The organism is Stenotrophomonas sp. EMP41 (assembly GCF_047495535.1).
GTDB classification, from domain to species: Bacteria; Pseudomonadota; Gammaproteobacteria; order Xanthomonadales; family Xanthomonadaceae; genus Stenotrophomonas; species Stenotrophomonas sepilia.
This window is the reverse complement of record NZ_CP179923.1, coordinates 2995006-3110348: the sequence shown is the minus strand read 5'-3', so window position 1 is coordinate 3110348 and position 115343 is coordinate 2995006. Positions and strand designations below refer to the sequence as shown.

The window sequence follows — 115343 nt, the reverse complement described above, 5'->3', positions numbered from 1 at the left end:
TGCCGTTCCTGCAGTGCTTCGGTGCTTCGTAGTGGCAGTCGTCTTCGGCGATGTTGACGTAGTGCCAGCCGGCCGAACGACGGCCCAGGCCGGGGTCCTTGGCGCGCAGCTGGTCGGCCCACGGCGCGATGCTTGCCAGGGTGGCGTCCGCTTCGGTGGCCAGCAGGCGGTCCACTTCGGCGCGGGCGGCGGGGTTGAGGCGGGCGTCGGCGACTTCGGCAACCAGGCGGTGGCCTTGCGCGCCCCAGGCATGGGCGGGGGCGGAGACGGACAGCAGGGCCGGCGCCAGGGCGGCGGCGAGGAACAGGGAGTGCAGGGCTTTCATGCACACATTCTAGCGGGGGGAGATGGATTGGAGAGCGGCGCGTTCCTGTCTGCTTAGGGCTGGCTGCAGGGGCAGGCGCTGCGGGACACGCTGCAAGTACATCCCTGTAAGCTCGGCCGCGGCATCCATGCCGCGGACGGTCCCGCAGCGCCTGCCCCTGCAGCCCCCATCCAACATGGCCGCGAAGGCGGATGCAAACGTCAAAGGCAACATCAAAAACAAATGCAGGATCAAAATCGGCCTCCTGCAATTACAGGCAATCATTGCGCCTCGGATGCACGGGTTCTGCTCTTGCCTTTGCTTGAGCTGGCACGCGCGCGCAGATAGGAAGGGTGGAGCGGGTGGGCTGATCGGGACCGTTCGCCGCATGGATGCGGCGATCGAGCCTACAGGGACGTATTTACGGCGTGTCCCGATCAGCCCACCCGCTCCACCCAATTGCAGAAGCCGGTGCTTTTCGCGCAACAAAAAAGCCCCGGCAATCACCGGGGCAACATGCTGCGAGGGTTTTGCGTGCGCGGGGGAGCGGGGGCGAAGCCCCCGCGTGCAACACACCGCTTAGAACTTGAAGACGTACGAAGCGCCGTAGACCAGCGGATCGATGTTGACGGTGCCGATCTTCTCGCCGTTCAACTTCACCTTGCTGTCGATGTCGATCCAGCGCATGTCCACGCGCAGCGCGCCCTTCTCGCCGATCGCGAAGTCGATGCCCGCATGCGCGGCCAGGCCCCACGAATCCTGCAGCTTCAGCTTGCTGCCGGCCAATGCACCGGTGGTGTCTTCGCTGAAGAAGGTGGTGTAGTTCACGCCCGCACCGACGAACGGCGACACCTTGCCCTTGCTGTTGAAGTGGTACTGCAGGGTCACCACCGGCGGCAGCTGCTTGGTGCTGCCGACGCGGCCCAGGCCGTTGATGTTGATGTCGTGCTTGAACGGCAGCGCGGCCAGCACTTCGATGCCCAGGTTGTCAGCGATGAAGTACTCGCCGGTGATGGTCGGCTTGACGTCGTTGTCGACGTCGACCTTCAGGGTGCCGCCGGCCAGCCAGCCGTTGTTCGACTTCGGTGCCACCTGGTGCACGCCGGCCGAAACGGTCCAGTCGCCCTTGGACTGGGCCATGGCCGGGGCAGCGGCGAGGGACAGGGCGGCGGCCAGGCTGGCCACGATCAGGGGGGAGGTCTTGCGCATGGGGGTGTTCTCGTTGCTGGGTGGATGGCGACAGTCTCGGCCTCACGCCGCGCTAACGCTTTGATCCGGATCAAATCCTGTCCGTGGGCCGGCCGGGGGTCCCGGCTGGCCCACGGTGGCCAGCGGCGGTTTGCTAGACTTGTGGGCCCTATCCATCCCGCCGCACCTGTCGCGGCCGCAGGAGCTTGAGAAATGGCAATCAAGGTTGGTATCAACGGTTTCGGTCGCATCGGGCGTAACGTCCTGCGCTCGGCGGTGCTGAACTTCGGCGACGACATCGAAATCGTGGCCATCAACGATCTGCTGGAGCCGGATTACCTGGCCTACATGCTCAAGTACGACTCCGTGCACGGCCGCTTCAAGGCCGACGTGGCGGTGCAGGGCAACGACCTGCTGGTCAACGGCAAGAAGATCCGCCTGACCCAGGAGCGCGACCCGGCCAACCTGAAGTGGGACGAAGTCGGCGCCGACGTGGTGCTGGAAGCCACCGGCCTGTTCCTGACCAAGGAAACCGCGCAGAAGCACATCGATGCCGGCGCCAGGAAGGTCATCATGTCGGCCCCGTCGAAGGACGACACGCCGATGTTCGTGTACGGCGTGAACGACAAGACCTACGCCGGCCAGGCGATCATCTCCAACGCTTCGTGCACCACCAACTGTCTGGCTCCGCTGGCCAAGGTCATCAACGACAAGTGGGGCATCAAGCGCGGCCTGATGACCACCGTGCATGCGGCAACCGCCACCCAGAAGACCGTCGATGGCCCGTCCAACAAGGACTGGCGCGGTGGCCGTGGCATCCTGGAGAACATCATTCCGTCGTCCACCGGTGCGGCCAAGGCCGTCGGCGTGGTCATCCCGGAACTGAACAAGAAGCTGACCGGCATGAGCTTCCGCGTCCCGACCTCGGATGTGTCGGTGGTCGACCTGACCGTCGAGCTGGAGAAGGAAGCCACCTACGCCGAGATCTGCGCTGAAGTGAAGGCACAGAGCGAAGGCGCGCTGAAGGGCATCCTCGGCTACACCGAAGACAAGGTGGTGGCCACCGATTTCCGCGGCGAGACCTGCACCTCGGTATTCGACGCCGACGCCGGCATCGCCCTGGACGGCACCTTCGTCAAGCTGGTGACCTGGTACGACAACGAGTGGGGCTACTCCAACAAGTGCCTGGAAATGGCCAAGGTCATCGCCGCCAAGTAAGGCCGGTGTAGATCGCAGACGGACCCCGGCCTGGCCGGGGTTCGTCGTTTATGGGACCCACCCTGTCGTAGCATGGGGCGGTCGACCGCCGCCGCTGGGGCGCGGGATCGCATTGGAAGCACGCAATGGAAGCACTGATAGCCCTGGTCGTACTGGTTCTTCTGGCCATCCCGCTGTTGCTGGTGGTCGCGCTGGTGATGATTGCCGGCCTGCGTCGCCGCGTCGCTGCGCTGGAAAGCGCGATGGCCGCTGCGCCGGCCGCCGTCAGGCCGGCCGCCACCGCACCCGCGCCTGAACGGCCTGTGGCCGCACCTGCTGCCAGCGCCGATCCACCGTTCCTGCGGCCGGCCGCGGCTGCTGCGCCTCAGCCCACGCAGCCACCGGTGCGCGAAGCCACGCCCACCGGGGTGCCTCTCCCCCGTCCTGCTGCGCCACCGCCGGTGCCGCCGGTGCCGGTGCAGCCGCCGTTGCCTTCCGAACCGGCACTGCCCAACGTGATCGAGCGTGGCATCGGTGCGGTCAAACGCTGGTTCACCGAAGGCAACGTGCCGGTCAAGATCGGCATGCTGGTGCTGCTGGCCGGTGTCGCTGCGCTGCTGAAGTACGTCAGCGACCAGGGCTGGCTGGTGCTGCCGATCGAACTGCGCCTGGCCGGCATCACCGTGGCTGCGCTGGGCCTGCTGGCCTTCGGTTGGCACCAGCGCGAACGCCGGCGGCTGTTTGCGCTGGCGCTGCAGGGCGGTGCCATCGGCGTACTGCTGCTGACCATCTTCGCGGCGTTCAAGCGCTTCGACCTGATTCCGCCGGCCTTTGCCTTTGCCAGTTCGATCGCACTGGTGGCCGGGCTGTGCGTGCTGGCGGTGGTGCAGAACTCGCGCACGCTGGCCGTGCTGGGCATCCTGGCCGGCTTCATGGCACCGCTGTGGCTGTCCACCGGCAGTGGCAACCACGTGGGGCTGTTCAGCTATTACGCGGTGCTCAACGCGGGCATCTTTGCCATTGCGTGGTTCCGGCCATGGCGCGCGCTGAACCTGCTGGGTTTCGCCTTCACCTTCGGCATTGGCACCTTCTGGGGCGTGCTGCAGTACGCACCGGACAAGTTCAGCAGCACCGAGCCGTTCCTGGCGCTGTTCTTCGTGTTCTACCTGCTGATACCGCTGCTGTACGCGCGTCGCCAGCCGGCCGGCCGCCGTGACCTGATCGATGGCAGCCTGGTGTTCGGCACGCCGCTGGTCGCGTTCTCGCTGCAGGCAGGCATGCTGCACGCGCAACCGATGACGCTGGCACTGTGCGCGCTGGGCCTGGCGGCGATCTACGCAGTATTGGCCCGGGCGCTGATCGCACGTGCGTCGTACACCATGCTGGCGCAGTCGCATGCGGTGCTCGCGGTGGGGTTTGCCACGCTGGCGGTGCCGCTGGCATTGTCGGCGCGCGCCACCGGCGCCGTGTTTGCACTGGAAGGTGCTGGCCTGGCGTGGTTGGGGCTGCGCCAGAAGCGCTGGCTGCCGCAGGTCTCCGGCGCGTTGCTGCAGATCGGCGCCGCATTCGCCTTCGTTGCTGGCGGCGACCACTGGCACGAAGACCTGCGCTTCCTGATCAACCCGACCGCCATTGGCGCGCTGCTGCTGGCCCTGGCCGGCTTCGCGTCGGCGTGGAGCTACCAGCGCAGGCCGCGTCATGAGGTCGCACTGGTGTATTACCTGTGGGGCCTGCTGTGGTGGCTGGGCGGCCTGGTCCATGAGATCACCCGCTTCTTCCCGTACCGCACCGAAGTGGACGCGTTGCTGGTGCTGGCCGCAGTCACTGCCTGGCTGGCGGCCGAAGCGCAGCGTCGCCAGCCGGCGCGTGCGCTGGGCGTTACTGCGCTGGCCATGCTCGCGCTGGGCTTCCCGCTGGCCCTGATGCAGAGCGATGCACACCACCAGCCGTTCGCCGGCCATGGCGCGCTGGCCTGGGCGGTGTTCGCGGTGCTGGGCGTGCGGACCCTGCTGTGCCTGCGCCAGGGCGGCGATACCATGGCCCGCATCGCGCAGTTCCTGTGGTGGCTGCTGTGGCCGTCGCTGCTTTCGCTGCTGGCCTTGTGGGGTGGTGGCGAGGCCGGCCTGGCGCAGGGCTGGACGACCCTGCTGGTGACCTTGCCGTGGCTGCTGATGGCGGGGCTGTCGCTGTGGCGCTGGAACGCATTGCGCTGGCCGCTGGGCACGGCCTTCGACAGCGTGCGCGTCCCGCTGCAGTGCGTGCTGTTCGGCCTGCTGGCGATCGGCTGGCTGTTGGGTCAGCTGCTGCCGGGCGACGCCGCACCGCTGCTGTGGCTGCCGGTGCTGAATCCGGCCGAGATCGGCCAGTGGCTGAGCCTGCTGCTGCTGGCGCGCTGGCTGTACGGCAGTGAGGCACCGCAGGCATTGCTGAACATCCGCATGCCGCTGCTGGCACTGGCGGCCTTCCTCGCGTTGACCAGCCTGGTGCTGCATGGCGTACACCAATGGGGTGGACTGGCGTGGAATGCGTCGATGATGCGCTTCAGCCTGGCGCAGACCAGCCTGACCGTGTTGTGGAGCGTGCTGGGTGTGATTGCCTGGGTGTGGGGTTCGCGTCGCGGCCAGCGTGTGTTGTGGATGGTCGGTGCCGTGCTGATGGGCGTGGTGCTGGCCAAGCTGGTTATTGTCGATCGCCAGCATCTGGGCAACCTGCTGGGCATCGCATCGTTCATCGCCTACGGCCTGCTGTGCACGGTCGTGGGTTATCTGGCACCGGCACCGCCAAGCGCGGCGCCGACCGTGGAGGAAAAGCAATGAGGAAGTGGAGCAGGGCGCTGCTGCCGGCGATGTTCGGCATGCTGGCCGCCGTCGCGGTACAGGCGGCTGATTACCGCACGCAGTATGCCGAGCAATGGCCGCTTACATTGTCCAGTGCGCAGTCCGGTGCCTACCGTATCGTGCTGGAGCCGGCGATCTATCGCCGTGCCGTAACCGCCGATCTCAGCGATCTGCAGGTGTTCAACGCGGCCAGCCAGTTGTTGCCGTCGGCACTGCTGGCGCCGGACCAGCCGCTGGCGCAGTCGCCGGTGCAGCGTGAACTGCCGTGGTTCGTGCTGCCGCCGCTGGCCGATGCACAGCGCAACGACCTGCAGCTGCTGACCGAGCGCGATACCGATGGGCGCGTGCGCCGGGTCGAAGCGCGGGTGGGTGGCGGGGCAGCGGCGAGCGGGCAGGGCGGCTGGCTGATCGACGCCAGCATGCTCGATCAGCAGCCGCTGGCGGCACTGGTGCTGGACTGGACCGACAGCGGCCAGCCGCTGCAGGTGCAGGTGCAGCTGGATGCCAGTGACGACCTGCAGCACTGGCGATCGATTGGCCGCGACGTGCCGCTGGTGGATCTGCAGCGCGCCGGCAAGCGCCTGCTGCAGCGCCGCCTGCAGGTGGACGGCGCTGCACGCTACCTGCGCATCCTGGCGCAGGGCGATTCGCGCCTGCCGACCCTGCGCGGCGTACTGGCGGAACTGCCGCCAGCACCGGCCACGCTGCCCTGGGAGTGGCTGTCGCTGGAGCCGACGTCGACGGGCAAGGGCGAGTACACCTTCGAGATGGATGGCCGGTTCCCGGTGGCGCGTGCCGATGTCGCCAGCACCGATAACAGCCTGGTGCAATGGACGCTGTTCAGCCGCGATGACGAGAGTGCGGAATGGCAACGTCGCAGCGCGCCGTGGATCGCCTACCAGGTGCAACAGGGCACGCAGGGCCAGCGCCAGCAGTCGGCGGCACAGCCGCTGGGCAGCGTGCACCGCGACCGCTACTGGAAGCTGGTGGCGAATCCGGCGGAATCTGCCACCGCGCCGACGCTGCGCCTGGGCTACCAGCCGGAAGTGCTGGTGTTCCTGAGCCAGGGTGCGGCGCCCTACGCACTGGCGGTGGGCAGCGCGACCGCGCGCCGCACGGACGCGCCGATCGGGGTGCTGATCGAGGAACTTCGGCAGCGCAACGATCCATCGTGGCAGCCGACACTGGCGCGACTGGAAGGCAGCCCGGAGCCGCTGGCCGGCGATGCAGCACTGAAGCCGCAGCGCGATTGGAAGTCGTGGTTGCTGTGGGCGTTGCTGGGCCTGGGTGTGTTGGTCGTTGGCGGCCTGGCGGTCAGCCTGCTGCGGCAGAAGCCGGCGCCTTCGGCGTAGGTTCCGGCGAACGGCGCAGCCCCTCGTGGGTGGGGTTGGTCGTGCAAAGCAAAAGCAAAAGCCGCGCTTGGCCGGGCGGGGTGGGTTCGTGGGGGACGCCGTGAATCCGTCCATGGAGGCTTGGCAGCCGCATCCATGCGGCTGACTGATCTGGCCCCCTGCCACCCCACAGCACCCCGGCTCACCCTCAGCACCAAGAAGCGCCAGCGCTTTGGCTGTTGCAGTTCGCTGTTGCCGTACGCCTCTGCCTGCCGCAGGCATCGCCACCCGATACAATGGCCGTCTGCCGCAGACCGGCATCCCGTCCCCGAGCCAAAGAGTTGCCCATGTCCATTGTCCGCATGACCGACCTCGACCTCTCCGGCAAGCGCGTGCTGATCCGCCAGGATCTGAACGTGCCGATCGAGAATGGCCGCATCACCTCCGAACAGCGCATCACCGCTTCGCTGCCGACGCTCAAGCGCGCGCTGGAGCAGGGCGCGGCGGTGATGGTCACCTCGCACCTGGGGCGCCCGAAGGAAGGCGTGTGGAGCGAGGCCGATTCGCTGGCACCGGTCGCCCAGCGCCTGTCCGAGCTGCTGGGCCGCGAAGTTCCGCTGGTGCGCGACTGGGTCGACGGCGTCGACGTGCAGCCGGGCCAGCTGGTGCTGCTGGAAAATTGCCGCATGAACGTCGGCGAGGGCAAGGACGACGAGGCCCTGTCGAAGAAGTACGCGGCCCTGTGCGACGTGTTCGTGATGGATGCCTTCGGTACTGCGCACCGTGCGCAGGCTTCCACCCATGGTGTCATCCGCTTCGCACCGGTCGCGGCCGGTGGCCCGCTGCTGATGGCCGAGCTGGACGCGCTGGCGCAGGCGCTGGATGCACCGGCCAAGCCGCTGCTGGCCATCGTCGCCGGCAGCAAGGTCAGCACCAAGCTGGAGTTGCTGGCCAATCTGGTTGGCAAGGTCGACCAGCTGATCGTCGGTGGCGGCATCGCCAACACCTTCATCGCCGCCGCTGGCTACAACGTCGGCAAGTCCCTGTACGAGCCGGACCTGCTGGACACCGCGAAGAAGATCGTGGCCGATGCCAAGGCACGCGGCGCCGACATTCCGCTGCCGGTTGACGTGGTCACCGCCAAGCAGTTCCTGCCCGACGCCGTTGCCGAAGTGAAGGCGGTCGATGCCGTTGCCGAAGACGACCTGATCCTGGACATCGGCCCGCAGACCGCCGCGCAGTACGCGCAGCTGATCGAGAAGGCCGGCACCGTGGTCTGGAACGGCCCGGTCGGCGTGTTCGAGTTCGAGGCCTTCAGCAAGGGCACCGAAGCGCTGGCCCGCGCGATCGCCAGCTCGAAGGCGTTCTCCATCGCCGGCGGTGGCGACACCCTGGCCGCGGTCGACAAGTTCGATATCGCCGGCGACGTCAGCTACATCTCCACTGGTGGTGGTGCGTTCCTGGAATTCCTGGAAGGCAAGACCCTGCCGGCTGTCGCCGCACTCGACGCGCGCGGCGCATGAGTGCCGAGCGCGGCAAGGATGTGCTGTTCTTCGATCTCGACGGCACGCTGATCGATTCGCAGGTGGGCATCACCGCCTGCATCGCCTATGCCCTGCAGAAGATGGACCATCCGGTGCCGCCGCAGGAAACCCTGCTGGGCTGGATCGGTCCGTCGCTGCGCACCACCTTCGCGCCGTTGTTCGTCGAACCGGCGCGGGTGGAACAGGCGGTGGGCTACTACCGGGAGCGCTTCGACGTCGAAGGCTGGCGCGAGCACACGGTCTACCCGCAGGTGGAAGGCACGCTGCGCACGCTGCATGGCCGTGGACACCGGCTGGCGGTGGTCACCGCCAAGAACGAGCCGCACGCGCGCCGCATCCTCGCCCACCTGCCGTTTGGTGGGCTGTTCGAGGAGATCGTCGGTTCAACCCTGGATGGCTCGCGCAGCCACAAGCCGGAACTGGTCGGCGAAGCACTGCGCCGGCTGCAGGTGCAGCCTGCACAGTGCTGGATGATCGGCGACCGGCGCATGGACATCGAAGGCGCGCGCCACCACGGCCTGCGTAGTGTCGGCGTGCTGTGGGGCTTCGGCGGAGAGGCGGAATTGACGGAAGCCGGTGCCAGCCAGCTGGCACGTGAGCCGGCGCAGCTGGAAACGCTGCTGGCCTAGCCTCCTGTGGAGCCGAGCCCATGCTCGGCTCCACAGAACCGCCCCCCTGCGCCAGCGTATGTCCGGGCGATGTCCGCTCCATGACCCGCGAAGTCAGGCGGCACAAGGCTGTAACCGTATACATGCGGCGTGAAGGATGTGCTAATTTCCGTTCTTTATCGGGAGAGGCCCATCCACCATGTTCGAGCGTCAGCGTCGCACCAAGATCCTTGCCACCCTCGGTCCGGCCACTGACCCGCCGGGCGTGCTGGAGGATCTGTTCCGCGCCGGCGTCAACGTGGTGCGCCTGAACTTCAGCCATGGCGATCCGTCCGGCCAGGCCAAGCGTGCCGCCGAAGTGCGTGCCGCTGCGGCGCGCGTGGGCGTGGAAGTGGGCATCCTGGCCGACCTGCCGGGCCCGAAGATCCGCATCGAGCGCTTCGCCGAAGGCAAGGTGCAGTTGAAGGCGGGCGACCGCTTCGACCTGATCGCCAGCGAGAACGCCGGCCCGGGCACTGCCAGCGAGGTGGGCGTGAGCTACCTTGGCCTGCCGCAGGACGTCGGCCCGGGTGATGTGCTGCTGCTCGACGACGGCCTGATGCAGTTGCAGGTGGTGGAAGTGCAGGGCGACCGTATCGTCAACACCGTGCTCAACGATGGTGTGTTGTCCGACCGCAAGGGCCTGAACAAGCAGGGGGGCGGCCTCTCGCTGGGTGCGCTGACCGAGCGCGACAAGGAACTGATCGGCATCGTTGCCAAGATCGGCGTGGACTTCATCGCCGTGTCGTTCTGCCGCAATGCGCAGGACATGAACGATGCGCGCGACATCGCCCGTTCGCACGGCTGTGATGCCGCGCTGGTGTCGAAGATCGAGCGCACCGAGGCAATCGAGAACCTGGAAGAAATCGTCGAGGCCAGCGACGTGGTGATGGTCGCCCGTGGCGACCTGGGCGTGGAAATCGGCGATGCCGAGCTGCCGGGCCTGCAGAAGAAGATCATCAAGGCCTCGCTGGCGCAGAACAAGGTGGTGATCACCGCCACGCAGATGCTGCAGTCGATGGTGGAAAGCCCGATCCCGACCCGCGCCGAAGTGCTGGACGTGGCCAACTCGGTCATCGACGGCACCGACGCAGTGATGCTGTCGGCGGAAACTGCCGCTGGCGCCTATCCGGTCAAGGCCGTGGAGGCGATGGCACGCATCTGCCTGGGTGCCGAGCGCCAGTTCCAGACCGAGACCGACTTCAACGCGTCGCCGCGCAACCTGGAACGTGCCGACCAGGCGATTGCCATGGCCACCATGTTCCTGTCACAGCACGTGGGCGTGCGCGCGATCGTGGCGATGACCGAATCCGGTGGCACCGCACGTTACCTGTCGCGTTTCCGCGCCAAGGCGCCGGTGTTCGCGGTGACCCGCCATGACGGCGCGCGTCGCCAGATGGCGCTGATGCGCGATGTGTTCCCGATCAACTTCGACAGCCGCGGCCTGACCCCGCGCGAAGCCGCGCGCGGCAGCATCCGCCTGCTGGTGGAATCGGAACTGCTGCAGGCCGGTGATCGCGTCGTGTTCACCAGTGGCGAGCACATGGAAACCCACGGTGCCACCAATACCCTGCGCCTGCTGGAAGTGGGTGAGGACGGCCGCGCCATCGGCCTGGGCGACCTGTAAGTGATGCTGCCCTGGGGCCGGCGCCGCGTTGCGGATCCGACCCCGGGGTCAGATCCCCGCGGGGCCCTGACCCCCGACGGCAGGACACGGCGTGTCCGCTGCGGACATTGGAAGCGTTTCCATCCTGTCCTCCACGGCGAGGCGACGGGCCGCAGGGCTATACTTGTGTTTTTCCCGCACCCGCCACAGGAAATACATGAGCATCGAACAGCTGGCTGAAACCGCCCAGGCCATGGTCGCCCCGGGCAAGGGCATCATCGCGATCGACGAATCCACCGCTACCATCGCCAAGCGTTTCGCCGGCGTCGGTATCGAGAATACCGAGGAGAACCGTCGCGCCTACCGCGAGCTGCTGCTGACCACGCCGAAGCTCAACGAGCACATTTCCGGCGCCATCCTGTTTGACGAAACCATTCGCCAGTCGACCAAGGACGGCGTGCCGTTCGCCAAGTACATGGCCGACCACGGCATGATTCCGGGCATCAAGGTGGACAAGGGTGCGCACCCGCTGGCCGGCTGCCCGGGCGAGCTGGTGACCGAAGGCCTCGATGGCCTGCGTGAGCGCCTGCAGGAGTACTACAAGCTGGGCGCGCGCTTCGCCAAGTGGCGTGCGGTCATCAACATCGGCGAGAGCATCCCGTCGGGCACCTGCATCGAATCCAACGCCCATGCGCTGGCCCGCTATGCAGCGCTGTGCCAGGAATGCGGCCTGGTGCCGATGGTCGAGCCGGAAGTGATCATGGACGGCGATCACGACATCGAGACCTGCTACGAAGTCACCGAAGCCACCCTGCGTTCGCTGTTCGACGCCCTGTACCAGCAGAACGTGCTGCTGGAAGGCACCATCCTGAAGGCGTCGATGGTCATCTCCGGCAAGGGCTGCGATGAGCAGGCCGACGTCGAGGAAGTGGCCGAGTCGACCGTGATGTGCCTGAAGAGCACCGTGCCGGCGATCCTGCCGGGCGTGGTGTTCCTGTCCGGTGGCCAGAGCGACGAGCAGTCCACCGAGCACCTGAACGCGATGAACCAGCTGGGCAACCTGCCGTGGCCGCTGAGCTTCTCCTACGGCCGCGCCATGCAGCAGGCCGCGCTGAAGCTGTGGGCCAAGGACATGAAGGGCAACTACGCTGCTGCCCAGAAGACCGTGTACGAGCGCGCCAGGGACAATGGCCTGGCAGCGCTGGGCAAGTGGAACGGTTGATCCGTCCCATTGCTGGATGAACAAGGCAGCGCCGGCATCACGCCGGCGTTTGCTTTTGCGGGTATCTTTTCCGCCCCCATGCGCCCGGCCGGTGCGTGGGAACCACATGGAAGGCCAAGGAGAAACAACATGCGTTTGGCAGCAATCACACTGGCCGTAGCCACGGTCCTGGTCGCCGGCGGTTGCAACCGCATCGGCGGCGGCGCGGATGCGGGCAAGGCCGCGTCGCTTGATTTCGACAAGCCGGTATCCGGCGAGATCACCTCGCGCAGCGGCATCAACTACAACGACGGCAGCCACCACCAGCTCTACCAGATCAAGCTGGAAGACAAGCAACTGGTCGGACTGAAGCTGACCGGTTCGCTGAGCGGCTCGATTGCCGTGTTCAACGACGGCAGCCTGGTGGCCAGCAGCAACACCGGCTACGAGCGCGAAGGCGACGTCTCGCTGGCCTTCCGTGCCAACGGTGGCGGCACCTACCAGGTGGCGGTCAACGCCAACGGCTCGACCGACTACGGCCCGTACCGCCTGCGTGCCGAGAAGCTGGTGCCGTACGACGGCAAGCCGCTGGCGGGCAGCGGCGAGATCGTCGACATGCTGGCCGGTGGTCCCCAGGACTACACCCTGCAGGTGGACAAGGCCGGCCTGTACGAGATCCGCCTGGTGTCGGATGTCTTCGATCCTGTGCTGAAGCTGTCGGGCCAGGGCGTGGATGCCGAGAACGATGATGGCGGGGACAGCACCAACTCGCGCCTGACCCTGTCACTGAAGCCGGGCAAGTACACGCTGACCGCGCGCGGCCTGGGCGACGGCGTCAGTGGCATGTTCACCTTGTCGGCCAAGCGCATCGAGGTGCCGGGCAACCTGGTCGACCGCGACGGCACCGCATTGCCGAAGTCCGGCAGCGTGTACACGATGCTCGACAACGATGGCGTCCGCCGCTTCCTGCTGACGTTGGACCGTCCGACCAATGTGCGATTGGATGCGATCTCCGGCCAGCTCGATACCGTGCTGCGCGTGGTTGGCGGCGATGTCGAACTGACCGACGATGACGGTGGCAACGATACCAACGCACGCCTGGAAGAAGCGTTGCCGGCTGGTCATTACACCGTCGAGGTGTCCAGCCTGAGCAACGGCGCGGGCATGGTGGAAGTGCGCGTGCAGGTGGACGGCGCCAGCGCCGACGAGGCTGCGGCCTCGGCGGCAAGTGCCGCTGCCGACGCCGCCGCTGCTGTGGCCGATGATGCCGCCGCGGTGGAAGCTGCCAGCCGTTGAACGTGTTCCACACTCCGTGGGAGTGTGGACAACGGTGCTACAGGAAAGGCCGGGCAATGCCCGGCCTTTTGCTTGACGCTGGCCGCCGGATTCAGTGCGCGGCGGCGAAGCCCGCATCGCCCAGCGGCGGCAGCAGCGAGCCGCGCGGTTCGCTGTCAGCGCTTTGCCCGGCGGCGCTCAGCGCCTGCTGGTAGGCCTTGGCCGTCGCGGTATTGAACGCCACCAGCACGATGCGCATCGGCTGCGCATGGCTGCGCTGCCACGCCAGTGTTTCGGTCACCGCGATCTGCGCGGCCTGGTACAGCGGATAGCCGTACACACCGCAACTGATGGCCGGAAACGCGATCGACTGCACGCCCAGTGATTCGGCCAGCTGCAGTGACTTCCAGTAGCAGTTGGCCAGCAACGCCGGTTCATCGCGCTGGCCGTCGTGCCAGACCGGGCCCACCGTGTGCAGTACATGGCGCGCCGGCAACGCATGGGCACCGGTGGCGCGCACTTCACCCGTCGGGCAACGCACGCCCGGGCGCAGCTCCGGCAAGCGCTCGCACTCGGCCCGCAAGGCGGGGCCGGCCGCACGATGGATCGCGCCATCGACACCGCCGCCACCGAGCAGCGTTTCATTGGCCGCGTTGACGATCGCATCCACCGCCAGGGTCGTGATGTCGCCCTGCCAAACCTCGATCTTCATGCGTCCGTCTCCTGCCTGTGAGGTGATCCGCGCAGCATCTGCGCCGGCTGTTCCCACGGTAGGGGACAGGGCATCGATACTGCGTCATGACCGTCTCACGCGCTGCGATCCAACGGCCTTCGCGCACGATGGCGGGCGACGCCTTCACACAGGCTGAAGCGGGAAGGGGTCGGATCCTTTTCCGAACGGAAAAGGCTCTGACCCCGGCTGTTACGGCAGGCCGGCCAGCCAGTCGTCGTCGGATCCTTCGTTCACATCGGCGAACAGCGGCGTGGAGAAGTAACGTTCACCGGTGTCCGGCAGCATCGCAAGGATCACCGAGCCCGGTTCAGCGCGGGCAGCGATGTCCAGCGCGCTGGCCACGGTGGCGCCGGCGGAGATGCCGACGAAGATGCCTTCCTCGGCGGCCAGGCGACGCGCGGTGGCGATCGCGCGATCATCTTCGACCGAGACCAGTTCATCCACCACGTCGCGGTTGAGCACGTCCGGCACGAAATCCGGGGTCCAGCCCTGGATCTTGTGCGGCTTCCAGTCATCCCCCTTGAGCAGCGCGGCGCCGGCCGGTTCGGTAGCGATGATGCGGGTCTGCGGACGTGCCACCTTCAGCACTTCGCCCACGCCGGTGAGCGTGCCGCCGGTGCCCCAGCCGCTGACGAAGTAATCCAGCCGCTTGCCGGCGAAGTCGCGCAGGATCTCGGCAGCGGTGGTGTTGCGGTGATACGCCGGGTTGGCCGGGTTGGCGAACTGGCTGGCCAGGAACCAGCCGTGCTGCTCGGCCAGCTCGCGCGCCCTGCGCACCATGCCGCTGCCACGCTCGGCGGCCGGGGTCAGGATCACCTTGGCGCCATAGGCACGCATCAGCTTGCGGCGCTCGACCGAGAAGGTTTCGACCATGGTGGCCACGAACTTGTAGCCGCGCGCGGCGGCGACCATCGCCAGTGCCACGCCGGTGTTGCCCGAGGTGGCCTCCACGATCGTGTCGCCCGGCTTGAGCAGGCCGCGTGCTTCGGCATCGAGGATGATCGCCAGCGCCAGGCGGTCCTTCACCGAGCCGCCCGGGTTGAACGACTCGACCTTGGCGTAGACGCTGACCTGTGGCGGCGCCAGGCGCTGCAGCCTGACGATGGGGGTGTTGCCGACGGTATCGAGGATGGAGTCGTACAGGGCCATGGGAGCGCTCCGGAAACGGGGCCGCACCGGGTTACGGCGGGCAAAGGAGGGGAGGGCTGGCCGTTCAGGCCAGCGGCTGCCGGCTGACCGTAGCGCCGGCATATGACGCCCGGAAATGACCAGATGCCTTTCTTAAACAACCTTTGGTTATAAGCTGGTGACGGCAATTGACCCTAGAGTGGACTTCCGCCCCATGCCGCCTGCCTGCCCATGACGCTGACCCAGCTGCGCTACCTGGTAGCCATCGCCGACGCCGAGCTGAACATCACGCTGGCCGCCTCGCGCGTGCACGCGACCCAGCCCGGACTGTCCAAGCAGCTCAAGCAGCTGGAGGACGAGCTCGGCTTCCTGTTGTTCGTGCGCAAGGGGCGCAGCCTGGAGTCGGTTACCCCGGCCGGAACCGAAGTCATCGCGCGTGCCCGCGCGGTGCTGGCCGAAGCCAACAACATCCGTACGTACGCGGCGAACCAGCGGCGCGAAAGCCAGGGCCAGCTGATCCTGACCACCACGCACACCCAGGCGCGCTTCGTGTTGCCGCCGGCAGTGGCAGCGATCAAGCAGGCCTACCCGCAGGTCAGCGTGCACCTGCAGCAGGCCGGTGAAACCGACGCGCTGGACCGCTTGAACCAGGGCGACGCCGATATCGCCATCATCAGCACCGCAGGCGGCGAGCCCACCGATGGCATCGCGGTGCCGCTGTTCCGCTGGCGACGCCTGGTGGTGGTACCCAAGGGCCATCCGCTGGACCGCGCCGGCCGCGCACCGGACCTGGCCGCGCTGGCCCGCCAGCCGTTGATCAGCTACGAATCCTCGACCCGCCCTAACTCGTCCCTGCAACGCGCCTTCGTCGCCAATGGGCTGGTGCCCGACCTGGCGCTGACCGCGCTCGATGCCGACCTGATCAAGACCTATGTGCGCACGGGTCTGGGCGTAGGCCTGCTGGCCGAGATGGCGGTCAGTTCCAATGACGAAGACCTGAGGTCGTGGCCGGCGCCGGATCCGATCAGCGAGTGCATCGCCTGGGCGGTGCTGCCGCGCGACCGCGTGCTGCGTGATTACGCGCTGGAACTGGTGCACGTGCTGGCCCCACAGATTGATCCGCGCGACCTGCGGCGGGTGCTGGATGGCAACCAGGCCGCAGCGTGGCCGCTGCCGCCGACCTGGGAGTCGCTGACCCAGACCATCACGGTGTGAGGTGGGTCGAGCAGGGCTGCGCCCTGCACCTGCGGTAGTGCCGGCCGCTGGCCGGCAACAGCAACGGCAACAGCAACAGCAGAAGCGGCATTCCGTGGGTTGGCGGGGCGGTGTCGGAGTGCGGGGACGCTGCAAGTACGTCCCTGTAAGCTTGGCAGCCGCATCCATGCGGCTGACACCCCGAACTCCGACACCGCCCCACCTCTGACAGATTCCGGCGGCTGTTGGTAGGTGTCGACCTTGGTCGACACAGCAGATCGCGGGAATCTGTCGAAGGCGGGGTGGGTCCGGTTGCGGGGGTGTCCGCGGCATGGATGCCGCGGCCAAGGCTACAGGGATGTACTTGCGCCGTCCCCCGTAACCGGACCCACCCCGCCATCCCACGGATTGCCGGCTTTTGACGTTGACGTTGACGTTGACGTTGATTCAGCGGGTGCAGGGCTGCAAGCCCTGCCGATAAACCCCCTCCTGCGACGGTTCGTCGCACAGGCAACCTTGGACCCACCTCTACACTAGCGGGGTGACCCGCCTGTCCCGCCCGCAGCGCCTCCTGCTCCAGCTCGCCGTCCTGGCGACGCTGCTGATGGTGCTTGCGCCACTGGTCAGCCGCGCGCTGCAGGCGCCGCCGATGGACCACACCGCGATGGCGGGCATGGACCACGCTGCCATGGGACATGACATGCACGACATGACCCTGGCCGGGCACGACCTGCATGGCGCTTCGCCGGCAGCACCCAGCCGCCCGGCCGATCCCCACGCCATGCACGGCGAAGCCTGCGAATACTGCGTGCTGGCGATGCGCCTGCTGCCGTGGCTGGCGGTACTGGTGCTGCTGTTGCCACTGCTGTGGCGGCCGCGGTTGGTATTCCCGTGGTCGCAGCAGGTACTGCCCGCGCTGCGCTGGCCGGCACACGCCGCGCGTGGGCCACCGCGGTCCTCCATCGTCCGCTGATTTTCCTATTGAATCCGCCGCACGACGCCTGACCGGGCGCCGTGTGCGCGTGCGTACCTTGGAGCTGTTCCGATGAAAATGACTTCCCGCCCCGCGGGTGCCTGCGTGCGCCTGCCGGTTGCCCTTGGCCTTGCCGTGGCTGCAACGCTGGTCCACGCCGCGCCTGCCGAAGAGGCGCGTACTCTCGACACGCTGGTGGTCACCGCCGCCGCGCCTTCGTCACCATTGCACTGGGTGACCGATCCACGCCTGCCGCGGCAGCCGGTCCCTGCCAGTGACGGCGCCGATTACCTGAAGACCGTTCCTGGCTTCTCCGCCATCCGCAACGGCGGCACCAACGGTGATCCGGTGCTGCGCGGCATGTTTGGTTCACGCCTGAACATCCTCAGCAATGACGGCAACCTGATCGGCGCCTGCCCCTCGCGCATGGACAACCCGCTGTCCTACATCGCACCGGAGAGCTTCGACCGGCTGACCATCATCAAGGGCCCGCAGAGCGTGCGCTGGGGGGCAGGTGCCTCGGCCGGCACCGTGCGCTTCGAACGCGAAACGCCGCGCTTCGAGGAACCGGGCCTGCGTACCGATGCCAGTGCGCTGGTTGGTTCGCGCAACCGCAACGACCAGGTGCTGGACCTGACCCTGGGCAACCCGACCGGCTATGTGCGCGCCAGCGGCAACCGTTCCGAAGCCGATGACTACAAGGACGGCCACGGCGATGTGGTGCCATCGAAGTGGCGCAAATGGAACGGTGACGTGGCGATCGGCTGGACGCCGGAGGCCGACACGCTGCTGGAGATTTCCGCCGGTGCCGGCGATGCGATCGCACGCTACGCGGGGCGCGGCATGGACGGTGCCGCGTTCGAACGCACCAGCTACGCCGCGCGCTTCGAGAAGCGCAACCTGCCGGGTGCGTGGGACACGGTGCAGGCCAACGTGTACTACAACGAGGCCGACCACGTGATGGACAACTACACGCTGCGAACGCCGAACCCGCACAGCATGATGCCGATGCCGATGGCATCGAACGTGGACCGACGCACCCAGGGCGGCCGGGTCAGTGCCGAGTGGCGCTGGCAGGACGTGCAGCTGGTGGCGGGCCTGGATGGCGAAGACAGCCGCCATCGTGGGCGAATGGGCATGGGCCGCGGCACCTACCGCCAGGCGGCGTGGCAGACCGATGCCAGCTTCCGCCGCTATGGCGTGTTCACCGAATTGACCCTCGGCGCCGGCACCGATCAGCGTTGGATCAGCGGCCTGCGCATCGATCGCGCCAGCGCTCGCGACGAGCGGCAGTCGATCCGCGGGATGATGGGGAACATGCCCAATCCCACCGCCGGCGAGCGTCGCAAGGAATGGCTCGGCAGTGGCTTCCTGCGCTACGAGCAGGACCTGGCCGACGGCCTGACCTGGTACGCCGGCCTCGGCCACAGCGAGCGCATGCCCGACTACTGGGAGCTGTTCTCGCCCAACCACGGCCCGGCCGGCGCAGTGAACGCGTTCACTGGCGTGCAGCCGGAACGCACCACCCAGCTCGACGTGGGCCTGCAGTACAAGGGACCGCGCGTGCAGGCCTGGGTCTCGGCCTATGCCGGGCAGATCCAGGACTACATCCTGTTCACCTATCACGGCAGCGGCATGATGGGCATGAGCCAGGCCAGCAACGTCGAGGCGCGCATTGCCGGTGCCGAGGCCGGGTTGGAAGTGAGCCTGGCCGAGCAGTGGAAGCTGGGCGGCACGCTGGCCTATGCCTGGGGAGAGAACCGCGACCAGCAGCGTCCGCTGCCGCAGATGCCGCCACTGGAAGCGCGCCTGAGTGCGAACTGGGAGGGCCAGCGCTGGAGCGCCGGTGCGCTGCTGCGTGCGGTGACCCACCAGCATCGTGTCGCAGATGGACAGGGCAACGTGGTCGCGCAGGACCTCGGGCCGAGCGCTGGATTTGCCACCTTCGCGCTCAATACGGCGTACCGTTTCAGTTCGCAGCTGCAGCTCAGCGCCGGCGTCGACAACCTGTTCGACCGCGCCTACAGCGAGCACCTGAACCTGGCCGGCAGCGCCGACTTCGGCTTCCCGGCCGACCCGGTGCGGATCAACGAGCCGGGGCGCAGCGTGTGGATGAAGTTGAACTACCGGTACTGATCCGCCGGGCATAAAAAAACGGGGCCGGATCCCCGCCAGGATCCGTCCCCGCCCGACGCCCTCGGTCGGGCAGGTTCGACTCTACGATGACGGCCGCGGTGGTGCACCACTGGATACACCCCGACACACGCCGACACTGCCCATGGCAGGCTTGCACGGAACGGGTTCAAGGCGCTATCGCAGCCTTGGTTCCACGCCGGTAAACGCTTGGCACATACCGCTTTTATGGGCACTTGCCTACACTCGGCGGCCGTGGATCAATCAGGACCGTTCATGTTGGCTCGTATCGCTTCGACCCTGGCCCTCGGCCTCAGCCTGGCCGTGCTGGCCGGGTGCGCAGGCAAACAGGAGGCCGCCGCACGTCGGCAGGGCGAAGCGGTGCCGGTCACCGCGCAGGTCGTGCAGCCCACGCAGTGGAACGACACCCTGCAGGCACTGGGCACGGCCAAGGCGCGCGAGTCGATCAGCGTCACTGCCAAAGTGAGCGAGATCGTCGAGAAAGTGCACTTCGAGAGCGGCCAGCACATTGCCGCCGGTGCGCCGATCGTGACGCTGCGCGGGCAGGCCCAGGAAGCCGCACTGGTGCAGGCGCAGGCCACCTTCCATGAAGCCGATCAGCTGTACAAGCGCCAGCGCGAACTGGCCGCCCAGCGGCTGGTGTCCAGCGCCACGCTGGATACGCAGAAGTCGATCCGCGACGCCGCCGAGGCACGCGTGATGCAGATGCAGGCAGACATTGGTGACCGACGCGTGCGTGCGCCCTTTGCCGGTGTACTCGGCATCCGCCAGGTCAGTCCGGGATCGCTGCTGACCCCGACCACGGTCATCGCCACGCTCGACGACATCGAGCACATGCATGTCGATTTCCAGGTGCCGGAAGTGGAGCTGGCTGCGCTGGGCGTTGGTGACAAGGTCAGTGCCACCAGTGTGGCCTGGCCGGGCCGCACCTTCGAGGGCGTGGTCAGCACCATCGATGCGCGCATCGATCCGGCCACCCGTGCGGTGACCGTGCGCGCCGATTTCGCCAATGGCGACCACGCATTGCGCCCGGGCATGCTGCTGGACGTGCGCCTGTTCCGCCCCGAGCGCCCGGCGCTGGTGGTCCCGGAAATCGCCGTGGTGCAGGTCGGCCGCGATACCTTCGTGTACCGCATCAAGGCTGACGACAGCGTCGAGCGGGTGGACGTGGTCACCGGCGCGCGCCGTGCCGGCGTGGTCGAGATCCGGCAAGGCCTGGAAGCGGGCCAGCGCATCGTGGTCGATGGCACCGGCAAGCTGCGTCCGGGCCTGAAGGTCGCTGCGAAGGACGCCGCACCGGCCTCTGGCGCCAAACCGGCTGACGCGCCGGCGCCGGTCGCGGCCGAGGGCCACGGCGGATGAAGCTGTCCGACGTTTCCATCCAGCGGCCGGTGTTCGCCGTGGTGATGAGCCTGTTGTTGCTGGTGCTGGGCGTGATGTCCTTCACCCGCCTGACCCTGCGCGAGCTGCCCGCCATCGACCCTCCGATCGTCTCGGTGTCGGTGGACTACACCGGCGCGTCCGCGGCGGTCATCGAAAGCCGCATCACCCAGGTGCTGGAAGACGCGCTGGCTGGCATCGAAGGCATCGATACGATCAACGCGCGCAGCACCAACGGCCGCTCGCAGGTCAGCATCGAGTTCACCTCCAACCGTGATATCGAAGCAGCGGCCAACGACGTGCGCGATGCGGTCAGCCGTGTCGCCGACCGCATGCCGGAAGAAGCACGTCCGCCGGAAATCGCCAAGGTCGAAAGCGATGCCGACCCGATCATCTGGTTCAACATGGTGTCCTCGACCATGGACACGCTGGAGCTGAGCGACTACGCCGACCGCTACGTGGTCGATCGTTTCTCCAGCCTCGATGGCGTGGCCCAGGTCCGCATCGGCGGCCGCCAGCGCTATGCGATGCGGATCTGGCTGGACCGCGACCAGCTGGCCGCGCGCGGGCTGACCACCGGCGACGTGGAAACCGCACTGCGCAACGAGAACGTGGAGCTGCCGGCCGGCCGCATCGAGTCGACCGACCGTGATTTCACCCTGCGCGTGGAGCGCAACTACATCAAGCCCGAAGACTTCGCGACCATCCCGCTGGGCAAGGGCCGCGACGGTTACGTGGTGCGCATGGGCGACGTGGCGAAGATCGAGCTGGCCTCGGCCGAACGCCGCGCGTACTACCGCAGCAACGGCGAGCCCGGCATCGGCCTGGGCATCGTCAAGACCTCCACCGCCAACTCGCTGGACGTGGCACGCACCGCGCGCGCCGAGGCCGAGCGGGTGGCGCTGACCCTGCCCAAGGGCACGCAGATCTTCGTCGCCTTCGACAACACCACCTTCATCGAAGCTGCAGTGGACCGCGTCTACGCCACGCTGGTGGAAGCAATGATCCTGGTGCTGGCGGTGATCTGGCTGTTCCTGGGCAGCTTCCGTGCCGCGCTGATTCCGGCGGTGACGGTACCGGTCTGCCTGGTGGCGGCGTTCATCGCGCTGTATGCGTTCGACTTCTCGATCAACCTGCTGACCCTGCTGGCGCTGGTGCTGTGCATCGGCCTGGTGGTGGACGATGCGATCGTGGTGGTGGAAAACGTGCAGCGCCGCATCGACCTGGGCGAGCCACCGCTGGTGGCCTCCAAGCGCGGTACCGCGCAGGTCGCCTTTGCGGTGATCGCCACCACCGCTGTGCTGGTGGCGGTGTTCCTGCCGGTCGGCTTCCTGGAAGGCAACACCGGGCGCCTGTTCCGCGAACTGGCCGTGGCGCTGGCCGCTGCCGTGGCATTGTCCGCGTTCGTTGCGCTCACACTGACGCCGATGATGGCCTCCAAGCTGCTCAAGCCGCACACCGGGCAGGCCCCGCGAGGCCTGCACGGCTTCATCAACCGCAACCTGGAACGCCTCGCGGGTGCCTACGGGCGGGTGCTCGATCACCACGTCGACCGCACCTGGATCTACCTGCTGGTGATGGTGGCTGCGCTGGCCGCCAGCTGGGGCCTGCTCAAGCTGCTGCCGTCGGAACTGGCACCAGCCGAAGACCGCGGTTCGTTCCAGATCATGATCGACGGCCCGGAAGGCGCTGGCTACGACTACACCGTGCAGCAGGTGCAGCAGGTGGAAGCGCTGCTGGCACCGCATGTCGGCCCGGACAAGCCGATCGTGCGTGCCAACCCCCGCGTGCCGGGCGGTTGGGGCGCCAGCGAGGAAATGCATACCGGCCGCGTCAGCATCTTCCTGCAGCCGTGGCGCCAGCGCAGCGAGGGTACGCCTGAAGTCGCCAACGAACTGCAGAAGGAACTGGATACCATCCGCGGCGTGCGCGTACGCACCCAGGTGGGCGGCGGCCTGGTGCGCAGCGGAGGGCAGCCGTTCCAGATCGTGCTGGGCGGCCCGGAATATGCCGAGATCGCGCAGTGGCGCGACCGCATCATGCTGCGCATGGCCGACAATCCCGGCCTGGTCGGCCCGGACTCGGACTACAAGGAAACCCGGCCGCAGATGCGGGTCAACATCGATCGCCAGCGTGCGGCCGATCTCGGCGTGCCGGTCACCGCGATCGGTTCGGCGCTGGAAACCATGATGGGCTCGCGTCGGGTCACCACCTTCGTCGACAACGGCGAGGAGTACGACGTACTGGTGCAGGCCGGTCGCGATGGTCGCGCCAGCCCGGCGGACCTGGCCGCGATCCGCGTGCGCGCCAACTCCGGCGAGCTGGTGCCGCTGTCCAACCTGGTCACGCTCAGTGAAGTGGCCGAGGCCGGCACCCTGAACCGCTTCAACCGACTGCGCTCGATCACCATCAGTGCCGGCCTGGCGCCGGGCTATCCGCTGGGCGAGGCCATCGCCTGGGCACAGAACGTAGCCCAGGAAGAGCTGCCGCAGTACGCGCAGGTGAACTGGAAGGGCGAATCGCGCGAGTACCAGAGCGCCGGCGGCGCGGTGCTGCTGACCTTCGCGATGGCGCTGCTGGTGGTGTACCTGGTGCTGGCGGCGCAGTTCGAGAGCTTCATCCATCCGCTCACCATCATGCTGACCGTGCCGCTGGGCGTACTCGGCGCGCTGGTCGGGTTGTGGGTGAGTGGTGGTACCGTGAACCTGTTCAGCCAGATCGGCATCGTGATGCTGGTCGGCCTGGCCGCGAAGAACGGCATCCTCATCGTCGAATTCGCCAACCAGCTGCGCGACGACGGGCGCAGCGTGCGCGAGGCGATCATCGAGTCGGCGATGGTGCGTCTGCGCCCGATCCTGATGACCTCGATCGCCACCGTGGTTGGCGCGATCCCGCTGGTGGTCGCCGGTGGTCCTGGTTCGGCCAGCCGTGGCACGATCGGCATCGTGATCATCTTCGGTGTGACCCTCTCGACCTTCCTGTCGCTGTTCGTGGTGCCGGCGTTCTACGCGCGGCTGGCGCCGTACACCCGTTCGCCGGAAGCGGTGAAGCGCGAGCTGGAGAAGCAGGAAGCGGAATCGCCGTCGGTGGGCGGTCATGCCTGACCGGCACGCCGGCGGGGGCGGGTCGCTCGCTGACGGGGTCGGACCCCTTTCCCAAAGGGAAAGGGCTCTGACCCCACTTCGAGGTGACGGCTTCCAGCTGCGCCCCTGGCGCCCGGATGATCTGGAGTCGCTGCTGCGCCATGCCAACGACGCCGAGGTGTCGCGCGGCCTGCGCGACCGTTTCCCGTACCCGTACACGCGCGGGGATGGCGAGGCCTTCCTCGCCGGCCGCGTGCTGGCCGCCGGCACCCTGAACCTGGCCATCGAGATCGACGGCCAGGCCTGCGGCAGTATCAGCGCCCAGCAGGGCGTGGCCGAGCGTGGGCATACCGCCGAACTGGGCTACTGGCTGGGCCAGGCTTACTGGGGGCAGGGCCTGATGACCCGGGTGGTCGGCCTGTTCGCACCGTGGGTGATGGATGAGCTGCGCCTGTTCAGGCTGCAGGCCACCGTGGTCGACTTCAACCTCGGCTCGGCCCGGGTGCTGGAGAAGAACGGCTTCCGGGAAGAGGGCGTGGAGCGTTGCGCGGTCTACAAGCGCGGCGTGTTGCACGACCTGCGCCGTTTCGCCCGGGTGCGCACGCAGCTGCCCTGAACACGCGGGCTGGCCGCTGTAGAGCCGAGCCCATGCTCGGCTGCCCTCGGGGGCCCAAGCCGAGCATGGGCTCGGCTCTGCAAAACAGCGCTACCGCAGCGGCCTTCGATCAGGGAGAATCGACCGGTCCCCTCCAGCCGACGGGACGTCCTTACAACCCGCCGACTGGAGAGAGCGCGCGTGGAAGCAACCGTACACTTCATCAACAGCATCATCTGGAGCAAGGCACTGATCTTCGTGTGCCTGGGCGCCGGCCTGTTCTTCAGCCTGCGCACCCGCTTCATGCAGATCCGTGGCTTCTTCGAGATGTGCCGCCTCACCGTCAGGGGTGAGAAATCCGACGCCGGTGTGTCCTCGTTCCAGGCGTTGGCCATGTCGATGGCCGGCCGCATGGGCATCGGCAACATCGCCGGCGTGGCCACCGCCATCGCCTTCGGCGGCCCCGGTGCGATCTTCTGGATGTGGGTGATGGGCTTCCTTGGCGCATCCACTTCGTACGTCGAATGCACCCTGGCGCAGATCTACAAGACCAAGGACGCCGAAGGCCGCTACCGCGGTGGCCCGGCGTACTACATCGAAAAGGCCATGGGCCTGAAGTGGTATGCGCTGGCCTTCGCCATCGCCACGATCATCGCCGCAGGCTTCCTGATGCCGGGCGTGCAGGCCAACGCCATCGCCGACAGCATCATCAACGCCTGTCGTGGCACCGCGCTGTGCGGCCCGCTCGATGGCCAGGCCTTCGGCATGGAATCGGTGCAGGCGCTGAAGCTGGGGATCGGCATCGTGGTGGCGCTGCTGCTGGGCGTGGTGATCTTCGGTGGCGTCAAGCGCATCGCCAACTTCGCCGAAGTGGTGGTGCCGTTCATGGCCGCCGGTTTCATCCTGATGGCCATCATCATCATGATCATCAACTACGACCGCGTGCCGGAAATGTTCGGCATCATCTTCAAGAGTGCCTTCGGCACGCATGCCGCATTCGGCGCCATGATGGGCCTGGCCGTGGAGTGGGGCATCAAGCGCGGCATCTACGCCAACGAAGCCGGCCAGGGCTCTGGCCCGCACGCGGCGGCTGCCTCGGAAGTCTCGCACCCGGCCAAGCAGGGCTACGTGCAGGCCTTCGCGATCTACTTCGACACCATGATGGTGTGCACCGCCACCGCGTTCCTGATCCTGGCCAGCGGCACCTACAACGTGTACTCGCCGGTGGAGGGCGCCGCGCCGATCTTCCAGGGCCTGGCCGGTATTCCCGAAGGCGCCGGTTACGCCCAGGCCGGCGTGGAAGCGGTGCTGCCGGGCTGGGGTTCGGCGTTCGTATCGGTGGCCATCTTCTTCTTCGCCTTCACCACCATCATGGCGTACTACTACATGGCCGAGACCAACCTCAGCTATGTGAACCACAACAGGAAGCGGCCGCTGACCGTGCTGCTGCTGCGCCTGGGCATCATCGGCATGGTGGTGTTCGGCGCGTTCCACAATGCCACCCTGGCCTGGGCGCTGGGCGACATCGGCGTCGGCCTGATGGCCTGGCTGAACATCATTGCCATCCTCATCATCCAGAAGCCGGCGATGCTGGCCCTGCGTGACTACGAACGACAGAAGAAGCTGGGCCTGGATCCGGTGTTCGACCCTGATGCCCTGGGCATCAAGAACGCCGATTTCTGGCGCCAGCGCAAGCAGGAGAGTGTGTAAGTGAACAACCCTTGGAACAACCGCCGCCCGTCCGCCCGTCCGCCGCGCGCAACGCCGTTGCCGCGCCCGGAGGTGCCGGCCACGGGCGGTGGTGGGCGCGGTGGCAGCGATGAGCTGCGTCTGTACGGCCTGAATGCCGTGCTGGCTGCGTTCGAAGCGCGGCCGCAGGCGCTGCGCAAGTTGTACCTGCTGGAGGCACGCATCCCGCGCCTGCAGCCGCTGTTGAAGTGGTGCGTGGCCAACCGCGTGGGCTACCGCGTGGTCGAGGATGGCGACCTGAACAAGCTCGCCGGCACCACCCATCACGAAGGCGTGGTGGCCGACATGCTGCGCGCACCGTCGCTGCCGCTGGCGCAGTGGCTGCAGCAGGTCGGTGACGGCCCGGCGCTGGCGTTGTGGCTGGATGGCGTGGGCAACCCGCACAATCTCGGCGCGATCCTGCGCTCGGCCGCACACTTCGGTGCCAAGGCGCTGCTGTTGCCGGCCGGCAGCACGCTCGCCCTGTCCGGCGCCGCCGCGCGCGTGGCCGAAGGCGGTGCCGAAGCGGTGCCGCTGGTGCAGCTGCCGGAGACCGCTCAGGCAATGGCGCAACTGCGCACAGCCGGTTTCGGCCTGGCCGCGACCCTGGTCGAGGGCGGTGATGACGTGTTCCGCGCGTCCCTGCCGGAGCGGCTGGTGTACGTGATGGGCGCCGAAGGCGAGGGCATGGACCGCAGCCTGGCGGGTGCGTGCGACCTGCAGGTCTCGATTCCCGGCAGCGGCGCGGTGGAGAGCCTGAATGTGGCCTCGGCCACGGCAGTACTGCTGGCGCAATGGGCGAGCCGTCGCGGCTGATCCGGTATCCCGGGTCGGATCCCTCGCCGCAGGCGAGGGCTCTGACCCCTTCCAGGGGGGGTAAACGCGTCAAGCGCGCATGACGTTTTGAAAGTTTCCTTATTGGTCAGCCGCTTCCGGCAACGCAGGGTGGAACTCCATCCCACGTTGTCCAGAAGAGGCTGCCATGCATCACCCACGCCGTATCCTCATCGCATTGCTGGTACTGACCAGTGTCCTTGCCAGCGGCCGTGCCGCAGCCGGCGAACGCAGCCTGGACGGCGTCAACTTCACCGGGCCGCTGATCACCCCCAATCCGGCCGGCCTGCCGCAGGGCAACTGGTACATTGAACCCTATCTGGTGCGGGTCGACAGCCGCGATCACTACGACGATGGCGGCCATCGCCGCCGCAGTGGGCAGCGTAGCGGTGCATGGGCCACGGTGGTGCCGATCATCTACGGTTTCAGCGACCGGGTGATGGGCCAGGTCAATCTCAGTGCTTCGCGTGCCGAACAGGGCAGCGCACGCAGCAGCGGTTTCCGCGCTGGCGATACCACCGCGCGCCTGCAGTACCTGCTGCAGGCGCCCAACGCCGATGGCACGCGCCCGGCCATCTCGGTCGCGCTGGTGCAGCGCTTCAGCACCGGCAGCCATGACCGCATCACCAGCAATCCGCTCGATGCGCAGGGCGACGGCGTGCAGCGCACCACCGCGGCGCTGGGCATGCAGCAGGTGGTGTGGCTGGGCAACGATCGTCCGCTGCGCTGGCGTGCCCAGCTCAGCGCCGGGCCGGCGCCGTCGCGCACGGCGATTTCCGGGGCCAGCGTCTACGGTACCGATGACAGCTTCCAGGGGCACATCTCCCGCGGCTCGGTGCTGGGCCTGTCGGTGGGTGCCGAGTACAGCTTCAATCCGCGCTGGGTAGGTGTGATGGAAGTAGCCGCCAGCCGTGAGACCGGACAGCGCCTGAGTGGATTCTCGCGCAACGCCAGCGGTGCCTTCGAGCGTATCGACGAACATCGCCCGGCCAGCCGCAGCGTCACCCTGGCGCCGGCGGTCGAGTACCACTTCAGCCCGACGCTGGGCCTGATCGCCGGCGTGGAGTTCAGCGTGGCGGGCCGCAACACCAGTCGAATCGTCAGCCCCCAGGTTGCCCTGGGCATGTTCTTCTGAGGGGCCGCCGATGAACATCGAATCCATCGTCAACACGATCCTCGGCGTCGTCTGGAGCCCCTACCTGGTGGTGCTGTGCCTGCTCGCCGGCCTGTACTTCAGCGTGCGCACACGCTTCATCCAGTTGCGTGCATTGCCGGACATGCTGCACCTGATGTTCCGCCATGAGCGTTCCGATGCCGGGGTGTCGCCTTTCCAGGCGTTGTCCCTTTCGCTGTCCAGCCGCGTGGGCGTCGGCAACATCGCCGGCGTCGCCATGGCCATCGCCTTCGGCGGCCCCGGCGCGATCTTCTGGATGTGGATCGTTGCCTTCCTTGGCGCATCCAGTGCCTTCATCGAGTCCACGCTCGCGCAGATCTACAAGGACCGCGACGGCAAGGGACAGTACCGGGGCGGCCCGGCGTACTACATCGAAAAAGGCCTGGGCCAACGCTGGTATGCCGTGCTGTTCGCACTGGTGACGGTGTTGGCGGGCGCGATGCTGGCCGGCACCCAGTCCAATGCGATCACCAGTGCGGTGAACGAGGCCTGGGATGTGCCGGTGGCCACCACCACCACGGTCCTGCTGGTGGTGCTCGGCGCCATCCTTGTCGGCGGTGTGCGGCGCATTGCGCGCGTGGCTGAATGGGTGGTGCCGCTCATGGCCGTGGCCTATCTGCTGGTCGCGGCGCTGGTGATGGTGTTCAACGCGGACAAGGTGCCGGAGGTGATCATGCTGGTGCTGCGCAGTGCATTCGGCGTGGATGCGGCGTTCGGCGCGATGATCGGTACCGCCATCCAGTGGGGCGTGCGACGCGGCGTGCTATCCAACGAAGCCGGCATGGGCAGTGGAGCGCATCCGGCCGCCGCCGCGGAAGTGTCGCATCCGGTCAAGCAAGGCCTGGTGCAGTCATTCTCGGTTTACATCGACACCATGGTGGTGTGCAGCGCAACGGCTTTCCTGATCCTGTCCACCGGGCTGTACAACGTCTACGACCCAGCGGTGAAGGGGGTTCCCGATGAAGCGCGCCTGCTGCTGGGCAATCTGCCGGGGGTCGAGGCCGGTCCACGCTTTGTGCAGCACGCGGTGGAATCGGCGCTCCCGGGCTTCGGCAGGTCGTTCGTTGCGCTCGCTATCCTGCCGTTCGCATTCACCACCATCCTGGCGCTGTACTACATGGCCGAAACCAATGTCAGCTACCTGTGCCGGGATCGTCCCGGACGGGTGACGATCACCGCCTTCCAGCTGCTGTTCCTGGCTGCCACAGGCTACTCGGCAATCAACACCGCGACGGTGGCCTGGGCCCTGGGCGATATCGGCGTGGGCATGATGAGCTGGTTGAACATCATCGCCATCCTTCTGCTGCAGAAACCGGCCTTGGCGGCGCTGCGTGATTATGAGCAGCAGAGGCACAGCAAGCGTGATCCGCTGTTCAACCCGCAGACGATCGGCATGCGCAATACGCGGGTCTGGGAGAGCTGACCCGATCAGGGGTCAGCGCCCTCGCCAAGGGCGAGGGGGCTGACCTCCCTTCGTCACCGCATCATTCGTTCGGCGGCGTGGTCGCCTTGGCCTCGCTGCCGAAGCTGCCATCCGCTTCTGCCGCCAGATACGCGAACACGGTGTAGGCGGCCACGTTCTGCGCCAGGGCCTTCGGATCGATCTTGTCCAGCGTGTCGTCGGCGGTGTGGTGCAGGTGGAAGTAATCCGAGCCATCCTGCGCCAGCCACGCCCACGCACCACCCTTGGCGGCCAGTGGGCCGACGTCCGGGCCCGGGCCACCCTTGTCGGCCTGGTACTCGATGCCCAGCGGCTTCATCACTTCGGCAATCTGCTTCGTCGCTTCGCGCGAGCCTTCCGGATTCGGCGAACCGGTATTGAAGGCGTAGATGCGGCCCGCGCCGAAGTCGCTCTCGGCGGCCAGCTGGTGCAGGGCTACGTCCTTCGCGTGCGCTTCGGCGTAGGCCTTGCCGCCGTACAGGCCCTGTTCCTCGTTGGCGAACGCGATCACGCGGATGGTGCGCTTCGGTGCCTGCTTGAGCTGGCCGATCAGGTGGCCGGCGGCCATGGTGATGCCCACGCCCGCGCCGTCATCCACCGCGCCGGTGCCCAGGTCCCACGAATCCAGGTGACCACCGATCACCACCACTTCCTTCGGCAGGCTGCGGCCGGTGATCTCGCCGATCACGTTGTAGGAGGTGGCGGTGCCGTCCCAACCGCAGTCCAGCGCCACCTTCACCGTGGTGCTGCCACGCGCCAGCAGGCGGGCCAGCTGGTCGGCATCGGGCACCGACAGCGCGGCCGACGGCACTGGGGTCAGGCCCTCATCGAAACGGGTGATGCCGGTGTGGGGCACGCGGTGCGAGTCGGTACCGGCCGAGCGCATCAGGAAACCGACCGCGCCCTTGCGGATCGCTTCGGACGGGCCCTTGCTGCGGATCGCTCCGCCGCGGCCGTAATCGCGGCCATCGCGGAAGGGCAGCATCTGGTAATCGACGAAGGCGATCTTGCCCTTCAGCGAGCCCGCTGGTGCGGCCTGCAGCGCGGCCAGGTCGGCGAAGCGCACCACTTCGGCTTCCACGGTGCCACCCGGGCTGCCGCCCAGTGCGGTGATCTGCAGCGGCTGCGGGTTCCTGCCGGTCACGGCGGCGTGTTCACTGCGCCGCTCCCACTTCGGGAACGTCACCGGCTCCTTCCAGACCTTGTCGAAGCCCAGGGCCTTGAACTTGGCTTCGGCCCAGGCGACCGCGCGGGCATCGGCTTCGCTGCCGGCGATGCGCGGACCGATCTCGGTGGTGAGCGATTCGACCACCTTCCAGCCGGTGTCATCGGCCAGCGCCTGGTCGCGCAGCTGTGCGGCGGTGGCCAGCGACGCCGGGGGCAGGGTAGTGGTGTGCGACGCCGCGAAGGCCGGGGCGGCCAGCAGGGCGAGGGAGGATGCGATGGCAAGGACGCGGCGACGCATGGACAACTCCGGGAAGGGACCTAAGCCTTGGAGCTTAACAGTCGTTCAGCCCGGCGCATGGGCGGGAGGTCATGGCTGGCGCGGATGCTGTTTTCCGCCATGACCGGCAAAGCGAAAGCCCCGACGGGGCGGGGCTTTCGTGCGGTCGCGGTAATGCCGGCCGCTGGCCGGCTCCCGAATGTCCCGATGTTGCCGGCCAGCGGCCGGCACTACCGTTTTGCGGCCTTATTTCTTCAGGCTGTCGCGGATCTCGCGCAGCAGCACCACTTCTTCGGCCGGCGCCGCCGGGGCAGCTTCCTTCTTCCGCGACAGTCGGTTGATCGCCTTGACCACCAGGAAAATGGCGAAGGCCACGATCACGAACTGGATCAGCGTGTTGATGAAGTCACCGTAGCCGATCACTACCGCCGGAATTTCCTTGCCATCGGGGCCGAGCCGGGCCGGTGACAACGTCCAGGCCAGCTGCGAGAAGTCCACCTTGCCGATCAGCAGGCCCAGCGGCGGCATGATGATCTTCTCGACCAGCGCCGTCACGATCTTGCCGAAGGCCGCGCCGATCACCACGCCGACGGCGAGGTCGATGACGTTGCCGCGCATGGCGAATTCCTTGAACTCGGTGAGCATTCCCATTGTTGTTTTTCTCCGGTGGGGAAGTGGACAGCGCGCAGGGTAGCGCAGGTGATGTCAGCCGGCGATCACGCCGTGGCGCTCTGCCACGTTTTCCAGGCGGGCACTGAAACGGTCGCCGGGCTTCAACGCAGCCACCCCAGACGGGGTGCCCATGAACACCAGGTCGCCGGCACGCAGCTGCCACAGCTTGGACAGCTCATGCAGGATCTCCGGCACGTTCCAGATCATCTGGTCGAGCAGTGCCTGCTGGCGCACTTCGCCATTGACCTCCAGCGACAGGTTCAGCGCGGCCAGGTCGCCGACTTCCTCGGCGTGGACGATTTCGCTGATCGGCGCGGAGGCATCGAAGCCCTTGGCCGCGTCCCACGGGTGGCCCTTGTCCTTGGCCGCGGCCTGCAGGTCGCGGCGGGTCAGGTCCAGGCCGACGGCGTAGCCATAGACCAGCGCATCGGCGTCGGCCACGGCCAGCTCGCCTGCGGGCGCATCGCGTCCGATCGCCACCACCAGTTCCACTTCGTGGTGCAGGTTGGCGGTTGCTGGCGGATAGGGGATGGCATCGTCGTGGCCGACCACGATGGCGTCGGCCGGCTTGCTGAAGAACATCGGGCGGCCACGGTCATCGGCCGCCGGCACCGCGGCACCCATTTCGCGGGCGTGGTCGGCGAAATTGCGGCCGACGCAGTAGATGCGGTGCACGGGGAAACTGCCACCACCGGCTACCGGCACACGCGGCTGGGCTACGGCAGGGATCACATCGGAGACATCGGACATGCGGGCATCCAGGAAGGGCGTGCCCGCAGTCTAGAACGCATGGCGCCCGCCGTCAGCGGGCGCGGAAGGCCTGGATCAGCGCGAGGCCGGCAACACCGGCTTGCGCACCACGCGGTACTCGCCTTCAACCACGGTCGGGTCGACCGGACGCGCAACGCCCGGCTTGCGCGAAGCCAGCAGCTTCCACGCCAGGCCGACCAGGATCATCGCCGCACCAACAAAGACGCCGATGAACACCATCGCGGCCAGGATCGCCAGGCCGAGCAGGCCCACGGCAACGCGCACCAGCGGGTGACGCGGCTTGCGCGGCGCGAACAGGGTGCGGAACTGGTTGAAGGCGGATGCGCGATTGAACATGGCGGCTCGATAGGCTGGGATCAGCGAAACCAGAGTATCGGGACGCGCCACTGTCATTGAGTGAAAAACTCGTTAAATATAGCCTGTGCTTATTACGGATCAATGACTTGTGTTCATGTCGCAGCCAGTCACCTGAGCAGGCATGCGACAATTCCGGTTTACCGTCCGAGCCTCCGCCATGACTATCGCTGCTGCCCTGATCGCCCTTGATGCCATTGCCGATGGCGCGTTTGCCGAGGTCGAAGCGGTGGTCGATGGCGATGCCGAATCGCTGGTGCTGTACCGCGACGGCGCGCAGGTGCGTGCGTTCCTGAACATCTGCCCGCACGCCGGCCGCCGCCTGGACTGGGCGCCGGGGCAGTTCCTCAAGAGCCGCGAGGGCCACCTGGTATGCGCCGCGCACGGCGCCTCGTTCACGCTGGATGGCGGCGATTGCATCGCCGGCCCGTGCAAGGGCGACCGCCTGCGTGCGGTGCCGGTGGACGTACGCGACGGGCAGGTCTATCTGGCTTGAAGCCAGAAGCAGTCGAGCACGGCTCGACTCTACAAAAGCCGTGTCGACCAAGGTCGACACCTACCAAAGCGATGCACGACGCCGTTCTGGAGGATCTCAGAAATCCATCCCGCGCAATGCAGGCTTTTGCTGTTGAGGTTGCCGGCCAGCGGCCGGCACTACCGGGGTGCAGGGCGCAGCCCTGCCAACAAACCCAACCCTCAGAACATCAGGTTGATCATCAGCACCACCACGCAGGTGTAGATCAGCGACAGTGGGCCGCCGACCCGCCACATCTCGCGCGGGGTGTAGTTGGCCGGGCCAGTGATCATCGAGATCACCGGGTTGGAGGCCGTCATCAGGTTGTTGGACGCCGACAGCGCCACGATCAGCGCGAACGCGGTCGGGTTGCCCCCCGCCGCCAGCGCCAGGTTCACCGCGATCGGCACCATCACGATGGTCGCACCCACATGGCTGATCACCAGCGAGAACGCCGTGGTCAGCAGCGCCAGCGCCACCTCCAGTACCCACACCGGAATGCCGGTCGGCAGCTTGTCGATGGTATGGCCGGCCACCCACGCGGCCGCGCCGCTGGAGTCCATCGCCCAGCCAAGCGGAATCAGCCCGGCCATCATGAACACCGTCTTCCAGTTGATCGAGGCATACGCCTCGTCCATGCGCAGCACGCCGGTCAGCAGCATGCCGGCCACGCCGGTCATCAGCGTCAGCGCCACCGGCAGCTTGCTGGTCAGCGCGATCAGGATGGTCAGCGCGAAGATCGCCATCGCAATCTTGAACTTGTGCGGGCGCTGCTCGCCGGTCGGATAGTCGGTCACCACCACGAAGTCGCGGCTGCGAGCGGCCTGCGCCAGGTCGGTCCAGATGCTGTGGAACACCAGCATGTCGCCGGCGCGCAGCTGCACGTCGCGCACGTCTTCGCGGATCACCTGCTTGTCGCGGTTGATCGCCAGCAGGCTGATGCCGCGCTCCTTGCGCAGGCGCAGATCGGCCGCACTCTTGCCGATCACGTTCGAGGTCGGTGGCACCACTGCCTCGGAAATGCCGGCGCGGCTGGGGTTGAACAGGTCACCCAGGTGCTTCAGGCGCGAGGACATGCGCAGGAACTGGTTCTGCGCGAAGTCGCTGATCTGCTGGCGCGGTCCCATCGCACCAAGCACGCTGCCGACCCAGATGCGCATCTCCGCCGGCGGCGCCAGGCGGGTGTCGTTGCCAGTCTTCAGCGCCAGCAGCAGCGGCGCATCGTGCAGGGTCTCGGCCTCGCCCAGGGTCATGCCCACCAGCGGGCTCTCGGCGGTCACCACCAGCTCGAATACATCGCCTTCGATGCCATAGGTCTTGGCGAAGTAGCTCTCGGTGCGTGCCGGGGTGACCCCGTCATTGACCAGGCTTTCCTCTTCGATCAGCTTGCGGTCGCCGTAGTAGCGGAAGTACAGCAACGAAGCGATCAGCAACGCCACGCCGATCGGCAGCGGCGCGAACATGCGCAGCGGCTCGATGGTGGCCAGGCCGGAAGGCAGGTTGTTGTTGGCCGAGGCCAGCAGATCGTTCAGCAGGATCAGCGGCGAATTGCCGACCATGGTCAGCGCGCCGCCCATCACGATCGCCGCCGAGATCGGCAGCAGCAGGCGCTGCATCGTCAGGCCCGTGCGCGCCGCCAGTCGCGAGGCGACCGGCAGATACAACGCCATCACCGACGGGTTCTGCATGAAGGACGAATTCAGGCCGGCGATGGCGGTGGTCATCATCAGCAGCCGTTGCTCGACGCCGTGGCCGCGCCGCAGCAGCCAGGCCGCCAGCCGGTTCAGCGCCCCGGTGCGGTCCAGGCCCGCACCGAGGATGGTGGTGGCGATGATGCTCATCACCGCGTTACCGGAGAAACCGCCGAAGATCTCCTCCGGCGCGATCAGGCCGGTGACACCGAGCACCACCAGCACCACCAGCGCGACCACGTCGGCGCGGATGCGCTCGAACAGGAACATCGCCATCGTGAAGCCGACCAGCCCGAGCACGAGCTTCATGTCGTTGGTCAGCGTCAGCGCGGTATCCATGTGGGGCGCGGCGTCCTCAGGCGATCGTCAGGTGCGGTCGTACAGCAGGTCCCAGACGCCATGGCCGAGTTTCTGGCCGCGGGTCTCGAAGTGGGTCTGCGGGCGCCAGTCCGGGCGCGGCACGCTGCCCCGCGGGCCGGCGCGGTTGACCAGGCCGGCGGTGGCGTCGAGCACGTCCCACATCTGCTCGGCGTAGTCTTCCCAGTCGGTCGCACAGTGCAGGCGGCCCCCCGGGCGCAGCTTGCGCACCAGCAGTTCGGCGAATGCCGGCTGCAGCAGGCGGCGCTTGTTGTGGCGCTTCTTGTGCCACGGGTCCGGGAAGTAGATGCGCACTTCATCAAGCGCGCCGTCGGCGATCTCGTTCTGCAGCACTTCCACCGCGTCGTGGTGGTACAGGCGCACGTGGTCGGCGTTGTCGTCGGCCAGCGCGTTCAACAGCCGGCCCACGCCCGGCGCGTGCACCTCGATGCCGATGTAGTCGCGCGATGGGTCGTGCTGGGCAGCGAAGCGCAGCGCAGCACCATTGCCGAAGCCGATCTCCAGCACCTTGTGTGCCGGGCGGCCGAAGGTGGCGTCCAGGTCACGCGGCTGGCCGGTGTAGTCGAGGCCGAAGCGCGGCCAGCGTTCGTCGAACGCGCGCTGCTGGGCGGGAGTGAAACGGCCCTGGCGCAACACGAAGCTGCGCACCTCGCGGCGACCCTCGTTCACGGTGAAGGGCTTGGGCGGGGCCTTGGAACCGGCGCTGTCGAAAGGATTGGTCATCAGCCGATCAGCCCGTCCACTGGCGAAGAAGCGCTGGCGTAGCGCTTGCGCGGGATGCGTCCGGCCAGGAACGCCTCGCGGCCGGCCTCGACCGCCTTGCGCATCGCGCTGGCCATCAGCACCGGGCTGCGCGCACCGGCAATGGCGGTGTTCATCAGCACGCCGTCGCAGCCCAGCTCCATCGCGATCGCCGCGTCCGACGCGGTACCCACGCCGGCATCAACGATGATCGGCACCTTGGCGTCTTCGATGATCTGCAGCAGGTTGTACTTGTTCTGGATGCCCAGGCCCGAACCGATCGGCGCGGCCAGCGGCATCACCGCAGCGCAGCCGATCTCCTCCAGGCGCTTGGCCAGGATCGGGTCGTCGGAGGTATAGACCATCACCTCGAAACCGTCCTTGACCAGCTGCTCGGCAGCCTTGAGGGTCTGCATCACGTCCGGGTACAGGGTCTTCTGGTCGCCCAGCACTTCCAGCTTGGTCAGGTTGTGGCCGTCCAGCAGCTCACGGGCCAGGCGGCACGTACGCACGGCGTCTTCGGCGGTGTAGCAGCCGGCGGTGTTGGGCAGGATGGTGAAGCGTTCCGGCGGCAGCACGTCCAGCAGGTTCGGCTCGCCCGGGTTCTGCCCGATGTTGGTGCGGCGGATGGCCACGGTGACGATCTGGGCGCCCGCGGCCTCGGTCGCCAGGCGGGTTTCTTCCAGGTCCTTGAACTTGCCGGTGCCGGTCAGCAGCCGCGAGCCATAGGTCTTGCCGGCGATCACCAGCGAATCGGGGGAGACATGAACGTTCATGGCGCGATTATCGCTTATCCGCCTGAAGATGGGGTCACGCAATGGCGTGCCGGCCGCGGATCGGTATGGGTAGTGCCGGCCGCTGGCCGGCAAATGCAGGGTGCCTGACAGCGTCGGATTGCCGGCCAGCGGCCAGCACTGCGCGGATAGGTCTCAGCCCCCACCCAGCGCGTGCACGATCTCCACCACGTCGCCCTCGGCCAGCACGTGCTCGCCATGGCGGCTGCGGCTGACGATCTCGCCGTTGACCTCGACCGCGACCCGGCGTTGCAGCAGCTGCTCGGCCTGCAGCAGGTCGTGGAGGGTCGCCGAGGCGGGCAGGGTACGGGGTTCGCCGTTGAGCTGGATGTTCATCACCGCATTGTCGCCTATGGCCTGCGCGGATCGGAACCCTTGCAAATTGCCTCGGCCGCCAGCCCCGGCACAGCGTTGTCCGGCGCTGCCGGGCGACAATCCATGCGGCGGCGCAGCGTGAGCAAAACGCGGCGCAGTGAAACCATTCACCGTGCGCCGGCGTACGTGCGCCGGGTTCTCAACGATATCCCCACAGGAGTTTCTTACATGCTGCTCAGCAAACGCCCGATCCGCTCCCTGATGGCGGCCGCGATCGCGCTGGCCGCGGTTCCGGCCATGGCAGGCGAATCCCCGTATTCCAAGGCCGTGTTCTTCGGCGACAGCCTGACCGACGCCGGCTATTTCCGCCCGCTGCTGCCGGCCGATGTGCGTCCGGTGACCGGCCAGTTCACCACCAACCCGGGTTGGGTGTGGGCGCAGCAGGTCGCCAACTACTACGGCCTTAATGGCGCCGCCAACGGCAACGGCCAGAGCGGTGACAACTATGCAGTCGGCGGTGCCCGCGTCGGCGTGGACGTGGCGAGCCCGATGGGAACCATCCCGTCGCTGAAGTCGCAGGCGGCGCGTTATCTGGCTGCCAATGGCGGCAAGGCTGACGCCAACGTCCTGTACACGGTGTGGGGCGGTGCCAATGACCTGTTCGCGGCCGCCGCTGCGCCGGCGCAGGCACAGGCCATCATCGGCGCCGCCGTCACCGATCAGATCGCCCTGGTCGGCGCGCTGAAGCAGGCCGGTGCCGAGTACGTGCTGGTGCCGAACCTGCCCAACGTCGGCCTGACCCCGGCCTTCCGTGGTCCGAATGCCGCCGCCGCCACCGCGCTGTCGGCCGGCTACAACAAGGCGCTGTACGGCGGCCTGAAGCAGGCCGGCATCGAGTTCATCCCGCTTGATACCTTCACCGTGCTGGGCGAAGTCGCCGCCAACCCGGGCATGTACGGCTTCACCAACGTCACCAGCACCGCCTGCAGGATCGATCCGGCCAACTCGACGCAGAGCATCCTGACCTGCAACCCGACCAGCTACGTCAGCCCGGATGCGGCCAACACCTACCTGTTCGCCGATGGCGTGCACCCGACCACCGCCGGTCATCAGCTGCTGGGTCAGTACGCGGTCTCGGTGCTGGAAGGCCCGCGCCTGCAGCAGGTGCTGAGCCACTCGGCGCAGACCATCGGCCGCTCGCGCGCCGACCAGGTCAGCATGCACCTGGGCGGTCGTCCGGCTGACGGCCTGTCCTGGTGGGGTGGCGTGCGGGGTGACCTGCAGCGCTACGACCACGCCGACCTGTACGACGGGCTGGCCCCGGCCGGCCTGTTCGGTATCGACTGGGCACGCGACGGCATGGTGTTCGGCGGCTTCGCCGGTTTCGGTCGCCTCAACGCCGACTTCGGCAACAACCGCGGCGACTTCACCCAGAAGGACACCTCGGCCGGTCTGTTCGCTGGCTGGTACGGCGACCGCATCTGGGTGAACGGTCAGGTCAGCTACAGCTGGCTGTCCTATGACGTGAACCGCAAGGTCCAGCTGGGCCCGGCCACCCGCGAGCATGGTGGTTCGCCGGACGGCAGCAACCTGACCGCGGCCCTGAACGCCGGTTACGAGTTCGGCACCGAAGGCGGCTTCCGCCACGGCCCGATCGCCTCGGTGATCTGGCAGAAGGTGAAGATCGACGGTTACACCGAAAGTGCTGCGGCTGGCACCCTGGCCACCGCACTGGGCTACGACCGCCAGAACGTCGATTCGACCGTCGGCCGCATCGGCTGGCAGGCCCGCTTCGATGGCGGCACCCTCAAGCCGTACGCCCAGGTGACCTACGATCACGAGTTCGAGGACACCAAGCAGGCCAGCGCCTGGCTGCAGACCCTGCCGGAACTGGGCAGCTACCGCGTGCCGGGCCTGAAGTTCGACAAGAACTACGCCACCGTCGTGCTGGGTGCCCGCACCGAACTGTTCGGCCTGCAGAGCAACTTCGGCCTGAGCGCGTCGACCGGCCAGAAGCGCGCGCAGGATGCCACCCTGTTCGCCAACTTCAGCGGCACGTTCTAAGCAGCAACCGCCGGGGTCGGAGCCCTTTCCGCCTAGGAAAGGGCTCTGACCTGTTGCGCCGGGGGTCGGATCCGTTTCCGCCAGGAAACGGCTCTGACCCCATTGCGGCATGCTGCCATTGCGCAACACTGGCCCAAGCGCATAGACTTTCACCGCGCACTGCGGGCGTAGCTCAATGGTAGAGCTGTAGCTTCCCAAGCTACTGACGTGGGTTCGATTCCCATCGCCCGCTCCAATCCCGCCACGCCTTGAAGCGTCGGCAGCCGTGACGTCGGTACTGACGTCAGCACTCTTCCTGAAGCGCAGGGTCCCATTGCATGCCGGGCACGACCCGTTTATGCAGTGGGTCGCATACCGTCAGCGGAAGGCGCCATGCTGATTTCTGCTGGAGAAGTAGCGCGCCGGAGAATCGCCAAAGGCTCTGCGGAACATCGCAATGAAGTTGCTCGGCGAAGAATAGCCAAGAACATCCGAAACCTCCGCCACCGGGACGCCCCGCGCGAGCATCTCCAGACCGTGCATCAGCTTCACCTGTTGCCGCCACTGGCCGAAACTCAATCCGGTCTCAGCAAGCGTCAGGCGGCGCAGGGTGCGCGATGACATTGCCCCGGACGATGCCCACGCCTCGAGGGTACGGGGATTTCCCGGATCCCGCAGGACAGCGCGGGCCACGCGAAGAAGGCGGGGGTCCCTGGGCATCGGCACATGCAAGGACTCGTGCGGAGCCCGACGGATTTCGTCTTGAATGACTGTGGCGATGCGCTCCTGCTCAGGCGTCAACGAAGCGCGCTTGTCCCATTCCGTGGTCCTCTGCGCCAGTGCCCGCAGCACGTCACTGATTGCGACAACGCAGGGTGTTGCAGGGAGGTTGCTGCAGAACGAGGGCGCCATCAGCAACGTCCAGCCACTCAGCGCGCCACTCACGCGAACCTCATGACGCACACCGGGTGGTATCCACCCTGCGCGATAGGGAGGAAGAAGCCAGGAGCCCTGCGGTGTATTGACCTGGATCAACCCGGTTTCAACACAGAACAACTGGCCACGCACATGCTGGTGCCAGTCGTATTCGCGCGTCCCCAGCCGGAACTCATGTGCCGGGCTGTCGTCTCCCCTGAGGCCAACGAGAAGCGGGCCGTCAGGCATCTCACTGAAGTCCGCCGTGCTGCCTGTAACGCCATTGCTCATGCTGGCCGAATTTCACTATTTGTGGTCCAAATGACGTTACTTGGCTATGCGGTGCGCGTGCAACCCTTCAGCCATCACCTCGTGGCTCTGGCATCGAGCTGCAACCGAGGGGCCACTATCAGGAGAATCCGTGAGCAGAATCCATGTGAGCATCATCGGCGCCGGTCTGGGTGGCCTGGCGCTGGCGCAGGCGCTGAAGCGCGGCGGGGTTGCATTCGACGTGTTCGAGGCGGACAAGACGCTCAACTCGCGGCCACAGGGCTATCGCATCCGGATCGACGCCGAGGGTCAACGGGCCCTGGCGCGAACGCTCTCCCCAGAACTGTACGATCTCTTCCGCGGAACCGTTTCGACAACGGCGACATCAGGGCGCTTTCTCACGCCAGGTTTGCTGCCTGCCCCTGGCCGCAAGCCCGATAGCTGGCGCTCGGCCGACAGCGTGGACGACGGCGCACAGGGGGGCGGGGACGTAAGCGTCAATCGACGCACCCTGCGCGAGATCCTGATGTGCGGGATCGAAGACCGTGTCCATTTCGATCGCGCATTCGATCGCTACGCATTGACCAGCGATGGCAGGGCCGAAGTGCGTTTCCGGTCCGGTGGTCCTGCGTCGACATGTGACGTGCTGGTAGGTGCGGACGGTGTCAATTCTCGGGTCCGCTCCCAGCTGGCGCCGGATGCGCAGCCGGTGGATACCGGCGCAGTCTGCATTTACGGGAAAGTAGATCTGGACCGGTTGGGCGGCAACCATTCACGTCTCGAAGGAACCACTATCGTCTTTGCAGACAGATTCGCCGCCATCTTCGATCAGATGCAGTTTGACCGGCACTTCCTGGAGCATGCCTGCGCTCACCTCAGCTGCAGCGTCACGCCCACACCTGACTACCTCTATTGGTGCCTGATCGGGCGCGCTGACCGCTTCGGGGTGGCGTCGGATCATCGATCGGATCCGGATCACATCCGCAAGGCGATAGTGGCTGCGACCGATGGCTGGCACCCCGATCTTCGGGAAATCCTGCAGCAGAGCAAGGTCGGGGATACCGCGATGCTCCCGATCCGCAGTGGGCGTCCTGAAGTGCCATGGTCGGTCGGGCCGGCAACGCTGCTGGGCGATGCTGTCCACGCGATGACGCCAGCAGGTGGGTTGGGTGCAAACACTGCACTCGCCGACGCGGCCGCTCTGGCCGAGCTGATGCTGGACGCCGACCGTGGCGCGCTCTCCATTTCGAATGCGCTGGCGCAGTACCAGTCGGATATGCGTGAGAGGGCCCGGCATGCGGTGGATATCTCCAACCGAGGTGCGGACAGACTGTTCGGGCCTGCGGTGCCCGAACATTGCCACAGTGCCCGCTGATCAAGCGTCTGGGGCCAGCCGGGATTCGATGGCGGCGCATGTGGCGCGGGCGCTCGGCTTGCAGCGCTATGTCAGCCACTCACGCGGGTGCCTCACTACGCCGCGAGCGCGCTGGCCCCAGGTCTCGGCGCCCGGCAGGTGTCCCTGACGGCGACTGTATGTGCAGGTGCTACGGGCGTTTCCTGACCAGAACCTCCCCGCTCCCTGGCAGCCGAAGCGGAAGCGGTGCTGCCGAGATGGCGCGTAACGCTTCAAACTTTTCCCATGGGCAGGCCGGCGCTGACCGACTAGCGTGAGCGGATACTGATCAGGAGCTGCCTTCCATGAACTGCCGGGACGACGTCGTCGAGCGCATCCACAGGATTTTTCTTTCCGCCGGCGTCGGCTCGAACAAGCAGCTTGAGGCCGTGCGCGCGCTCGGGCGTGCCGGTGGTCCCAAGGCCGCGGAACTGCTCGAGCAGATCTACCAGCAGGCGTTCAGCAATTCCGCCCTGCAGATGGCCTGCGTGGCGGCGCTGGGCGAGGCCGCCCGTGGCTTCCAGGTCAGTGCTGAACGGGACAGCTGAAGCTTCACCCACAACGCTCGAGATCGTCGGCGACGGGCATCATCCGCCCGCCACACGCCCGCGCTATGCTGCGCGCCTGCCGACCGATCCCTCCGCGATGAAGCTCGCCATCCTGTCCCGCAACAGCTCCCTGTATTCCACCCGTCGGCTGGTCGAGGCGGCACGCGCGCGCGGCCATACCGTGCGCATCCTCGACCCGTTGCGTTGCTACATGCGCATCGCCGCCGATGGCTTTTCCATGCACTACAAGGGCCGGCCGATGACCGGCGTGGACATGGTCATTCCGCGCATCGGTGCCTCCATCACCCGCTACGGCACCGCCGTGCTGCGCCAGTTCGAACTGATGGGCGCGCGCACGCCCAATCCGTCCGATGCCATCCTGCGTTCGCGCGACAAGCTGCGCGCGCACCAGCTGCTGGCGGCCAAGGGCATCGACATGCCGGTCACCGTGTTCGGCGACAACCCCGATGACACCGTCGACCTGCTGTCCATGCTCGGTCCGCCACCCCATGTGGTGAAGCTCAATGAAGGCACCCAGGGGCGTGGCGTGATCCTGACCGAGAAGGCCAGTGCCTCGCGCGGCATCGTCGAGGCCCTGCGCGGTCTGTACGCCAACTTCCTGATGCAGGAATTCATCGGCGAGGCCAAGGGGGCCGACCTGCGCTGCTTCGTGGTCGGCGACCAGGTGGTGGCGTCGATGCAGCGGCAGGCACCGGAGGGTGATTTCCGCTCCAACCTGCACGCTGGCGGCACCGCCGTGGCGGCCAAGGCCAGCCGTGCCGAGCAGCAGGTGGCAGTGCGTTCGGCCAAGGCGCTGGGCCTGTCGGTGTGCGGCGTGGACCTGATCCGCTCCGCGCGCGGCCCGCTGGTGCTGGAGGTCAACTCCACGCCCGGGTTGGAAGGCATCGAAGCGGCCTGCGGAGTCGACGTGGCCACACGCATCATCGAACACGTAGAGAAGATCAAAAAGCCCTGATTATTCATGGGGTTGTGATTCTCATGGGTGGATGAGTCACGGCTTTAACGAGGCTTTAATCGGCGTCGGCGTAGGCTTCAGCGAACCGCAGCTCTGCCTCTCAGCAGGATCGGTATCGGGATACGACTTCAGGCCCAGGCGGGTTCACCGTCTGGGCCTTTTTTATGCCTGTCGGCTCTGTGCCCAAGGTCTCTTGTGGAGGCCGCGTGACGGTCGTAGAGTTGGCCCTTCGTTCCGGGATGGATCGGGAGGTTGGCGATGTACCGCATCATGACGATCGCGTTGCTGCTGGGCCTGTCTGGCGCTGTTGCCGCCAAGCCGGAGAAAGCCGCTGTACAGATGGACCGGCAGGGCTCGGTCGCCGAACAGATGCGCCAGGTGGAAACCGCGCTGGCCGCCCCCGATTATGCCGAGCTGTCTGCCGAGGATCGCGGCCAGGTGCAGCAGTCGCTGTCGCGCATCCGCCAGCACCTGGGCGAGCGCCAGACCGTGCAGGAACTGCCGCCGCAGTTGCAGGCCGAGGTCTTCAACGAGCAGGAACGCATCAACACCCTGATGGCGCGTGGCCATGACGACAGCCGGCAGATCTGCAGGTACGAACGCACCACCGGCAGCAACATGCCCAAGAGCCGCTGCCTGACCGTGGCCGAACGGCGCCGGATCGAAGAGAAAGGCAAGGCGCTGATCAACGACCAGCGCAGCTACAACACGCTCAGCCCACCGCCCGCCGGGCGTTGAGCGCACACTGGCCTGTGGCCTCGCCGACCGTGCCGTGACGGCGCATCGGCGGCAGCGCAGGATCGATGTTCCACTCATGGAAGAACCTGGAGGTAACGATGCAGCGCATGATTCCCGTCGCCCTGATGCTGGGCCTGGCACTGGCCACCACCGGACACGCCAAGCCCGAGAAGGCACAGGTGAAGTTCGACGCCAATGCACCGGTGGCCGAACAGATCCGCAGCGTTGAGGCGGCCATCAACAGCGAGGACTACAGCGAGATCGGGCTGGAAGACAAGAGCCGCGTGCAGCAGGCGCTGGGCCGCATCAAGATCAAGATGGGCGACCACGAACGCATCGAACAGGTCAGCCCGCAGGATCGCACCCAGATCTTCAACGACCAGGAAGTGATCAACACGATCATGACCCGCGCCCATGCCGACAGCCGCATGGTCTGCCGCCGCGAGCGCACCACCGGCAGCAACATGCCGCAGAGCGTCTGCCTGACCGTGGCCCAGCGCCGCAAGGCGCAGGAAGACAGCCGCAAGACGCTCAACGACAACCAGCGCTTCAACAACTACAAGCCGTAACCGTGGTTGGACCGGTCGCAGGTCGCCATCGGTCACCCTGCCGTGCGTCCCTTGTGGACGCATCGGCGGAACCGTAAAGTCGAGACCCTATTCATGGACGAACATGGAGCTCGTCATGTACCGCACCACTACGCTCGCCCTGGTGCTGTCGCTCGGCCTGGTGGCCACCGTGCAGGCCAAGGCGCAGAAGGACACCGTGCAGATGGATTCCTTCACCCCGGTATCCGAACAGATCCGCCGCGTTGAAACGGCCATGGGCAGCGAGGACTACAGCGAGATCGGGCTGGAGGACAAGAGCCGCGTGCAGCAGGCGCTGAACCGGATCCGGATCAAGATGAATGGCCGCGAGAAGGTGGATGAGCTGGCGGCGCAGGAGCGCAACGACCTGTTCAACGAGCAGGAGATCGTCAACACCATCATGACCCGCGCCCAGGCCGACAGCCGCATGATCTGCCGCCGCGAGCGCCTGACCGGCAGCAACATGCCGACCAGCGTCTGCCTGACCGTGGCCCAGCGTCGCAAGGCCCAGGAAGACAGTCGCCAGGCGTTGACCGACCAGCAGCGCATCAGCCGCTGATCGCTCGCTCCGGGGGCATTTGCCGGTGTCGCCCCGTCGGTACGAAATGTTAAGAATGGAACCTGTATCGTTCAGCAGGTAGACGTCGCGTCCACCCGCACAGGGGCATCCTGAGCGGGTGGGCCTGGCCCCCCGACGACCCTTCAAGAACCAGAGGTCCCAGTGCGCATTCTCGTAATCGAAGACAACAGCGACATCGCCGCCAACCTTGGCGACTACCTTGAGGATCGTGGCCACACCGTGGACTTCGCCGCCGACGGCGTGACCGGCCTGCACCTGGCGGTGGTCCACGAGTTCGACGCCATCGTTCTGGACCTGAACCTGCCGGGCATGGACGGCATTGAAGTCTGCCGCAAGCTGCGCAACGAAGCGCGCAAGCAGACCCCCGTACTGATGCTGACCGCCCGCGACTCGCTGGACAACAAGCTGGCCGGTTTCGACTCCGGCGCCGACGACTACCTGATCAAGCCGTTCGCGCTGCAGGAAGTGGAAGTGCGCTTGAACGCTTTGTCGCGCCGCGGCAAGGGCGTGCAGACCCGCGTGCTGGAAACCGGCGATCTGGAATACAACCTGGACACGCTGGAAGTGCGTCGCCAGGGCAAGCTGCTGCAGCTCAATCCGACCGCGCTGAAGATCCTGCAGGCCCTGATGGAAGCCGCGCCGGCCGTGGTCACCCGCCAGGAGCTGGAAACCCGCGTCTGGGGCGAAGAGCTGCCCGACTCGGATTCGCTGCGTGTCCACATCCACGGCCTGCGTGCGGTGGTCGACAAGCCGTTTGAAGTGCCGCTGATCCAGACCCGCCATGGCATCGGATACCGCATCGCCACCCCGGAAGCCTGATTCCGTGGCAACCAAGGGGGAGCGCCGGCGTTCGCCGTATCGGCGGCGCCTGCGCAGCCGCATCATCGTCTCGTTCGTGTTGTTGGGCTTCTGCCTGACGACACTGTTCGCGTTCGCCACCAACTGGGCCCGCATGCGCGTGGAAAACCAGCTGGTCGAAGACGTGATGAACCGCAACATCAACGAGTACGTGCGGCGGTTCTACGAGAGCCCGGATCGCAACCCCGACCTGCCCGTGCAGCAGATGCGTGCGCGCCTGATCAAGCCTGACAAGTTCGAGGCGCTGCGCGAGGAAGAGCCGGACTGGTACGAGTTCAAGGATGGCCTGTACAACATGGGCGGCGTGGACGAGCGCGGCCAGCGCTATTCCTACAAGTTGGCCGTGCGCAAGACGCCTGACGCCTGGGCGTTCCTGGCCTACGACATGACCGACAGCGTGCGCGGCGGGCAGCAGCTCAACCGCGCGCTGGTGCTGTCCGTGCTGGTGTTCAGCCTGTTGTCGCTGGTGCTGGGCTGGTGGTCGGCCTCGAAGGTGATGAAGCCGGTATCGGACCTGGCCGCGCGGCTGCGTGCCTATCGCGGCGGCACGAGCGAGCCCGAGCCGCTGGCGCCACGGTTCCCCGATGACGAAGTGGGGCAGCTGGCGCAGGCGCTGGATGATTATTCGTCGCGGCTGACCGAAGTGGTGCAGCGCGACCGTGAGTTCAATGCTGACGTCAGCCACGAGCTGCGAACGCCGCTGGCGGTGATCCGTGGCGCCACCGAACTGCTGCTGACCCGGCCCGGCCTGGATGAGAAGGTGCTGCAGCGCCTGCAGCGCATCCAGCGTGCCGAACAGCAGTGCAGCGACCTGATCGGCGCGTTGCTGCTGCTGTCGCGCAACGAACGCGGGCAGGGCACCAGCAACGTCGCCCGCGTGGCCGAACAGCTGCTGGACGCCCACCGCGCACAGCTGGGCGGCAAGCCACTGGAGCTGGCACTGGAAGGCGAGCGCAATCTGGTGATCGATGCGCCGGAGGCGGCCTTGTCGGTGGCGCTGGGCAACCTGATCGGCAATGCGGTGAAGTACTCGCAGGATGGCGAAGTGCGCGTCTTTGTCGGTAGCAATTCGGTGTCCGTGACCGACAGCGGCCCTGGCCTGAGCGAAGAGGATGCGGCCAAACTGTTCCAGCGCGGCTACCGCGGCACGCACGCCGGCCATTCGCAGGGCGGCGGCATCGGCCTGTCGATCGTCAGCCGCCTGTGCGATCTGTATGGCTGGCAGGTGAGCGTGCGCCCCGGCGGCGAGCGCGGCGTGATCGCCACGCTGACGTTCTCGCCGAAGCCGTTGTAAGGGCCCCTGCTTTGGTGGGTGCTCCACTTTTGTAGAGCCGAGCCCGCGCTCGGCTGCGGTGGCTTCCCGGAGCCGAGCATAGGCTCGGCTCTACAGCGGGTTCGTTTTGCGCTCTGTGTCGCTTGTGCCATCGAATTAGCTTCGCAGACGTGATGCGCCACAAGCCCAACACGACATCACCGTGATCGCCGCCACGCCGCGCGCGTGTCCGCATGCACGCATTCGTGCACCCAACTGCGGCTTGAGAACTTCCTTACAGATCACAGCGCTGCGTGATGGCCAGATGGGGCGGCCGGGGCAGGTGCCCTGGCCGGGATTGGCGTCCTGAAAAAAACCTTCAACTCAAGCGCTCCGGGTGTGCTGCGGCTCATCATGGAAAATGCATCGGCTGCCTTGTTTCGGCGGATGGTGCGTGGGGATTCATCAGAATCCGCTGGAGTCTTTTTCCTCGCGCTTGAGTTGTTGGGTCTCCGGTACGCCAACCCGCACCGTCCGCCACCTTGCATCCGCAGGTGGCTCGCCGACTGCGAGGAGATTCACCATGTCCGCACGCCCATTGTTCCCCCAACTGCACGCACTGATCGGCGAAGCCGCCGACCTGCTCCCCGCCGACGTCGCCGAGCGCATCGAAACCCTGCTCGATGATCCCAGGGATCTGCTGCCCGCGCTGCTGGCCCGCATGGACGGGCGCGATGCAGCTGACGGCCGACGGCTGGAAGCGCAGGGCCTCAGCCCTGCCCAGGCGGCCACCATGGCCGGTCTCAGCCGCACCCTGGCTGGCTTGAATGCACTCATGCAGGTGCTGCACGCCGCCGAAGCCGCCCGCGAGCAGGGCGGTGCACACCAGCAGCTCAGCCCGGATGTCGTCGACGGATTGCTGCTCGGCGCACGAGAACTGGCCCGCTATGCCCGCCTGCAGCTGGAGTAGGTCCACGCCATGCGTGGATGCAGAACGCTTTGTAGAGCCGAGCCCATGCTCGGCTTGATGATCGCAGCCGAGCGTGGGCTCGGCTCTACAGCAGTTCCACGGTGGCGCCGGGTAGATCGCCGCAATGCGCGGATGCGCTTCGGTAGTGCCGGCCGCTGGCCGGCAACCAGGACTCAACCCCCAGCCAACCCCAGATACCGCTCATGCAGCTGTTCCACCTGCGCCTGCAGGTCCTCCGGGTGGCCATCGTTGACCACCACATCATCGGCCAGTGCCAACCGCTGCGCACGGGTGGCCTGGGCGGCGATCATCTTGTCGGCCAGCGCGGCGTCGATGCCGTCGCGCTGCATCAGCCGGGCGTGCTGCACGGCCTCGGGCGCGTCCACCAGCAATACCCGGTCCAGCCACGGGTAGGCCTGCCGCCCACCGACCTCGGTCAGCAACGGAATGGCGGCAATCGCATAGGGGCTGGTGGCCTGCGCGCACTGCTGTTGCATCAGCAGGCGGATGGCCGGGTGGGTGATCGCTTCCAGCGCCGCCCGTTCGGTCGGGTCGGCGAACACGTGGGCCCGCAGGCGTGCCCGATCCAGGCCGCCGTCTGCCTGCAGCATGTCGGCGCCGAAGCGCTCGGCGATGCGGCCCAGGGCAGGGCTGCCGGCGGCAACCACCGCGCGGGCGGCCAGATCGGCGTCGGCCACCACGATGCCCAGCGCCTCGAAGCGCCGGGTCACCTCGCTCTTGCCGGCGGCAATGCCGCCGGTCAGGCCCACCACATACCGGCTCATGGGGATTCCCCTCAGCGCAGTCCGCTCATCACCAGGTACTGCTCCACCACGGGCGCGCCCCACATGAAGTACAGCCAGCCCGCGATCGCCAGGTAGGGGCCGAACGGGATCGGCGTGGCGCGGTCACGGCCACGGGTGTACAGCCAGATCGAACCGATGATGGCGCCCAGCACCGACGACAGCAGGATGATCGGCAGGATGCCCTTCAGCCCGCACCAGGCGCCGAGGGCGGCCAGCAGCTTGAAATCGCCGTGGCCCATGCCTTCCTTGCCGGTCAGCTGCTTGAACAGCCACCACACCATCCACAGCGACAGATAGCCCACCGCCGCGCCGACCAAGGCAGGCTTGGCCGGCATGTACAGGTTGTCGATGTTGCCTATCAGGCCCAGCCACATCAGGGGCAGGGTCAACTGGTCGGGCAGCAGCTGGGTGCGCAGGTCGATGCCGGACAGGGCGATCAGGAAGCAGGTCAGCACGATGGCGCCGAAGCCCTGCCAGCCGAAACCGAACTGCCAGACGCAGGCCAGCACCAGCACCGAGGTCAGGGCCTCGACCAGCGGGTACTGCAACGAGATCGGCGCCTTGCAGTGGCGGCACTTGCCGCCCTGGATGATCCAGCTGAACAGCGGGATGTTCTCGTACCAGCTCAGCTTGTGCTTGCAGTGCGGGCAATGCGAGGGCTCGACCACGATCCCCGGTGGTGGGGGCTCGTAGAAGTCCGGTTCCTCCAGGACCTCGCGCGCATCGCGCTTCCACTGCCACTCCAGCCGCTTGGGCAGGCGCAGGATGACGACGTTGAGGAAACTGCCCAGCAGCAGCCCCAGGGCGGCCGCGGCGGGGTAGCCGAGGCCGGGATGCTGGTCGAGAAATGCCATGTATGCGTCAGACCACCGATGCCAATTTGAAGATGGGGAGGTACATGCCAATGACCAGGCCGCCGACGATGATACCAATGAACACCATGATCATCGGCTCGAGCAGGCTGCTCAAGGCATCAACGGCATTGTTGACCTCCTGCTCATAGTACTCGGCCACCTTGAACAGCATGGCGTCCAGGGCACCCGCCTCTTCACCGATACCCGTCATCTGGATGACCATGTGTGGGAACAGGGCGGTCTGCTTCATGGCCATGTTGACCGGGTAACCGACCGAGACGTCATCGCGCATGCGCAATACGGCATGCTCGTAAACCGTATTGCCGGTAGCGCCTGCAACAATGCCCAAGGCTTCTACCAGTGGTACGCCAGCCTTGAAAGTCACAGCGGTCGTGCGGGCAAAGCGGGCAATCGAGCTGTTATGCATGATCTGGCCAATGACTGGCACTTTCAGGATCAAGCGATCCATCCCGTGCTGCATCTTCGGCGAGCGTTTGTAGGCCATGGTGAAACCTACGATGCTGCCGATGACGATGATCGCGATCAGCCACCACCAAGAGACCATGAACCGGGATGCGGCTACGATCATCTGAGTAAATGCTGGCAGATCAGCGCCAAATCCCCTGAAGACGTCCTCAAATTGCGGAACCACCCAGATCAGCAGGATCGAGCTGACCAAGAGCGCTACCGCAATGACCATTGCAGGGTAAAACAGAGCCTTTTTTATCTTGCCCTTCAGGGCTTCGATGTTCTCTTTGTAGTTGGCCACGGTATCAAGCACCGTCTCCAATACACCGGCGCCTTCACCTGCACGCACCAGGTTGCGATAGAGCTCGTCGAACTGCACCGGATACTTGCTGATTGCCTCATGAAGGGACGATCCGCCCTCGATATCGGTGCGGATGCCGTCCACCATCTTCTTCATGCGCGGGTTCTTGTGCCCGCTGGCGATGATGTCCAGCGCTGAGACGATCGGCACACCGGACTTCATCATCGTCGCCATCTGGCGGCTGAAGAATGCAATGTCCTTCGGCGAAATCTTGCTGCCGGCTGCGCCGAACAGTGGCTTGGGCTTTAGCTTGACCGTGCCCGGGGTGATGCCTTGGCGGCGCAGCTCGGCCCGCAGCAGATTCGCGTTTTTCGCGGCCTGCTCCCCTTTCATCTTCACACCCCGCTTGTCCGTCCCCTCCCAGACAAACGGCTGCAGGTCCGTGGTGCTGCGCGCCACGGGCTCCTTCTTGATCGCACTGCGACTGACAGACATATCGGCTCCCCAAGACCCGCCATCCCCAGGCGGGCGTCTAGCCGTCGATGGTAGCGGGTTCGTGCCCGTCTGGGCAGTTGTTGGGGGCACCATCATGCGAATTCGTGCCGGGTGCCGACCAAAGGTGACGCACTGCGTCACATTGCCGCGTCCATCGCAGATTCGCATCCGGGGGGTTCCCATCCGTGAAATAGCTGCCATCATGGGCGCGGGGAAATCCAGGGGGAGGCGTGCCGGGGTTGGCACGCAACCTGCGTTGATCCACCCGCAGGGGGCAGGACCCGCTCAGCTGACCACTGGTCAGACCGATCCTGACTTCTGAAATCAACCACCACTTATCTTGGGGATGTACCAAATGAAGAACCAGAAGGGCTTCACCCTTATCGAACTGATGATCGTTGTTGCGATCATCGCCATCCTGGCTGCCATCGCGCTGCCGGCTTACCAGGACTATGTGGCACGCTCGCAGGTTTCCGAAGCGATGACCCTGAGCTCGGGTGCCAAGACCGCTGTTACCGAGTACTACGCCGACAAGGGCGCCTTCCCGACCACCAATGCAATGGCCGGCCTTGCTGGCGCGTCGTCGATCAACGGCAAGTACGTGGCCAGCGTGACCGTTGGTGCCAACGGCGTGATTACCGCCAAGATGAAGGGCTCGGGCTCGGTGAGCTCCAAGGTCGCCGGTCGCGACTTTGCGCTGGTCCCGGCAGACGCTGGCGGCTCGATCACCTGGGACTGCAAGGGCTCCGCCACGACCATCGACGCCAAGTACCGTCCGTCGTCCTGCCGCTAATCGCGCAGACGGCATAGCGGTATGGGGAAAGGGCCGCTTTGCGGCCCTTTCTTTTTGGGGCAAGGGGAGTTCTATTCGATGCGAAGTGTGCCTGCTCAGCGACTGCTGCCTCTGGTGGGTCTTGTCCTGCTGGCGCTGCTGGGTGTGGGCGTCTACTGGAATGGCTTGAATGGGGGGTTCATCTTTGATGACTTTCCCAATCTGGTGGACGATCCGGATTGGCGCTTGACCTCGATGGACTTTACTTCCATCGCGCAGGTCATGGGCAATGGGGTCACGGGCGACGTGGGCCGTCCATTGGCAATTCTCAGTTTCGGCCTGAATTACTACTTTACTGGCTTGGCGCCTTGGCCGATGAAGGCGACCGGGTTGGCTCTACACCTCCTGAATTCAGTGCTGGTGTTCGCCCTGGCGTCCATGCTGATCAGGCGAGTGCTCAGCATTTCGTGGTCACAGGTGCGCTTGACGGCCTTCATGGTCGCCACCGCGTGGATGGTTCATCCATTGCAGGTGTCTACCGTCCTTTATGTCGTGCAGCGCATGGAAATAGGAGGGGCGACGGGAGTCCTGATCGCGCTTCTCTGCTATCTCAAGGCGCGCGGCAGCGCTCCCTGGTCCCGGGCGTCGTTGCTCTGGTGGTGCTGTGCGGTGTTCGGAGCCGGGATTGGCTTGGGCTTCAAAGAGACCGCGATACTCATTCCAGCTTACACACTCTTGATCGAGGTGTTTCTCCTCAAGTTCCGGAATCCGGATGGAACACGCGCGCGCGCAATTTCCCTCCTATATGCCTTTGGAGCGATAGGGGCGATCTTTCTATATTTCGCAGTGATTCTGCCTGGCGCCCTGGCGCCGGAACGCTACTCGGCACGTGATTTCAGCTTGGCAGGCCGGTTGTACTCGCAACCGGCGATTCTGCTGAACTACCTTCAGCAGATCATGCTTCCCTGGCCCGAGTCGTTGAAGTTCTATTACGACAATGCACAGGTCCCGCCATCCTGGCGTTCAACTACTTTCATAGTTCCGGTGCTGGCGCTGGTCGCGCTGTCGACAGCGGCTTGGGGGCTGCGCAAGCGCTGGCCCCTGACGGCACTTGGCATCGGATGGTTCTTTGCCAGCCATTTGCTGACCAGTAACGTTGTGCCGCTGGAGTTGGCATTTGAACATCGGAACTACCTGGCAATCGTGGGTATCGCTCTTGCCCTGGTGCAACCACTGGCCGCGGTGATGCAGAGGTGGACCGTTGAGGCACGCCGTACGGTAGGGGGAGTCCTGCTGCTTTTTGTTGCGGCCATGGGGTGGATCCAGGTGCAGACGTGGGCAGATCCAATGCGCCTTGCTCTCACGTTGTCCAACCGTAATCCTGATTCTTCGCGGGCCGGTTATGAACTTGGACGAGCACTGCTGGCATCGGCCCCCGCCGATCCTGCCTCCCCGGCCTGGGCGCTGGCTGAGAAGGAGTTTACGCATGCGGCCTCATTGCCCGGTAGTTCGCCACTTCCCGAGCAGGCACTGATCATTCTCAAGTCGCATCAAGGGCGGGCGCAGCCCCGGGAGATATGGGGTTCACTTGAGCGGAAGATATCCAGGCGGTCATTGGGACCACAGGAAGTCGGGGCGCTTGAAGCGATCGTCGCATGCCGGGTTGAGGGGGGGTGCAGGCCAGTTGAAGAGCAGGCACTGTTTGCTCTGTTGTCGACCGCAACTGCAGAGAATCCTCAATCGTCGAGGGTCCGGGTAGTGTTCTCCAATTACGCCTTCAACGTGATGAAAGATCCGTCTCTAGCGATGAGGCTCATTCGTGAGGCCGTGCAGATCTCGCCGGAGGACCTGGGATGCCGGCTTTGGTTGCTGAGGATGGGATTGGCATCGAACTTGCTTCAGGTCAGTGAGGCTAGGCAAGGATTGGGGATCCTGCGAGCCGTCAATCATCGCCATGCATATGACCGGGACATTGAGGGCCTGGAGCATTGGCTGGTGGCGAGCCAACAAACAACAGGGGAGTAGTACATGAATCAGCGTGGATTTTCCTTGATCGAACTCATGATCGTGGTTGCTATCATCGCCATCCTGGCGGCAATTGCGCTGCCGGCCTACCAGGACTATGTTGCTCGAGGACAGGTAGCTGAGGGGCTCTCGTTGTCGACCGGGGCCAAGGAGGCAATAGCCACCTACTACTCCGACCATGGGCAGTTTCCTGCCGACAATCGCGCCGCGGGCATGGCTGCTCCAGGGTCGGTCTCCGGAAGATTCGTCCGATCGGTGACCGTTGACGGTACCGGATCGATCTCGGTGGCCTTTGCTTCTTCGGCCAGCGCGAAGGTCGCCGGACAGACACTAGTTCTTACCGCGAGCGATACCAACGGGGCGGTGAACTGGTCTTGTGGAGGGTTGGACGCCCGGTATGTGCCCACATCCTGTCGCTAGACGACAGTCCGGTCCCGGGGCTTGAACGAGAGTTCAGGGGTGATTTGAGCGTGTCGCCTCTAGAAGAAGCGCTTCCATCTGAATGGCTCGCTCTTCCCAGTCGAAGGCCCTCAGGGCGGTATTGGAAAGCGGCATCTGAAGCTGAAGATCGATGGATTCTACGAGATCATTGATGTCGCCGGGGGCGTATACGCGTATTGCGCCCCCGCCGATCCGTCGTGTGTCACCAACGTCTGAGGCGACGATCGGCACACCACAGGCAATCGATTCCGCTAGCTTCAATGGGTAGCAGAAACGCCCAAACCCTGAATTGCGATTGCAGACTACTGATACATCGAGTGAATTGATTAGTAACGGGACCTGCTTCCAGCCGATGACGCCGAAATCGATGATCCTGGGATGTGGGTAGCGGTGAAGGGTGGCATCCCTGGGGCCGGCAATGACGAGGTGGATGTCGGGGTGGCGCTCTGAAAGTGTCTGGAATGCTCGGAATAGATCTTCAATCCCCCTGCTTTGATCGAGGGCGCCGGCACAGCCAATTAGGCGAGCCTTCACGGGAAGACCAAGCATCTCCCTGCTGACACGTTTGTCGATCGGATGAAACAGATCCCGGCGGACTCCGTTGCCAATGACATGTACTGGGATAGGTGTTGAAAGGGTGGATTTCACGTGATCAGCCAGGGCATGTGTTACTGCGCTGATTGCCTTTGAGCCCGCACATGCGCGACGGAACGCGGCGCGCATGCCTGGGATCCGGCTGAGTCCGAAAGATTCGTAATTGTCGTAGAGATCTGCAACGTGAGGAGTATGGATGTGCTTCGCCAAGCTTGCACCGAGCACGGTGCATGGTGCATCAGAGCTTGTCAGGAGGACATCGATAGGGTGCTGCTGGTGAAGTCGCCTGATAGCACGTTCTAACTGGATGGTCTCGAGTGAAAGAGCGTTGATGGAACGCCATTGAACCCCTGCCGCAGACAGGAAATTCCCGGAATCTCGATGCCGATAGCTCAGTGCGATTCCGCTGATGGCATGCCCACGGCGCGCAAGTGCTTCCGGGATTTCCCAGAGTCGGCCATAGCGGTCGTCGATGAGGTCGCGTCCGGTGTACTGCCGCTTGCTGAGCATGAGGACATGCATGGACTGACCTGTATGGAAAATCAGATGGGTAGTGCATCATCATGGGCCAGTTGAAGGTGGGAAGTCACCTGCGGGGGGGGGCATGGGATTTGCAACAGCGCTGAGGCAGGTGGGTAATCAGCTGCGCATCGGGGAGCGGCCGGGCTGGGTGCAGAGCATGCTGCGCCGCCTGTTCCGTCGGGCCCGCGGGCGGCAGACCGTACGCGATTTCGATGGCCGGTTCATCATGACCCTCGATCTTGCCGAGCATATGCAGCGTCGCATGTTCTGGATGGGCTACTACAACCTTCGCCTCGTCTCTCTCCTCGACCGTCTCCTCGAGCGGGGAATGACCGTGATCGATGTGGGTGCCAACATCGGGGAGATTAGCCTGGTCTGCGCGAATCGAGTGGGCAGTGCCGGTCATGTCGTCGCATTGGAGCCGATAGCCGGGATTGCTGACGAATTGCGATTGAATGTGCGGCGCAATGGGCTGCAGGGGATAGTGCAGGTCCATCAGCAGGGCTTGGCGGGAGAGGTTGGCCGGCAGGCGATCTATGCGTCCTACGGACAGCATGATGTGGATGAAGTTAATCTGGGGCTGGGGAGCCTGCATGGAACCGAGGGCGTCGACCAGCGCATTGGAATGGTCGACATCACGACGCTGGACGAACTCGTACGGCGTATTGGCCTGTCACGGCTGGACCTATTGAAGGTCGACATTGAAGGCGGTGAGTTGCCCTGTCTGCAGGGGGGGATCGAAACGCTACGACGCTTCCTGCCGATAATTGCGGTGGAAGTGCAGGAGCGCTCCAGCCTGGCCGCTGGATACCATAGTCGGGAGATTCTGGAGCTGCTATCGCCATTGGGCTATCGCTTCTATCGCTTGGAGGCGAGGCGGCGGTTGGTTCGGATCGGTGTTCAGGATCTGCGTGACTATCAGGATGTGATCTGCATTGCAGGGCCGGTCCGGGCCTTGGAGGTTGCATGATCTGGCTGCTGGCCAGCCGCTGGGAAGCCGGCGGATTGGAGCGCGTGCAATTGAACCTCGCGCGTGGCTTCAAGAAGAGAAAATGCTCGGTGAGTATCATCGCCGGGCGTGATCTGAATGGGCCGGGTGACAATGGTGAAGTGACGTTCATCGCTCCGCGCGGTGCCTGGCAGATGCTCCTTGGATTGCCCTTGCGCATCCGACGTGAGCGGCCACGCGTCGTGGTCACTACCTCCAACGACATTGCGGTATGGGTCACCTTCTGGCGCCGCATTCTCTATCCTTCTACGGCAGTCGTTGTGGCTCAGCATCTTTCGCTGTCAGGGCCCAGGCGGGCGGCTCGTGGGTTTGTCAGGCTCAAACTGGAATTGATTCGTTGGGCGATGCGGGGCATGCTGACGCGGTCCCAGGGTCTGGTCGCTGTTTCTGTGGCGTTGGCGGCAGAAATGGCGTCTGAGCTGAAGCTCCCTCGCTCCGGAATACGAGTGATTCACAACCCATTGGTCAGTACGGAGGGTGTGCAGGCAAGGCACATTTCTCAGGCGTGGCCCTTCCCGCATGACGATGTTCCCGTTTTTATTTATGCGGGGCGCCTTTCACCGGAGAAGCGCCTCGATCTTCTTTGGGAGGCATTTGTGCTGGTGCGAGCCACCCATCCGGCACGTTTGCTCATACTGGGACAGGGGCCGGAAGGTGCGCGTGTGGCCCAGTGGATTGAGAGGAGCAAATTCCAGAGCGACTGCGCGCTGCTGGGGCGGGTGGAGGATGCGCTGCCCTGGATGGCCCGAAGCACGGCGCTGGTGCTGCCGTCAGACTACGAAGGGTTTGGCAATGTTCTGGTCGAGGCCATGAGCTGCGGCGTTCAGGTGATTGCTACCGACTGCCCACACGGTCCTTCGGAAGTCCTGGGCGGCGGTCAGTTTGGTCAACTGGTGCCTGTGGGAGATGCGCATGCATTGGCCCAGGCCATGAGGAATGTGCTGAATGGAAGGCGGCAGGTGGCTGCTGAAGATCTTCGCGAACGTAGCAAGGCATTCTCCATCGATGCAGCCTGTGAGGCGTATCTGGAGCTCTTCAGCTTGGCAATTGAGCGGCTTCAGGGCCGGGACTGAAAATCACAGTCAACCATGCGGCCATTGCCATCAGTGCTTCGGCGACGATGATCATCCAAACCGCTCCCAACAGTCCGTGTGCAGGAATCCAGGCTGCGGCGATCAAGGTCATTATCACCAGCCCGAGAGTCTCGATGACGAATCGATGCATTTTCTTGCCACGTCCAATCAGCACATTACAGGCGATTTGGCGCAGGCTGTAGCCGATGATGAACAGGCCCATCCATTGCAGGCCGGGAATGGCAGCAGAGAACTCAATACCGAGCACGGAGGGCAAGATGCTGGCGGTACACCACAGCACGAGGCCCCCCAGCGTTCCATACGCCGTCGCGACCAAGATCATTGAAACGATCAGGTGTAGATGCTGGGGGGACACTGGTTGCGCACGGAACAACCGCGGCATCGCTGACATGACCATTGCATCGAGTGGCATCGCAATTACCGCCGCGATGCGATAGCACGCAGCATACAAGCCGGCTAGCTCGCTTCCACCTGCATGCAGGACGAGCGATTTATCCAGCGTAGTCACGGCAACGGCAGAACTCCAGGCAGCGGCGTGTCCCGTACCATGAGCCAGATCGCTGCGTCCGATCTGCAGGTGTGCTGGGCCGGGGCGCAGTATTCGCCGGACCAGCATGAGGGCCAGCACCGCGCTGCATGCCGAAGAGGCCAGGTGCAGCAATAGATAGGTCGTCAGGTTGTGGTCGACCGGTAGCAGCCCGAAGATGCAGATGGCTGCAAGCCTCATGCCTGCGTTCAATGCGGGAAGGGCAGCGGCCCAGCCCAAACGATCATTGGCTGAAAATGCGAATGCAGCATTGGTGACGATAGGGAATGCGATGATCTCCGAAAGCGCGACAAGGCCGAGTGCGGGCCACGACATCAAGCCAGCGGTCAGTAGAGAAAAGGCCAAGGAAAGTGGCGCTGCGCTCAGGGCGCAGAGCACAAGGCTCTGCTTCCAATAGCGGGGAAACTTACTGTGGTCCGCAGTGCTGTATTGATACATCAGCATGCCGCTGCCCAGCCCGACTAGGCCGGCAAGAGCCGAGGCCGTGCCAACCGTGCCGGAGAACAGGCCGTAGTCGGTTGCCCCCAAAACGCGAGCGCCGAGGATGATCCATGCAGCCAAGCACGCCATCCGCATGCCCTGCCAGAACATCACCAGGATCGAGGTCCTAGCAAGGTTGCCAAGGCGCGGTGGCCTAGCGGACATTCTGGGGCTCCATGATGGCGCGTAGTTGCTTCGCATAGTCTGCGGCGACTTGCGAATGGTCGAAGCGAGCTACCAGCTCAGCTCGTTGTGCGTGCGCCCACGCTTGCGCCTGTTCCGGTGCACTCAGCAGTTCGATGAGTACGCTTGCAAGCGAAGCTGAGGATCGTTGCGTGGCCAGATAGCGAGGCGGGCCTGCTGGAAATGCATCACGTACTGCCGGCACGTCCGTGGTAACGACCGGGCAGCCGCAACCGAGAGCTTCCACAGTAACCAATCCAAGCCCTTCCTGATCTCCGTTGCGGGCCTCGACGAAGGGAGCGACGAGCGTAGTCGCACGTTGGTAGTACGCGGGAAGCGCGTTCTGTGTCACCGGACCGGCGAAACGGACGTGCTTTTGCAGACCTAATGCTGCCACCTGAGCTTCCCGTTCTGGTAGTTCCGGCCCGTGTCCGACGATGGTGAGGAAAACCTGGGAATGACGAGCCAGGACGAGTGGCAAAGCATCAATCAGGTACGTCAATCCCTTCTTCTCGACCAGTCGTCCGACGAACAGCAGTTCGTTACGTGCCCGCTTCACTGGGGAGGGGACAAAGCGGTGTTGAAGGTCCACGCCCATTGGCGAAACTGCCAAGGGAAGGTTCGCCGCTAATGCGCGAAAGGGCGCCACCATCGCCTGACTGACGACGCTGGCCGCTTGTGCGCGAGCTAGGGAGAATCGTTTCACGGCCGAGAGGAGCCGCCCCTTCAGAGAGAAGAGATCTCCGCCATGAGATGTAATCAGCATCGGGGGGCGGAGGCGTCTTGGCAGCAGCGCGCTTGTGAGTCCCTGCGGAATGATCCAGTGTGCATGCAGCACTTCGTGACGATTTCGCCGCAGCTCGCGTTGCAATGCCCACCACTGACACAGCAGGAACGTGGGCAACAGTGCAAGCATCCAAGGTCGGCGGCGCAAGTTGGAGGTGATGCCACCACCATTGACAAGTTGCTCCATGCCTTCCGGCGCGTAGCGATAGCGAATGACCTGTACACCGTCCAGTTTCTCTTGGGTGGCGGCGCCAGGAGCGTGAGGACATAGCACAGTGACCCGGAAATCACCGGTCAGATGCCGGCTGAGGGCGTGCACGAACCCAGGCTCGGTGTCTCCTTCCCACCGCGGATAGGTGGACGCCACGACCAGCAGCCCCGGAAGAGAGGCGGTCTGCATGCCTCCCTCAGTCACTCGGTTGAGTCCTTCCGCGATGCAAGGTAGGTAAGGCCGGTGATCTGCTCCGATACCAAGCCGATAAGGAAGATGATCACCGATGCGCTGAACAGCAGTGTGCTCATGTTGGTGAAGCGATGCATGGTCGCGAATGTATACCCGTAGTAGCCCAAGCCCAGAAGGAAGAAGGCCAGCGCCACGGGTGCGAACAGCTTCAGGGGAGAGTACAAGGTGGCAATCTTGAAGATGATCAGCAGGAAGCGGATTCCATCCTTGATCGGACGAATGTGGCTACCGTTCCCCACACGCTTCGCGACAGGAATGGGGACATAGGCAACAGGGTAGGCGCTTCGGAAGAATGCCATGGTGCTGGTCGTTGGGTAGCTAAATCCGTTAGGCAGCAAATGCAGGAACTCGCGGAAGCGTTGCGCGCGTACCGCACGGAAGCCCGAAGTCAGGTCCATTACTTTGAAGCCGGTCATATGGCTGGCCAGCCAGTTGTAGAATCGATTGGCAAGGCCGCGGTGAACGTTGGCTTGGCCGCTGCTGTCGCGAGCGCCGACGACCATGTCGTAGCCTTCGGACAGCTTATCCAGCAATGCCCGGATGTGGGCCGGGTCATGCTGCCCATCGGCATCCATGAACACCAGAATGTCTCCACAGGCTGCGCGTGCGCCACGTTTGATCGAGGCACCGTTACCCATCGAATAGGGGCTGGAAAGCACCCGAACACCTTGTTCCCGCGCAATTGTTGCGGTGGCGTCGGTGGAGCCGTCATCGACTACGATGATCTCTGCAAGTGGGTACTGCAAACGAAGTTCCGGCAGCGTGCGAAGAAGGCCTTCGGCTTCATTCTTGGCCGGCAGGATGATGCTGAGCTGATTCAAAGTGTGTCCCCATTTTCCCCGGTGCAATGGTACTCCGCTGCGGTGCCTGAATGGGGCGGGGAAGGAGCGGAAGGAAAGGCACGGGTCAGACCTCCTCCAACCTGAAGTAGTCTGAGGAGCGGCTGTAGACGAAAGCGATGTGGAAACATGTGACCAGAAGGGATGTTGGCGGGCCGTTGACGGGGCTATCATCCCCGGGGGAGTCAGGATCGTGCCTGCCGGGCTGGGAGTGCCGGGCGAGGCAGTCATGCTGAAGGATTGGCGTCGTCGTCGGCCATCGGGTCGCGGCAGGTTCTGCTGCCCTGTGCGGTGCCTCTGGAAGGCGCGCCGCACTGCCTGACCCATGATGAGCCAAGGATCCATATGAACGCCGTAACCACCGCCAACCTCGTCGGCATCACCGGCCTGGCCCGTCGCCTGGTCCAGGATGGTGCGCTGGACGAGGCTTCCGCCCGCGACGCCATGGCCAAGGCCGCTGCGGCCCGCCAGCCGCTGCCGACCTGGTTCGCGCAGAACAAGGTGGTCGGGGCGGCCCAGTTGGCGGCGGCCAACGCGGTCGAGTTCGGCATGCCGCTGTTCGACGTGTCCACGTTCGACGCCAGCCAGAACGCGATGAGCCTGGTCAGCGAGGAGCTGCTGCGCAAGCACAACGTGCTGCCGCTGTTCAGGCGCGGCGGCAAGCTGTTCGTGGGCACCAGCAACCCGACCCATTCGCTGGACGAGATCAAGTTCCACACCAACCTGGTGGTGGAGCCGATCCTGGTGGATGAGGACCAGATCCGCCGCACGCTCGAGCAGTGGCATGCCAGCCATGACACGCTGGGCGACGCGCTGAGCGGTGACGACGATGGCATTGGCAACCTGGATGTGTCCGGCGGTGACGAGGACATTTCCGGAGCCGGCGACGCCGGCATCGACGCCAAGGGCGATGACACCCCGGTGGTGAAATTCGTCAACAAGGTGCTGGTGGACGCGATCCGCAAGGGCGCCTCGGATATCCACTTCGAGCCCTATGAAGATGACTACCGCGTGCGCCTGCGCATCGATGGCCTGCTGAAGATGGTCGCGCGCGCGCCGGTGAAGCTGAACCAGCGCATCGCCGCACGCCTGAAGGTGATGGCGCAGCTGGACATCGCCGAGAAGCGCGTGCCGCAGGACGGACGCATCAAGCTCAACCTGTCCAAGACCAAGCAGATCGACTTCCGCGTGAGCACGCTGCCGACCCTGTTCGGCGAGAAGGTGGTGCTGCGTATCCTGGACGGCAGCGCGGCCAAGCTGGGCATCGACAAGCTGGGTTACGAACCGGACCAGCAGAAGCTGTTCCTGGAGGCCATCCACAAGCCGTACGGCATGGTGCTGGTAACCGGCCCGACCGGTTCGGGCAAGACGGTGTCGCTGTACACCGCGCTGGGCATCCTCAACGACGAGACGCGCAACATCTCCACCGCCGAAGACCCGGTGGAAATCCGCCTGCCCGGCGTGAACCAGGTGCAGCAGAACAACAAGCGCGGCATGACCTTCGCTGCGGCGCTGCGCTCGTTCCTGCGACAGGATCCGGACATCATCATGGTCGGCGAAATCCGCGACCTGGAAACGGCCGAGATCGCGATCAAGGCGGCGCAGACCGGCCACATGGTGCTGTCCACGCTGCACACCAACGATGCGCCGCAGACCATCGCGCGCCTGATGAACATGGGCATCGCGCCGTACAACATCACCAGCTCGGTCACGCTGGTGATCGCGCAGCGCCTGGCGCGCCGGCTGTGTGGCAACTGCAAGCGACCGGCCAACCTGCCCGAGCATGCGCTGCTGGCCGAAGGCTTCACCCAGGCGCAGCTGGACGCGGGTATCGAGCTGTACGAGGCGGTCGGCTGTGATGAGTGCACCGAGGGCTACAAGGGCCGTACCGGTATCTACCAGGTGATGCCGATGACCGACGAGATCGCCACGATCGTGCTGGCTGGCGGCAATGCGTTGCAGATTGCCGAGGCCGCGCAGCAGATCGGGGTGAACGATCTGCGCCAGTCGGCGTTGAAGAAGGCGGCGGCGGGCATTACCAGCCTGGCCGAGATCAACCGCGTTACCAAGGATTGAGGTCGATCCACGCCGTGCGTGGATGCCGCGATGCATGAGGTTGCCGGCCAGCGGCCGGCACTACCAGATTGGGTGACCCTGTGCTTACTCCATCCCCAGCTTCTTCAGCTTGTAGCGCAGCGCGCGGAAGGTGATGCCCAGCTGCGCGGCGGTGCGGGTCTTGTTCCAGCGGTTTTCTTCCAGCGCGCGCTGGATGGCGCTGCGTTCGAGCTGTTCGATGTACGAGGGCAGGGCGGCGTTGCCGGGCTGCAGGTCCACCACCGCTTCGGCATGCGCTGCGCTGCCGGGCGTGCGTGGGGCATGCTGCGGCAGGCGCAGGTCGTCGGCGCCGATACGGTCTTCTTCGGCCAGTGCCAGCGCGCGTTCCAGGATGTTCTCCAGTTCGCGCACGTTGCCGGGGAAGGCGTACTGGGCCAGTGCGTCCAGTGCCGACGGCGCCAGCAACGGCGTCGGGCGGCCATGGCTGCGGGCCAGTCGTGCCAGCACCGACGCGGCCAGTTCCGGCAGGTCCTGGCGACGCTCGCGCAGCGGCGGCACCCTCAGTTCGATCACGTTGATGCGGTAGTACAGGTCGTGGCGGAAGCGCCCGTCCTCGACCAGCTCGGCCAGGTCCTTGTGGGTGGCCGAGAGGATGCGCACGTCCACCGGCTCTTCGTTGGCGGCGCCGACCGCGCGCACCGACTTTTCCTGGATCGCGCGCAGCAGCTTCACCTGCATCTGCAGGGGCAGCTCGGCCACTTCGTCCAGGAACAGGGTGCCGCCATGCGCGGCCTGGAACAGCCCGGGCTTGTCGGCGTGGGCGCCGCTGAAGCTGCCCTTGCGGTGGCCGAAGAATTCACTCTCCATCAGCTCGCCGGGAATGGCACCGCAGTTGACCGGCACGAACGGGCCGGCCGCGCGGGCGCCCTGGGCGTGGATGGTGCGTGCGACCAGCTCCTTGCCCACGCCGGATTCGCCGAGGATGTAGACCGGCGCCTGGCTGCGCGCGACCTTGCCGATGGTGGTACGCAGCACGTCCATGGCCGGCGAATCGCCGAGCAGGCGTGCGCCCTGTTCGGCGGCGGGGCCGGGTGCAGGGCGCTCGGTGTTGTTCAGTTCCAGCGCGTGCTTGACCAGGCCGCGCAGCACGGCGATGTCCACCGGCTTGCTGACGAAATCGAAGGCGCCGGCCTTCAGCGCTTCCACGGCCAGGTCCATGCTGCCGAAGGCGGTGATCATCGCCACCGGCGTGCGCGGGTAGTGCTGGGCGATCTCGCTGACCAGCTCGATGCCATTGCCGTCCGGCAGGCGCATGTCGGTGATGCACAGGTCGTACGGATTGCTGGCCAGCAGTTCGCGCGCTTCGGCAAGGTTGGCTGCGGTACTGATGCGCAGCCCCATGCGGCCGAGCGTCAGTACCAGCAGTTCGCGGATGTCGCGTTCGTCGTCGACGACGAGGGCGCTGCGGGTTTCGTTCATGGGCGTGAAAGATAAACGAGGGGGCTGGAAGCGACAAATGTTTGACGCACAGAATCGAGATCAGGTGGGCAACAGCGTATGCGGGCCGGGCAGCACCAGGCGGAAGCAGGAGCCACCGGCCGGAACCGGGATGTAGTCCAGCCGTGCCTGGTTGGCCCGGCACAGCTCGCGGGCGATGTACAGGCCCAGCCCGGTGCCGTGCTCGGAGGTGGTGAAGAACGGCCGGAACAACTGCGCGGCCACGCTCTCGGGAATGCCGGGGCCACGATCCATCACGTCGATGACCGCACTGCGCTCGTGCTGCGCCACGCGCAGGCGCACCCGCGCCGGCTGCTGGCCGATGCGCCCGTACTTGAGCGCGTTGTGCACCAGCACGGTCAGCACCTGGTAAAGGTGCTTGCTGTCGACCTGGGCCAGCACCGAGGTGTCGTTGATGATCGGCTCGATGCTGTCGGTTTCCAGCGTCTGCCCCTGCTTGTACTCCAGCACGAAGCGGCGCACGAAGGCGGCCAGGTCGACGTTTTCGGGCGTGGCGCGCTCGCGTCGGGCCAGGCCCAGCACGCTTTCGACGATGCCGTTGGTGCGCTGGCACTGCTGGCGGATGATCTGCAGCAGGCGGCGGTCGCTTTCGTTGAAGCCGGTGCCTTCTTCCAGCAGCTGCACCGCGTAGTTGATCGCGGCCAGCGGGTTGCGGATCTCGTGGGCGAGGCTGGCCGAGAAGCGCCCCATTGCTGACAGGGTGAGCGACTCGGCGCGGCGCGAGACCACGCTGGAATCGTCCAGGAACACCAGGGCCAGGTCGCTGCCGGCCAGCAGGCGCGCGAAGCGGGGCTGCACTTCGGGCTGGTCGGGGTTGAGCTGCAGCGGCAGTTCGTCCTGGGCCCAGCCGTTGCGCCAGCGCTGCAGGCGACGGGCGAGTTCCGGGGCGGCGCTGGCCAGGTCCAGGCGGCCGCTTTCGCCGCTGCCGTCGCTGTCACCGAGCAGCATCGAGGCGGCCTCGTTGGCCAGGGTGACACGGTTGTCGGCGTCGACCACCAGCACGCCGGTGCGCATGCGGCGGATGATCAGCTCGTTGATCTGGAACAGGTTGGCCACTTCGTCGCCGCGCTGGTTGGCCAGCTGCTGGTTGCGGCGCGCGCGGCTGCCGACCTGGTAACTGATGAAGGCCAGTGCCAGGTAGCTGGTGGCGAACATCGCCAGTTCGGCCAGGGTGCGGGTGGGGTCGCCACCTTCCAGCAGCTTCCAGGTGTATTCCACGCCGGTGGCGAGGCTGGCGGCCAGCGCCAGGCCCAGCCCCAGGCTGAGCGGCAGCAGGGTGGCGGCGGCGGCGATGTTGAACAGCAGCGACATCGAGATGCCGGCGCTGGCACCCGGCAGGGCATGCGACAACAGGGTGGCGGCGACGATGTCCACCAGCACGCCGCTGACCACGATCGGGCGCAGCCAGCGTTCGTTGCGGCCGATCACCAGGGCCAGCAGCGACAGCACCAGGTAGATGGCGGCGACGGTGTCGGCCAGCCGCGGGTGGTCGGCTTCGCCGACCATGGCCGAAAGCGGGCTGTAGAGCAGGGCGGCGATGACCGAGGCGATCAGCACCCGGTACAGCGCGAAGAAATACAGCTCACGCCGCGGAATCGATTCGATGCGGTCGATCAATGAAGCACTGGGTGACACGCCGGAACTCCCCTTCTGGCTGCCTGGGTCTGGAATCTGCGGCGGGCCTGCCCGGCGTCCCCTGAGGCCGGCGGTACGTCGCTTCGATGTGGCCTGCGGTGGAAGCCGTCGAGCACCCCCGACGCTGCACACCTTGGTTGACCAGTATAGGGCCCCGGGCAGGGGCCCGCCGGTACGGCCCGGATCGCGCATTTGGCCCGGGCTGGATACCGCTGGCCAGCCGGCCCCCGGGCGCAACTGCCTGAATGACGGCGGAAATCTGGCCGGTTCTGGCGTTTCGTACAGACTTCTTTGCGCCCCGGCGCCGGCTCGGCCACAATAGTGGGCCCGCCGCGGTCCGTGCCGGTGCCTCTTCCAGGGGGCCCTGAGGAATTGCGTGCGGTCGTTCCTATTCCCACGGTGACGCATGAATTTCCACGAATACCAGGCAAAACAACTGCTTGCCGAATATGGCATCCCGGTCCCGGCCGGCAAGGTCGCGGCGACCCCGGACGAGGCGGTTGAAGTCGCCCAGTCGCTGGGCCAGGGCCCCTGGATGGTCAAGGCGCAGATCCACGCTGGCGGCCGCGGCAAGGCTGGCGGCGTCAAGTTCTGCAAGACCGTCGACGACGTGAAGGCCGCAGCGGCCAAGATGCTCGGCACCAGGATGGCCACCTACCAGACCGCCGGCGTCGAGCTGCCGATCAACCTGGTGCTGGTGACCACCGCCGGTGAGATCGTCAAGGAGCTGTACCTGTCGGTCCTGGTGGATCGCGGCACCCGCACCATCAGCTACATCGCCTCTTCCGAAGGCGGCATGGAAATCGAGCAGGTCGCTGCCGAGACCCCGGACAAGATCCACACCCTGAACGTGGACTTCGTCGAAGGCGTGCAGGGTTACCACGGCCGTGACATCGGCTTCAAGATGGGCCTGACCGCCAAGCAGGCCGGCCAGTTCGCCAACATCATGGTGAACCTGTACCGCATCTTCAACGAAAAGGACCTGGCGCTGGTTGAGATCAACCCGCTGGCGATCCTGGACGATGGCAACCTGTACGCGCTGGACGGCAAGTTCAACAGCGACGACAACGCCAACTTCCGCCACAAGGAACTGGTCGCAATGCGCGACAAGTCCCAGGAAGATGAAACCGAAGTGACCGCTTCGGAGCTGGACATCAACTACGTCACCATGGACGGCAACATCGGCTGCATGGTGAATGGTGCCGGCCTGGCCATGGCCACCATGGACGTCATCAAGCTCAACGGCGGCGAGCCGGCGAACTTCCTGGACGTGGGCGGCGGTGCCAACAAGCAGCGCGTCATCGAGGCGTTCAAGCTGATCCTGTCCTCGGACAAGGTGGAAGGCATCTTCGTCAACATCTTCGGCGGCATCGTCCGCTGCGACATGATTGCCGAAGGCATCATCGCCGCCGTGAAGGAAGTGGGCGTCAAGGTTCCGGTCGTGGTGCGCCTGGAAGGCACCAACGTGGAAGAAGGCAAGCAGCTGCTGCGTGACAGCGGCATGGCCATCATCCCGGCTGACAACATCAACGACGGCGCCAAGAAGGTCGTTGAAGCGGTCAAGAACGCCGCCTGATCCACGACACCGAAGGAAATTCCCATGTCTGTTTTGATTAACAAGAACACCAAGGTGATCGTGCAGGGCTTCACCGGCCAGCAGGGCACCTTCCACGCCACTCAGATGATCGAGTACGGCACCCAGGTTGTTGGCGGCGTGACCCCGGGCAAGGGTGGCACCACCCACATCGACCTGCCGGTCTTCAACACCGTTGCCGATGCCGTGCAGAGCACCGGCGCCAACGCTTCGGTCATCTACGTGCCGCCGCCGTTCGCGGCCGACGCGATCCTGGAAGCTGCGGCTGCCGGCATCAAGGTCATCGTCTGCATCACCGAAGGCATCCCGGTGCTGGACATGCTGCGCGTCAAGAACGTGCTGACCCGTTCCTACCCGGACACCGTGCTGATCGGGCCGAACTGCCCGGGCGTCATCACCCCGGGCGAGTGCAAGATCGGCATCATGCCGGGCCACATCCACAAGCCGGGCAAGATCGGCATCGTGTCGCGTTCGGGCACCCTGACCTATGAAGCGGTCAAGCAGACCACCGAAGTCGGCCTGGGCCAGTCCACCTGCATCGGCATCGGCGGTGACCCGATCAACGGCCTGAACTTCGTCGACTGCCTGAAGCTGTTCAACGAAGACCCGCAGACCGAAGGCATCATCATGGTCGGCGAGATCGGCGGTGACGCTGAAGAAGCCGGCGCCGAGTACATCAAGAACCACGTGAAGAAGCCGGTCGTCGGTTTCATCGCCGGTGCGTCGGCTCCGGCCGGCAAGCGCATGGGCCACGCGGGTGCGATCGCCTCGGGCGGCAAGGGCACCGCGGAAGGCAAGTTCGCCGCGATGGAGGCCGCTGGCGTGGTCACCGTCCGTTCGCCGGGCGACCTGGGCGCTGCCATCGCCAAGCTGGTGAAATAAGATCGACTGCCTCCGGCAGACGATGCTGTAGAGCCGGCCGCTGGCCGGCTGCCTGAAACAGAAGGGCCGCCTTGGGGCGGCCTTTCTGCGTCTGGCGTGGGGCCAGATCCTTTTGCTGCGCAAAACGGATCTGACCCCGGCGTTACAATGGAAGCATTGCAACCACAGGCTGGATTCCCATGGCTTCGATCCGCATCGCGATGGCGCAGTTCGACTTCCCGGTCGGCGACGTCGCCGGCAACACCGAGCGCATCATCGAGATGATCGGCCAGGCGCGCGACGAGTACGGCGCCGAGCTGGTGATGTTCCCCGAGCTGGCGGTGAGCGGCTACCCGCCGGAGGACCTGCTGCTGCGCCCGGGTTTCCTGTACGAGTGCGAGCAGGCGTTGACCCGCATCGCCACCGCCTGCCGTGGCATCACCGCCGTGGTCGGCTGGCCGCAGGCGGCTGGCGCGGTGGTCTACAACGCCGCCAGCGTGCTGCGTGACGGCCTGGTCGAGCAGACCTACCGCAAGCGCGAACTGCCCAACTACGCGGTCTTCGACGAGCGCCGCTACTTCGACGTCGATCCGGATGGTGGCAGCTGCGTGTTCGAGGTCAATGGCATTCCGGTCGGCCTGCTGATCTGCGAGGACCTGTGGTTTGCCGAGCCGCTGGCCGACACCATGCGCGCGGGTGCGCAGCTGGTGGTGGTGCCGAATGCTTCGCCCTACGAGCGTGGCAAGCACGCGCAGCGCGACGCCGTGCTGGCCGCGCGTACCCGCGAGAGCGGGGCGGCCATCGCTTACCTCAACGTGGTGGGCGGCCAGGATGCGCTGGTGTTCGACGGTGCTTCGGTGGTGGCGGATGGTGATGGCACGGTGCACCCGGCCGCTGCTGCCTTCGTCGACCAGTGGCTGGTGGTGGACTACGACGGTGAGACCCGCCGCTTCATGCCGCATGTGTGGATGGACGACGGCGACGAGAGCATGGACGCGCTGGCCTGGCGCGCGGTGACCCGTGGCATCCAGGACTACTGCCGCAAGAACGGCTTCAGCAAGGTGTGGCTGGGCCTGTCCGGCGGCATCGACTCGGCCCTGGTGCTGGCATTGGCCGTGGATGCGATGGGCGCGGAGAACGTGACCGCCGTGCGCCTGCCGTCGCGCTACACCGCCGGCCTGTCCAACGACCTGGCCGCCGAGCAGTGCCGGGCGCTGGGGGTGAAGCTTGAGGCTGTGTCGATCGAGCCGGCGTTCAAGGGCCTGATGGAATCGCTGGCGCCGATGTTCGAAGGCACCGCGCCGGACGTGACCGAAGAGAACCTGCAGTCGCGCAGCCGCGGCGTGATCCTGATGGCGCTGGTCAACAAGTTCGGCGGCCTGCTGCTGACCACCGGCAACAAGAGCGAGTACGCGGTCGGCTACGCCACCATCTACGGCGACATGTGCGGTGGCTATGCGCCGCTGAAGGACCTGTACAAGACCGAAGTGTTCGGCCTGTCCAAGTGGCGCAATACCGTGGGCGGCGCACCGGTGATCCCGCCGGCGGTGATCAGCCGCCCGCCGTCGGCCGAGCTGCGCGAGAACCAGCTGGACCAGGACTCGCTGCCGGCCTATGACGTGCTGGACGGCATCCTGTACCGCTACATCGACCAGGAGCAGTCGCGCGGGGAGATCGTGGCCGCCGGCTACGACGCAGCCGTGGTCGACCGCGTGCTGCGCCTGGTGCGCATCAGCGAGTGGAAGCGGCACCAGGCCGCGCCGGGGCCAAAGGTCTCGCGCCGCGCGTTCGGCCGCGAGCGGCGCTACCCGATCAGCAACGGCTACAAGGGCTGAGGCAGCGCCTGGCGGGTAGTGCCGGCCGCTGGCCGGCATCAGCGGTTGGCTGAAGCCGCGGCGCGGTACGCCGAGATAGTCGTACAGCGCCGCCCAGATGCCCGGCACGCTGGCCAGCGGTGCAGTGAACATGCTGCCGGTGTCGGCGCCGTCCAGCGTGGTGGCCAGTCCGCCCAGGCACTGCTCGCGTGCCACTGCCACATGGGCGCGGCCGGCATCGCTGAGGACGCGGTCGATCTGCGGCGCGACCTGCAGCAGGCCATCGAGCAGGTACGCGTGGTAGGCGTTGACTGCCCCGGCGCCGAGAGGCGGACGAGGAAAGCAGTCGAGCATGGCTCGACTCCACAAAGAAGAAGGGCCCCTTTCGGGGCCCCCGCTTACTTCTTTTCCAGTCGCGCGTTGCGCTGGCCGGTGCTGGCGGACTTCTCGCCGGCGAACGGGTTGAGCTTGCGGATCATCCACGGGTACTTCGGCCACTTGCCTTCCAGCCACGGGTGGTCCGGCTGGTTAAGCTGCAGGACGCGGCGGGCGTCGTCGGCCAGGGTCTTGTTGCCCAGGTGGGTGTAGGAATCGGCCAGCACGGCCACGGCGTCGTACTGGAAGGCGCTCTGCGGGTAGGTTTCCAGCAGGTAGTTGGCGCGGCCCACGGCTGACACCCAGGCGCCGCGGCGCATGTAGTACAGGGCGTTGTCCAGTTCGTGCTGGGCGAACACGTCACGCAGCTCCAGCATGCGCTGGCGCGCATCGGCGGCGTAGCGGCTGTTCGGGTAACGATCCACCACGATGTTGAAGTCCGAGTACGCCTGGTGCGGCGTGGACAGATCGCGGCGGCTGGCATCCAGCGACCATACGCGGCGCAGGAAAACCGTACTGCGGTTGGAGTTGGCCAGGCCGCGCAGGTAGTACAGATAGGCAATGTTGCGGTGGGTCGGGTAGGTACGGATGAAGCGGTCGATGCTGGACACCGCGTCATCGTGCTTGCCGGCCTTGTACTGGGCGTAGGCGGTTTCGATCATCGCCTGCTCGGTGTAAGGACCGTACGGATACTGGGCCACCAGGCGGCGGAAGCTGGCTTCGGCGCCGCTCCAGTTGCCGCCCTGCATCAGCTTGTGGCTTTTCTCGTACAGTTGTTCGACCGGCACGCCTTCATCGGGGCGATCACCCTTCTTGGCGCCGCGATGGCAGCCGGTTGCGGCGATGACCAGCACCAGCAGCAGGGCGGTGAGGCGGACGGGCGCGGAGAGCATGGCGGAGCGTCGGATCATGGGGTCGAGGCGGGACGCGGCTGGAATACGAAGGGTCGATGATAGCCTAGTGTCCTGTCCAGCGACTGAAACCGGCCGCCGGGACCCCAAAATTCCAAAGAATGCCCCCTGCCATGTCTGAACAACCCTCTGAATCGGCCCGCCAGGCCATCGTCCCCGACACCGCTGCCGGCCGCCGTTTCGACGCGGTCGTCGCCGAACTGTTCCCCGAATACTCGCGCTCGCGGTTGACCGAGTGGATCAAGGCCGGTGAGGTCCTGCTGGACGGTGCCCAGGTGCGCCCGCGCGATCCGCTGCGCGGCGGCGAGGTCGTGACCCTCAATGTGGTGCTGGAAACCCAGACCGACGCGCTGCCGGAGGACATCCCGCTGGACGTGCTGTTCGAGGACGAGCACCTGCTGGTGATCAACAAGCCGGTCGGCCTGGTGGTCCATCCGGGGGCCGGCAACCACAGCGGCACCCTGGTCAACGCGCTGCTGTTCCGCGATCCGTCGGTGGCGGTGCTGCCGCGCGCCGGCATCGTGCACCGCCTGGACAAGGACACCAGCGGCGTGATGGTGGTGGCCAAGACCCTGGAAGCGCAGACTGCGCTGGTCGAGCAGCTGGCGGCACGTGACGTGCACCGTCAGTACCTGGCCATCGTGATGGGCGCGCTGGTGGCCGGTGGTACTGCCGATGCCCCGATCGACCGCCACCCGCGCGATCGCCTGAAGATGGCGGTGCGTGAGGACGGCAAGGAAGCGGTGACCCACTACCGCCTGCGCGAGCGCTTCCGGGCACACACCGCGCTGGAGTGCCGCCTGGAAACCGGCCGTACCCACCAGATCCGCGTGCACATGGCGCACGTGCGCCATCCGATCATCGGCGACCCGCTGTATGGCGGCGCGCTGAAGCTGCCCAAGGGCGCCAGCGACGAGCTGGTGGCCGCGCTGCGCGGCTTCAAGCGCCAGGCCCTGCACGCCGAGACCCTGGAGTTCATGCACCCGATCACCGGTGAACCGGTGCGCAACACCGCGCCGGTGCCGGAGGACATGCTGCACCTGATGAAGGTGCTGCGCGAAGACAGCGAAGCCTTCGCCGCCCGCGAGCGGGACCGCTGGTAATGGCGGCCGCGCTGCCGTTGCTGCAGGCCGACTGGCCGGCGCCCGCAGGCGTCCACGCGCTGACCACGCGCAGGCACGGCGCGGGCATCTCGCCGGCGCCGTTCGCGCAGTTCAACCTGGGCAACCGGCACGCGGCAGATGGTGATACCCCGGCCAACGTGGAGCACAACCGCCAGCTGCTGCAACAGGGGCTGGCGCTGCCGTCGGCGCCGCACTGGCTGCGCCAGGTGCACAGCAGCACCGTGCTGCGATTCGATGCACCGCCGGTGCCCGGCGCGAGCGAGCCGGTGGCCGACGCGGCGGTAACCTCGGTGCCGGGCGTGGTGCTGGCGATCCTGACCGCCGACTGCCTGCCGGTGGTGTTCGCCGCCGCAGACGGCAGCGAGGTGGGCGCGGCCCATGCCGGCTGGCGGGGGCTGGCCGACGGCATGCTGGAGGCCACGGTGGCCGCCCTGCAGACGCCGCCGGCGCAGCTGCGGGCCTGGTTGGGCCCGGCCGCCGGGCCGTCCGACTATGAGATCGGCGAGGAGGTCTATCACGCCTTCGTCGGCCATGATCCCGCTGCTGAGGGGGCGTTCGTCGCGACCCGTCCCGGACACTGGAAGGTGGACCTGTTCGCGCTGGCGCGGCAGCGTCTGCAGTCTGTGGGGATGGACCCGGCGCAGGTGTATGGCGGCACGGTGTCGACGATGGCCGACCCGGACCTGTATTCGCATCGGCGCGATCGTCGCACCGGGCGCATGGCGACCCTGGCCTGGATCGCGCCCTGACTCCGCCGCTGTTCGCGCGTGTGCTGGGGCCGGCCTTCGCCACCCTGGCAGGACCGGTGCAGGCGCTGCATGCCGCGCCGTTGCCGTGCCGCTACGTGGGGCAGGCCTGCATCGTGAGGGGGCGGCACTGGCTGGTGCCGCTGCTGGCTGCGTTGGCGCGGTTGCCACAGGACGGTGACGCGCTGCCCACCGAAGTGGCGTTCAACCGCTACCGGCAGGGCGAGCAGTGGGCGCGGCGGTTCGGCCGCTGGCCAATGGTGTCGCGGCTGTGGGCGCACGATGGGCATCTGCGCGAGCAGCTGGGCGCGGTGCGCTTCGAGTTCGCGCTGCAGGCCCGCGACGGTGGTATCGACTGGTCGGTGCGCCGGGTCTGGGCGTTCGGGCTGCTGCCGCTGCCGACGCGTTGGTTCGGCGGTGTGCGCTGCCGTGAAGCCTGGCAGGGCGAGCGCTACACTTTCCTGGTCGATGTGACGCTGCCCTGGGCCGGAGCCCTGATCCGCTATGAAGGTTGGCTCGAACCGCAGTGACGCTGCCGCCGAGGCTGGCAGCGCGGTGATCGTGTTCGATGGCGTGTGCGCACTGTGCAACCGCTGGGTGCGGTTCCTGCTGCGTTTCGATCGCAGGGGGCGCTACCGCTTTGCAGCGATGCAGGGGCAGAAGGGCAGCGCGATGCTGCGCGCGCACGGGCTGGATCCGCAGGACCCGATGTCGTTCCTGCTGCTGGACGCACAGGGTGCCTGGACCGATACCGATGCGATCCTGCGCGTACTTGCGGGGCTGGGCGGCGCCTGGCGCCTGGCCGGCGTGCTGCGGCTCGTGCCGCGCGGCTGGCGTGATGCGGCGTATCGCGCGCTGGCACGCAACCGCTACCGCTGGTTCGGTCGGCATGACACCTGCCATCTACCCGCACCGGAACAGGTCGCGCGGTTCCTGGACTGAAGAAAAAGGGGACGGAGGGGATTAAGTCGTTTGTGCACAAACGACTTAATCCCCTCCGTCCCCTTTTTCTTCAGCCTTCCAGCGCGTCGAGGTAGCTGCGGCGCCAGTGGTTGATGTCGTAGGTGCGCAGATGTTCCATCATCGCGTGCCAGCGTTCCTTGCGCCTGCTCAGCGACATCGTCGCTGCGGTGGCGATCGCATCGGCCACGCCGTCAAGGTCGTGCGGGTTCACCAGCAGTGCCTGCTTCAGTTCGTCGGCGGCGCCGGCCAGCAGTGACAGCACCAGCACACCGGGATCCTCCGGGTCCTGCGAGGCCACGTATTCCTTGGCCACCAGGTTCATGCCATCGCGCAGCGGCGTGACCAGGCCGACCGCCGCCGCCCGGTAGAAGCCGGTGAGCGTGGCATGGGTGAAGTTCTGGTTGACGTAGCGCAGCGGCGTCCAGTCCGGCTCGGCGTGGCCACCGTTGATGTGGCCGGCGATCTGTTCCAGTTGGCTGCGCAGCTGCCGGTACTCGGTGACATCGCCGCGCGAGACCGGCGCGATCTGCAGGTAGGTGAGCGAGCCGCGCTGGTCGGGGTGGCGCTGCAGGTAGCGCTCGAAGCCGAGGAAGCGTTCGGGCAGGCCCTTGGAGTAGTCCAGGCGATCCACGCCGATCGCCAGCTGGCGGTCCCGCAGGCTGCTGCGCAGGTTCTTCACTGCGGCCTTGGTCGCGGCGGTGCCGGCCTGGCGTGCGATCAGTTCGGTGTCGATGCCGATCGGGAAGGCCGCCGCGCGGAACCGGCGCCCACCGGGGGCTTCCAGCTCACCGTTGTCGAGCACGCGGCCACCACCGAACAGGCGCAGGTAAGTCTGGAAGCGATCGGCATCGCGCTGGGTCTGGAAGCCGACCAGGTCGTAGGCGTACAGCGCGGAGAACAACCGCAGATGATCGGGCATCGCCTGCAGCAGGTCGGCCGAGGGCATCGGGATGTGCAGGAAGAAGCCGATGCGGCAGCCGATGCCGCGCTCGCGCAGCAGTGCGCCGAGCGGGATCAGGTGGTAGTCGTGGATCCAGACGATGTCGTCCTCGCGCAACAATGGCGCGAGCTTGTCGGCGAACAGCGCATTGACCTTGTGGTAGGTCTCGCGGGTGCCGCGGTCGTAGTCGACCAGATCCAGCCGGAAGTGCAGCAACGGCCACAGGGTGCGGTTGGCGAAGCCATTGTAGTAGCCATCGACCTCGCGCTTGCTCAGGTCCATGGTGACGTAGTTGATGTCACCGTCCTTCTGCCGGTGCAGCGTGCCGCTGCCTTCCTTTACGGTCTTGCCGCTCCAGCCGAACCACAGGCCGCCGCGCTCCTTCAGGGCGGCCAGCAGGCCGACCGCCAGGCCGCCTGCGCGGTTCTCGCCGGGCACGGCCACACGATTTGATACCACGACCAGACGACTCACGATGCCTCCTGCCAGGACCGCGACAGGCGCATCGCGGCGGTGATCAGGCCGACATGCGAATAGGTCTGCGGGAAGTTGCCCCAGGCCTCGCCGGTGTCGAAGGCCAGATCCTCCGACAGCAGGCCCAGGTGGTTGCGCTGCTTCAGCAGCAGCTCGAACATCTCGCGCGCCTCGTCCAGGCGCCCGATCGCCGCCAGTGCATCGATGTACCAGAACGTGCAGATGGTGAAGCTGGTTTCCGGTTCACCGAAGTCATCCGGAGCGACATAGCGGTACAGCGAATTGCCATGCTTGAGGTCACGGCCGATCGCTTCGACGGTGGCGATGAAGCGGGCATCCATCGCGTCGATGAAGCCGATGTCGGCCAGCAGCAGCAGCGAGGCGTCCAGGCGATGGCCACCGAAGGTATCGGTGAAGTGGCCCAGCGCTTCGCTCCAGGATTCGGCCATGATGCGCGCGTGGATGGTGTCGGCACGTGTGCGCCAGTAGTGGGCGCGGTCGTCGCGCTTCAGCCGCACGGCGATCTTGCACAGGCGGTCGCAGGCGGCCCAGCACATCGCGCTGGTGTAGGTGTGCACCTCGGTGCGGCCGCGGAACTCCCACAGGCCGGCATCGGGTACGTCGTGCAGGGCGAAGGCCTGCTCGCCGAGGGGTTCGAGGCGGGCGAAGGTGTGCGCATCACCCGGGTCCTGCAGGCGCCGGTCGAAGAACAGCTGCGTGGACGCCAGCACGACGCTGCCGTAGACATCGTGCTGGCGCTGCACCCAGGCCAGGTTGCCGCGCCGTACCGGGCCCATGCCGCGGTAGCCGGACAGGCTGGGGACCTCATCTTCATCCAGCTTCGCTTCGAAGCCGATGCCGTACAGCGGCTGCAGTGTGCCGTCGGTCGTGGCCAGGTTGAAGATGTAGCCGAGGAACTGTTCCATCGTGCGCGTGGCGCCGAGGCGGTTCAATGCACGCACCACGAACGCGGCATCACGCAGCCAGCAGTAGCGGTAATCCCAGTTGCGCACGCTGCCGGGGGCTTCAGGAATGGAGGTGGTCATCGCCGCGATGATCGCGCCGCTGTCCTCGTACTGGCACAGCTTCAGCGTGATCGCACTGCGGATCACCGCGTCCTGCCATTCCAGGGGGATGGACAGGTAGCGCACCCATTCGCGCCAGTAATCGCGGGTACGCTGGAAGGCCTCCTGCACATAGCCGCTGATCGAACGGTTGAGCGATTCATCCACGCCCAGGATCAGGTGGATGGGATGGTTGAGCACGAACGGCAGGCCGTCGCGCACGAAGCGCACCGGCACGTCGGTGGTCAGCCGCAGCACGTGTTCGGGCAGCACCCAGCGCACATGGTTGCTGCCCCAGGTGGATTCCGGAACGCGTGCGCCCCAGTCCGCCAGCGGGCGTGCGCGTACGGTGATGCGCGGGCTGCCGGCCAGCGGACGCACCTGGCGGATCAGGCTGACCGGGCGGTAGAAACGGTCGTTCTGGCGCCAGCGTGGGGCGAAGTCGAGAATTTCCAGTTCGCCGCCGTGCGCATCGCGCAGCACCGTGCGCAGGATCGCCGTGTTGGTCAGGTATTCCTGCTCGCTGCTGACGAAATCTTCCAGCTCGATGGCGAAGTCGCCACCGGTCTGCTGGTTGGGGCCGAGCAGCGCACAGAAGGTAGGGTCGCCGTCGAAGGTGGGCAGGCAGCTCCAGACAACGCGGGCACGTTTGTCGACCAGGGCGCCGAAGCTGCCGTTGCCGACCACGCCCAGATCAAGATCGGGTTGGGTCATCACGCGGTACATCTCGGTTGCGGCCGTGGGGTGGCCGGGTCAATAGGCATTCTCACGCAGCCAGGCGTGCACGCTGCGTATGTCGGGCAGCGCGAACACCGCCTTGCTGGGTTCACGTTCGCCCACCAGCACGCTCCAGCCATGCTGGCCGTTGGCAGCGTCGAAGCCGAATTCGTCGGTGAGGTCGTCACCGAGGAACACCGGCAGGCGGCCGCGGAAGGGCAGGTACTGCATCATCCTCCGCACCGCACGGCCCTTGTCGCTGCCAACGGGGACGAACTCGACCACGTGGTCGCCGGGTTGCAGGCGGTAACTGGCGCGACCGCGCACGTGGCGGTCGGCGAAGGCGCGCACATCGCTGGCGGCGTGCGGCGCGCCGCGCCAGTGCAGCGCCAGGCCGACACCCTTGTCTTCCACCAGCACGCCGGGATGGCCGTGGGCGAAGCGCATCGCCTGCTGGTGCAGTGCGTGCAGCCATTCGGCGGTGTCGTCGTCGTGTTCGTCGCGCAGCACACGACCGTCCTCGCCACGCAGTTCGTGGCCATGCAGGCCGGCGGCGGGCAGCTTCAAAGGCGCGAACAGTTGATCCAGCTGCTCGAGCGGGCGGCCACTGACCAGTGCCACGGCACCTTCCAGGCGGTCGCTGATGCGGCCGATGGCTTCGCGCACATCCGGCAGCAGCTGCACGGCGTCCGGGCGTGCAGCGAATTCGATCAGGGTGCCGTCGACATCGAGGAACAACGCGCAGGCGTCATCCAGCAATGGCGGCGGCGGACGCAGGGGGAGCGGTTCAGCCATGAAGCCCAGCTTGCCAGCGTGGGCGTGTACGTGGGGTCGAGGGCAGGCTACGGATCGGGGTAGTGCCGGCCGCTGGCCGGCAACGTGACAGCCCATGGATGCACCCTGCGGTTGCCGGCCAGCGGCCGGCACTACCGGACTGGCGAATCAGAACGTATAGCGGACGCGGCCGTAGTAGTACGCACCGTTACTGCCGATCGGCGACAGCACGTCGTACGGCAGGTTGCCGAAGTAGTGGATATCGCTGTTGGATCGATCCGGATAGTTGTCGGTCAGGTTCTGCCCGCCGAGGGCCACGCTCCACTGCGGGGTGATGCGGTATTCGACTTCCGCATCCAGCTGCCACTCGGCCTGGTAGGTCTGGCGCGGGATGTAGCCGTCACCGAAGTTGAACACGCGGGTGGCGCTGCCATAACGGTTCACGCGGGTGCTCAGCGACCAGTGGTCGTTGCTCCATGCGGCCGAGAAACTGCCACGCGTGCGCGGCGTGGCATCGGTGAGCGTATTGGTCTCTTCGATGCCGAACAGCACATAGTTCGGGTTGAGCGCCTGCAGCTGCGCCGGCGTAGCCAGCACGTTCTTCAGCGTGGTCTTGGTATACGCATAGGTGCCGGTCAGCAGCAGCTGGCCATCGCCCAGCGACTGGCGCCAGTTGCTCACCAGCTCGGCGCCACGGGTGCGGGTGTCGGCGGCGTTGACGAAGAAGCTGGCGCTCTGCAGGCCGCTGACGCCGTAGTTGGCGGCCACGTAGTCGGTCAGCGCATCGCCGGTGATGCTCTCCGACAGTGCGATGCGGTCATCGATGTCGATCTGGAAGAAGTCCAGCGACAGGTCGAAATGCTCGCCGATGCGGCTGGTGAAGCCGAGCGAGGTGTTCAGCGATTTCTCTGGCTTCAGGTTCTGTGCACCCAGGCCGCGTGCGATCGGATTGTTGACCGACAGCAGGCGGCCCTGCACCAGCTGGCCACCTGCGTTGTAGCCGGTAGAGGTGGACTCGTAGCCGATCTGCGCCAGCGACGGTGCGCGGAAGTTGTTGGAGATTGCGCCGCGCAGCGCGAACGCCGGGGTGAACTCATAGCGCAGGCCGAGCTTGCCGGTCAGTTCACCGCCGAAGTCTTCGTTGTGCTCGTAGCGCGCGGCCAGGTCGGTGGAGAACTTCTCGCCGAACTGGCTGGACAGGCTGGCATAGGCGCTGGCCACATCGCGCGACAGGCGCGCCGCGTCCTGCGGGGTCAGGCCACCACCTGCCTGCGAACCGGTCGGGCGATCGGTGTACGGGCCGGCGGCGTAGCTGGCTGGGTCACCGGGACGGGTCTGGTAGCGCTCGTGGCGTGCTTCCACGCCCAGGCCCAGGGTGTGGCTGATGCTGTCGCTCTGGGTGAACACGCGGCTCAGGTCGAGGTTTCCCACGGTCTGCGCGTACGCGTAGTCGGCGGTCTTGAAGCGGGTCGGGCTGGTCGGGCCCAGCGACGCGTTGAGCGAATCACGCAGGCGGTAGGTGAAGTCGTTCTGGCCGTAATCCAGGCTGCCGTCGTAGCTCCATTCGCTCCACTGCCCGCGCACGCCGGCCACGGCCTGCACGTCGCGGTTCTCGCCCTCGGAGATCGGACGGTAGCCATTCGGATAGACCTGCTTCCAGTTGGCATCGCCATCGGGATAGCGGAAGTAGTTCGCGCCTTCGGTGTCACGCTGGTTGAAGGTACCGAACGCGTAGAACGTCGAGGTCTGGCCCACCGGAATCTCGGTGTTCAGCCACAGGTTGATGTCCTTGCTCTGGCCATCGCCCAGCACATAATTGCGCCTGCCCTGCAGCGCCAGGTTGCCCGGGGTCTGGTCCCACGGCGGAATCCGGTCAAAGCCGGCGCGGTTGGTGCCGTTGCGGTGCTTGTATTCCAGGCCAACGCGCAGGAAGCCGCCGTCTTCGCCCAGCGAGGTGCCGACCTTGGCGCTGAGGTTGCCGGTCTGGCCATCGGTAAGGGTGCGTCCGATCGGCTTGAGGTCGGTGTGGTTGGCACCGTAGCTCGCCTCGATCTCGCCGCCGTCACCGCCGTTGTCGAGGATCACGTTGATTACGCCGGCCACGGCGTCCGATCCGTACAGCGCGCCAGCGCCGTCGCGCAGCACTTCAATGCGCTTGATCGCACTGACCGGAATCGAATTGAAATCGACCGGGGTGGTGCCCTTGCCGATCTTGCTGTCGGTGTTGACCAGCGCGGTGTGGTGGCGGCGCTTGCCGTTGACCAGCACCAGCACCTGGTCCGGCGACAGGCCACGCAGCTGCGCTGCGCGCACATGGTCGGCGCCACCGGAGTTGGACTGGCGCGGGAAGTTGAACGACGGCAGCAGCGCCTGCAGCGCGCTGCCCAGCTCACCGTTGACCACGCCGGCCTTGCGGATGTCCTCGGCGGTGAGCACATCCACCGGCGAGGTGGATTCGAGCACGGTGCGGTCGGCGGCACGGGTGCCGGTGACGATCACCGTATCCAGGTTGGTGGCGTCCTGGGCCAGCGCCGGGGCGGCGGCGGTTGAAAGCGCGAGGGCGATGGCGAGGCCGAGCGGCGACGCGGGCAGGCGGGCGGACATGGGGGCTCCAGCAACAACGACGGCGGGGAAGGGGAGATAGTTTCACTTACATCCATCCGGATGAAGCGATATATTATCTTCGCGTGATGGCCGGTGCCGATGCAAGTCCCTGCCGGTCCGGCATGAGCTGATGCCCGGTTGGCATCAGCACGCCGGGCCGGTGGCGCTGTACGCTGCCGGCTCGCCTTGTCCCCTTCCCCGGAGCTGTACCGATGAAACACCTTGGCCTCGTCTTCGCCGTGCTGTTGGCCACCAGCGGCTGCGCCAGCCTCTCTTCGCAGGCGCCCAGCGCCTATGCCACGGCCACCACCGCCGAACTGAAGGGCGATGCCGCACGCCCGTTCGCCGGCCACGGCTGGGTGCGCAGCGAGCTGTACTTCGGCGTAGGCGAAGAGCAAGGCGCCGGTAACCGCCCGCAGGCCGACACCATCAGCGAGGCGCAGTGGCGCACCTTCCTGGACAAGGAAGTGACCCCGCGCTTCCCGGATGGCCTGACCGTGTTCGATGCCTATGGCCAGTGGCTGTTCCGCGGCGATGCCGCGCCCAACCGCCTGCGCACCAAGGTGCTGGTGGTGCTGCATGAGGACACCCCGCAGCGCCGCGCCGATATCGAAGCGATCCGCCTGGCGTGGAAGCAGCAGACCAGGCATCAGTCGGTGCTGTGGTCGCGGCAGCCGGTCGAGGTATCGTTCTGAGTTGAAGGTGCCGCCGCGGTGCCGCAGGGAGCAATGATGAACTACAGGGAATGCCTGCTGGGCCTGGCGCTGGCCGGCGCGCTGGCACCGACGGCGCAGGCGGAGGACGAGGGCGAAACGCTACGGTTTCAGGTGGCCGCGCATGTGCAGGCGCATGCCGATCCCCTGCAGGACGGCAGCATTGCAGTGCAGCTGTCGCCGTCGGGCAAGCGCCAGACGTTGGAGGGCACGGTGGATGCCGACGGCCATTCGCGCTGGTCGCTCGAAGATGTCGATTTCGATGGCTACCCGGAACTGGTCGCACGCGCTTCGGTGGGCATGGTCAACGAAGCGGTGGCGGTGTACCGGTTCGATCCGGCCGTTGAGGCATTCCGCGCGCTGCAGGCCGAGACCCACGGCAAGGACAGCTGCGGTGAGCTGATGGGGCTGACGGTTGACCGTCCCAGCCGCACGCTGACCAGCAGCTGCCGCAGCGGCCCGATGTGGTACACCGACCAGTACCGCTTTGCAGGCGCGACGCTCCATCTGTACCGCGCCGAGCGTGTGCTGATGCTGGGCGATACGGTGAACGCCGCGCTGCGTTGGGAGCAGACCGATGAGCAGGGCCCGCTGGCGGTCTGGCGCACCTATGATCCCGCCGGCCGAGTATTGGAAAGTGCCATTGCCGATGGCCTGGGCGCACCGCCGGATGGACCGTTGCGTGGCCAGCAGGCCACCGTGGCACCGGCACGGCTGTTCCTGTTCGACCGGCCCGGCGCATCCAGCACCAGGCGTTACCTGGTGCAGGGAGACCGCGTGGAACTGCTGGATGAACACGACGGCTGGGTGAAGCTGCGCTACCGCAACCCGAAGCAGGGCGCGGTGGTGGGCTGGATCAACGTCAACGATTGATTGATCCTCACAGCTATCAGACGCCCGGGTGTCCGGGTGACTGCTGCCTGGTGTACGTCTCGCTTGCAGGGTTGGAGTCCCCTCAATCATGGAAGAAATTTCGGATTTCTTGCATGGAGTCACTGGGTGCTCCGCCACATGATCGTGGTGCCGGCTGAAAAGCCAGTTTCTGCACGGACATTCAATGACAATGGGAATCGGTTTCGCGGCGCGACTGAAGCGGTTGCTTGGGAGAGGGAGCCCGCAGTCGGTTGCTGTGCTGACTGTGCTGATTCTGCTCCAGAGTGGGCTCCTTCAGCCAGGAGCTGCCTGGTCGAAACCAATCGCGGAACAAGCGCAGCTATCGTTCGAAGTAGCGCCGGCATCACCGGTAACGGTCTTCCTTCAACCTGACGGGAGCATCCAGGTCCAACTCCCCTCAGGCGCGACACAGCAGCTGCCACGCGCTCCATCGGAGTCGCCAGAATCTGAAACAAAGCTGAGGGCGTTGGATGTGGATTTTGATGGTCAGCTTGATCTGGTAGTGCAGATACCCGTTGGAATGGTCAATTTTTCGACACTTGTCTATAAATTCGATCGGAATCTTGGCAGGTTCATGACACTGCCCGTCATCCGGAAAGCCAGGCGAAGTTGCGGGGAGTTCGGCTGGATCGAACTGGATTCCAAGAATCAGGTGCTCCGTAGCAGCTGCCGAAGTGCCATGTGGCGTGTTGATGTATACCGTCCTTCCAACGGAGTTCTGTACCTTTATCGCTCCGAGCGTATGCTTGCGTTGCCCAAGTTGGACGGAGAAGTGCTGAGTTTGGAGGCGAGGCGGTTTGATGGCCCGCTAGCCGTTTGGACCGGCTACTCGGCGACCGCAGAGATTGAAGAGCAGGTCATCAATGACGGACTGGCTGCGCCCGACGACGGCAGCCCGCTGGTTGCGTTGACAGCCACCGTGGTACCCGCGCGCCTGTTCCTGTTCGACCAACCCGGCGCATCCAGCACCAGGCGTTACCTGGTCCAGGGGAATCGCGTGGAACTGCTGGATGAACAGGATGGCTGGGTGAAGCTGCGCTACCGCAACCCGAAGCAGGGCGCGGTGGTGGGCTGGATCAACGTCAACGATTGACGAAAAAGGGGACGGAGGGAATTAAGTCGTTTGTGCCGTTAACGACTTAATTCCCTCCGTCCCCTTTTTTTGCGGAGGCATCACTTCCTCGGGTCTAGCCTCGGACGTTCCCCCGTTCGAGGATGTATCCGATGAGCAAGCGCGTTGCCGAGATCGTTGTCGAGACCCTGCAGCAGGCGGGCGTCCGCCGCTGTTATGGCATCGTCGGCGACACCTTGAACCACGTCACCGATGCCCTGCACCGAAGTGACATCGACTGGGTGCACGTGCGCCATGAGGAAGTGGCAGCGTTCGCTGCCGGCGCCGATTCGCTGGTGAGCGGCGAGTTGACCGCCTGTGCGGGTTCCTGTGGTCCCGGCGGCCTGCACTTCATCAACGGCGTGTTCGAGAGCAACCGCAACCGTGCGCCAATGGTGCTGATCGCCAGCCAGGTGGTGACCAGTGAGCTGGGCATGGAATTCCCGCAGGAAGTGGATTTCAAGTCGGTCTATGGCAGCTGCACGGTGTTCTGCGAGCAGGTGCACAGCCCGGAGCAGGCGCGGCGCGTCGTGGCCCTGGCCTGCCAGGCGGCGATCAGCCGGCGTGGCGTGGCGGTAGTGATCCTGCCGGCCGACATCAGCCAGGCCGAGGTGAAGCACGATGTGCCGTTCTCGGTGCATTACACCCAGCCGGTGCTGCGCCCGTCCGACGCCGAACTGCAGCGCATCGCCGAGTTGCTGGGGCAGGGCAAGCGCATCGGCATCTACGCCGGTGCCGGTTGCCAGGGCGCGCACGCACAGCTGCTGGAACTGGCCCGGCGCCTGCAGGCGCCGATCGCGCACACCTCGCGCGCCAAGGACTTCGTCGAGCCGGACAACCCGTACAACATGGGCATGACCGGCATCTTCGGCATCGAGTCCGGCTTCCACACATTAATGGCGTGCGACACGCTGCTGCTGCTCGGCGCCGACTTCGCCTGGGGCCAGTTCTACCCGGACAAGGCCACCATCATCCAGGTCGACCGCGATGGCAGCCACCTTGGCCGCCGCCACCCGGTGAACCTCGGCGTGGTCGGCGATATCGCACCGACGCTGGATGCGTTGCTGCCGATGCTGCCGCCGCGCGAGGACGGCAGCTTCCTGGACGAGTGCATCGAGCATCGCGACAAGGCGCTGAAGAAGCGCGAACAGGAGGAGCAGCCGGGCGAAGGCGAATTGATCCATCCGCAGCACTTGACCGCGCTGCTCTCGAAGCACGCCAGCGACGATGCGCTGTTCACCGCTGACGGCGGCTCGCCGATGGTCTGGGTGCTGCGCCATATCCGCGTCAACGGTCGCCGCCGCACGCTGACCAGCCTGCTGCACGGCACGATGGCCAATGCAATGCCGCAGGCACTGGGCCTGCAGAAGGCCTTCCCCGGCCGGCAGGTGATTTCGCTGTCCGGCGATGGCGGCCTGGCGATGCTGCTGGGCGATCTGTTGACGGCCGTGCAGGAGAACCTGCCGATCAAGGTGGTGGTGTTCAACAATGGCTCGCTGAACTTCGTCGAGCTGGAGCAGAAGGTGGAAGGCCTGCTGGACAACTACACCGACCTGAAGAACCCGGATTTTGGCCGCCTGGCCGAGGTGATCGGCTTCCACGGCCGTACGGTGACGCGCAGCGAGGATCTGGAGGAGGCGGTGCAGGATTTCCTGTCGCAGCGCGGACCGGCATTGCTGGACGTGCACACCAGCCGCGCCGAGCTGGTGATGCCACCGCAGATCGAAGCCAAGCAGGTCGCCGGCACGGCGCTGTATGCGGCCAAGGCGGTGTTGAACGGCCGCTTCGACGATGTGAAGCATCTGCTGGTGGACAACTTCCTGAAGAAGTGAGGGGGGCGATGCAGGGCTGCGCCCTGCACCCGCCGAAACCACGGCAACCGCCGAAGCAAGGTCAAGAGCAGGTTTGCCGTGGGTCGGCGAGGTGGATCCGGCGTGTCCTGCGCAGCCCCTCCCGACCGGCCCAACTCGCAATGCCAGTCGACTAACAGTCCACTCTACCCGCGCCCAGCCGCGAGGGGCCCCGCCGTTGGCTGGAACCCCTCATTCCACTGCGGAATTGGCGCCCAGGCCCCGCTGGGCCTACCATCGGCGGTCCCCACCCCCACCGCCCCTTCCATGTCCGCTCCCGCTTCCGCCGTACCGCGTCGCTGGTTCGTCGCCGGCGACTTCAACGGCTTCTTCGGCCTGGTCGTCGACAACCTTTCCATCCTCGGCTTCATCGCCATGGCCCTGGTCGGGATCTTCCAGTTCCCCGCCGACGTGGTGTTCGGCCGCATGTTCCCCGGCACGGCCTTCGGCGTGCTGATCGGCAACCTGCTGTACACCCTGATGGCACGCCGGCTGGCCGCGCGCACCGGCCGCGACGATGTCACCGCCATGCCGCTCGGCCTGGATGCCCCGACCAGCATCGGCATGGCTCTGCTGGTGCTCGGCCCGGCGTTCCTCGCTTTCAAGCAGCAGGGCATGGACCCGCACGCGGCGGGCATCGCCACCTGGCAGCTGGGCATGGCGGCGCTGGTCATCATGGGCGTGCTCAAGTTCGTGCTGTCGTTCTTCGGTGAAGCGGTCACCCGCGCGCTGCCGCGTGCCGCGCTGCTGGGTTCCATCGCCGGCATCGCGCTGGTGCTGATGGGCCTGCTGCCGCTGCTGGAAACGCTGCGCTCGCCGCTGGTCGGCTTCACCACGCTGGGCCTGCTGCTGTATGTGCTGATCGCCAAGGGCAAGCTGCCGGTGCGTGGCCCGGGCGTGCTGCTGGCCTTCGTGTTCGGCACCGTACTGTATTACGGCCTGGGCTTGGCCGGGCTGGGTGCGCCGGGCTTTCATGTGCCGGCGTGGGTGCCGCCGCAGGTGGTGCTGCCGCTGCCGACGCTGGGCTTCCTCGACGGCCTGCCCACCGCGATGACCTACCTGCCGCTGCTGCTGCCGTTCGGCCTGCTGATGGTGGTCGGTGGCATCAACGTATCCGAAAGCGCGCGCGCAGCCGGTGACGACTACCGCACCCGCGACATCCTGCTGGTGGAAGCGGTGGCCACGCTGGTGGCCGGTGTGTGTGGCGGCGTCGCGCAGACCACGCCGTACATCGGCCAGCCCGCCTACAAGCACATGGGCGCGCGCAGCGGCTATACGCTGCTGACCGGCCTGTTCGTCGGCATCGGCGGCATGCTCGGCATCATCTCCGGGCTGGTGCAGTGGTTGCCGCTGGCGGTGCTGGCACCGATCATCGTGTACGTGGCCATCGACATCACCACGCAGGCGTTCCAGGCCACGCCGCGCCACCATGCCGGCGCGATGGTGCTCGGTTTCCTGCCGTCGGTGGCCTACCTGCTGGCGATCAAGGCACCCGGCTGGATCGCACCGGATCAGCTGCCGCAACTGCTGACCAAGCTCGACGGCCACGGCCTGCCGGAGCTGGCGGTGATCTTCACCCTCGGTAACGGCTTCATCATCACCTCGATGCTGTGGATTTCGGCGGTGGCGGCGATGGTCGACGGCCGCCTGCGCCGTGCCTGCGGGTTCCTGCTGGTGGCTGCGTTGCTGACACTGTTCGGGCTGATCCACTCGGTTGATCCGCGCGGCGGCATTTACCTGCCATGGGACCTGGAAGGATTGGCGCGCATCATCAGTTTGCAGTTTGCCGGCGCCTACGTGGCCCTGGCGGTGCTGCTGGGCCTGCTTTCGCTGCAGAAGCAGCCGGTGCAACCGCTGGGTGATCGCACCGATCATTGACCGGTGACGCCGGGCATGGCCCGGCGCTACCGCTCCTTCCACTTCTGGTGCTCTGTAGAGCCGAGCCTGCGCTCGGCTGCTCTGAGCCGAGCATGGCTCGGCCCTACAGGGGCGTGTTGCAGGCGGCGAATGATCACGGCGCGCTCTGCCGGCCAGCGGCCGGCACTACCGTTCGGCGTCCAGCTCCGGGTAATGGCGGAAGATGCCATTCGTGTTGAACGTCAGACGTCTTTCCGAGGCCAGATAGGCGGCGATGTTCGGCCGCTTCGCCACCCGCGCCTGCAGCGCGCGCAGCAGCGGCAGGGTGGACGCCAGTGCCTGCATGCGGCGTGGAAACATGTAGTCCAGCCCACTCAGCAGCTGGAACAACGACAGATCCACGTACGAATGCTCGCGCAGTGCATGGCGGCCACCGTTGGCGGCCAGCACCCGTTCGAAGTAGCCCAGGAACTTCGGCAGGCGCTCGCTGCGCAGCGACGCGGCACGCGCCTTGGCCTCGGTCTTCTGCGCTTCGTAGTACTTCGATGCGGCAATCGGATGGTGGGTGTCATGCACCTCGGCCACCAGATCCGCGATGGTCAGCTGCAGTTGCAGCGCCTGCATCCGCCGCGATGCGGCCTGCGGCACCAGATCCAGCGTCGGGCCGAGGAAATCCAGGATCGCGGCAACCTGCGCAATGACCTGGCGACCGGCCTTCAGGAACGGCGGCGCGAAGGGCTGCGGGCCCTCGCTGTGGCCCTCCAGGAACGGCTGCATCACCGCATCACCGTGCACCCGCGCCATGTCGATGTAGTCGGCGCCGGCGTCTTCCAGCGCCAGCCGCACGAACTCGCCCCGGCCCTGGATGCCGGTCCAGTAATACAGCGCGTACTGCATGGCAGTGTCTCCGCAGGACAAGGCCCCCAGCCTCGCGCGCGGCATGCAAAGCAGGCGTGAGCGCGGCTTTGGCGCAGGGCGAAGCCTAACGGCAGCGGAACAGGCGGGGAACCGGCTGGAACCGGTGGGGTCACACCTTCTCCATGCGTGTGAAACGAGGTGCTGCATCATGCAGACTGCAAAGGCGGTATGGCCCTGGGTGCTGGGTGTGGTGGTGATCGGCGGCGCGGGCGGTTGGTTGTTCCGCGATCAGCTGAAGCACCTGGCAGATGGTGTTTCGGTGCCGGTGCAGTCAACTCCCGTCAGCACCAGCGCAGCGCCACAACCGCAGGCGGCCGCGAAACCCTCGCCAGCACCGCCGCCGATCAGGCATCCGCTGGATACCGAGGCCGCCGCCGACCCGGCGCTGCCGAAACTAGCTGACAGCGATGCCGCGGCCTGGGGCGCGCTGAGCCAACTGTTCCAGGGCGAGGGGCCGCTGACCCTGCTGCTGCGCGATCACGTGATCCAGCGCCTGGTCACCCAGGTCGACAACCTGGACAAGCCAAGCGTGCCGCCGACGGCGCTGGCCGCACGGCCGCTGCCGGGCAACCTGCAGGTCGAGCCTGGCGAGGGCGGGGAACGCATCGCGGCAAGCAACTCGGCACGTTACGCGCCCTATGTGCAGGCGTTCACTGCGCTGGATCCGGCGGCAACGGCTACCGCGTACAAGCGGTTCTATCCGCTGATCCAGCAGGCCTATGTGGACCTGGGCCGACCCGACGGATATTTCAATGATCGCCTGGTCGCGGTGATCGACCATCTGCTGGAGACCCCGGAACTGGCGCAGGCGCCGTTGGTGCAGCGTGATGAGCGCGGTCGCTACCGCTTCGTCGATTCCACCCTGCAGTCGCGCTCGATAGGCCAGAAGGCGCTGTTGCGCATGGACGCCCCGCAGGCGCGGGCAGTCAAGCAGCAGTTGCGGGCGCTCCGCTCTGCGATCACCCGCTGAACCGGTCCACTGCGCCGAACTGATCGGGATCAACGCGCCGACCACACCCGTTCCGGCATGCTGGCCGCAGGCTGACTGGCCTCGGGGTGCAGTCGCAGCCACCCTTGAAACGGGGTGGGGCAACCGCATCTTCCCAGCATCGCCGGCGCGGGCCGGCCCTGATGACCGATGAGGATTCGCAATGCGGATGGACAAGCTCACCTCGCGTTTCCAGCAGGCGCTGGCAGACGCACAGTCGCTGGCCGTGGGCCGCGACAACAGCATCATCGAACCTGTTCACCTGTTCAGCGCGCTGCTGGACCAGCAGGGCGGCAGCACGCGCCCGCTGCTGGCCCAGGCCGGGGTGAACGTGCCGGTGCTGCGCGAGCGCCTGTCCGAGGCGCTGGACGCGCTGCCCAAGGTGTCCGGCCAGGCCGGCAACGTCTCGATGGGCAATGACCTGGGGCGCCTGCTGAACCAGACCGACAAGCTGGCCCAGCAGCACGGTGATGCCTTCATCGCCAGCGAGTGGTTCGTGCTGGCGGCGCTGGAGGATGGTGGCACGCTGGGCATGGCGCTGCGCGCCGCCGGTGCCGACAAGACCCGACTGCAGGCGGCCATCGACAAGCTGCGCGGCGGCGAGAACGTGCAGTCGGAGAATGCCGAGGAACAGCGGCAGGCACTGGAGAAGTACACCATCGACCTGACCGCGCGTGCCGAGAGCGGCAAGCTCGACCCGGTGATCGGCCGTGACGAGGAAATCCGCCGCACCATCCAGGTGCTGCAGCGTCGGACCAAGAACAACCCGGTGCTGATCGGCGAGCCCGGCGTGGGCAAGACCGCGATCGTGGAAGGGCTGGCCCAGCGCATCATCAACGACGAAGTACCCGAAGGCCTGCGCGGCAAGCGCGTGCTGTCGCTGGACATGGGCGCGCTGATCGCTGGGGCCAAGTTCCGCGGCGAATTCGAGGAGCGCCTGAAGGGTGTACTCAACGACCTGGCCAAGAACGAAGGCCAGATCATCCTGTTCATCGATGAGCTGCATACCATGGTCGGCGCGGGCAAGGCCGACGGTGCGATGGATGCCGGCAACATGCTGAAGCCGGCGCTTGCACGCGGCGAGCTGCACTGCATCGGTGCGACCACGCTGGACGAATACCGCAAGTACATCGAGAAGGACGCTGCGCTGGAGCGCCGCTTCCAGAAGGTGTTCGTCGGCGAACCCACGGTGGAGGACACCATCGCGATCCTGCGCGGGCTGAAGGAAAAGTACGCCGTGCACCACGGTGTGGAAATCACCGACCCGGCCATCGTCGCCGCCGCCACGCTGTCCAACCGCTACATCACCGACCGCCAGCTGCCGGACAAGGCCATCGACCTGATGGACGAGGCTGCCTCGCGCCTGCGCATGGAGATCGACTCCAAGCCGGAAGAACTGGACCGCCTGGAGCGCCGGGTGATCCAGCTGAAGATCCAGCGCGAGATGCTGAAGAAGGAGAAGGACGAGGCCTCGCGGCAGCGCCTGGCCGACCTGGAAAACGACATCGACGGGCTGGAGCGCGAGTTCTCCGACCTCAATGAAATCTGGAAGTCGGAGAAGGCCGCGCTGCAGGGCGCCACCAAGATCAAGGAACAGGTCGAGCAGGCCAAGCTGGAACTGGAAGCTGCGCAGCGCCGCCAGGATTTCGCCAAGATGAGCGAAATCCAGTACGGCCTGTTGCCGCAACTGGAGAAGCAGCTGGCCGCCGCGCAGGAAGCCGAGCACAAGGACTTCAAGCTGGTACAGGACCGCGTGACCGACGAGGAGATCGCCGAGGTCGTATCGCGCTGGACCGGCATCCCGGTCAACAAGATGCTCGAAGGCGAGCGCGACAAGCTGCTGCGCATGGAAGAGGTGCTGCACAACCGCGTGGTCGGCCAGGAGGAAGCGATCAAGGTCGTCTCCGATGCCGTGCGCCGCTCGCGTGCAGGCCTGTCCGATCCGAACCGTCCGGCCGGCTCGTTCCTGTTCCTCGGCCCGACCGGCGTCGGCAAGACCGAACTGTGCAAGTCGCTGGCCGAGTTCCTGTTCGACAGCGCCGACGCGATGATCCGCATCGACATGAGCGAGTTCATGGAGAAGCACAGCGTCGCCCGCCTGATCGGCGCCCCCCCGGGTTACGTCGGCTACGAGGAAGGCGGCTACCTGACCGAGGCGGTGCGTCGTCGCCCGTATTCGCTGATCCTGCTGGACGAAGTGGAGAAGGCGCATCCGGATGTGTTCAACATCCTGCTGCAGGTGCTCGACGATGGCCGCCTGACCGACGGCCAGGGCCGCACCGTGGACTTCCGCAACACCGTCATCGTGATGACCTCGAACCTGGGCTCGCACCAGATCCAGGACATGAGCGCCGACGACAGTCCGGAGGCCTACACGCAGATGAAGGCGGCGGTGATGGGCGTGGTGCAGGCGCACTTCCGTCCGGAGTTCATCAACCGCCTGGACGACATCGTGGTGTTCCACCCGCTGGACAAGCAGCAGATCAAGCAGATCGCGCGCATCCAGATGCGCGGGCTGGAGAAGCGCCTGGCCGAGCGCGGGTTGAAGCTGGCGGTCTCCGATGCGGCGTTCGATCTGCTCGGCAACGTCGGGTTCGATCCGGTGTATGGCGCGCGACCGCTGAAGCGCGCGATCCAGTCGCAGCTTGAGAATCCGCTGGCGCAGCAGATCCTGTCCGGTGCCTTCGTCAACGGTGACACCATCGAAGTCGGCAACGACGGGGGACGCCTGGTCTTCGCCAAGGCCTGAACCGGTGGCGCGCCTGCCATGGCTGGCGCGCCACCAACGCCTCAGCAAGGCACAATGATCCCGTTTCACTTTCGCAAGGACGAGGAGAACCGCATGGACGTTACCCGCAGCGTTTCACTCTGCATGGCGCTGGCGCTCGCCGCAGTTGCTGGACACGCCGCAGCCGTCGAACAGGTCCAGCTGCCGCCCATGAAGGGTTACCAGCAGGCCCACCAGAGCACCGACGCACAAGGCAACCGCATCACCGAGTACGTGCCGCAGGGCCAGACGGTGCAGGACTGGACCGACATGGTCACTGTCAACGATGCGCCGAACAGTGGCCATGTGAGTCCGCGCGAGTTCCTCGGCATCATCGAGGCGGGGTGGCGCATGGCCTGTCCGGCCGCGCAGAGCCACTGGATCCGCGAAGGCGAGGAGGGCGGACGGCCATTCGCGCTGCTGATGCTCAGTTGCCCGCTGAACCCCGGCACCGGCAAACCGGAGTTCACCTGGATCAAGGGCATGCAGGGCAGGCAGGGCTTCCACACCGTGCAGAAGTCGTTCCGCGCCGAACCGGAGAAGGACGACGTCGTGCAGTGGATCGGCTGGCTGCGCGAGGTTGGCTTGTGCGGCAGCGGCGACGCCCCGGCCTGCCGCTGATCGCAGCAGAAGAGGGCGCCCAGCGGCGCCCTTCATGCATCAGAAGCGGTGCGTATAGCCGCTCATCACGCCGAACTGGTTGGCCTTCTGCACGATCGGGCTGTCGGCGGCATCGCCGAGCAGGCGCGTGCCTTCGGCCGAGATGTACCAGTTGCCGTTGCGGCCCACGCGGTGGCTCCATTTCAGGCCGACACCGGCGCTGACCAGGCCGGCCTTCGGCCTGTGCTCGGCGAAGCCGGTGCGCGCCGCCTGTTCCGGGCTGACGCCATACCAGGTCTGCATGTAGCCACGGTTGCCGTAATCGGTGGAGACGCTGCCGCTGACCACGCCGCCGGCCAGGTCGAACAGCGGCATGCTCAGGTTCAGGTGGATCTGCTGGGTGGCCAGGCCGTTTTCGGCCTTGTCCTCGTCCTTGCGGGTGAACTGCCAGGAGCCGCTCAGCACGGCTTCGCCCAGCGTATAACCAGCCGAGACACCGACCAGGGCACGGGAATCGATATCGCCCATGCCGCGCAGGAAGTCCGAACCACCGAGCAGCGAATCCTTGTCCTTGCGGATGCCGCTGGCACCGACGTAGGCGCGCACGCGGGTGTGCTCGCCGAGGGAGGTACCCCAGCCGATGCCACTGGTGCCCAGAAACCAACCTCCCGGCGAGGTGACATCGAAGGACAGCGAAGGCGTCGCACGGTACTCCTCGCTACCGCTGTAGCGCGGTGCCACGCCGCCACCGGCGGCAAGCTCGAAGGTCCAGGGGTCATCCTTGGCGTGGGCGATCGGGGCAGCGAACAGTGGCAACAGGGCCAGGCAGAGCAGGGTGGGGGAACGGCGAAGCTGGGACATGGAAACTCTCGACAATGGGAGGAAAGCAGCGCGCGCATCCAGCGAGTGCTGCAGGGTCGTTAGCGTGGCGATACGCCGGCGACCGATCCGTCCGCAGTTGTGCGGGAGTTGTAATCAACTGTAATTGCGCCCGTGGGCGTTCAGCTGGCAGCCAGCGGCCAGTGCATTTCCAGGCGTGCGCCGCCGAGGGCGGCGCGACCGATGCGCAGCTCGCCGTGGTGGCGTGCGGCAATGCGGCCGACGATCGCCAGGCCAAGGCCGAAGCCGCCGGTGTCGCGGCTGCGGCTGTCATCCAGGCGGGTGAACGGGCGGACCACCTTTTCGCGGTCAGCCTCGGCGATGCCGGGGCCGTCGTCGTCCACGCGCAGGCAGGCGCGCCCGCCCACACCCACCAGCGACACGTCCACCTGCGAGCGCGCGTGGCGCAGGGCATTGCCGACCAGATTGCTCAATGCCAGCTGCAGCAGGCGCGGTTCCGCGTCTACCCGTGGCAGGGTGCTGGGCTGCACGCGCAGCACCACGCCAGCACGTTCGGCATCGCGGCGGGCATCGGCCAGGCAGGCCTGCAGCCAGTCGTTGGCTTCGATCCGCTGCATCGGTTCGCCCTCGCCCGGATGTTCGAGCCGTTCGTAGGCCAGCAGTTCGCTGACCAGCCGGTTGAGCTCGGCCAGGTCGCCATGCAGGCCCTGCGCCAGTCGTTCGCGGCGCTCGCGGTCATCGCTGTCCTGCATCAGGTCCAGGCCGAAGGCCACGCGCGCGATCGGCGTGCGCAGTTCGTGCGAGATCGCATGGGTCAGGTCGCGCTGGCGCTGCACCAGTTCGGCCACGCGTGCGGCCATGCGGTTGGAGTGATCGACGATGACCCGGATCTGCGAGCGTGGCGAAACCTGCGCGCGTGCCTGCAGATCGCCGGCGCCGATGCGGTCGGCATGCACGCGCAGGGCCTCCAGGTCGCGCCAGAGCAGGCGTACCCAGGCGTACAGGCTGGCGCCGACCAGCAGCAGGATGCTGAGGTAGGCCGCGATGGTCATGTACGTCGTCATCTGCACCGCGCCAGGCAGGCGCAGGTGCAACCAGCGACCATCGATGCCTTCGATGGGCAGCAGGACCTGCTGGTACTGATCGCGTACGATGAAGCCATCGGCCTGCACGGCTGCCTGTTCCTGCGGGGCCAGTGCGGGAGGCTTGTCGAGCAGGGTCAATGCGATGCCATAGTGCGGTTGCCACTGCTGCAGGCGCTCACGCTGCTGGCTACCGTCCAGGCCGGCCAGGCCGCTGCGCAGGGCGTACACCTGCCCGCGCACCTGCTGGACGAAAGCGCGATCCTGCACGGGCGTATAGATGCTGTCGAGCACCCGGTTGAGAAAGAATACCGAGGCCAGGAAACAGGCGCCGGTGATGAACCACAGCCACAGGAACAGCCGCTTCATGCCGTCCAGGCCGAGGGATTGAACTGGTAGCCGCGGCCCCACACGGTCTTGATCCGTCGTGGTTCGCGCGCATCGTCGCCGAGCTTGCGGCGCAGCTTGCCGATGCAGACGTCAACGCTGCGGTCCAGGCCGTCGAAGCCGATACCGCGCACCGCCTGCAGGATCTGGTCACGGGACAGGATCTGCCCGGGCTGGCTGGCCAGCAGCCACAGGATCTCGAATTCGGTGGTGCCCACGTCCACCGTGGCGCCGTGCAGGTGGACCTCACGCTGCATGCGGTCGATCAGCAGTTCACCGTGCATCAGCCGGCTGGGCGTGCCGGTGTTGCTGCTGCCGTGGCGGCGGCGCAGCAGGGCGCGCAGCCGGGCCAGAAGCAGGCGTGGTTCGATGGGCTTGTGCACATAGTCATCGGCGCCCGATTCCAGGCCCAGCACCTGTTCGATGTCGTCCTCGCAGGCGGTCAGCATCAGGATCGGCACGTCGGAGAAGCTGCGGATCTGCCGGCACACGTCGATGCCGCCCAGGCCGGGCAGCATCAGGTCCAGCACCACCAGCTCCGGCGCGTGCTGGCGGCAGGCGGCGCCGGCCAGGTCGCCGCGTGCGATGTGCTGTACGGCGAAGCCATGCTGGTGGAGGTAGTCGCTCACCAGTTCGGCCAGGCGACGGTCGTCCTCTACCAGCATGACCGACGTAGGCGAACTGCTGGTGGTGGGATGCCAGGGCGATGGCTGCATGGGTGGGGCCTCCGTGCCCGGGCAGGAGCGCCCGGCGGCGCAGCCTAGCAACGCCCCATGACGACTGCCTGAATCGCGGCCAACCTGATAACCGCCGGTACGGGCGTCATCGCCAGCGGCTTTCAGCGGGCGGCCCCGGCTGGCCTATGGTGGCGGTTTCCCCGGATGGAGCCTGGTGCAATGAGCGACCCGCAGTGGCAACTGGAAACCCTGGCCGTGCACGGCGGTTACCGTCCCGACCCAACCACCCGCGCGGTGGCGGTGCCGATCTACCAGACCGTGGCGTATGCCTTCGATGACACCCAGCATGGCGCCGATCTGTTCGACCTGAAGGTGCCCGGCAACATCTACACGCGCATCATGAACCCCACCACCGACGTGCTGGAGCAGCGCCTGGCCGCACTGGAAGGTGGCATCGGTGCGCTGGCGCTGGCCTCGGGGCAGGCCGCGATCACCTATGCCCTCCAGACCATCGCCGAGGCCGGTGACAACATCGTCGCCTCCAGCGCGCTGTACGGCGGCAGCCTCAACCTGCTGGCACACACGCTGCCGCAGTACGGCATCCAGGCGCGCTTCGCCGACCCGGCCGATTCTTCTGCGTTCGCCGCGTTGATCGACGAGCGCACCAAGGCGGTGTTCGTCGAATCGATCGGCAACCCGCGCGGCAATGTCACCGACATCGCCGCCATCGCCGAGGTCGCGCATGCTGCGGGTGTGCCGCTGATCGTCGACAACACCGTGGCTACGCCGTTCCTGCTGCGCCCGTTCGAGCACGGTGCCGACATCGTCGTGCACTCGCTGACCAAGTACCTGGGCGGCCACGGCAACAGCCTCGGCGGCGCCATCATCGACTCCGGCCGCTTCGACTGGGCGGCGCAGCCGAAGCGTTTCGCGCGCCTCAACCAACCCGACCCCAGTTACCACGGCGTGGTCTATACCGAAGCACTGGGGCCAGCGGCCTACATCGGCCGCGCGCGGGTGGTGCCGCTGCGCAATACCGGTGCCGCGTTGTCGCCGTTCAATGCGTTCCTGATCCTGCAAGGCATCGAGACCCTGGCGCTGCGCATGGAACGCATCAACGCCAATGCACTGGCCGTCGCGCAGTTCCTGAAGGCGCACGACAAGGTCGCCTGGGTGCGTTACGCGGGACTGGCCGACGATCCCGAGCATGCCGCCGCGCAGCGCTACCTGGGCGGGCATGGCTCGGGCGTACTGACCTTCGGCCTGCCGGGTGGACGCGAGGCTGGCGCGCGCTTCCTCGACGCGTTGAAGCTGTTCACCCGCCTGGTCAACCTGGGCGACGCAAAGTCGCTGGCCACCCATCCGGCCTCGACCACCCATCGGCAGCTGGATGCAGCGGAGCTGGCCAAGGCCGGGGTCAGCGAAGATACCGTGCGGCTGTCGATCGGCATCGAGCACATCGGCGACCTGCGCGCCGACCTGGAGCAGGCCCTGGCCGCCGCCTGATAGCCACGCGCTTGGTGCATATCGCCTCAGGCGATCACCGCCGGCCACGCGATGCGCTACGGTGGAACTGCCTCTCCAAGGCGTGGCAACGTGGCGATCCAGATCCCCGGTCGATGCGGGTCGACCGGGGATCTTTTTGTTTCCGGGGTCAGATCCGTTTTCCTGCCGAAAACGGATCTGACCCCGTGCGCCGCCGTGTCGACCAAGGTCGACATCCACCAACAGCAGCGGGGAACTGTCGAAGGCGGGGTGGGTCCGGTTGCGGGAGTGTCCGCGGCATGGATGCCGCGGCCAAGCCCCCATGGAAGGGTTTACGGCGTCTCCCGCAATCGGACCCACCCCGCCATCCCACGCTATGCCAGCTTTTGCCGTTGCCGTTGTTTCGGCAGGTGCAGGGCTGCAAGCCCTGCCGCACGCGCCCCCCTCACACCACCGGGATGCTGTGCTGCCCCAGGTTCCGGTACGGCGGCGTGGACATCACCATCTCCGCCAGCGAATAGGCCAGCTCACGCTCGGCCATCACCGTGCCATCGGCACCATGCTCCAGCAGATGCTTCACTTCGGCATCGCTGTGCGCACGTGCCAGCAGGGTCAGGTCGGGGTTGATCGCCCGCAGCTTGGCCAGCGCCTCACCGGCTTCCAGCGGCTGTGGGATCGCCAGCACCGCGATCTTGGCGCGTTCCGGGTGGGCCTCGGCCAGCACCCGGTCGGCAGCGGCACTGCCGCGGATCGCCGCCAGGCCCTTGGCGTGCGCTTCCTCGACGTGTTCCTTGTTGTCATCGATCACCAGCACCGGCACGCCACGGTCGCGCAGCACCTGCGCCAGTTCGCTGCCGACGCGGCCATAGCCGATCACGATGGCGTGGTCATGCAGATCGCGCGACGGGCCGGTCGCCTCTTCCGGCTCCGGCGTTTGCGGCTGCTTTTCCTGCTTGGCCTGCCAACGGTCGAGCAGGCCGAACACCAGTGGGTTGAGCATGATCGACACCAGCGCGCCGGCCAGCACCAGCGACTGGCCTTCCTTCGGCAGGATCTGCAGCGCCACGCCGAGGCCGGCGATGATGAAGGCGAACTCGCCGATCTGCGCCAGGCTGGCCGAGATGGTCAGCGCGGTGCTGGTCGGGTGGCCGAATGCGCGCACGATGAAGAACGCCGCGGCCGACTTGCCGAACATGATGATGGCCACCGTCGCCAGCACCTGCCACGGGTGCTGCACGAGGATGTTGGGGTCGAACAGCATGCCGACCGAGACGAAGAACAGCACCGCGAACGCATCGCGCAGCGGCAGCGAATCGTGCGCGGCCTTGTGGCTCAGTTCCGATTCGTTGAGCAGCATGCCAGCGAAGAACGCGCCCAGCGCGAACGAGACGCCGAACAGCATCGCAGAGCCGAACGCCACGCCCAGCGCGATCGCCAGCACCGACAGAGTGAACAGCTCACGCGAACCGGTACCGGCGATGCGCTCCAGGATCCACGGGATGACCCGGCGCCCGACCACCAGCATCACCGCCACGAACAGGCCCAGCTGCACGAAGGTCCAGCCGATGTCGGCCAGCACGCTGCCCAGCGAGTGCGATTCCTTCGCTGCATCGGGGCCGAACACCCCCGCCATCACCGGCATCATCACCAGTGCCAGCACGCAGGCCAGGTCTTCCACGATCAGCCAGCCGACCGCGATCTTGCCGCGCATCGTCTCCAGCAGGCGGCGTTCTTCCATCGCCCGCAACAGCACGACGGTACTGGCCGTGGCCAGCGAGAAACCGAAGATGACGCCATGGATGGCTGGCCAGCCCATCAGCGAGGCCACGCCCCAGCCGAGCAGGGTGGCCACTGCGATCTGGCCGATGGCACCGGGAATGGCGATGGCCTTGACCGCCATCAGGTCCTTCAGCGAGAAGTGCAGGCCGACACCGAACATCAGCAGCATCACGCCCAGTTCGGCCAGCTGGTTGGCCAGCGCCTGGTCGGCGACGAAGCCGGGGGTGAACGGACCTACGCAGATGCCAGCAACCAGGTAACCGACCAGGGGAGACAAGCGGAGCTTGTTGGCCAGCGCGCCGAAGATGAAGGCGAGCCCCAGGCCAACGGCAACGATGTTGATCAGGTCGGTGTCATGGTGCATCGGCACTCGCAGGAAATCGGGGGAATGCCCCGATTTTCACCGATGCGGCCACATACGGCAAACCCGGCCAGCGTATCGGATCGTTGCGTGGGCGGCTTGTGCGGGCGAGATATCAAGCCTTGTTGAGAGATGGCAGGCCCTGACGGGCCGAATGGTGCCTACCTATGGGGGGCTCCAGGCGTAGCCGTCGATGATCACACCATCTGCCGGCGCTGGGTCTCTTCCAGGGCAGGCTCGGCCTGCTGCGGCGAGGCGGCCAGCTGCTTGTCCAACTCATGAATCTGCCGCAGCGACTCCGCAACGGGTGGCTGAAGGGCCGTTTCAATGTTGATGTGGGCACGCAGATGGCCCGGGTCATCCAAGGCTCCTTGAATGACGAAGATGTTCTCCGGCCTTGGGGGCTGACCAGCCGGCAAGCCCAATACCACATGGTCGATCCGCTCCAGACCTTGTGCCCGGGCAAGTTGGGTGAGGCTGGCCGCCATGCGTTGGCTGGATTCATCAGATGCGCGACCCAGCGATGCGTCCAGCGCGTGGACGCCGGCGAGTGCCTGCTGGTGAAGCGATGCCGAGGCATCGCTCAGCGATGGGATGCTGGTTTCCGGCCGTTCGGTTGCCGGTTGCGGCTGCGAAGGACTGGTGGGCCGCACGCGCTCTGCCTTGCGAATGGACTCGATCAGCTCCCGCGGTGTATCGGTGAACAGCAGTTCGCCTGCATCCAGGGACTGCCCGGTAACCTTGTTCACGGTACTGGTCGCCCACGATGCGCAGGTATTGCCATATGACCAGGTGACATTTTCGCCCAAGGCCTGGTCAAGTCGCTTGACCTGCTCGGGAGTCAATTCGTAATAGCGTGAGGCCGAAGGTGTGGCCCGGGCTTCCATGCCTTCGCGGATGTCCGAACCTGGGCCATTGTCCTCAACGAGTGGATGGTTGTCTGGCCACAGGCCATGGAACGTCGTATGGCCGTTTCGCGTCACCGAGATCCAGGCGTGGCCGTCCACGAACTGATTGAACGACCCCTGTGTATTGGGGTCTACGTGACTATGGATGCCGAGGACGACCTTGTCGCTCATGGGATGCCCTTACGGAAAAATCTGTGTTTCGCCATCGGCGTACAGCATCACCACGCGCGGCGCCATCAAGGGAATTTCCTGACGGGCCGGGCCAGCAGGTCCGGGCTTCACGTCGCGCCGCAGCATGGTTGTGCATTGGCCGGATATGGGGCAGCGATCAACAACGACTTTCATGGTGTCCCCTTCCACGACATAGCTCATCCCTGCCGCGTAATACATGCTTTCCATCGGTTCATTGAACTGGACCTGGAGCTTCGACGCGGAGAGCTGGGTGACGACGACCGGCTCAAGGCTCGATTTGGAATAGCTGGGTTTCACGTGATCTCCTGAACACCCTGACAGGGGGGCCGCCAGCGCAACCCACGCGAGCGCAGCGTACACATGGCGGCGAGTGATGCAGGCTCTCGTCACGGAGCGGCTCCTTCGTTGGTCCGCTGATTATGCACGGGACGACCTATGAGGCGCGTGCAACAGAGCACAGCCTGGAAACCGGGTGCAGGAGCTGGCAACGGTATACGGTCAGGACCGCGCCTGCCCCGAGGCCGCGGTGTGTGGAGCAGCGCCGGGCAGGGCCCGGCGCACCCATTACCGCTTACCAGGTGTACTTGATCCGCCCGTACACATACGCGCCGTTGAAGCCGAACGGCGAGTAGTTGCTGTACGGCAGCATGCCGAAGGTGGAGTTCTGCAGGTCTTCGGTGCGGTCCGGGTACTTGTCCAGCAGGTTGTCGGCGCCCACGGTCAGGGTCCAGTTGCTGCTGGGCTTGTAGCTGGCCGAGGCATCCACCACCCAGGCATCGCCGTAGGTCTGGTCGCGCAGCGCGGTGGCAGAGTTGCGCACGGTGAATTTGCCGTAGCGGGTCGCGGCCAGGCCCAGTTCCCAGTGGTCCGAACGCCAGGTGCCGCTCAGGATCGCCTTGTCGCGCGGGTAGCTGTCCTCGATGCGACCGATCTCATCACGGCCGATCAGCGACTGGGTCAGGCCCAGCGTGCCGAATACCGCCGGAGTGCCGCCGACACGGCGCACTTCGGTGTCGTTGTAGCTGTAGGCGGCGGTCAGCTCCAGGCTGCTGGCGCTGAACGGCACCGTGTAGCTGGAGACAAAGTCGACACCGCGGGTGCGCGTATCCAGGCCGTTGGTGAAGTAGGAGAACGCGGTCACCTGCGGCAGGCCCAGGGTGCCCAGCAGCGCGCTGGTCGCGGCATTGGTGGTGATGCTCGACGACAGCGCGATGCGGTCATCGATGTCGATCTGGTAGGCATCGACGGTGATGTACAGGCGGTCGACCGGCTGCAGTACCAGGCCCAGGCTGTAGGAGGTGGAAGTCTCGGCCTTCAGCGGCGAGGCGCCCAGCGCCTGCGCGGCCGGGCTGGTGGTCGGGAAGGTGCCGCGCTCGACGAACACGCCATTGAGGAACTGGCTGGTGACCGCCTGGTAGCCCTGCTGCGCCAGCGATGGTGCACGGAAGCCGCTGGAGGCGGTGGCACGCAGCGCGACCTTGTCGGTGAACGCATAGCGCGCCGACAGCTTGCCCGAGAAGCGGTCGCCGAAGTCCGAGTAGTCCTCGTAGCGGCCGGTGATGCCGGCCGAGAACTTCTCGGTCAGGTCCGCTTCCAGGCCGGCGTAGACCGCGTAGTTGTGGCGGTCGGCATGCACTTCATTGGTCGGGGTGAAGCCCGCGAAGCCCTGCGCGCCGCTGCCGGTGTACGAGTTCAGTTCGCCCGGGTTCTGGTCCCACTTCTCCTTGCGGTACTCACCGCCGAAGGACAGCGTGACCGGGTAGGCCAGGCCCCAGTCCAGCGACTTGGTCAGATCGGCATTGAAGATGTCCTGCTGGTACTTCAGCGTACCGTCGTAGAACGAGCGCGGGCTGGTCGCACCGAGGCTGTAGTTGATGCTGTTGCGGGTGTGGAAATCGAGGGTGTTCTCGCCGTGGTTCAGGCTCAGGTCCCAGGTCCAGCCGCTGTCGGTGTTGCCCTTGACCCCGGCCACCAGCGAGCGGTCCTTGGAATACTGGTTGATCTCCGGCACGTAGCCGTCCGGGTAGGTCTGCGCCAGCAGCGCGCTCTGCCCGCTGTGGTTGCGCGAGCGGTAGAACGCGAACGAGGTGATGTCGCGGTTGCTGAGCAGCGCGCTGGCGTAGCCGGTCACGTGGTCGCTGAAATCGAAGCTGGCGTTGGCGGAGGCTGCGGTGGCGTCCACGCGCGGGTCGCCGACGATGAAGGTCTTCTGGCCGATGCTCGGGAAGTTGCCGGTGTTCGGCGTGGTGCCGCGGTACGGGCCGGCGCGGTTGCTCTCGTCCTGCTGGCTGATCTGGCCGGCCACGTGCACGCGGCCACGGCCGTTGCCGAACTCGACGCCGGTATCGCCGGAAAGCTGGTACTTGTTGCCGTCGCCGGCCGAGTACTGGCCGTAGTCCACTGCCAGGCTGCCGCCACGGCCGCTGCCCTTGAGCACGATGTTGATGACGCCGGCGATGGCGTCCGAGCCGTACTGCGCCGAGGCGCCGTCGCGCAGCACTTCCACCCGCTCGATGGCGGCGATCGGGATCGCGTTGATGTCCACCGCCGACGAGCCACGGCCGATGCTGCCGTTGACGTTGATCATCGCCGAGGTGTGGCGCCGCTTGCCGTTGACCAGCACCAGCACCTGGTCCGGCGACAGGCCGCGCAGCTGCGCCGGGCGCACGCCGCTGGTGCCGTCGGTCAGGGCAGGGCGTGGGAAGTTCAGCGAGGGCAACGCGCGCGAGAGCGCCGTGGCCAGTTCGCTGGTGCCGGTGGACTGCAGCGCTTCGGGGGTGATGATGTCGATCGGCGACTGCGATTCGGCGACCGTGCGGTCGGCCACGCGGGTGCCGGTGACGATCACCGTGTCCAGGGTGTTGGCGGCGGTGCCGGCCTGCTGGGCGGCGGCGACGAACGGAGAGCCACCGAGTGCGACAGCGACGGCGGCGGCGATCAGGCTGGTCTTGCGGGTCATCGGGATGGGGCTCCGGTTGGCGGGGGCGGCACCGGAATCGACATCACGGGGGTGAGGCGGACGGCGGTTGTTGCGGTGCGCAATACAGCAATTAACGGGATATTCAGTGCCTGTCAAATGCCGGTCATCGGAAAAAACGTTGCAGCAGCAACCATTTAGCCCGGACAGGCATCGGCGGGGAGGAGACCCGGGACGCGCGCGGCGGGGACGTGGGAGAGAGGAACGTCGGCCACTGCGCATCCCGGGACGCGTCAAGTATTCGTTAACGCTAGAATTGCGTCGCAGGAACAGTGCTCACCAGCACATTCCATCCGGTTATATGGACCCCTCCCCCGATGATCTCCCTTCGTAATTTCGCCTTGCGCCGCGGCGAGCGGCTGCTGTTGTCCAATGTCGACCTGACCCTGCACGCCGGTTACCGGGTAGGTGTGGTCGGCCGCAACGGTGCTGGCAAATCCAGCCTGTTCGCGGCGGTGAAGGGCGAGCTGGAGGCCGACAAGGGTGACGTCGACCTGCCCGGCAAGGTCCGTATCGCCAGCGTGGCCCAGGAAACTCCGTCGCTGCCGGACCCGGCGCTGAGCTTCGTGCTGGGCGGCGATACCGAGGTGGCCGCGGTGCTGGCCGAAGAGGCCGAGGCAACCGCCCGCGAAGACTGGGAGGCGGTGGCCAACGCACACACGAAGATGGCCGAGATGGGCGCCTACGACGCCGAAGCGCGCGCCGGCAAGCTGCTGCACGGGCTCGGCTTCCCCGCCGAGACGCACCACCGCGCGGTGTCTTCGTTCTCCGGTGGCTGGCGCGTGCGCCTGAACCTGGCCCGTGCGCTGATGATGCCCAGCGACCTGCTGCTGCTCGACGAACCGACCAACCACCTCGATCTGGACGCGGTGTACTGGCTGGAACAGTGGCTGCTGAAGTACCCGGGCACCCTGCTGCTGATCTCGCATGACCGCGAGTTCCTCGACAACGTGGCCACCCACACCCTGCACCTGCACGGCGGCGGCGCCAAGCTCTACCCGGGCGGCTACACCGATTTCGAGCGCCAGCGCGCCGAACAGCTGCGCCAGCAGCAGATCGCGCACGAGAAGGAGCAGGCCGAGCGTGCCCACCTGCAGAGTTTCATCGACCGCTTCAAGGCGCAGGCCAGCAAGGCCGCGCAGGCGCAGAGCCGCATGAAGCGCCTGGCCAAGCTGGCCGGCACCGAAGCGGTGCGCGCCGAACGCGAGTTCCGCATCGAGTTCGCGCCGCCGGCCAAGCTGCCGTTCTCGCTGATCCGCCTGAACCACGTCGAGGCCGGCTATGGCAAGGACGCGGTGATCCTGCACAACGTCGGCTTCGGCCTGGAAGCGGGCCAGCGGATCGGCCTGCTCGGCCCGAACGGTGCCGGTAAGACCACCCTGGTGAAGACCCTGGTGGGTGAACTGGCGCCGATCGTTGGCGAGCGCATGGCGCATCCGGACCTGAAGATCGGCTACTTCGCCCAGCACACGGTGGAGTCGCTGCACGAAGGCCAGTCGCCGATGGAGCATTTCCGCGAGATCGCCCCGGACGCACCGAACCAGTCGTTCCGCGATTTCCTTGGCAAGTGGAATTTCCCGGGCGACCGCGCGTTCGAGCCGGTCGATGGTTTCTCCGGCGGCGAGCGCGCGCGCCTGGCGCTGGCGCTGATCGCCTGGCAGCAGCCGAACGTGCTGCTGCTGGACGAACCGACCAACCACCTTGACCTGGAAATGCGCGAAGCCCTGGCCGAAGCGCTGGCCACCTTCGAAGGCGCGATCGTGATGGTCTCGCATGACCGCCACCTGATCGGCCTGGTCTGCGATACCTACTGGCGCGTGGCCGATGGCGTGGTCGAACCGTTCGATGGCGACCTGGACGCCTACGCCGCGTGGCTGCGCACCCGCCCGCAGGCGCAGGGCACGAAGGCGCGCATGGAGCAGGTGGAAGAGCCGGTGGTGGTCAAGACCGCCCCGGTGGCGCAGGTGGTGCAGAAGAAGCCGGTGAACCCGCACAAGCTGGCGGCCGCCGAGGCCAAGGTGGCCGAGCTGGAAGGTGCGCTGGCCGAACTGGATCGCCAGCTGGCCGATCCGGCCAACTACGCCGATGCGACCCGCATGGCCGTGCTTGGCCGCGATCGGGAAACCGCCGCCGCGCAGCTGGAAAAGGCTGAAGCGGCGTGGATGGAGCTGCTGGAGTCCTGACCGGTCGTGCTGGCCGCTGGCCGGCAGCGCGATGCGCTCACAAGGATCCAGGGGTTGCCGGCCAGCGGCCGGCACTACCTACACGCGCTGCGCCTGCAGCCACTCGCGGAAGCGCTTGGCCGGCTCGCGTTCGGCGCGCGAGCGCAGCCGCGTCAGCCAGTAGCGGCCCAGCTCCAGCGTGGTGCCGAACGGCTGCAGCAGGCGGCCTTCGGCCAGTTCCTGCTCGAACATGCGCAGCGGCAGCAGCGCGACGCCGGCTCCCCCGGCGGCGGCCATCGCCACCGTCAGCGAGGAATCGAACACCGGCCCGCGCGCTTCCACGCCGCTGACGCCGGCCGCCTGCAGCCAGCGCGGCCATTCGTCGCTGCGGTAGGAGCGCAACAACGGCAGCGTGGCCAGGTCGCGCGGCTGTTTCAGCCGCCGCGCCAATGCGGGTGCGCACAGTGGCGCGAAGGGCGCATCGAGGATCGCCGTGCAGGCCTGGCCCTGCCAGTCGCCATCACCGAAGCGGATGGCCAGGTCCAGCCCTTCGCCGGCCAGGTCGATGCGGTTGTTGTGGGTCTGCAGGCGCAGCTCGATATCCGGGTGCGCGGCCTCGAATGCGGCCAGCCTTGGCAGCAGCCAGCCGGTGGCGAAGGTACCGACCACGCCCAGCGTCAGCACTTCACGGGCCGGCCCGCCGGTGTAGCGCGCGATGCTGGCAGAGATGCGTTCGAACGATTGGTTGAGCACCGGATACAGCGCCGCGCCTTCGTCGGTGAGGGCCACGCCGCGCGGCAGGCGATGGAACAGGCGGATGCCGAGCCGGTCCTCCAGCCCACGGATCTGATGGCTCAGCGCGGCCTGGCTGACACACAGCTCCAGCGCGGCACGGGTGAAGTTCTGGTGGCGGGCGGCGGCCTCGAACGCGCGCAGGGCGTTCAACGGCAGGGTGGGGTGCAGCATCGTGCAGTCGTGAGCTGGAGTGATGGCTGATCCTACCCTGTCAATGAAGTTGTTCCTAACAGCAGTGGGTTGAATGCAGCAGCCATGAATAATATTCATGTCTCTCGCTGATATTTCGCGCTGGTCGCCCATCGTGCTGGCCTGAATAATCGAGTGGTTGCCAGGAGATTCCGTATGCTCGCCCGTCGCCGATTCCTGCAGTTCAGTGGTGCCGCCGTCGCTTCTTCGCTTGCCCTGCCGTTGCTGGCGCGTGCGGCAGGCAAGGCCAGCGCACGCGCACCGACCGAGGCTGCCATTACCACCGCCAACGATTTCGCAGCGCTGGAGATGGCCTGCGCCGGCCGCCTGGGCGTGACCCTGCTCGACACCGCCAGCGGCCGCCGTTTGGGTCATCGCCAGGATGAGCGCTTCCCGATGTGCAGTACCTTCAAGAGCATGCTGGCGGCCACCGTGCTCAGCCAGGCCGAGCGCATGCCGGCATTGCTGGACCGGCGCGTGCCGGTGCGCGATGCCGATCTGCTCACGCACGCACCGGTCACCCGTCGCCACGCCGGCAAGGACATGACCGTGCGCGATCTGTGCCGGGCCACGATCATCACCAGCGACAACACCGCCGCCAACCTGCTGTTCGGCGTGGTCGGTGGCCCGCCCGCAGTGACCGCGTTCCTGCGCGCGAGCGGTGATGCGGTGAGCCGCAGTGACCGGCTGGAGCCGGAGCTGAACAGCTTTGCCGAGGGCGATCCACGCGATACCACCACGCCGGCGGCGATGGCCATGACCCTGCAGCGTGTGGTGCTGGGCGATGTGCTGCAACCGGCGTCGCGGCAGCAGTTGTCCGACTGGCTGATCGACAATGAAACCGGAGATGCCTGCCTGCGCGCGGGACTCGGCAAGCGCTGGCGGGTGGGTGACAAGACCGGCAGCAATGGTGAAGACGCGCGCAACGACATCGCCGTCCTGTGGCCCTTGTCCGGCGGCGCGCCGTGGGTGCTGACCGCCTATCTGCAGGCCGGCGCGATCAGCAACGAGCAACGCGCCGGGGTGCTGGCGCAGGTGGGGCGCATTGCCGATCGCCTGATCGGTTGAGGTAACCGGGAGTCATCCAGAAACGGCTTGCCGGATCGGTTCAGCGCGCGCATCCTGCGCGCGTTCCAACCCCACGGAAGACCCCGATGAGCCATGAGTTGATCTACCTGCTGCTGATCTTCGCGCTGCTGGTGATCCCGCGCGCGTTGCAGCGTTTCAGCCTGCCTGCCCCGTTGACCTGCCTGTTGTTCGGCATCATCGGCATGCTCTGGCTGGGGGATCAGGCACATGATGCGGTTATCGGACTGCTGGCCACCCTGGGCATTTCCTCGCTGTTCCTGTTTGCCGGCCTGGAAGTGGATCTGCAGGCGCTGCGCCGGGGCATGTGGCCGCTGCTGGCACATCTGGTCATCCGTACCGGCACATTGTTCGGCGTCGGCTGGTTGGCCTGGCGTTACGCAGGATTGCCGTGGCAGGCCGCCGGGCTGCTGGCGTTGGCGCTGCTGACGCCCTCCACCGGCTTCATCATGGACTCGCTGTCGCGGCTTGGCCTGAGCGAGGACGAACGGTTCTGGGTGACCAGCAAGGCCATCGCCGGCGAACTGCTGGCGCTGGCGGCGTTGTTCATCGTGCTGCAGGCCGGTGATCCGGGGCACATGGCGCTGTCCAGCCTGGCGCTGCTGGCGATGATGGTCGGCCTGCCGCTGCTGTTCATCGCGCTGGGCCGCTGGGTGGCGCCGCACGCGCCGGGCTCGGAGTTCTCGCTGCTGGTAATGGTCGGCATGGTGGCGGCCTACATCACCTACCTGCTGGGCGTGTACTACCTGGTCGGCGCGTTCATCGCCGGCCTGGTCGCGCGCCTGCTGCACCAGCGCATGCCGCTGCTGGCCTCGCACGAGAACCTGCACGCGCTGCGCCTGTTCGCTTCGTTCTTCGTGCCGTTCTATTTCTTCAATGCCGGCACCAAGGTGCCCAGCGAAGCCCTCAGTTTCGAGGCGCTGGGGCTGGGCATCGTGATCACCCTGGTGGTGCTGCCGCTGCGCATCGGCGTGGTCTGGCTGCAGCGCCGGGTGATGTTCGGCGAGAGCTTCCGCAGCAGCCTGCGGGTCTCGCTGGCGCTGGCTCCGACCCTGATCTTCACCCTGGTGCTGGCGGCGATCATGCGCGAGCGTTTCCAGATTCCAGCGGTGCTGTTCGGCGCGCTGCTGCTGTACGCCGCACTGACCACGCTGCTGCCGTCGCTGGTGTTCCGCACACCGTTCGATGTCGATCCGGTGGAGCAGGAGCCCGCGGGCGAGGGCGAGGCCGCACCGGTGGCGGCCACCGAAGTCATCCATGCCGAGCCGCTGAAGGCGCCGCTGCCACCGCAGGGCTGAGCCGCAGCCGCGTGCAGCGGCTTGCACTCCCGCGCGCCAACACAGACACTGCGCGCCCGTGAAGCGCGCCCTGTCGTGGGCGGCCACAGTCAGGAGCAACAGGCGTGACCCAGGAAAGCAACCCAGACCGCAGCCTGTTGCCGGGCAAGATCCTGTTGTGGTTCTCGGCGGTCGCGCTGCTGGTCCTGCTGGGCTGCAGCTGGTCGATGCCCCCGGTCGATGCCTCCGGTTTCCGGCAGACGCAGACTGCACTGTCGGTCGACTGGTTGCTGCGCGGCGGTCCCTGGCTGGACTACGTGACCCCGGTGCTGGGCGCGCCCTGGTCGATCCCGTTCGAGTTCCCGTTTTACCAGTGGTTGGCGGCGTTGCTGTCCAGCGTCACCGGCATGAGTGCCGACAACAGCGGGCGGCTGGTCTCCACCGTCTTCCATGCCGGCTGCATCTGGCTGGTCTACCGCACGCTGCTGGCATGGCGCCCTGACCGCACGCTGGCGCTGTGCGTGGCCGGCGCATTCGCCGTCTCACCGTACGCGCAGTTCTGGGGGCGCTCGGTGATGATGGAGTCCAGCGCGGTGTTCTTTGGCCTGCTCTTTGTCTGGGCGATGGCACGCCTGCGCAGCCAGCCGCGCGTGTGGGTGGGCCTGGTTGCCGTCGTCGCGGCGGTGCTGTCGGCGGCCATCAAGGTGACTTCGTTCTTCGGCTTTGCCGCGTTCGTTGCACTGGCCTTCCTGTGGCTGGCCCTGCGCGAGCACGGCTGGCGCCCGCGGTGGCTGCAGCAGCATTGGCAGCTGCTGTTCTGGGGTGGCCTGTCCGCGCTGGCCGTGCTGGCCACGCTCAGCCTGTGGCTGCAGCATGCCGATGCACTGAAGGCGCAGTCGGCGCTGGGCCGGCAGATCACCTCCGATGCACTGTCCACCTGGAATTACGGCACCCTGCAGCAGCGTCTGGATCCGGCTACCTGGTGGGGCACGGTGTTCAAGAAGCGCTTCTCCGGTGCGATCGGCTCCAACTGGATCTTCCTGGTCTTCGTCATCGCCGGGCTGTGGCAGAAGCGCACGCGCACGGCGGTGGCTGTCCTGCTGCTGGCCTACCTGGCGCCGTTCCTGGTCTTCACCAACCTGCACATCGCCCATCCCTACTACCAGGCGGCCAATATCGTGTTCGCCACGTCGATCATCGGCCTGGTGCTGTGGTCGACGGTGCTGGCGGCCGAAGCGGCGGGCAAGCCGCGCCGTGGCGTTGCGCTGGCGATCTTCCTGTGCGTGTTGTCGGTGGGCTTTGGCCTGGTGAAGTCGCTGAAGGACATCAAGGAAGCACGCGAGCCGACACCGGTTTCACAGATCGCCGAGGCCATCCGGACCGGCACCACGGCGCAGGGCGTGGTGGTCGCGTTCGGCCAGGACTGGTCCTCCGAGCTGCCGTATTTCTCCGGCCGCCGTGCCGTGATGATTCCGGACTGGGCCTCGGACGACGTGCTTGCGTCGTTGGCCGCAGATGATGCAGCACTGGGGGGCTTGCCGCTGGCCGCACTGGTCAACTGCCCCAGCCAGGTAGGCAGCAGCCCCGAGCGCGTGCAATGGCTGGTCGAGATCACCCGCCGCTATGCCGCCGGTGGCCGGAAGCAGGACGTGGGCGGTTGCGAGGTCTGGCTGCACCACTGAGGTGAGGTGGCCGGTGCGCAGGGTTTGCGCGCATCGGCCGGGGTCGTTAGGGTTGGGGCATGAAACTGCCTGCCGTTGTCACCGCTTCCGCCCTCCTGCTCAGCCTTGCTGCCTGTTCGCAGCGTTCCGATACGGTCGCCCATGATCTGGCGACCGCACCGGCCGATGCCTTCATGGCCGCCATCGCCGCGCATTGCGGCCAGGCCTATGAGGGCCGGGTGGTCGAGGACACGCCGGCGCCGACCGGCAAGGACCCGTTCGCCGGCCAGCGCCTGGTCATGCATGTGCGCGGCTGTGCCGACCCTGCCCACGAGCTGCGGATTCCCTTCCATGTGGGGGATGACCACTCGCGCACCTGGGTGCTGAGCCGTACCGAAAATGGCCTGCGGCTGAAGCACGACCATCGCCACGAAGACGGCAGCCCCGACGCGATCACCCTGTACGGGGGCGACAGCACGCCGCCGGGCACCGCTGAGCGCCAGCAGTTCCCGGCGGACACCGATTCGGTGGCGATGTTCCGTCGTGCCGACATGCTTGCGTCCACGCACAACACCTGGGCGATGGAGATCGACCCGGACCAGACCTTCGTCTACGAGCTGGCCCGCCCGGACGGCCGCCGCTTCCGCGTGAAGTTCGACCTGAGCAAGCCGGTCGATCTGCCGCCGCCGCCGTGGGGCGACGACAAAGCGCCCGCACCGTGATCGCGAGGTCGGATGCCTCCTGTGGAGCGCTCCGACCCTGGAAAGACCCCCGGCAGACCCGCGCCATGCGTGGATGCGGGAGACCTGGTCGGGTCAGAGTCCCGGCCGCTGGCCAGGGATCCGACCCCGCAACTCAACGCGTACCGAAGCGCGCCCGGCAACCATTGCTCACCCACACCTGGCCACGTGCGTAGCCCCAGCTGCGGCCCTCCTGGCAGGCGCTGCCGGACAGCTGCTGCTGCAGCACCGGCCGGCCCTGGCGCTCATCCCAGTCGCAGTTCTGCGTGCGGTTGTTGTTGCTGCTGCAGGTGATGGAGTAGTTGCTGTTACCGCCGCCCCAGCCACCGCCCCCGCCGCCACCCCATCCGCGAGCTTCGGCGAATTCGGCGCGGCAGCCGTTGCTGACCCACACCGCGCCATTGCGCACCCCCCAGGTACGGCCTTCGTCGCAGGGGCTGCCTGACAGCTGGCGGACCAGGCGGGCGTTGCGCCAGCCGACCGGGCAGCTGCGTTCGCGATTGTTCTGGCTCTCACAGCGGATGGTCTCGCCGGGGCGGCCGTTGTTGCCGCCCCAGCCACCGCCGTTGCCGCCGCCCCAGCCACCACGGGCTTCGACGAATTCGGCGCGGCAGCCATTGCTGACCCAGATGCTGCCATTGCGGCTGCCCCAGGTGCGGCCCTCGTCGCAGGCGCTGCCGGACAGCTGGCGGACCAGCTGCGCATTGCGCCAGCCTGTATTGCACACGCGTTCTCGGTTGTTCTGGCTCTCGCAACGGATCACCCCGCTTTGCGCGGCGGCCGGGGCAGAGGGCAGGGCGAGCGTGGCGATGGTGCCCAGGCTCAGGGTCACGGCCAGGCTGGCCAGGGACAGCGGATTCATGGCGGCATCCCATACGGTGGCAGGTGCCTGACTATAGGGAGGGGGATGATCAAGCCGGTGTGACTGGCCGGATTTGCCCCGGCCGGGGCCTCGGCCGCAGAATACGAGGCTTTCCGGCCCCCATCCGGCGCCGGCGTTCTCCAGCGGAGCTTCCCCCAATGCGTACCCACTTCTGCGGCCTGGTCGACGAGACCCTGATTGGCCAGACTGTCACCCTCGCCGGTTGGACCGACGTGGCCCGTAACCAGGGCGGCGTCTGCTTCATCGATCTCCGCGATCATGAAGGCATCGTGCAGGTGACCGTGGAGGTCGACAACGCCGAAGTGTTCGCCGTGGCGGCCTCGCTGGGCTACGAGGACGTGCTGCAGGTGGAGGGCGTCGTGCGCGCCCGCCACGCGGTGAACGACAAGATGCGCACCGGCAAGGTGGAAGTGATCGCCACCGCTATCACCGTGCTGAACAAGGCTGCGCCGCTGCCGTTCCACGCCCACGAGAACCCGGGCGAGGAAACCCGCCTGAAGTACCGCTACCTGGACCTGCGCCGTCCGGAAATGCAGCGCATGCAGCGCACCCGCATCAAGCTGGTGCAGGCCCTGCGCCGCCACCTGGACGAGAAGGGCTTCCAGGACATCGAGACCCCGATCCTGACCAAGGCCACCCCGGAAGGCGCGCGCGACTTCCTGGTGCCGGCGCGCATGCACCCGGGCGAGTTCTACGCCCTGCCGCAGAGCCCGCAGCTGTTCAAGCAGATCCTGATGGTGGCCGGCTTCGACCGTTACTACCAGATCGCGCGCTGCTTCCGCGACGAAGCGCTGCGTGCCGACCGCCAGCTGGAGTTCACCCAGCTGGACATGGAATTCGCCTTCGTGCGCGAGCGCGACGTGCAGGACTTCGTCGAAGACATGATCCGCGCCATCTTCAAGGAAGTGGTCGACGTCCAGCTGGATGCCAGCTTCCCGCGCATGACCTGGGCCGAGGCGATGCGTCGCTACGGTTCGGACAAGCCGGACCTGCGCATCGCGCTGGAGCTGGTCGACGTGGCTGAACTGGTCAAGGACAGCGAGTTCGCTGTGTTCACCGGCCCGGCCAACGATGCCGAAGGCCGCGTCGCCGCGCTCCGCATCCCGGGCGGTGCAGCGCTGAGCCGCAAGCAGATCGACGAGTACGCCGCGCACGCTGCCAAGTACGGCGCCAAGGGCCTGGCCTACATCAAGATCGCCGACAACGGCGAGGTCAGCTCGCCGATCCAGAAGTTCTTCAGCGAGGCCTCCTTCGCCGCGCTGGTCGCCCATGTCGGCGCCGGCAACGGCGACATCGTGTTCTTTGGCGCTGGTGGCTACAACAAGGTCTCCGACTTCATGGGTGCGCTGCGCCTGAAGGCCGGCAAGGACTTCGGCCTGGTCGCCGACGGCTGGGCGCCGCTGTGGGTCACCGACTTCCCGATGTTCGAATGGGACGAGGAAGAACAGCGCTACGTCGCCCTGCATCACCCCTTCACCGCACCGGCCGTGGATGACATCGCCGACCTGCGCGCCAACGCCCGTACCGCCGTTTCGCGCGGCTACGACATGGTGCTCAACGGCAATGAAATCGGCGGCGGTTCGATCCGTATCCACCGCCCGGACATGCAGAGCGCAGTGTTCGAGCTGCTCGGCATCGGCGCCGAAGAGGCGCGCGCCAAGTTCGGATTCCTGCTCGACGCGCTGAACTACGGCGCGCCGCCGCACGGTGGCATCGCCTTCGGCATCGACCGCATCGCCGCGCTGATGGCCGGCACCGAATCGATCCGCGACGTCATCCCGTTCCCGAAGACCACCGGTGCACAGGATCTGATGACCGACGCGCCGTCGCCGATCGTCGACGCGCAGCTGGCCGAAGTGCACATCCAGGTTCGCCCCAAGACCAATTGATCAGGAGATCCAGGCAATGACCGAGTTTGCGTTTTCGCTGGAGTGGGAAAAGCTGGGCAATGAAGGCTCCGAGGCCAACCTGGTCACCGAGCGTGCACGTGTGTTCGGTGGTTGGCTGGTCCGCGTCGGTACCAACCCGGCGGCGATGGCCCTGACCTTCGTCGCCGACGGCGAAGGCCGTTGGGACGGTGAAGACTTCGGCGTCGAGGATTACGAGGACGACGAAGAGGAAGAGTACGACGAGGACGAGGAAGGCGAGGAAGAAGAGGACGAGGACGAAGAGGAGTACGAGGAAGAGGACGAGGAAGAAGAAGCGGAGTCGCCTGAAAAGGCTTGACCCCCGCTTCGCCCTGGCGTCAACTTCCTGCATGTATTCGATCCGCCGCGCCACTGTGGACGATGCGCCGACCCTGTCGGCGCTGGCCGCCCGCACGTTCACCGAAACCTTCGGCCATCTGTACCCGCCGCAGGACCTGCAGGCCTTCCTGGAGGAGGCCTACACGGTCGAGCGCCAGCGCGTGATCCTGGCCCACCCCGATTACGCGGTGTGGCTGCTGGAACTGGATGGGGAGGCGGTCGGCCATGCCGCCGCCGGACCCTGTGGCCTGCCGCATCCGGATGTGAAGCCCGGTGATGGCGAACTCAAGCGCCTGTACCTGATCAAGACGCAGCAGAGCTGCGGCTGGGGCAGCCGCCTGCTGGAAACCGCGCTGGCCTGGCTGGAGCGCGAAGGCCCGCGCACGCTGTGGCTGGGCGTGTGGTCGGAGAACTTCGGCGCGCAACGCTTCTACGCCCGCTATGGTTTCGAGAAGGCCGGCGAGTACCTGTTCCCGGTCGGCGATACCAACGATCTTGAATTCATCCTGCGCCGCGCACCGCGCGCGGCCTGACGTTCACTGCCGCTTGCTGCGCGCGCGTGTTCAATCACCTCACGTTCCTGCCCCGCTGACCGCCAGGCTGTTTGCATGACTCCCCCCGTATTGCTGCTGCATGGCATCTGGAATGCCCGCGCCTGGGTCGGGCCGCTGGCCTGGCGCCTGCGCGCGCGTGGTTTCCAGGTGCATGCGTTCGGTTAC

General features: G+C 66.3%; 97 protein-coding genes, 1 tRNA gene and 1 pseudogene (2 of these 99 only partly in view). 61 read left to right on the top strand and 38 right to left on the bottom strand.

Annotated features, from left to right (window positions below; translation table 11 throughout):
* A protein-coding gene (locus ACMGRF_RS14335; protein ID WP_049410602.1) for a S1/P1 nuclease crosses the window boundary here: on the bottom strand, window positions 1–325 show its beginning. It extends 494 nt beyond the left edge of the window; 325 of the gene's 819 nt are visible here — the first part of the coding sequence; its start codon is at window positions 323–325; its stop codon lies off the left edge, out of view.
* Between the two features lie 558 nt (window positions 326–883).
* A complete protein-coding gene (locus ACMGRF_RS14330; RefSeq protein WP_049410595.1) occupies window positions 884–1513 on the bottom strand; it encodes an OmpW/AlkL family protein in 630 nt (209 codons plus the stop codon).
* Window positions 1514–1705: 192 nt separating this feature from the next.
* On the opposite strand from ACMGRF_RS14330, the gene gap reads away from it, so the two are divergent.
* The 8 genes from gap (at window position 1706) to ACMGRF_RS14290 (ending at window position 13151) form a co-directional block, all read left to right on the top strand.
* Window positions 1706–2710, top strand: a complete 1005-nt coding sequence (gap, locus tag ACMGRF_RS14325) for a type I glyceraldehyde-3-phosphate dehydrogenase (protein WP_099494640.1) — start codon at window positions 1706–1708, stop codon at window positions 2708–2710.
* Window positions 2711–2835: 125 nt separating this feature from the next.
* On the top strand, window positions 2836–5505 hold the full coding sequence (locus ACMGRF_RS14320) for a DUF2339 domain-containing protein (RefSeq protein WP_414485333.1): 2670 nt from the start codon (window positions 2836–2838) through the stop codon (window positions 5503–5505).
* The gene (locus ACMGRF_RS14315; protein ID WP_049410587.1) at window positions 5502–6878 is read left to right on the top strand and encodes a DUF3999 domain-containing protein; all 1377 of its coding nucleotides are present in this window, start codon (window positions 5502–5504) and stop codon (window positions 6876–6878) included. The genes ACMGRF_RS14320 and ACMGRF_RS14315 overlap by 4 nt, the downstream gene beginning before the upstream one ends.
* Window positions 6879–7204: 326 nt before the next feature.
* Entirely contained in the window at window positions 7205–8380 is a 1176-nt protein-coding gene (locus ACMGRF_RS14310) for a phosphoglycerate kinase (RefSeq protein ID WP_049413170.1), read from the top strand.
* Complete coding sequence (locus ACMGRF_RS14305) at window positions 8377–9030, top strand: HAD hydrolase-like protein (protein WP_049413168.1); 654 nt, start codon at window positions 8377–8379, stop codon at window positions 9028–9030. The genes ACMGRF_RS14310 and ACMGRF_RS14305 overlap by 4 nt, the downstream gene beginning before the upstream one ends.
* 178 nt (window positions 9031–9208) lie before the next feature.
* The gene (pyk, locus tag ACMGRF_RS14300; RefSeq protein WP_005418863.1) at window positions 9209–10675 is read left to right on the top strand and encodes a pyruvate kinase; all 1467 of its coding nucleotides are present in this window, start codon (window positions 9209–9211) and stop codon (window positions 10673–10675) included.
* A 196-nt stretch (window positions 10676–10871) separates the two neighbouring features.
* A complete protein-coding gene (locus tag ACMGRF_RS14295; protein WP_005418861.1) occupies window positions 10872–11876 on the top strand; it encodes a class I fructose-bisphosphate aldolase in 1005 nt (334 codons plus the stop codon).
* A 129-nt stretch (window positions 11877–12005) separates the two neighbouring features.
* Entirely contained in the window at window positions 12006–13151 is a 1146-nt protein-coding gene (locus ACMGRF_RS14290; RefSeq protein ID WP_049413166.1) for a hypothetical protein, read from the top strand.
* 91 nt (window positions 13152–13242) lie between these two features.
* On the opposite strand, the gene ACMGRF_RS14285 is transcribed toward ACMGRF_RS14290, so the two are convergent.
* Together ACMGRF_RS14285 and cysK are read right to left on the bottom strand one after the other, a co-directional pair.
* A complete protein-coding gene (locus ACMGRF_RS14285) occupies window positions 13243–13842 on the bottom strand; it encodes an O-acetyl-ADP-ribose deacetylase (RefSeq protein WP_049413164.1) in 600 nt (199 codons plus the stop codon).
* A 210-nt stretch (window positions 13843–14052) separates the two neighbouring features.
* Entirely contained in the window at window positions 14053–15012 is a 960-nt protein-coding gene (cysK, locus tag ACMGRF_RS14280) for a cysteine synthase A (protein ID WP_164284673.1), read from the bottom strand.
* Between the two features lie 210 nt (window positions 15013–15222).
* Here cysK and ACMGRF_RS14275 point away from each other — a divergent pair, with 210 nt between their 5' ends.
* The 10 genes from ACMGRF_RS14275 to ACMGRF_RS14230 all read left to right on the top strand — a co-directional run bounded on the left by ACMGRF_RS14275 (window position 15223) and on the right by ACMGRF_RS14230 (window position 29529).
* Window positions 15223–16206, top strand: a complete 984-nt coding sequence (locus ACMGRF_RS14275) for a LysR family transcriptional regulator (protein WP_111096993.1) — start codon at window positions 15223–15225, stop codon at window positions 16204–16206.
* A 520-nt stretch (window positions 16207–16726) separates the two neighbouring features.
* Window positions 16727–17158 carry a DUF2946 domain-containing protein gene (locus ACMGRF_RS14270; RefSeq protein ID WP_049412718.1) on the top strand — a complete coding sequence of 144 codons (432 nt, stop codon included), beginning with the start codon at window positions 16727–16729 and terminating at the stop codon, window positions 17156–17158.
* A 72-nt stretch (window positions 17159–17230) separates the two neighbouring features.
* Window positions 17231–19294 carry a TonB-dependent copper receptor gene (locus ACMGRF_RS14265; RefSeq protein ID WP_414485331.1) on the top strand — a complete coding sequence of 688 codons (2064 nt, stop codon included), beginning with the start codon at window positions 17231–17233 and terminating at the stop codon, window positions 19292–19294.
* A 273-nt stretch (window positions 19295–19567) separates the two neighbouring features.
* Complete coding sequence (locus ACMGRF_RS14260; RefSeq protein ID WP_049412714.1) at window positions 19568–20674, top strand: efflux RND transporter periplasmic adaptor subunit; 1107 nt, start codon at window positions 19568–19570, stop codon at window positions 20672–20674.
* A complete protein-coding gene (locus tag ACMGRF_RS14255) occupies window positions 20671–23796 on the top strand; it encodes an efflux RND transporter permease subunit (protein ID WP_099487595.1) in 3126 nt (1041 codons plus the stop codon). The genes ACMGRF_RS14260 and ACMGRF_RS14255 overlap by 4 nt, the downstream gene beginning before the upstream one ends.
* A complete protein-coding gene (locus ACMGRF_RS14250) occupies window positions 23789–24391 on the top strand; it encodes a GNAT family N-acetyltransferase (protein WP_049412711.1) in 603 nt (200 codons plus the stop codon). The genes ACMGRF_RS14255 and ACMGRF_RS14250 overlap by 8 nt, the downstream gene beginning before the upstream one ends.
* Before the next feature lie 180 nt (window positions 24392–24571).
* Window positions 24572–26080 (top strand): alanine/glycine:cation symporter family protein, encoded by a 1509-nt coding sequence (locus ACMGRF_RS14245; RefSeq protein WP_049438457.1) that lies wholly within the window; start codon window positions 24572–24574, stop codon window positions 26078–26080.
* Window positions 26081–26914, top strand: coding sequence for a TrmH family RNA methyltransferase (locus ACMGRF_RS14240; protein ID WP_414485330.1), 834 nt, complete (start codon window positions 26081–26083; stop codon window positions 26912–26914).
* 166 nt (window positions 26915–27080) lie between these two features.
* Window positions 27081–28067 (top strand): hypothetical protein, encoded by a 987-nt coding sequence (locus ACMGRF_RS14235; RefSeq protein WP_049412705.1) that lies wholly within the window; start codon window positions 27081–27083, stop codon window positions 28065–28067.
* Window positions 28068–28077: 10 nt separating this feature from the next.
* Entirely contained in the window at window positions 28078–29529 is a 1452-nt protein-coding gene (locus tag ACMGRF_RS14230; protein ID WP_414485329.1) for an alanine/glycine:cation symporter family protein, read from the top strand.
* Window positions 29530–29590: 61 nt separating this feature from the next.
* On the opposite strand, the gene ACMGRF_RS14225 is transcribed toward ACMGRF_RS14230, so the two are convergent.
* From ACMGRF_RS14225 to ACMGRF_RS14210, 4 genes are all read right to left on the bottom strand, one after another.
* Complete coding sequence (locus ACMGRF_RS14225) at window positions 29591–31012, bottom strand: M28 family peptidase (RefSeq protein WP_049412702.1); 1422 nt, start codon at window positions 31010–31012, stop codon at window positions 29591–29593.
* Between the two features lie 225 nt (window positions 31013–31237).
* Window positions 31238–31642 carry a large-conductance mechanosensitive channel protein MscL gene (gene mscL, locus ACMGRF_RS14220; RefSeq protein ID WP_049412700.1) on the bottom strand — a complete coding sequence of 135 codons (405 nt, stop codon included), beginning with the start codon at window positions 31640–31642 and terminating at the stop codon, window positions 31238–31240.
* A gap of 54 nt (window positions 31643–31696) precedes the next feature.
* Window positions 31697–32413 (bottom strand): fumarylacetoacetate hydrolase family protein, encoded by a 717-nt coding sequence (locus tag ACMGRF_RS14215; protein WP_049412698.1) that lies wholly within the window; start codon window positions 32411–32413, stop codon window positions 31697–31699.
* Between the two features lie 75 nt (window positions 32414–32488).
* On the bottom strand, window positions 32489–32770 hold the full coding sequence (locus ACMGRF_RS14210) for a hypothetical protein (protein ID WP_005410817.1): 282 nt from the start codon (window positions 32768–32770) through the stop codon (window positions 32489–32491).
* 178 nt (window positions 32771–32948) lie between these two features.
* Here ACMGRF_RS14210 and ACMGRF_RS14205 point away from each other — a divergent pair, with 178 nt between their 5' ends.
* On the top strand, window positions 32949–33284 hold the full coding sequence (locus ACMGRF_RS14205) for a Rieske (2Fe-2S) protein (RefSeq protein ID WP_049412696.1): 336 nt from the start codon (window positions 32949–32951) through the stop codon (window positions 33282–33284).
* A gap of 200 nt (window positions 33285–33484) precedes the next feature.
* Here ACMGRF_RS14205 and ACMGRF_RS14200 read toward each other — a convergent pair whose 3' ends face one another.
* From ACMGRF_RS14200 to thiS, 4 genes are all read right to left on the bottom strand, one after another.
* Window positions 33485–35332 (bottom strand): SLC13 family permease, encoded by a 1848-nt coding sequence (locus ACMGRF_RS14200; RefSeq protein WP_005418803.1) that lies wholly within the window; start codon window positions 35330–35332, stop codon window positions 33485–33487.
* Between the two features lie 27 nt (window positions 35333–35359).
* On the bottom strand, window positions 35360–36094 hold the full coding sequence (gene trmB, locus ACMGRF_RS14195; RefSeq protein ID WP_053461245.1) for a tRNA (guanosine(46)-N7)-methyltransferase TrmB: 735 nt from the start codon (window positions 36092–36094) through the stop codon (window positions 35360–35362).
* Window positions 36094–36888: a thiazole synthase gene (locus ACMGRF_RS14190; protein ID WP_005418798.1), complete on the bottom strand. Its 795-nt coding sequence runs from the start codon at window positions 36886–36888 to the stop codon at window positions 36094–36096. Before ACMGRF_RS14190 ends, trmB begins: the two co-directional genes overlap by 1 nt.
* Before the next feature lie 153 nt (window positions 36889–37041).
* Complete coding sequence (thiS, locus tag ACMGRF_RS14185; protein WP_005418796.1) at window positions 37042–37242, bottom strand: sulfur carrier protein ThiS; 201 nt, start codon at window positions 37240–37242, stop codon at window positions 37042–37044.
* 207 nt (window positions 37243–37449) lie between these two features.
* Between thiS and ACMGRF_RS14180 the strand changes: the two genes are divergently transcribed.
* Entirely contained in the window at window positions 37450–39285 is a 1836-nt protein-coding gene (locus ACMGRF_RS14180) for an autotransporter outer membrane beta-barrel domain-containing protein (RefSeq protein WP_180879763.1), read from the top strand.
* A gap of 161 nt (window positions 39286–39446) precedes the next feature.
* Window positions 39447–39520, top strand: a tRNA-Gly gene (locus ACMGRF_RS14175).
* 122 nt (window positions 39521–39642) lie between these two features.
* Here ACMGRF_RS14175 and ACMGRF_RS14170 read toward each other — a convergent pair.
* Entirely contained in the window at window positions 39643–40470 is an 828-nt protein-coding gene (locus tag ACMGRF_RS14170; protein WP_049412690.1) for an AraC family transcriptional regulator, read from the bottom strand.
* A gap of 130 nt (window positions 40471–40600) precedes the next feature.
* On the opposite strand from ACMGRF_RS14170, the gene ACMGRF_RS14165 reads away from it, so the two are divergent.
* The 9 genes from ACMGRF_RS14165 to ACMGRF_RS14125 all read left to right on the top strand — a co-directional run bounded on the left by ACMGRF_RS14165 (window position 40601) and on the right by ACMGRF_RS14125 (window position 48351).
* A complete protein-coding gene (locus ACMGRF_RS14165) occupies window positions 40601–41824 on the top strand; it encodes an FAD-dependent oxidoreductase (protein WP_049412688.1) in 1224 nt (407 codons plus the stop codon).
* A gap of 323 nt (window positions 41825–42147) precedes the next feature.
* Entirely contained in the window at window positions 42148–42390 is a 243-nt protein-coding gene (locus ACMGRF_RS14160) for a hypothetical protein (protein ID WP_049412687.1), read from the top strand.
* 97 nt (window positions 42391–42487) lie between these two features.
* Complete coding sequence (gene rimK / locus ACMGRF_RS14155) at window positions 42488–43366, top strand: 30S ribosomal protein S6--L-glutamate ligase (protein ID WP_005418651.1); 879 nt, start codon at window positions 42488–42490, stop codon at window positions 43364–43366.
* A gap of 258 nt (window positions 43367–43624) precedes the next feature.
* Window positions 43625–44104 carry a hypothetical protein gene (locus ACMGRF_RS14150; RefSeq protein WP_049412685.1) on the top strand — a complete coding sequence of 160 codons (480 nt, stop codon included), beginning with the start codon at window positions 43625–43627 and terminating at the stop codon, window positions 44102–44104.
* A gap of 98 nt (window positions 44105–44202) precedes the next feature.
* Complete coding sequence (locus ACMGRF_RS14145) at window positions 44203–44673, top strand: hypothetical protein (protein WP_049412683.1); 471 nt, start codon at window positions 44203–44205, stop codon at window positions 44671–44673.
* 115 nt (window positions 44674–44788) lie between these two features.
* A complete protein-coding gene (locus ACMGRF_RS14140; protein WP_049412681.1) occupies window positions 44789–45250 on the top strand; it encodes a hypothetical protein in 462 nt (153 codons plus the stop codon).
* Window positions 45251–45412: 162 nt separating this feature from the next.
* Window positions 45413–46090 carry a response regulator transcription factor gene (locus tag ACMGRF_RS14135; RefSeq protein WP_005410804.1) on the top strand — a complete coding sequence of 226 codons (678 nt, stop codon included), beginning with the start codon at window positions 45413–45415 and terminating at the stop codon, window positions 46088–46090.
* On the top strand, window positions 46053–47423 hold the full coding sequence (locus ACMGRF_RS14130; protein ID WP_032954439.1) for a sensor histidine kinase: 1371 nt from the start codon (window positions 46053–46055) through the stop codon (window positions 47421–47423). Before ACMGRF_RS14135 ends, ACMGRF_RS14130 begins: the two co-directional genes overlap by 38 nt.
* Window positions 47424–47964: 541 nt before the next feature.
* On the top strand, window positions 47965–48351 hold the full coding sequence (locus ACMGRF_RS14125; protein ID WP_111177536.1) for a hypothetical protein: 387 nt from the start codon (window positions 47965–47967) through the stop codon (window positions 48349–48351).
* 173 nt (window positions 48352–48524) lie between these two features.
* On the opposite strand, the gene coaE is transcribed toward ACMGRF_RS14125, so the two are convergent.
* From coaE to ACMGRF_RS14110, 3 genes are read right to left on the bottom strand one after another with little or no spacing between them, the layout of a single operon-like run.
* Window positions 48525–49136, bottom strand: coding sequence for a dephospho-CoA kinase (coaE, locus tag ACMGRF_RS14120; protein WP_099487579.1), 612 nt, complete (start codon window positions 49134–49136; stop codon window positions 48525–48527).
* A gap of 11 nt (window positions 49137–49147) precedes the next feature.
* Entirely contained in the window at window positions 49148–50011 is an 864-nt protein-coding gene (locus ACMGRF_RS14115) for a prepilin peptidase (protein ID WP_049416956.1), read from the bottom strand.
* A 7-nt stretch (window positions 50012–50018) separates the two neighbouring features.
* Window positions 50019–51275, bottom strand: a complete 1257-nt coding sequence (locus tag ACMGRF_RS14110) for a type II secretion system F family protein (RefSeq protein ID WP_262224781.1) — start codon at window positions 51273–51275, stop codon at window positions 50019–50021.
* Window positions 51276–51630: 355 nt separating this feature from the next.
* Here ACMGRF_RS14110 and ACMGRF_RS14105 point away from each other — a divergent pair, with 355 nt between their 5' ends.
* The 3 genes from ACMGRF_RS14105 to ACMGRF_RS14095 all read left to right on the top strand — a co-directional run bounded on the left by ACMGRF_RS14105 (window position 51631) and on the right by ACMGRF_RS14095 (window position 54492).
* Window positions 51631–52068: a pilin gene (locus ACMGRF_RS14105; protein ID WP_032957219.1), complete on the top strand. Its 438-nt coding sequence runs from the start codon at window positions 51631–51633 to the stop codon at window positions 52066–52068.
* A gap of 114 nt (window positions 52069–52182) precedes the next feature.
* Window positions 52183–54072, top strand: coding sequence for a hypothetical protein (locus ACMGRF_RS14100; protein WP_262224782.1), 1890 nt, complete (start codon window positions 52183–52185; stop codon window positions 54070–54072).
* A gap of 3 nt (window positions 54073–54075) precedes the next feature.
* Complete coding sequence (locus tag ACMGRF_RS14095) at window positions 54076–54492, top strand: pilin (protein WP_032957223.1); 417 nt, start codon at window positions 54076–54078, stop codon at window positions 54490–54492.
* Window positions 54493–54525: 33 nt separating this feature from the next.
* On the opposite strand, the gene ACMGRF_RS14090 is transcribed toward ACMGRF_RS14095, so the two are convergent.
* Window positions 54526–55617 carry a glycosyltransferase family 4 protein gene (locus ACMGRF_RS14090; RefSeq protein WP_414485328.1) on the bottom strand — a complete coding sequence of 364 codons (1092 nt, stop codon included), beginning with the start codon at window positions 55615–55617 and terminating at the stop codon, window positions 54526–54528.
* Between the two features lie 169 nt (window positions 55618–55786).
* On the opposite strand from ACMGRF_RS14090, the gene ACMGRF_RS14085 reads away from it, so the two are divergent.
* Window positions 55787–56599, top strand: coding sequence for an FkbM family methyltransferase (locus ACMGRF_RS14085; RefSeq protein WP_262224784.1), 813 nt, complete (start codon window positions 55787–55789; stop codon window positions 56597–56599).
* On the top strand, window positions 56596–57711 hold the full coding sequence (locus ACMGRF_RS14080) for a glycosyltransferase (RefSeq protein ID WP_032955899.1): 1116 nt from the start codon (window positions 56596–56598) through the stop codon (window positions 57709–57711). The genes ACMGRF_RS14085 and ACMGRF_RS14080 overlap by 4 nt, the downstream gene beginning before the upstream one ends.
* Here ACMGRF_RS14080 and ACMGRF_RS14075 read toward each other — a convergent pair.
* From ACMGRF_RS14075 to ACMGRF_RS14065, 3 genes are read right to left on the bottom strand one after another with little or no spacing between them, the layout of a single operon-like run.
* Window positions 57674–58870 carry a polysaccharide biosynthesis protein gene (locus ACMGRF_RS14075; RefSeq protein WP_262224786.1) on the bottom strand — a complete coding sequence of 399 codons (1197 nt, stop codon included), beginning with the start codon at window positions 58868–58870 and terminating at the stop codon, window positions 57674–57676. The two genes, ACMGRF_RS14080 and ACMGRF_RS14075, sit on opposite strands and share 38 nt — an antisense overlap.
* 43 nt (window positions 58871–58913) lie before the next feature.
* Entirely contained in the window at window positions 58914–60128 is a 1215-nt protein-coding gene (locus tag ACMGRF_RS14070) for a glycosyltransferase (protein WP_414485327.1), read from the bottom strand.
* An 11-nt stretch (window positions 60129–60139) separates the two neighbouring features.
* The gene (locus ACMGRF_RS14065; protein ID WP_414485326.1) at window positions 60140–61012 is read right to left on the bottom strand and encodes a glycosyltransferase family 2 protein; all 873 of its coding nucleotides are present in this window, start codon (window positions 61010–61012) and stop codon (window positions 60140–60142) included.
* A 363-nt stretch (window positions 61013–61375) separates the two neighbouring features.
* On the opposite strand from ACMGRF_RS14065, the gene pilB reads away from it, so the two are divergent.
* A complete protein-coding gene (pilB, locus tag ACMGRF_RS14060) occupies window positions 61376–63106 on the top strand; it encodes a type IV-A pilus assembly ATPase PilB (RefSeq protein WP_414485325.1) in 1731 nt (576 codons plus the stop codon).
* Window positions 63107–63190: 84 nt separating this feature from the next.
* On the opposite strand, the gene ACMGRF_RS14055 is transcribed toward pilB, so the two are convergent.
* Together ACMGRF_RS14055 and ACMGRF_RS14050 are read right to left on the bottom strand one after the other, a co-directional pair.
* A complete protein-coding gene (locus tag ACMGRF_RS14055; RefSeq protein ID WP_049416947.1) occupies window positions 63191–64564 on the bottom strand; it encodes a sigma-54-dependent transcriptional regulator in 1374 nt (457 codons plus the stop codon).
* 60 nt (window positions 64565–64624) lie between these two features.
* Complete coding sequence (locus tag ACMGRF_RS14050) at window positions 64625–66238, bottom strand: sensor histidine kinase (protein ID WP_049416945.1); 1614 nt, start codon at window positions 66236–66238, stop codon at window positions 64625–64627.
* Window positions 66239–66644: 406 nt separating this feature from the next.
* Here ACMGRF_RS14050 and sucC point away from each other — a divergent pair, with 406 nt between their 5' ends.
* From sucC to ACMGRF_RS14035, 3 genes are all read left to right on the top strand, one after another.
* On the top strand, window positions 66645–67814 hold the full coding sequence (gene sucC / locus ACMGRF_RS14045; RefSeq protein ID WP_049416943.1) for an ADP-forming succinate--CoA ligase subunit beta: 1170 nt from the start codon (window positions 66645–66647) through the stop codon (window positions 67812–67814).
* Window positions 67815–67838: 24 nt separating this feature from the next.
* Entirely contained in the window at window positions 67839–68714 is an 876-nt protein-coding gene (sucD, locus tag ACMGRF_RS14040; protein WP_005418610.1) for a succinate--CoA ligase subunit alpha, read from the top strand.
* 179 nt (window positions 68715–68893) lie between these two features.
* The gene (locus ACMGRF_RS14035; RefSeq protein WP_414485324.1) at window positions 68894–70528 is read left to right on the top strand and encodes an NAD+ synthase; all 1635 of its coding nucleotides are present in this window, start codon (window positions 68894–68896) and stop codon (window positions 70526–70528) included.
* A gap of 24 nt (window positions 70529–70552) precedes the next feature.
* On the opposite strand, the pseudogene ACMGRF_RS14030 reads toward ACMGRF_RS14035, so the two are convergent.
* Together ACMGRF_RS14030 and ACMGRF_RS14025 are read right to left on the bottom strand one after the other, a co-directional pair.
* Window positions 70553–70825, bottom strand: a pseudogene (locus ACMGRF_RS14030) (lipase); the annotation flags it as partial.
* An 80-nt stretch (window positions 70826–70905) separates the two neighbouring features.
* Complete coding sequence (locus tag ACMGRF_RS14025) at window positions 70906–71793, bottom strand: outer membrane protein assembly factor BamD (RefSeq protein ID WP_032960726.1); 888 nt, start codon at window positions 71791–71793, stop codon at window positions 70906–70908.
* A 113-nt stretch (window positions 71794–71906) separates the two neighbouring features.
* On the opposite strand from ACMGRF_RS14025, the gene rluD reads away from it, so the two are divergent.
* The 4 genes from rluD to ACMGRF_RS14005 are packed head-to-tail and all read left to right on the top strand — an operon-like array spanning window position 71907 to window position 74605.
* Window positions 71907–72896, top strand: a complete 990-nt coding sequence (gene rluD, locus ACMGRF_RS14020; protein ID WP_080354703.1) for a 23S rRNA pseudouridine(1911/1915/1917) synthase RluD — start codon at window positions 71907–71909, stop codon at window positions 72894–72896.
* Window positions 72896–73666, top strand: a complete 771-nt coding sequence (gene pgeF, locus ACMGRF_RS14015; protein ID WP_049416936.1) for a peptidoglycan editing factor PgeF — start codon at window positions 72896–72898, stop codon at window positions 73664–73666. The genes rluD and pgeF overlap by 1 nt, the downstream gene beginning before the upstream one ends.
* A gap of 20 nt (window positions 73667–73686) precedes the next feature.
* Window positions 73687–74193 carry a DUF4166 domain-containing protein gene (locus ACMGRF_RS14010; protein ID WP_049416934.1) on the top strand — a complete coding sequence of 169 codons (507 nt, stop codon included), beginning with the start codon at window positions 73687–73689 and terminating at the stop codon, window positions 74191–74193.
* On the top strand, window positions 74168–74605 hold the full coding sequence (locus ACMGRF_RS14005) for a thiol-disulfide oxidoreductase DCC family protein (protein ID WP_099495927.1): 438 nt from the start codon (window positions 74168–74170) through the stop codon (window positions 74603–74605). The genes ACMGRF_RS14010 and ACMGRF_RS14005 overlap by 26 nt, the downstream gene beginning before the upstream one ends.
* A 70-nt stretch (window positions 74606–74675) precedes the next feature.
* Here ACMGRF_RS14005 and otsA read toward each other — a convergent pair whose 3' ends face one another.
* The 4 genes from otsA to ACMGRF_RS13985 all read right to left on the bottom strand — a co-directional run bounded on the left by otsA (window position 74676) and on the right by ACMGRF_RS13985 (window position 81199).
* Window positions 74676–76040: an alpha,alpha-trehalose-phosphate synthase (UDP-forming) gene (gene otsA, locus ACMGRF_RS14000; RefSeq protein WP_180879737.1), complete on the bottom strand. Its 1365-nt coding sequence runs from the start codon at window positions 76038–76040 to the stop codon at window positions 74676–74678.
* Entirely contained in the window at window positions 76037–77818 is a 1782-nt protein-coding gene (locus ACMGRF_RS13995) for a glycoside hydrolase family 15 protein (protein ID WP_049411744.1), read from the bottom strand. The genes otsA and ACMGRF_RS13995 overlap by 4 nt, the downstream gene beginning before the upstream one ends.
* A gap of 39 nt (window positions 77819–77857) precedes the next feature.
* The gene (otsB, locus tag ACMGRF_RS13990; RefSeq protein ID WP_049411740.1) at window positions 77858–78616 is read right to left on the bottom strand and encodes a trehalose-phosphatase; all 759 of its coding nucleotides are present in this window, start codon (window positions 78614–78616) and stop codon (window positions 77858–77860) included.
* 147 nt (window positions 78617–78763) lie between these two features.
* Window positions 78764–81199: a TonB-dependent receptor plug domain-containing protein gene (locus ACMGRF_RS13985; protein WP_049436030.1), complete on the bottom strand. Its 2436-nt coding sequence runs from the start codon at window positions 81197–81199 to the stop codon at window positions 78764–78766.
* 212 nt (window positions 81200–81411) lie between these two features.
* Here ACMGRF_RS13985 and ACMGRF_RS13980 point away from each other — a divergent pair, with 212 nt between their 5' ends.
* The 5 genes from ACMGRF_RS13980 to ACMGRF_RS13960 all read left to right on the top strand — a co-directional run bounded on the left by ACMGRF_RS13980 (window position 81412) and on the right by ACMGRF_RS13960 (window position 87645).
* Complete coding sequence (locus tag ACMGRF_RS13980; protein WP_414485323.1) at window positions 81412–81894, top strand: DUF3574 domain-containing protein; 483 nt, start codon at window positions 81412–81414, stop codon at window positions 81892–81894.
* A gap of 36 nt (window positions 81895–81930) precedes the next feature.
* Window positions 81931–82785, top strand: coding sequence for an XAC2610-related protein (locus tag ACMGRF_RS13975; protein WP_049436034.1), 855 nt, complete (start codon window positions 81931–81933; stop codon window positions 82783–82785).
* Between the two features lie 184 nt (window positions 82786–82969).
* A complete protein-coding gene (locus tag ACMGRF_RS13970; RefSeq protein ID WP_239666628.1) occupies window positions 82970–83899 on the top strand; it encodes an SH3 domain-containing protein in 930 nt (309 codons plus the stop codon).
* Between the two features lie 131 nt (window positions 83900–84030).
* The gene (locus ACMGRF_RS13965; RefSeq protein WP_180879731.1) at window positions 84031–85749 is read left to right on the top strand and encodes a thiamine pyrophosphate-dependent enzyme; all 1719 of its coding nucleotides are present in this window, start codon (window positions 84031–84033) and stop codon (window positions 85747–85749) included.
* Between the two features lie 285 nt (window positions 85750–86034).
* A complete protein-coding gene (locus tag ACMGRF_RS13960) occupies window positions 86035–87645 on the top strand; it encodes a hypothetical protein (RefSeq protein WP_099494611.1) in 1611 nt (536 codons plus the stop codon).
* 165 nt (window positions 87646–87810) lie between these two features.
* Here ACMGRF_RS13960 and ACMGRF_RS13955 read toward each other — a convergent pair whose 3' ends face one another.
* Window positions 87811–88521: a glutathione S-transferase gene (locus tag ACMGRF_RS13955; RefSeq protein ID WP_099494610.1), complete on the bottom strand. Its 711-nt coding sequence runs from the start codon at window positions 88519–88521 to the stop codon at window positions 87811–87813.
* A 169-nt stretch (window positions 88522–88690) separates the two neighbouring features.
* Here ACMGRF_RS13955 and ACMGRF_RS13950 point away from each other — a divergent pair, with 169 nt between their 5' ends.
* The 3 genes from ACMGRF_RS13950 to ACMGRF_RS13940 all read left to right on the top strand — a co-directional run bounded on the left by ACMGRF_RS13950 (window position 88691) and on the right by ACMGRF_RS13940 (window position 92918).
* Complete coding sequence (locus tag ACMGRF_RS13950) at window positions 88691–89512, top strand: DUF3014 domain-containing protein (RefSeq protein ID WP_099487608.1); 822 nt, start codon at window positions 88691–88693, stop codon at window positions 89510–89512.
* 181 nt (window positions 89513–89693) lie between these two features.
* Window positions 89694–92279: an ATP-dependent chaperone ClpB gene (gene clpB, locus ACMGRF_RS13945; RefSeq protein ID WP_049412116.1), complete on the top strand. Its 2586-nt coding sequence runs from the start codon at window positions 89694–89696 to the stop codon at window positions 92277–92279.
* Window positions 92280–92372: 93 nt separating this feature from the next.
* Window positions 92373–92918, top strand: coding sequence for a hypothetical protein (locus ACMGRF_RS13940; RefSeq protein WP_238378509.1), 546 nt, complete (start codon window positions 92373–92375; stop codon window positions 92916–92918).
* Window positions 92919–92957: 39 nt separating this feature from the next.
* On the opposite strand, the gene ACMGRF_RS13935 is transcribed toward ACMGRF_RS13940, so the two are convergent.
* The 3 genes from ACMGRF_RS13935 to ACMGRF_RS13925 form a co-directional block, all read right to left on the bottom strand.
* Entirely contained in the window at window positions 92958–93758 is an 801-nt protein-coding gene (locus tag ACMGRF_RS13935; protein WP_049412119.1) for a MipA/OmpV family protein, read from the bottom strand.
* Between the two features lie 140 nt (window positions 93759–93898).
* Window positions 93899–95188, bottom strand: coding sequence for an ATP-binding protein (locus tag ACMGRF_RS13930; protein WP_414485322.1), 1290 nt, complete (start codon window positions 95186–95188; stop codon window positions 93899–93901).
* Window positions 95185–95922 (bottom strand): response regulator transcription factor, encoded by a 738-nt coding sequence (locus ACMGRF_RS13925; protein WP_005418539.1) that lies wholly within the window; start codon window positions 95920–95922, stop codon window positions 95185–95187. Before ACMGRF_RS13925 ends, ACMGRF_RS13930 begins: the two co-directional genes overlap by 4 nt.
* 180 nt (window positions 95923–96102) lie before the next feature.
* On the opposite strand from ACMGRF_RS13925, the gene ACMGRF_RS13920 reads away from it, so the two are divergent.
* Complete coding sequence (locus ACMGRF_RS13920; RefSeq protein WP_262257690.1) at window positions 96103–97389, top strand: O-acetylhomoserine aminocarboxypropyltransferase/cysteine synthase family protein; 1287 nt, start codon at window positions 96103–96105, stop codon at window positions 97387–97389.
* A 424-nt stretch (window positions 97390–97813) separates the two neighbouring features.
* Here ACMGRF_RS13920 and ybaL read toward each other — a convergent pair whose 3' ends face one another.
* The 4 genes from ybaL to ACMGRF_RS13900 form a co-directional block, all read right to left on the bottom strand.
* Window positions 97814–99511, bottom strand: coding sequence for a YbaL family putative K(+) efflux transporter (gene ybaL, locus ACMGRF_RS13915; protein WP_099487614.1), 1698 nt, complete (start codon window positions 99509–99511; stop codon window positions 97814–97816).
* Window positions 99512–99705: 194 nt separating this feature from the next.
* On the bottom strand, window positions 99706–100587 hold the full coding sequence (locus ACMGRF_RS13910) for an XVIPCD domain-containing protein (RefSeq protein WP_053090845.1): 882 nt from the start codon (window positions 100585–100587) through the stop codon (window positions 99706–99708).
* Window positions 100588–100596: 9 nt separating this feature from the next.
* The gene (locus ACMGRF_RS13905) at window positions 100597–100905 is read right to left on the bottom strand and encodes a hypothetical protein (protein WP_005418535.1); all 309 of its coding nucleotides are present in this window, start codon (window positions 100903–100905) and stop codon (window positions 100597–100599) included.
* Window positions 100906–101179: 274 nt separating this feature from the next.
* A complete protein-coding gene (locus ACMGRF_RS13900; protein WP_072167662.1) occupies window positions 101180–103567 on the bottom strand; it encodes a TonB-dependent receptor plug domain-containing protein in 2388 nt (795 codons plus the stop codon).
* 335 nt (window positions 103568–103902) lie between these two features.
* Between ACMGRF_RS13900 and ACMGRF_RS13895 the strand changes: the two genes are divergently transcribed.
* A complete protein-coding gene (locus tag ACMGRF_RS13895) occupies window positions 103903–105768 on the top strand; it encodes an ABC-F family ATP-binding cassette domain-containing protein (RefSeq protein ID WP_019660143.1) in 1866 nt (621 codons plus the stop codon).
* 78 nt (window positions 105769–105846) lie between these two features.
* On the opposite strand, the gene ampR is transcribed toward ACMGRF_RS13895, so the two are convergent.
* Window positions 105847–106713: a LysR family transcriptional regulator AmpR gene (gene ampR / locus ACMGRF_RS13890; RefSeq protein WP_414485321.1), complete on the bottom strand. Its 867-nt coding sequence runs from the start codon at window positions 106711–106713 to the stop codon at window positions 105847–105849.
* Window positions 106714–106887: 174 nt separating this feature from the next.
* Here ampR and blaL2 point away from each other — a divergent pair, with 174 nt between their 5' ends.
* The 4 genes from blaL2 to ACMGRF_RS13870 all read left to right on the top strand — a co-directional run bounded on the left by blaL2 (window position 106888) and on the right by ACMGRF_RS13870 (window position 111477).
* The gene (gene blaL2, locus ACMGRF_RS13885; RefSeq protein ID WP_049415333.1) at window positions 106888–107799 is read left to right on the top strand and encodes a L2 family extended-spectrum class A beta-lactamase; all 912 of its coding nucleotides are present in this window, start codon (window positions 106888–106890) and stop codon (window positions 107797–107799) included.
* An 86-nt stretch (window positions 107800–107885) separates the two neighbouring features.
* Window positions 107886–109115 (top strand): cation:proton antiporter, encoded by a 1230-nt coding sequence (locus ACMGRF_RS13880; protein ID WP_049415334.1) that lies wholly within the window; start codon window positions 107886–107888, stop codon window positions 109113–109115.
* A 104-nt stretch (window positions 109116–109219) separates the two neighbouring features.
* On the top strand, window positions 109220–110776 hold the full coding sequence (locus ACMGRF_RS13875; protein WP_164284078.1) for an ArnT family glycosyltransferase: 1557 nt from the start codon (window positions 109220–109222) through the stop codon (window positions 110774–110776).
* A gap of 59 nt (window positions 110777–110835) precedes the next feature.
* Complete coding sequence (locus tag ACMGRF_RS13870) at window positions 110836–111477, top strand: hypothetical protein (RefSeq protein ID WP_049415336.1); 642 nt, start codon at window positions 110836–110838, stop codon at window positions 111475–111477.
* A 133-nt stretch (window positions 111478–111610) separates the two neighbouring features.
* Here ACMGRF_RS13870 and ACMGRF_RS13865 read toward each other — a convergent pair whose 3' ends face one another.
* Complete coding sequence (locus tag ACMGRF_RS13865; RefSeq protein WP_049415338.1) at window positions 111611–112357, bottom strand: DUF3011 domain-containing protein; 747 nt, start codon at window positions 112355–112357, stop codon at window positions 111611–111613.
* A gap of 158 nt (window positions 112358–112515) precedes the next feature.
* Here ACMGRF_RS13865 and aspS point away from each other — a divergent pair, with 158 nt between their 5' ends.
* The 4 genes from aspS to ACMGRF_RS13845 form a co-directional block, all read left to right on the top strand.
* The gene (gene aspS / locus ACMGRF_RS13860) at window positions 112516–114267 is read left to right on the top strand and encodes an aspartate--tRNA ligase (protein WP_049415340.1); all 1752 of its coding nucleotides are present in this window, start codon (window positions 112516–112518) and stop codon (window positions 114265–114267) included.
* A gap of 16 nt (window positions 114268–114283) precedes the next feature.
* A complete protein-coding gene (locus tag ACMGRF_RS13855) occupies window positions 114284–114604 on the top strand; it encodes a hypothetical protein (RefSeq protein WP_049441305.1) in 321 nt (106 codons plus the stop codon).
* A gap of 31 nt (window positions 114605–114635) precedes the next feature.
* Window positions 114636–115157: a GNAT family N-acetyltransferase gene (locus ACMGRF_RS13850; protein ID WP_049415346.1), complete on the top strand. Its 522-nt coding sequence runs from the start codon at window positions 114636–114638 to the stop codon at window positions 115155–115157.
* A 75-nt stretch (window positions 115158–115232) separates the two neighbouring features.
* On the top strand, window positions 115233–115343 hold the 5' end (the start) of the coding sequence (locus ACMGRF_RS13845; RefSeq protein WP_032954421.1) for an esterase/lipase family protein. 522 nt of this gene lie beyond the right edge of the window; the window shows 111 of its 633 coding nt (coding positions 1–111); the start codon lies at window positions 115233–115235; the stop codon falls past the right edge of the window.

Coding starts and splice junctions, on each gene's coding strand:
- ACMGRF_RS14330 (WP_049410595.1), bottom strand. CDS start 1,513: ATGCGCAAGACCTCCCCCCTGATCGTGGCCAGCCTGGCCGCCGCCCTG.
- gap (WP_099494640.1), top strand. CDS start 1,706: ATGGCAATCAAGGTTGGTATCAACGGTTTCGGTCGCATCGGGCGTAAC.
- ACMGRF_RS14320 (WP_414485333.1), top strand. CDS start 2,836: ATGGAAGCACTGATAGCCCTGGTCGTACTGGTTCTTCTGGCCATCCCG.
- ACMGRF_RS14315 (WP_049410587.1), top strand. CDS start 5,502: ATGAGGAAGTGGAGCAGGGCGCTGCTGCCGGCGATGTTCGGCATGCTG.
- ACMGRF_RS14310 (WP_049413170.1), top strand. CDS start 7,205: ATGTCCATTGTCCGCATGACCGACCTCGACCTCTCCGGCAAGCGCGTG.
- ACMGRF_RS14305 (WP_049413168.1), top strand. CDS start 8,377: ATGAGTGCCGAGCGCGGCAAGGATGTGCTGTTCTTCGATCTCGACGGC.
- pyk (WP_005418863.1), top strand. CDS start 9,209: ATGTTCGAGCGTCAGCGTCGCACCAAGATCCTTGCCACCCTCGGTCCG.
- ACMGRF_RS14295 (WP_005418861.1), top strand. CDS start 10,872: ATGAGCATCGAACAGCTGGCTGAAACCGCCCAGGCCATGGTCGCCCCG.
- ACMGRF_RS14290 (WP_049413166.1), top strand. CDS start 12,006: ATGCGTTTGGCAGCAATCACACTGGCCGTAGCCACGGTCCTGGTCGCC.
- ACMGRF_RS14285 (WP_049413164.1), bottom strand. CDS start 13,842: ATGAAGATCGAGGTTTGGCAGGGCGACATCACGACCCTGGCGGTGGAT.
- cysK (WP_164284673.1), bottom strand. CDS start 15,012: ATGGCCCTGTACGACTCCATCCTCGATACCGTCGGCAACACCCCCATC.
- ACMGRF_RS14275 (WP_111096993.1), top strand. CDS start 15,223: ATGACGCTGACCCAGCTGCGCTACCTGGTAGCCATCGCCGACGCCGAG.
- ACMGRF_RS14265 (WP_414485331.1), top strand. CDS start 17,231: ATGAAAATGACTTCCCGCCCCGCGGGTGCCTGCGTGCGCCTGCCGGTT.
- ACMGRF_RS14260 (WP_049412714.1), top strand. CDS start 19,568: ATGTTGGCTCGTATCGCTTCGACCCTGGCCCTCGGCCTCAGCCTGGCC.
- ACMGRF_RS14255 (WP_099487595.1), top strand. CDS start 20,671: ATGAAGCTGTCCGACGTTTCCATCCAGCGGCCGGTGTTCGCCGTGGTG.
- ACMGRF_RS14250 (WP_049412711.1), top strand. CDS start 23,789: ATGCCTGACCGGCACGCCGGCGGGGGCGGGTCGCTCGCTGACGGGGTC.
- ACMGRF_RS14235 (WP_049412705.1), top strand. CDS start 27,081: ATGCATCACCCACGCCGTATCCTCATCGCATTGCTGGTACTGACCAGT.
- ACMGRF_RS14230 (WP_414485329.1), top strand. CDS start 28,078: ATGAACATCGAATCCATCGTCAACACGATCCTCGGCGTCGTCTGGAGC.
- ACMGRF_RS14225 (WP_049412702.1), bottom strand. CDS start 31,012: ATGCGTCGCCGCGTCCTTGCCATCGCATCCTCCCTCGCCCTGCTGGCC.
- mscL (WP_049412700.1), bottom strand. CDS start 31,642: ATGGGAATGCTCACCGAGTTCAAGGAATTCGCCATGCGCGGCAACGTC.
- ACMGRF_RS14215 (WP_049412698.1), bottom strand. CDS start 32,413: ATGTCCGATGTCTCCGATGTGATCCCTGCCGTAGCCCAGCCGCGTGTG.
- ACMGRF_RS14210 (WP_005410817.1), bottom strand. CDS start 32,770: ATGTTCAATCGCGCATCCGCCTTCAACCAGTTCCGCACCCTGTTCGCG.
- ACMGRF_RS14205 (WP_049412696.1), top strand. CDS start 32,949: ATGACTATCGCTGCTGCCCTGATCGCCCTTGATGCCATTGCCGATGGC.
- ACMGRF_RS14200 (WP_005418803.1), bottom strand. CDS start 35,332: ATGGATACCGCGCTGACGCTGACCAACGACATGAAGCTCGTGCTCGGG.
- trmB (WP_053461245.1), bottom strand. CDS start 36,094: ATGACCAATCCTTTCGACAGCGCCGGTTCCAAGGCCCCGCCCAAGCCC.
- ACMGRF_RS14190 (WP_005418798.1), bottom strand. CDS start 36,888: ATGAACGTTCATGTCTCCCCCGATTCGCTGGTGATCGCCGGCAAGACC.
- thiS (WP_005418796.1), bottom strand. CDS start 37,242: ATGAACATCCAGCTCAACGGCGAACCCCGTACCCTGCCCGCCTCGGCG.
- ACMGRF_RS14180 (WP_180879763.1), top strand. CDS start 37,450: ATGCTGCTCAGCAAACGCCCGATCCGCTCCCTGATGGCGGCCGCGATC.
- ACMGRF_RS14170 (WP_049412690.1), bottom strand. CDS start 40,470: ATGAGCAATGGCGTTACAGGCAGCACGGCGGACTTCAGTGAGATGCCT.
- ACMGRF_RS14160 (WP_049412687.1), top strand. CDS start 42,148: ATGAACTGCCGGGACGACGTCGTCGAGCGCATCCACAGGATTTTTCTT.
- rimK (WP_005418651.1), top strand. CDS start 42,488: ATGAAGCTCGCCATCCTGTCCCGCAACAGCTCCCTGTATTCCACCCGT.
- ACMGRF_RS14150 (WP_049412685.1), top strand. CDS start 43,625: ATGTACCGCATCATGACGATCGCGTTGCTGCTGGGCCTGTCTGGCGCT.
- ACMGRF_RS14145 (WP_049412683.1), top strand. CDS start 44,203: ATGCAGCGCATGATTCCCGTCGCCCTGATGCTGGGCCTGGCACTGGCC.
- ACMGRF_RS14140 (WP_049412681.1), top strand. CDS start 44,789: ATGTACCGCACCACTACGCTCGCCCTGGTGCTGTCGCTCGGCCTGGTG.
- ACMGRF_RS14130 (WP_032954439.1), top strand. CDS start 46,053: ATGGCATCGGATACCGCATCGCCACCCCGGAAGCCTGATTCCGTGGCA.
- ACMGRF_RS14125 (WP_111177536.1), top strand. CDS start 47,965: ATGTCCGCACGCCCATTGTTCCCCCAACTGCACGCACTGATCGGCGAA.
- coaE (WP_099487579.1), bottom strand. CDS start 49,136: ATGAGCCGGTATGTGGTGGGCCTGACCGGCGGCATTGCCGCCGGCAAG.
- ACMGRF_RS14115 (WP_049416956.1), bottom strand. CDS start 50,011: ATGGCATTTCTCGACCAGCATCCCGGCCTCGGCTACCCCGCCGCGGCC.
- ACMGRF_RS14110 (WP_262224781.1), bottom strand. CDS start 51,275: ATGTCTGTCAGTCGCAGTGCGATCAAGAAGGAGCCCGTGGCGCGCAGC.
- ACMGRF_RS14105 (WP_032957219.1), top strand. CDS start 51,631: ATGAAGAACCAGAAGGGCTTCACCCTTATCGAACTGATGATCGTTGTT.
- ACMGRF_RS14095 (WP_032957223.1), top strand. CDS start 54,076: ATGAATCAGCGTGGATTTTCCTTGATCGAACTCATGATCGTGGTTGCT.
- ACMGRF_RS14090 (WP_414485328.1), bottom strand. CDS start 55,617: ATGCTCAGCAAGCGGCAGTACACCGGACGCGACCTCATCGACGACCGC.
- ACMGRF_RS14085 (WP_262224784.1), top strand. CDS start 55,787: ATGCTGCGCCGCCTGTTCCGTCGGGCCCGCGGGCGGCAGACCGTACGC.
- ACMGRF_RS14080 (WP_032955899.1), top strand. CDS start 56,596: ATGATCTGGCTGCTGGCCAGCCGCTGGGAAGCCGGCGGATTGGAGCGC.
- ACMGRF_RS14075 (WP_262224786.1), bottom strand. CDS start 58,870: ATGTTCTGGCAGGGCATGCGGATGGCGTGCTTGGCTGCATGGATCATC.
- ACMGRF_RS14070 (WP_414485327.1), bottom strand. CDS start 60,128: ATGCAGACCGCCTCTCTTCCGGGGCTGCTGGTCGTGGCGTCCACCTAT.
- pilB (WP_414485325.1), top strand. CDS start 61,376: ATGAACGCCGTAACCACCGCCAACCTCGTCGGCATCACCGGCCTGGCC.
- ACMGRF_RS14055 (WP_049416947.1), bottom strand. CDS start 64,564: ATGAACGAAACCCGCAGCGCCCTCGTCGTCGACGACGAACGCGACATC.
- sucC (WP_049416943.1), top strand. CDS start 66,645: ATGAATTTCCACGAATACCAGGCAAAACAACTGCTTGCCGAATATGGC.
- sucD (WP_005418610.1), top strand. CDS start 67,839: ATGTCTGTTTTGATTAACAAGAACACCAAGGTGATCGTGCAGGGCTTC.
- ACMGRF_RS14035 (WP_414485324.1), top strand. CDS start 68,894: ATGGCTTCGATCCGCATCGCGATGGCGCAGTTCGACTTCCCGGTCGGC.
- ACMGRF_RS14025 (WP_032960726.1), bottom strand. CDS start 71,793: ATGATCCGACGCTCCGCCATGCTCTCCGCGCCCGTCCGCCTCACCGCC.
- rluD (WP_080354703.1), top strand. CDS start 71,907: ATGTCTGAACAACCCTCTGAATCGGCCCGCCAGGCCATCGTCCCCGAC.
- pgeF (WP_049416936.1), top strand. CDS start 72,896: ATGGCGGCCGCGCTGCCGTTGCTGCAGGCCGACTGGCCGGCGCCCGCA.
- ACMGRF_RS14005 (WP_099495927.1), top strand. CDS start 74,168: ATGAAGGTTGGCTCGAACCGCAGTGACGCTGCCGCCGAGGCTGGCAGC.
- ACMGRF_RS13995 (WP_049411744.1), bottom strand. CDS start 77,818: ATGACCCAACCCGATCTTGATCTGGGCGTGGTCGGCAACGGCAGCTTC.
- otsB (WP_049411740.1), bottom strand. CDS start 78,616: ATGGCTGAACCGCTCCCCCTGCGTCCGCCGCCGCCATTGCTGGATGAC.
- ACMGRF_RS13985 (WP_049436030.1), bottom strand. CDS start 81,199: ATGTCCGCCCGCCTGCCCGCGTCGCCGCTCGGCCTCGCCATCGCCCTC.
- ACMGRF_RS13980 (WP_414485323.1), top strand. CDS start 81,412: ATGAAACACCTTGGCCTCGTCTTCGCCGTGCTGTTGGCCACCAGCGGC.
- ACMGRF_RS13975 (WP_049436034.1), top strand. CDS start 81,931: ATGAACTACAGGGAATGCCTGCTGGGCCTGGCGCTGGCCGGCGCGCTG.
- ACMGRF_RS13970 (WP_239666628.1), top strand. CDS start 82,970: ATGACAATGGGAATCGGTTTCGCGGCGCGACTGAAGCGGTTGCTTGGG.
- ACMGRF_RS13965 (WP_180879731.1), top strand. CDS start 84,031: ATGAGCAAGCGCGTTGCCGAGATCGTTGTCGAGACCCTGCAGCAGGCG.
- ACMGRF_RS13960 (WP_099494611.1), top strand. CDS start 86,035: ATGTCCGCTCCCGCTTCCGCCGTACCGCGTCGCTGGTTCGTCGCCGGC.
- ACMGRF_RS13955 (WP_099494610.1), bottom strand. CDS start 88,521: ATGCAGTACGCGCTGTATTACTGGACCGGCATCCAGGGCCGGGGCGAG.
- ACMGRF_RS13950 (WP_099487608.1), top strand. CDS start 88,691: ATGCAGACTGCAAAGGCGGTATGGCCCTGGGTGCTGGGTGTGGTGGTG.
- clpB (WP_049412116.1), top strand. CDS start 89,694: ATGCGGATGGACAAGCTCACCTCGCGTTTCCAGCAGGCGCTGGCAGAC.
- ACMGRF_RS13940 (WP_238378509.1), top strand. CDS start 92,373: ATGGACGTTACCCGCAGCGTTTCACTCTGCATGGCGCTGGCGCTCGCC.
- ACMGRF_RS13935 (WP_049412119.1), bottom strand. CDS start 93,758: ATGTCCCAGCTTCGCCGTTCCCCCACCCTGCTCTGCCTGGCCCTGTTG.
- ACMGRF_RS13930 (WP_414485322.1), bottom strand. CDS start 95,188: ATGAAGCGGCTGTTCCTGTGGCTGTGGTTCATCACCGGCGCCTGTTTC.
- ACMGRF_RS13925 (WP_005418539.1), bottom strand. CDS start 95,922: ATGCAGCCATCGCCCTGGCATCCCACCACCAGCAGTTCGCCTACGTCG.
- ACMGRF_RS13920 (WP_262257690.1), top strand. CDS start 96,103: ATGAGCGACCCGCAGTGGCAACTGGAAACCCTGGCCGTGCACGGCGGT.
- ybaL (WP_099487614.1), bottom strand. CDS start 99,511: ATGCACCATGACACCGACCTGATCAACATCGTTGCCGTTGGCCTGGGG.
- ACMGRF_RS13910 (WP_053090845.1), bottom strand. CDS start 100,587: ATGAGCGACAAGGTCGTCCTCGGCATCCATAGTCACGTAGACCCCAAT.
- ACMGRF_RS13900 (WP_072167662.1), bottom strand. CDS start 103,567: ATGACCCGCAAGACCAGCCTGATCGCCGCCGCCGTCGCTGTCGCACTC.
- ACMGRF_RS13895 (WP_019660143.1), top strand. CDS start 103,903: ATGATCTCCCTTCGTAATTTCGCCTTGCGCCGCGGCGAGCGGCTGCTG.
- ampR (WP_414485321.1), bottom strand. CDS start 106,713: ATGCTGCACCCCACCCTGCCGTTGAACGCCCTGCGCGCGTTCGAGGCC.
- blaL2 (WP_049415333.1), top strand. CDS start 106,888: ATGCTCGCCCGTCGCCGATTCCTGCAGTTCAGTGGTGCCGCCGTCGCT.
- ACMGRF_RS13880 (WP_049415334.1), top strand. CDS start 107,886: ATGAGCCATGAGTTGATCTACCTGCTGCTGATCTTCGCGCTGCTGGTG.
- ACMGRF_RS13870 (WP_049415336.1), top strand. CDS start 110,836: ATGAAACTGCCTGCCGTTGTCACCGCTTCCGCCCTCCTGCTCAGCCTT.
- ACMGRF_RS13865 (WP_049415338.1), bottom strand. CDS start 112,357: ATGAATCCGCTGTCCCTGGCCAGCCTGGCCGTGACCCTGAGCCTGGGC.
- aspS (WP_049415340.1), top strand. CDS start 112,516: ATGCGTACCCACTTCTGCGGCCTGGTCGACGAGACCCTGATTGGCCAG.
- ACMGRF_RS13855 (WP_049441305.1), top strand. CDS start 114,284: ATGACCGAGTTTGCGTTTTCGCTGGAGTGGGAAAAGCTGGGCAATGAA.
- ACMGRF_RS13850 (WP_049415346.1), top strand. CDS start 114,636: ATGTATTCGATCCGCCGCGCCACTGTGGACGATGCGCCGACCCTGTCG.